This window comes from Pseudomonas sp. Eth.TT006 (assembly GCF_054456575.1).
The window spans coordinates 57,672-173,014 of sequence record NZ_JBTJEN010000004.1 but is presented as its reverse complement, the minus strand read 5'-3'; the positions used below and the strand labels follow the sequence as shown (position 1 = coordinate 173,014).

Annotated in this window: 93 protein-coding genes (2 of these 93 cut by a window edge); 44 read left to right on the top strand and 49 right to left on the bottom strand. The window is 61.2% G+C overall.

Features of this window, described 5'->3' with window-relative positions:
* A protein-coding gene (copC, locus tag ACXR0M_RS08490; protein ID WP_458831482.1) for a copper homeostasis periplasmic binding protein CopC crosses the window boundary here: on the bottom strand, window positions 1-33 show its 5' end (the start). It extends 330 nt beyond the left edge of the window; the window shows 33 of its 363 coding nt (coding positions 1-33); its start codon is at window positions 31-33; its stop codon lies beyond the left edge, outside the window.
* Window positions 34-172: 139 nt separating this feature from the next.
* Here copC and ACXR0M_RS08485 point away from each other — a divergent pair, with 139 nt between their 5' ends.
* Window positions 173-793: a TetR/AcrR family transcriptional regulator gene (locus ACXR0M_RS08485; protein WP_038365564.1), complete on the top strand. Its 621-nt coding sequence runs from the start codon at window positions 173-175 to the stop codon at window positions 791-793.
* Between the two features lie 141 nt (window positions 794-934).
* Here ACXR0M_RS08485 and preA read toward each other — a convergent pair whose 3' ends face one another.
* The 3 genes from preA to hydA form a co-directional block, all read right to left on the bottom strand.
* Window positions 935-2,209, bottom strand: coding sequence for an NAD-dependent dihydropyrimidine dehydrogenase subunit PreA (gene preA / locus ACXR0M_RS08480; protein ID WP_458831481.1), 1,275 nt, complete (start codon window positions 2,207-2,209; stop codon window positions 935-937).
* The gene (locus ACXR0M_RS08475; protein ID WP_458831675.1) at window positions 2,210-3,577 is read right to left on the bottom strand and encodes an NAD(P)-dependent oxidoreductase; all 1,368 of its coding nucleotides are present in this window, start codon (window positions 3,575-3,577) and stop codon (window positions 2,210-2,212) included.
* A 182-nt stretch (window positions 3,578-3,759) separates the two neighbouring features.
* Complete coding sequence (gene hydA / locus ACXR0M_RS08470; protein ID WP_458831480.1) at window positions 3,760-5,199, bottom strand: dihydropyrimidinase; 1,440 nt, start codon at window positions 5,197-5,199, stop codon at window positions 3,760-3,762.
* A gap of 623 nt (window positions 5,200-5,822) precedes the next feature.
* Between hydA and ACXR0M_RS08465 the strand changes: the two genes are divergently transcribed.
* Window positions 5,823-7,307, top strand: a complete 1,485-nt coding sequence (locus tag ACXR0M_RS08465; protein ID WP_458831479.1) for an NCS1 family nucleobase:cation symporter-1 — start codon at window positions 5,823-5,825, stop codon at window positions 7,305-7,307.
* 142 nt (window positions 7,308-7,449) lie between these two features.
* Window positions 7,450-8,733, top strand: a complete 1,284-nt coding sequence (locus tag ACXR0M_RS08460; protein ID WP_458831478.1) for a Zn-dependent hydrolase — start codon at window positions 7,450-7,452, stop codon at window positions 8,731-8,733.
* Window positions 8,734-8,821: 88 nt separating this feature from the next.
* Here ACXR0M_RS08460 and ACXR0M_RS08455 read toward each other — a convergent pair whose 3' ends face one another.
* On the bottom strand, window positions 8,822-9,007 hold the full coding sequence (locus ACXR0M_RS08455) for a hypothetical protein (RefSeq protein WP_458831477.1): 186 nt from the start codon (window positions 9,005-9,007) through the stop codon (window positions 8,822-8,824).
* A gap of 159 nt (window positions 9,008-9,166) precedes the next feature.
* On the opposite strand from ACXR0M_RS08455, the gene ACXR0M_RS08450 reads away from it, so the two are divergent.
* The 3 genes from ACXR0M_RS08450 (at window position 9,167) to ACXR0M_RS08440 (ending at window position 12,569) form a co-directional block, all read left to right on the top strand.
* On the top strand, window positions 9,167-10,663 hold the full coding sequence (locus tag ACXR0M_RS08450) for a helix-turn-helix transcriptional regulator (RefSeq protein ID WP_458831476.1): 1,497 nt from the start codon (window positions 9,167-9,169) through the stop codon (window positions 10,661-10,663).
* A gap of 135 nt (window positions 10,664-10,798) precedes the next feature.
* Window positions 10,799-11,056 (top strand): DUF1652 domain-containing protein, encoded by a 258-nt coding sequence (locus tag ACXR0M_RS08445; RefSeq protein ID WP_458831475.1) that lies wholly within the window; start codon window positions 10,799-10,801, stop codon window positions 11,054-11,056.
* 889 nt (window positions 11,057-11,945) lie between these two features.
* Window positions 11,946-12,569, top strand: coding sequence for a trimeric intracellular cation channel family protein (locus ACXR0M_RS08440; RefSeq protein ID WP_458831474.1), 624 nt, complete (start codon window positions 11,946-11,948; stop codon window positions 12,567-12,569).
* Window positions 12,570-12,695: 126 nt separating this feature from the next.
* Here ACXR0M_RS08440 and ACXR0M_RS08435 read toward each other — a convergent pair whose 3' ends face one another.
* Window positions 12,696-13,463: an SDR family oxidoreductase gene (locus ACXR0M_RS08435; protein ID WP_007965755.1), complete on the bottom strand. Its 768-nt coding sequence runs from the start codon at window positions 13,461-13,463 to the stop codon at window positions 12,696-12,698.
* 22 nt (window positions 13,464-13,485) lie between these two features.
* Complete coding sequence (locus ACXR0M_RS08430) at window positions 13,486-14,553, bottom strand: phosphotransferase family protein (protein ID WP_458831473.1); 1,068 nt, start codon at window positions 14,551-14,553, stop codon at window positions 13,486-13,488.
* Between the two features lie 190 nt (window positions 14,554-14,743).
* On the opposite strand from ACXR0M_RS08430, the gene ACXR0M_RS08425 reads away from it, so the two are divergent.
* Complete coding sequence (locus ACXR0M_RS08425; RefSeq protein WP_025111444.1) at window positions 14,744-15,139, top strand: DUF4280 domain-containing protein; 396 nt, start codon at window positions 14,744-14,746, stop codon at window positions 15,137-15,139.
* Window positions 15,140-15,318: 179 nt separating this feature from the next.
* Here the strand turns inward: ACXR0M_RS08425 and ACXR0M_RS08420 are convergent, their stop codons facing one another.
* From ACXR0M_RS08420 to tssB, 11 genes are all read right to left on the bottom strand, one after another.
* Window positions 15,319-15,861 (bottom strand): toxin-antitoxin system YwqK family antitoxin, encoded by a 543-nt coding sequence (locus tag ACXR0M_RS08420; protein WP_458831472.1) that lies wholly within the window; start codon window positions 15,859-15,861, stop codon window positions 15,319-15,321.
* Window positions 15,862-15,873: 12 nt separating this feature from the next.
* On the bottom strand, window positions 15,874-17,883 hold the full coding sequence (locus tag ACXR0M_RS08415) for a type VI secretion system Vgr family protein (protein ID WP_458831471.1): 2,010 nt from the start codon (window positions 17,881-17,883) through the stop codon (window positions 15,874-15,876).
* 107 nt (window positions 17,884-17,990) lie between these two features.
* Window positions 17,991-18,590 carry a hypothetical protein gene (locus ACXR0M_RS08410; protein WP_458831470.1) on the bottom strand — a complete coding sequence of 200 codons (600 nt, stop codon included), beginning with the start codon at window positions 18,588-18,590 and terminating at the stop codon, window positions 17,991-17,993.
* Window positions 18,591-18,685: 95 nt separating this feature from the next.
* Window positions 18,686-19,291, bottom strand: a complete 606-nt coding sequence (locus ACXR0M_RS08405) for a hypothetical protein (RefSeq protein WP_458831469.1) — start codon at window positions 19,289-19,291, stop codon at window positions 18,686-18,688.
* A 45-nt stretch (window positions 19,292-19,336) separates the two neighbouring features.
* The gene (gene tssH, locus ACXR0M_RS08400; protein ID WP_458831468.1) at window positions 19,337-21,877 is read right to left on the bottom strand and encodes a type VI secretion system ATPase TssH; all 2,541 of its coding nucleotides are present in this window, start codon (window positions 21,875-21,877) and stop codon (window positions 19,337-19,339) included.
* A gap of 1 nt (window position 21,878) precedes the next feature.
* Entirely contained in the window at window positions 21,879-22,904 is a 1,026-nt protein-coding gene (gene tssG, locus ACXR0M_RS08395) for a type VI secretion system baseplate subunit TssG (protein ID WP_458831467.1), read from the bottom strand.
* Complete coding sequence (tssF, locus tag ACXR0M_RS08390) at window positions 22,868-24,661, bottom strand: type VI secretion system baseplate subunit TssF (RefSeq protein ID WP_458831466.1); 1,794 nt, start codon at window positions 24,659-24,661, stop codon at window positions 22,868-22,870. Before tssF ends, tssG begins: the two co-directional genes overlap by 37 nt.
* On the bottom strand, window positions 24,645-25,088 hold the full coding sequence (gene tssE / locus ACXR0M_RS08385) for a type VI secretion system baseplate subunit TssE (RefSeq protein WP_458831465.1): 444 nt from the start codon (window positions 25,086-25,088) through the stop codon (window positions 24,645-24,647). The genes tssF and tssE overlap by 17 nt, the downstream gene beginning before the upstream one ends.
* Window positions 25,089-25,103: 15 nt before the next feature.
* Window positions 25,104-25,601 carry an Hcp family type VI secretion system effector gene (locus ACXR0M_RS08380; protein WP_007958866.1) on the bottom strand — a complete coding sequence of 166 codons (498 nt, stop codon included), beginning with the start codon at window positions 25,599-25,601 and terminating at the stop codon, window positions 25,104-25,106.
* A gap of 187 nt (window positions 25,602-25,788) precedes the next feature.
* Window positions 25,789-27,273, bottom strand: a complete 1,485-nt coding sequence (gene tssC / locus ACXR0M_RS08375; protein WP_458831464.1) for a type VI secretion system contractile sheath large subunit — start codon at window positions 27,271-27,273, stop codon at window positions 25,789-25,791.
* Window positions 27,274-27,302: 29 nt separating this feature from the next.
* Window positions 27,303-27,845: a type VI secretion system contractile sheath small subunit gene (gene tssB, locus ACXR0M_RS08370; RefSeq protein ID WP_458831463.1), complete on the bottom strand. Its 543-nt coding sequence runs from the start codon at window positions 27,843-27,845 to the stop codon at window positions 27,303-27,305.
* 228 nt (window positions 27,846-28,073) lie between these two features.
* Here tssB and ACXR0M_RS08365 point away from each other — a divergent pair, with 228 nt between their 5' ends.
* Genes ACXR0M_RS08365 through tssA form a run of 5 tightly spaced genes read left to right on the top strand, consistent with a single transcriptional unit; the run spans window position 28,074 to window position 35,593 of the window.
* Complete coding sequence (locus ACXR0M_RS08365) at window positions 28,074-28,520, top strand: type VI secretion protein (protein ID WP_458831462.1); 447 nt, start codon at window positions 28,074-28,076, stop codon at window positions 28,518-28,520.
* A 46-nt stretch (window positions 28,521-28,566) separates the two neighbouring features.
* Window positions 28,567-29,898 carry a type VI secretion system baseplate subunit TssK gene (gene tssK / locus ACXR0M_RS08360; protein WP_458831461.1) on the top strand — a complete coding sequence of 444 codons (1,332 nt, stop codon included), beginning with the start codon at window positions 28,567-28,569 and terminating at the stop codon, window positions 29,896-29,898.
* Between the two features lie 18 nt (window positions 29,899-29,916).
* Window positions 29,917-30,693, top strand: coding sequence for a DotU/TssL family secretion system protein (locus ACXR0M_RS08355; protein ID WP_458831460.1), 777 nt, complete (start codon window positions 29,917-29,919; stop codon window positions 30,691-30,693).
* Complete coding sequence (locus ACXR0M_RS08350) at window positions 30,690-34,514, top strand: type VI secretion system protein (protein WP_458831459.1); 3,825 nt, start codon at window positions 30,690-30,692, stop codon at window positions 34,512-34,514. The genes ACXR0M_RS08355 and ACXR0M_RS08350 overlap by 4 nt, the downstream gene beginning before the upstream one ends.
* Window positions 34,511-35,593, top strand: coding sequence for a type VI secretion system protein TssA (gene tssA / locus ACXR0M_RS08345; RefSeq protein ID WP_458831458.1), 1,083 nt, complete (start codon window positions 34,511-34,513; stop codon window positions 35,591-35,593). The genes ACXR0M_RS08350 and tssA overlap by 4 nt, the downstream gene beginning before the upstream one ends.
* On the opposite strand, the gene ACXR0M_RS08340 is transcribed toward tssA, so the two are convergent.
* From ACXR0M_RS08340 to ACXR0M_RS08330, 3 genes are all read right to left on the bottom strand, one after another.
* On the bottom strand, window positions 35,590-36,558 hold the full coding sequence (locus ACXR0M_RS08340) for a 2-hydroxyacid dehydrogenase (RefSeq protein ID WP_458831457.1): 969 nt from the start codon (window positions 36,556-36,558) through the stop codon (window positions 35,590-35,592). The genes tssA and ACXR0M_RS08340 overlap by 4 nt on opposite strands.
* Window positions 36,559-36,697: 139 nt before the next feature.
* A complete protein-coding gene (locus tag ACXR0M_RS08335) occupies window positions 36,698-37,222 on the bottom strand; it encodes a cysteine hydrolase family protein (protein ID WP_458831456.1) in 525 nt (174 codons plus the stop codon).
* Between the two features lie 181 nt (window positions 37,223-37,403).
* The gene (locus tag ACXR0M_RS08330; protein WP_458831455.1) at window positions 37,404-37,811 is read right to left on the bottom strand and encodes a tautomerase family protein; all 408 of its coding nucleotides are present in this window, start codon (window positions 37,809-37,811) and stop codon (window positions 37,404-37,406) included.
* A gap of 231 nt (window positions 37,812-38,042) precedes the next feature.
* Between ACXR0M_RS08330 and ACXR0M_RS08325 the strand changes: the two genes are divergently transcribed.
* The 4 genes from ACXR0M_RS08325 to ACXR0M_RS08310 all read left to right on the top strand — a co-directional run bounded on the left by ACXR0M_RS08325 (window position 38,043) and on the right by ACXR0M_RS08310 (window position 41,716).
* Window positions 38,043-38,237 (top strand): hypothetical protein, encoded by a 195-nt coding sequence (locus ACXR0M_RS08325; protein WP_458831454.1) that lies wholly within the window; start codon window positions 38,043-38,045, stop codon window positions 38,235-38,237.
* Between the two features lie 46 nt (window positions 38,238-38,283).
* On the top strand, window positions 38,284-38,454 hold the full coding sequence (locus tag ACXR0M_RS08320) for a hypothetical protein (RefSeq protein ID WP_458831453.1): 171 nt from the start codon (window positions 38,284-38,286) through the stop codon (window positions 38,452-38,454).
* 254 nt (window positions 38,455-38,708) lie between these two features.
* Window positions 38,709-39,989, top strand: coding sequence for a serine/threonine transporter (locus tag ACXR0M_RS08315; RefSeq protein WP_458831674.1), 1,281 nt, complete (start codon window positions 38,709-38,711; stop codon window positions 39,987-39,989).
* 80 nt (window positions 39,990-40,069) lie between these two features.
* Complete coding sequence (locus tag ACXR0M_RS08310; RefSeq protein ID WP_458831452.1) at window positions 40,070-41,716, top strand: SulP family inorganic anion transporter; 1,647 nt, start codon at window positions 40,070-40,072, stop codon at window positions 41,714-41,716.
* Here ACXR0M_RS08310 and ACXR0M_RS08305 read toward each other — a convergent pair.
* Entirely contained in the window at window positions 41,700-41,921 is a 222-nt protein-coding gene (locus ACXR0M_RS08305) for a hypothetical protein (RefSeq protein ID WP_458831451.1), read from the bottom strand. The two genes, ACXR0M_RS08310 and ACXR0M_RS08305, sit on opposite strands and share 17 nt — an antisense overlap.
* 12 nt (window positions 41,922-41,933) lie before the next feature.
* Window positions 41,934-44,543 (bottom strand): bifunctional aconitate hydratase 2/2-methylisocitrate dehydratase, encoded by a 2,610-nt coding sequence (gene acnB, locus ACXR0M_RS08300; RefSeq protein ID WP_458831450.1) that lies wholly within the window; start codon window positions 44,541-44,543, stop codon window positions 41,934-41,936.
* A gap of 466 nt (window positions 44,544-45,009) precedes the next feature.
* Between acnB and ACXR0M_RS08295 the strand changes: the two genes are divergently transcribed.
* On the top strand, window positions 45,010-45,480 hold the full coding sequence (locus ACXR0M_RS08295) for a DUF1289 domain-containing protein (protein WP_007965774.1): 471 nt from the start codon (window positions 45,010-45,012) through the stop codon (window positions 45,478-45,480).
* A 101-nt stretch (window positions 45,481-45,581) separates the two neighbouring features.
* On the opposite strand, the gene ACXR0M_RS08290 is transcribed toward ACXR0M_RS08295, so the two are convergent.
* On the bottom strand, window positions 45,582-46,445 hold the full coding sequence (locus ACXR0M_RS08290; protein ID WP_458831449.1) for a universal stress protein: 864 nt from the start codon (window positions 46,443-46,445) through the stop codon (window positions 45,582-45,584).
* Window positions 46,446-46,604: 159 nt separating this feature from the next.
* Here ACXR0M_RS08290 and miaE point away from each other — a divergent pair, with 159 nt between their 5' ends.
* From miaE to ACXR0M_RS08270, 4 genes are all read left to right on the top strand, one after another.
* Window positions 46,605-47,213, top strand: coding sequence for a tRNA isopentenyl-2-thiomethyl-A-37 hydroxylase MiaE (miaE, locus tag ACXR0M_RS08285; RefSeq protein ID WP_458831448.1), 609 nt, complete (start codon window positions 46,605-46,607; stop codon window positions 47,211-47,213).
* A gap of 118 nt (window positions 47,214-47,331) precedes the next feature.
* Window positions 47,332-48,863, top strand: a protein-coding gene (locus ACXR0M_RS08280) for an IS3 family transposase (RefSeq protein ID WP_458831447.1) whose coding sequence is annotated in 2 segments (ribosomal slippage) — window positions 47,332-47,797 and window positions 47,797-48,863 — 1,533 coding nt in all. Because the reading frame shifts where the segments join, the coding sequence is not laid out codon by codon here.
* Window positions 48,864-49,083: 220 nt separating this feature from the next.
* Window positions 49,084-49,791, top strand: a complete 708-nt coding sequence (locus ACXR0M_RS08275) for a response regulator (RefSeq protein ID WP_458831446.1) — start codon at window positions 49,084-49,086, stop codon at window positions 49,789-49,791.
* Window positions 49,792-51,078, top strand: a complete 1,287-nt coding sequence (locus tag ACXR0M_RS08270) for an ATP-binding protein (protein WP_458831445.1) — start codon at window positions 49,792-49,794, stop codon at window positions 51,076-51,078.
* Between the two features lie 124 nt (window positions 51,079-51,202).
* On the opposite strand, the gene ACXR0M_RS08265 is transcribed toward ACXR0M_RS08270, so the two are convergent.
* From ACXR0M_RS08265 to ACXR0M_RS08255, 3 genes are all read right to left on the bottom strand, one after another.
* On the bottom strand, window positions 51,203-51,691 hold the full coding sequence (locus tag ACXR0M_RS08265) for a GFA family protein (RefSeq protein WP_458831444.1): 489 nt from the start codon (window positions 51,689-51,691) through the stop codon (window positions 51,203-51,205).
* A 173-nt stretch (window positions 51,692-51,864) separates the two neighbouring features.
* On the bottom strand, window positions 51,865-52,494 hold the full coding sequence (locus tag ACXR0M_RS08260) for a DNA-3-methyladenine glycosylase family protein (protein WP_458831443.1): 630 nt from the start codon (window positions 52,492-52,494) through the stop codon (window positions 51,865-51,867).
* On the bottom strand, window positions 52,491-53,621 hold the full coding sequence (locus tag ACXR0M_RS08255; RefSeq protein WP_458831442.1) for a bifunctional transcriptional activator/DNA repair enzyme AdaA: 1,131 nt from the start codon (window positions 53,619-53,621) through the stop codon (window positions 52,491-52,493). The genes ACXR0M_RS08260 and ACXR0M_RS08255 overlap by 4 nt, the downstream gene beginning before the upstream one ends.
* A 231-nt stretch (window positions 53,622-53,852) precedes the next feature.
* On the opposite strand from ACXR0M_RS08255, the gene ACXR0M_RS08250 reads away from it, so the two are divergent.
* The gene (locus ACXR0M_RS08250) at window positions 53,853-54,266 is read left to right on the top strand and encodes a VOC family protein (protein ID WP_458831441.1); all 414 of its coding nucleotides are present in this window, start codon (window positions 53,853-53,855) and stop codon (window positions 54,264-54,266) included.
* Here the strand turns inward: ACXR0M_RS08250 and ACXR0M_RS08245 are convergent.
* The gene (locus ACXR0M_RS08245; RefSeq protein WP_458831440.1) at window positions 54,263-54,883 is read right to left on the bottom strand and encodes a LysE family translocator; all 621 of its coding nucleotides are present in this window, start codon (window positions 54,881-54,883) and stop codon (window positions 54,263-54,265) included. The genes ACXR0M_RS08250 and ACXR0M_RS08245 overlap by 4 nt on opposite strands.
* Window positions 54,884-55,163: 280 nt before the next feature.
* Between ACXR0M_RS08245 and ACXR0M_RS08240 the strand changes: the two genes are divergently transcribed.
* Together ACXR0M_RS08240 and ACXR0M_RS08235 are read left to right on the top strand one after the other, a co-directional pair.
* Window positions 55,164-55,778, top strand: coding sequence for a biliverdin-producing heme oxygenase (locus ACXR0M_RS08240; protein ID WP_458831439.1), 615 nt, complete (start codon window positions 55,164-55,166; stop codon window positions 55,776-55,778).
* A complete protein-coding gene (locus tag ACXR0M_RS08235) occupies window positions 55,775-58,021 on the top strand; it encodes an ATP-binding protein (protein WP_458831438.1) in 2,247 nt (748 codons plus the stop codon). Before ACXR0M_RS08240 ends, ACXR0M_RS08235 begins: the two co-directional genes overlap by 4 nt.
* A gap of 56 nt (window positions 58,022-58,077) precedes the next feature.
* On the opposite strand, the gene ACXR0M_RS08230 is transcribed toward ACXR0M_RS08235, so the two are convergent.
* Window positions 58,078-61,767: a hypothetical protein gene (locus tag ACXR0M_RS08230; RefSeq protein ID WP_458831437.1), complete on the bottom strand. Its 3,690-nt coding sequence runs from the start codon at window positions 61,765-61,767 to the stop codon at window positions 58,078-58,080.
* Between the two features lie 214 nt (window positions 61,768-61,981).
* On the opposite strand from ACXR0M_RS08230, the gene ACXR0M_RS08225 reads away from it, so the two are divergent.
* Entirely contained in the window at window positions 61,982-62,569 is a 588-nt protein-coding gene (locus ACXR0M_RS08225; RefSeq protein ID WP_458831436.1) for a LysE family translocator, read from the top strand.
* Window positions 62,570-62,658: 89 nt separating this feature from the next.
* Here the strand turns inward: ACXR0M_RS08225 and ACXR0M_RS08220 are convergent, their stop codons facing one another.
* From ACXR0M_RS08220 to ACXR0M_RS08210, 3 genes are all read right to left on the bottom strand, one after another.
* Window positions 62,659-63,492, bottom strand: coding sequence for a helix-turn-helix transcriptional regulator (locus ACXR0M_RS08220; protein ID WP_458831435.1), 834 nt, complete (start codon window positions 63,490-63,492; stop codon window positions 62,659-62,661).
* A 35-nt stretch (window positions 63,493-63,527) separates the two neighbouring features.
* The gene (locus tag ACXR0M_RS08215; RefSeq protein WP_458831434.1) at window positions 63,528-64,031 is read right to left on the bottom strand and encodes a VOC family protein; all 504 of its coding nucleotides are present in this window, start codon (window positions 64,029-64,031) and stop codon (window positions 63,528-63,530) included.
* A gap of 254 nt (window positions 64,032-64,285) precedes the next feature.
* Window positions 64,286-65,116, bottom strand: coding sequence for an alpha/beta fold hydrolase (locus ACXR0M_RS08210; RefSeq protein ID WP_458831433.1), 831 nt, complete (start codon window positions 65,114-65,116; stop codon window positions 64,286-64,288).
* A 241-nt stretch (window positions 65,117-65,357) separates the two neighbouring features.
* Between ACXR0M_RS08210 and ACXR0M_RS08205 the strand changes: the two genes are divergently transcribed.
* From ACXR0M_RS08205 to ACXR0M_RS08190, 4 genes are all read left to right on the top strand, one after another.
* Entirely contained in the window at window positions 65,358-65,813 is a 456-nt protein-coding gene (locus ACXR0M_RS08205; protein ID WP_458831432.1) for a (2Fe-2S)-binding protein, read from the top strand.
* A gap of 12 nt (window positions 65,814-65,825) precedes the next feature.
* Window positions 65,826-67,988 (top strand): xanthine dehydrogenase family protein molybdopterin-binding subunit, encoded by a 2,163-nt coding sequence (locus tag ACXR0M_RS08200; RefSeq protein ID WP_458831431.1) that lies wholly within the window; start codon window positions 65,826-65,828, stop codon window positions 67,986-67,988.
* A gap of 1 nt (window position 67,989) precedes the next feature.
* Entirely contained in the window at window positions 67,990-68,568 is a 579-nt protein-coding gene (locus ACXR0M_RS08195; protein ID WP_458831430.1) for a hypothetical protein, read from the top strand.
* A gap of 61 nt (window positions 68,569-68,629) precedes the next feature.
* Window positions 68,630-69,595, top strand: coding sequence for a sensor domain-containing diguanylate cyclase (locus ACXR0M_RS08190; RefSeq protein WP_458831429.1), 966 nt, complete (start codon window positions 68,630-68,632; stop codon window positions 69,593-69,595).
* 171 nt (window positions 69,596-69,766) lie between these two features.
* Here the strand turns inward: ACXR0M_RS08190 and fabI are convergent, their stop codons facing one another.
* The 8 genes from fabI to gloB form a co-directional block, all read right to left on the bottom strand.
* Entirely contained in the window at window positions 69,767-70,561 is a 795-nt protein-coding gene (gene fabI / locus ACXR0M_RS08185) for an enoyl-ACP reductase FabI (RefSeq protein WP_003202751.1), read from the bottom strand.
* Window positions 70,562-70,580: 19 nt separating this feature from the next.
* Window positions 70,581-72,191 (bottom strand): ABC transporter ATP-binding protein, encoded by a 1,611-nt coding sequence (locus tag ACXR0M_RS08180; RefSeq protein WP_458831428.1) that lies wholly within the window; start codon window positions 72,189-72,191, stop codon window positions 70,581-70,583.
* 1 nt (window position 72,192) lies between these two features.
* Window positions 72,193-73,212 (bottom strand): ABC transporter permease, encoded by a 1,020-nt coding sequence (locus tag ACXR0M_RS08175; RefSeq protein ID WP_458831427.1) that lies wholly within the window; start codon window positions 73,210-73,212, stop codon window positions 72,193-72,195.
* Between the two features lies 1 nt (window position 73,213).
* Window positions 73,214-74,287, bottom strand: a complete 1,074-nt coding sequence (locus tag ACXR0M_RS08170) for a microcin C ABC transporter permease YejB (protein ID WP_095139628.1) — start codon at window positions 74,285-74,287, stop codon at window positions 73,214-73,216.
* Between the two features lie 4 nt (window positions 74,288-74,291).
* A complete protein-coding gene (locus tag ACXR0M_RS08165) occupies window positions 74,292-76,133 on the bottom strand; it encodes an extracellular solute-binding protein (RefSeq protein ID WP_458831426.1) in 1,842 nt (613 codons plus the stop codon).
* On the bottom strand, window positions 76,130-77,962 hold the full coding sequence (locus ACXR0M_RS08160; RefSeq protein WP_458831425.1) for an extracellular solute-binding protein: 1,833 nt from the start codon (window positions 77,960-77,962) through the stop codon (window positions 76,130-76,132). The genes ACXR0M_RS08165 and ACXR0M_RS08160 overlap by 4 nt, the downstream gene beginning before the upstream one ends.
* A gap of 335 nt (window positions 77,963-78,297) precedes the next feature.
* Window positions 78,298-79,764, bottom strand: coding sequence for a LysM peptidoglycan-binding domain-containing protein (locus tag ACXR0M_RS08155; RefSeq protein WP_458831424.1), 1,467 nt, complete (start codon window positions 79,762-79,764; stop codon window positions 78,298-78,300).
* 99 nt (window positions 79,765-79,863) lie between these two features.
* Complete coding sequence (gloB, locus tag ACXR0M_RS08150) at window positions 79,864-80,631, bottom strand: hydroxyacylglutathione hydrolase (protein ID WP_458831423.1); 768 nt, start codon at window positions 80,629-80,631, stop codon at window positions 79,864-79,866.
* A 66-nt stretch (window positions 80,632-80,697) separates the two neighbouring features.
* Between gloB and ACXR0M_RS08145 the strand changes: the two genes are divergently transcribed.
* The 5 genes from ACXR0M_RS08145 to ACXR0M_RS08125 all read left to right on the top strand — a co-directional run bounded on the left by ACXR0M_RS08145 (window position 80,698) and on the right by ACXR0M_RS08125 (window position 86,075).
* Window positions 80,698-81,456: a methyltransferase domain-containing protein gene (locus ACXR0M_RS08145; protein WP_458831422.1), complete on the top strand. Its 759-nt coding sequence runs from the start codon at window positions 80,698-80,700 to the stop codon at window positions 81,454-81,456.
* Window positions 81,457-81,549: 93 nt separating this feature from the next.
* Complete coding sequence (gene rnhA / locus ACXR0M_RS08140) at window positions 81,550-82,011, top strand: ribonuclease HI (protein ID WP_003224162.1); 462 nt, start codon at window positions 81,550-81,552, stop codon at window positions 82,009-82,011.
* 224 nt (window positions 82,012-82,235) lie between these two features.
* Window positions 82,236-82,994, top strand: a complete 759-nt coding sequence (gene dnaQ / locus ACXR0M_RS08135; protein ID WP_458831421.1) for a DNA polymerase III subunit epsilon — start codon at window positions 82,236-82,238, stop codon at window positions 82,992-82,994.
* A 196-nt stretch (window positions 82,995-83,190) separates the two neighbouring features.
* Entirely contained in the window at window positions 83,191-85,446 is a 2,256-nt protein-coding gene (locus tag ACXR0M_RS08130; protein WP_458831420.1) for an Orn/Lys/Arg family decarboxylase, read from the top strand.
* A gap of 14 nt (window positions 85,447-85,460) precedes the next feature.
* Window positions 85,461-86,075 carry a GNAT family N-acetyltransferase gene (locus ACXR0M_RS08125; RefSeq protein ID WP_458831419.1) on the top strand — a complete coding sequence of 205 codons (615 nt, stop codon included), beginning with the start codon at window positions 85,461-85,463 and terminating at the stop codon, window positions 86,073-86,075.
* On the opposite strand, the gene ACXR0M_RS08120 is transcribed toward ACXR0M_RS08125, so the two are convergent.
* Together ACXR0M_RS08120 and ACXR0M_RS08115 are read right to left on the bottom strand one after the other, a co-directional pair.
* The gene (locus tag ACXR0M_RS08120) at window positions 86,041-86,934 is read right to left on the bottom strand and encodes a LysR family transcriptional regulator (RefSeq protein WP_458831418.1); all 894 of its coding nucleotides are present in this window, start codon (window positions 86,932-86,934) and stop codon (window positions 86,041-86,043) included. The two genes, ACXR0M_RS08125 and ACXR0M_RS08120, sit on opposite strands and share 35 nt — an antisense overlap.
* An 85-nt stretch (window positions 86,935-87,019) precedes the next feature.
* Window positions 87,020-87,250 (bottom strand): hypothetical protein, encoded by a 231-nt coding sequence (locus ACXR0M_RS08115; RefSeq protein ID WP_458831417.1) that lies wholly within the window; start codon window positions 87,248-87,250, stop codon window positions 87,020-87,022.
* A 182-nt stretch (window positions 87,251-87,432) separates the two neighbouring features.
* On the opposite strand from ACXR0M_RS08115, the gene ACXR0M_RS08110 reads away from it, so the two are divergent.
* On the top strand, window positions 87,433-87,990 hold the full coding sequence (locus ACXR0M_RS08110) for an NADPH-dependent FMN reductase (protein ID WP_458831416.1): 558 nt from the start codon (window positions 87,433-87,435) through the stop codon (window positions 87,988-87,990).
* A gap of 160 nt (window positions 87,991-88,150) precedes the next feature.
* Complete coding sequence (locus ACXR0M_RS08105; RefSeq protein WP_458831415.1) at window positions 88,151-89,434, top strand: arsenic transporter; 1,284 nt, start codon at window positions 88,151-88,153, stop codon at window positions 89,432-89,434.
* 195 nt (window positions 89,435-89,629) lie between these two features.
* On the opposite strand, the gene ACXR0M_RS08100 is transcribed toward ACXR0M_RS08105, so the two are convergent.
* Window positions 89,630-90,580 (bottom strand): DUF1853 family protein, encoded by a 951-nt coding sequence (locus ACXR0M_RS08100; RefSeq protein ID WP_458831414.1) that lies wholly within the window; start codon window positions 90,578-90,580, stop codon window positions 89,630-89,632.
* Between the two features lie 115 nt (window positions 90,581-90,695).
* On the opposite strand from ACXR0M_RS08100, the gene ACXR0M_RS08095 reads away from it, so the two are divergent.
* From ACXR0M_RS08095 to pepN, 6 genes are read left to right on the top strand one after another with little or no spacing between them, the layout of a single operon-like run.
* Window positions 90,696-91,586, top strand: coding sequence for an NAD(+) kinase (locus ACXR0M_RS08095; protein WP_003224174.1), 891 nt, complete (start codon window positions 90,696-90,698; stop codon window positions 91,584-91,586).
* Window positions 91,583-92,557, top strand: a complete 975-nt coding sequence (locus ACXR0M_RS08090) for a metallophosphoesterase (protein ID WP_458831673.1) — start codon at window positions 91,583-91,585, stop codon at window positions 92,555-92,557. Before ACXR0M_RS08095 ends, ACXR0M_RS08090 begins: the two co-directional genes overlap by 4 nt.
* A complete protein-coding gene (locus tag ACXR0M_RS08085) occupies window positions 92,554-93,423 on the top strand; it encodes a rhomboid family intramembrane serine protease (RefSeq protein WP_458831413.1) in 870 nt (289 codons plus the stop codon). The genes ACXR0M_RS08090 and ACXR0M_RS08085 overlap by 4 nt, the downstream gene beginning before the upstream one ends.
* Window positions 93,424-93,456: 33 nt before the next feature.
* Window positions 93,457-93,717, top strand: a complete 261-nt coding sequence (locus ACXR0M_RS08080) for a YeaC family protein (protein WP_060540507.1) — start codon at window positions 93,457-93,459, stop codon at window positions 93,715-93,717.
* Window positions 93,714-94,544, top strand: coding sequence for a DUF2797 domain-containing protein (locus tag ACXR0M_RS08075; RefSeq protein WP_458831412.1), 831 nt, complete (start codon window positions 93,714-93,716; stop codon window positions 94,542-94,544). Before ACXR0M_RS08080 ends, ACXR0M_RS08075 begins: the two co-directional genes overlap by 4 nt.
* Before the next feature lie 10 nt (window positions 94,545-94,554).
* Window positions 94,555-97,212, top strand: a complete 2,658-nt coding sequence (gene pepN / locus ACXR0M_RS08070) for an aminopeptidase N (RefSeq protein WP_458831411.1) — start codon at window positions 94,555-94,557, stop codon at window positions 97,210-97,212.
* Window positions 97,213-97,493: 281 nt separating this feature from the next.
* Here the strand turns inward: pepN and katG are convergent, their stop codons facing one another.
* The 6 genes from katG to ACXR0M_RS08040 all read right to left on the bottom strand — a co-directional run bounded on the left by katG (window position 97,494) and on the right by ACXR0M_RS08040 (window position 106,000).
* Window positions 97,494-99,761, bottom strand: coding sequence for a catalase/peroxidase HPI (gene katG / locus ACXR0M_RS08065; RefSeq protein ID WP_458831410.1), 2,268 nt, complete (start codon window positions 99,759-99,761; stop codon window positions 97,494-97,496).
* 141 nt (window positions 99,762-99,902) lie between these two features.
* Window positions 99,903-102,113, bottom strand: a complete 2,211-nt coding sequence (locus ACXR0M_RS08060) for an LTA synthase family protein (RefSeq protein ID WP_458831409.1) — start codon at window positions 102,111-102,113, stop codon at window positions 99,903-99,905.
* A gap of 343 nt (window positions 102,114-102,456) precedes the next feature.
* Window positions 102,457-102,936, bottom strand: a complete 480-nt coding sequence (locus tag ACXR0M_RS08055) for a copper chaperone PCu(A)C (RefSeq protein WP_458831408.1) — start codon at window positions 102,934-102,936, stop codon at window positions 102,457-102,459.
* Window positions 102,936-103,541: an SCO family protein gene (locus ACXR0M_RS08050; protein WP_458831407.1), complete on the bottom strand. Its 606-nt coding sequence runs from the start codon at window positions 103,539-103,541 to the stop codon at window positions 102,936-102,938. Before ACXR0M_RS08050 ends, ACXR0M_RS08055 begins: the two co-directional genes overlap by 1 nt.
* A 156-nt stretch (window positions 103,542-103,697) precedes the next feature.
* A complete protein-coding gene (locus ACXR0M_RS08045) occupies window positions 103,698-105,104 on the bottom strand; it encodes an efflux transporter outer membrane subunit (RefSeq protein ID WP_458831406.1) in 1,407 nt (468 codons plus the stop codon).
* A 101-nt stretch (window positions 105,105-105,205) separates the two neighbouring features.
* Window positions 105,206-106,000, bottom strand: coding sequence for a helix-turn-helix transcriptional regulator (locus tag ACXR0M_RS08040; protein WP_458831405.1), 795 nt, complete (start codon window positions 105,998-106,000; stop codon window positions 105,206-105,208).
* A 488-nt stretch (window positions 106,001-106,488) separates the two neighbouring features.
* Between ACXR0M_RS08040 and ACXR0M_RS08035 the strand changes: the two genes are divergently transcribed.
* Both ACXR0M_RS08035 and ACXR0M_RS08030 read left to right on the top strand, forming a co-directional pair.
* Entirely contained in the window at window positions 106,489-112,902 is a 6,414-nt protein-coding gene (locus ACXR0M_RS08035) for an amino acid adenylation domain-containing protein (RefSeq protein ID WP_458831404.1), read from the top strand.
* 249 nt (window positions 112,903-113,151) lie between these two features.
* A protein-coding gene (locus ACXR0M_RS08030) for an amino acid adenylation domain-containing protein (protein ID WP_458831403.1) crosses the window boundary here: on the top strand, window positions 113,152-115,343 show its start. Its footprint extends 10,822 nt past the window's final position; 2,192 of the gene's 13,014 nt are visible here — the first part of the coding sequence; it begins with the start codon at window positions 113,152-113,154; its stop codon lies off the right edge, out of view.

The window sequence follows — 115,343 nt, the reverse complement described above, 5'->3', positions numbered from 1 at the left end:
GGCAGTGGTGGTGAGGACGTTCTTCAACAGCATCGCGGATACCTCGGAGGCAGGAACAAAGAGGCGCCCAGTTTACTCATCCGCACGCGTCTGTACGAAGTTTCGTGGCAGCGGTCGCCCCGAGGCCAGAGCGGGTGCTAGTCTTGGGCAACGCTGTTGTCAGGGAGCCCACATGGGCAATCACAAGATCGAGATTCGTCGCAGCAACGTCGAGAAAATCCTCTTGGCGGCGGAAAAAGTCTTCGCCGAAAAAGGTTTCGGCGGCACCGCCATGGCCGATATCGCCGCCGAAGTGCAATTGCCGCGTTCCAACCTGCATTACTACTTTTCGACCAAGAGCGAGCTGTACAGCGCGGTGCTGTTCGACCTGCTGGAAGTGTGGAAACAGGATGCGCTGTGCTTCGAGATGTTCGACGACCCGCGGGTGGTGCTCAGCAGTTACATCCGCGCCAAGATGAACCACTCGCGCAGCCGGCCGTACGGTTCGAAAGTCTGGGCCAACGAGATCATCCACGGCGCACCGACCCTCGGCGAGGCGCTGGATGTCAGCCTGTACGACTGGGCAAAAATGAAGGAAGCGAAGATCCGCCAGTGGGTCGAAGACAAGCGGATCCTGCCGGTGGAACCGTCAAGCCTGCTCTACATGATCTGGGCTTCGACCCAGCATTACGCCGACTTCGATCACCAGGTGAATATTCTCAACGAGCACCAGCCGCTGTCGGACATGCAGTTCGAGCGGGCGGTGCAGACCGTGACCAGTGTGATATTGCGCGGGATCGGGTTGGAGCCTTGAGTCTTGTGGTGACGTGGAGGGCCCTTTCGCGGGCAAGCCCGCTCCCACAGGTTTTCGGGTTGTCCTCAAGTGTCATGTACACCAGAGGACCCTGTGGGAGCGGGCTTGCCCGCGAAGACGTCAGCTCAGTCGGCACATGCCTCAAGGTGAGACATGGTAGGGATTCCTCGGATCATGATTCCAGTCCAGAAACGGCTTGCCCGTCTCCATCGGCACCATCTCGATGCAATCCGCCACCGGGCAGGTGATCTGGCACAGGTTGCAGCCCACACACTCCTCATCGATCACTTGATATTTATGCGTTCCGTCCGCCTGCTTCAGGCTGCTGATCGCCTGGTGTGAAGTGTCTTCGCAGGCAATGTGGCAACGCCCGCAACCGATGCACGCGTCCTGATCGATTTTGGCGATCACCTGATAGTTGATGTCGAGGTACTTCCAGTCGGTGGTGTTGCCCACCGCGCGTCCGGAGAATTCGGCGATGTTGGCGTAGCCCTGACTGTCCATCCAGCGCGACAGGCCATCCTTCATGTCCTCGACGATCCGGAAACCGTGCAGCATCGCCGCCGTGCACACCTGCACCGCGCCGCTGCCCAGGGCGATGAACTCCGCGGCGTCGCGCCAGCTGCCGATGCCGCCAATGCCGCAGATCGGCAGGCCCTGAGTCTGCGGATCACGGGCAATCTCGGCGACCATGTTCAGCGCGATCGGTTTGACCGCCGAACCGCAATACCCGCCGTGGGTGCTTTTGCTGCCGACGGTGGGCAGGGCGACCATGTGTTCCAGATCGACGCTGGTGATCGAATTGATGGTGTTGATCAGCGACACCGCATCCGCACCACCGCGATGCGCGGCGCGGGCTGCGACCCGGATATCAGTGATGTTCGGCGTGAGTTTGACGATCACTGGCAGCGAGCAATAGGTCTTGCACCAGCGCGTCACTTGCTCGACATACTCCGGCACCTGGCCGACCGCCGCACCCATGCCGCGCTCGGGCATGCCGTGCGGGCAACCGAAATTCAGCTCGATGCCGTCGGCGCCGGTGGCTTCCACCAGCGGCAGGATGTGTTTCCACGATTCCTCCATGCACGGCACCATCAGCGAGACGATCAGCGCGCGGTCCGGCCAGTCTTTCTTGACCTGGGTGATCTCGCGCAGGTTGATCTCCAGCGAGCGGTCGGTGATCAGTTCGATGTTGTTGATGCCCAGCACTTCGCGGTTGTTGCCGTAGTGCGCCGAATAGCGCGACGAGACGTTGACCGCGGCCGGGTCCTCGCCGAGGGTTTTCCAGACCACGCCGCCCCAACCGGCCTCGAAGGCGCGGACCACGTTGTAGGCTTTGTCGGTCGGCGGCGCGGAGGCCAGCCAGAACGGATTGGGGGCTTTGATACCGGCGAAGACAATCGAGAGATCGGTCATTTACGCAGCCTCCACGTTGAGCATCAGTTGCGCGTTGATCGCCTCGGCGGCGAGTTTGCCATGCTGCACCGCTTGCACGGTGAGGTCCTGATCGAGGCTGGTGCAGTCGCCGCCGGCATACACCCCGGGGATGCTGGTGCGCAGATTTTCATCGACCTGAATCCGTTCGCCCTGACGCTTGAGTTCGCGGGCCAGCGGGTCGGAGAGGGCGCTGGTGTCGAAGGCCTGGCCGATGGCTTTGAAGATCGCATCGGCGGCCAGTTCGAAGGTTTCGCCCGTGGTTTGCAGGCGACCGTCGATCAGTTGCGTGCGGGCGAAGCGCATGCCGCGCACCCGGCCTTGCGCGTCGAGCAGCACTTCTTGCGGTTGTGCCCAGGTCAGCAGACGCACCTGATTGGCCTTGGCGATGTCCTGTTCGTGAGCAGTGGCGCCCATGTCCGCCGCGCCACGCCGGTATACCAGATTGACATCGCGGGCACCGAGGCGGGCCATTTGCACGGCCATGTCGATTGCGGTGTTGCCGGCGCCGAGGACGATGCAACGTTCGGCCAGTGGCAGTTGCGAAAGGTCATCGGCCTGGCGCAGTTCGCGGATGTAGTCGGTGGCGGCGAGCAGGCCGGGCGCGTCCTCGTGGGGCAGACCCAGTTGCTTGCTGGCGTTGAGGCCGAGGCCGAGGAAGACCGCGTCGAACTGCTGGTGCAATTCGCTGAGGGTCAGATTTTCGCCGAGTTTCTGCCCGTGGCGGATTTCGATGCCGCCGATCTGCAGGAGAAAATCCAGTTCCCTCTGCGCGTAGTCGTCGACCAGTTTGTACTTGGCGATCCCGTATTCATTGAGGCCGCCAGCCTTGTCCCGCGCTTCGAAAATCACCACGTCGTGCCCGTGCATCGCACTGCGATGCGCGCAGGACAAACCCGCCGGCCCGGCGCCAACCACGGCGATGCGTTTGCCGCTGCTGGCCGCACGCTGGAACGGGTGTTCGTTGAAGTGCGCGTTGTCCACGGCGTAGCGTTGCAGCAAACCGATCAGCACCGGCGCGCATTCCTGCGCGTTGTTGCGCACGCAGGCTTGCTGACAGAGGATTTCGGTCGGACAGACCCGCGCACAACTGCCGCCGAGGATATTGGCCGAGAGAATTTTCTGCGCCGCACCGGGCACGTTGTCCTGATGGATGTTGCGGATGAACGACGGAATATCGATCTCGCTCGGGCATGCGTTGACGCACGGCGCGTCGTAGCAATACAGGCAGCGCGAGGCCTCCAGCTGCGCCTGGCGGGCGTTGAGCGGCGGCGCCAGATCGGTGAAATGGCCGGCGAGGGCGGCCGCGCTTTCGTGCGGGTGCGGGAGATGGTTCAGGGTCTCGATCACGGTGGTGTGCCTCACGGTTCTGCCTCTGGCGGGCATTGGTCAATTCCCTGTAGGAGCTGCCGCAGGCTGCGATCTCTTTTAAGAGCAAGATCAAAAGATCGCAGCCTTCGGCAGCTCCTACAGGGGCATGCATTGCAAAAATGTGGGAGCGGGCTTGCTCGCGAAGGCCGAAGGCCTGGATTTCAGCGTTTCACAGCAGTCGGCTTATGCATCTCAGCCCGCTTGCTCAGCAAATCAAACACCGCCGGATACGCCGGCCGTTCGATGTAGCGCCCGGCGCCACGCTCGGCGCGCAGGTCGCCGTCGGCCCAGACCACTTTGCCCTGGCTGATGGTGTGGCTCGGCACGCCGCGCACGGTCTTGCCTTCGAAGATGTTGAAGTCCACCTGCTGATGGTGGGTCTTGGCGGAAATCGTGCGCGTGCCTTGCGGATCCCATAGCACCAGGTCGGCGTCGGCACCGACGCGAATCGAGCCTTTGCGCGGGTAGAGGTTGAAAATTTTCGCGGTGTGAGTGGAGGTGAGGCCGACAAAATCCTGCATCGACAACCGCCCGCTATTCACCCCCTCGTCCCACAACACGGCCATGCGATCTTCGATGCCGGCGGTGCCGTTGGGGATCTTGCTGAAGTCGTCACGTCCGGCGGCTTTTTGCTCGGCGCAGAAGCAGCAGTGATCGGTGGCGGTGGTGTGCAGATTGCCGCTTTGCAAGCCCTGCCAAAGCGCCTCTTGATGGCCGCGCGGACGGAACGGTGGGCTCATCACGTAACCGGCGGCGGTCTGCCAGTCCGGATGCTGATAGACGCTGTCGTCGAGCAGCAGATGCCCGGCCAGCACTTCGCCGTACACCGGTTGACCCTTGCTGCGCGCATAGGTGATTTCGTCGAGGGCTTCCTGGGTCGAAACGTGCACCAGGTACAACGGCGTGCCAATGGTTTCGGCAATCCGGATCGCCCGGCTCGCCGCTTCGCCTTCTACCTGCGACGGTCGCGACAGCGGATGCGCTTCCGGCCCGGTGATGCCCTGCGCCATCAACTTGCGTTGCAGGTGATAGACCAGCTCGCCGTTTTCCGCGTGCACGGTCGGCACGGCGCCGAGTTCCAGGCAGCGCTCGAAGCTCGCCACCAGCGTGTCGTCGGCGGCCATGATCGCGTTCTTGTAGGCCATGAAATGCTTGAAACTGTTGATCCCGTGATGACTGACCAGCTCGGCCATTTCCTCACGCACCTGCTCGCTCCACCAGGTGATTGCCACATGGAAGCCATAGTCCGACGCCGACTTCTCGGCCCAGCCACGCCACTGATGAAACGCCTCCATCAGTGACTGCTGTGGGTTGGGAATCACGAAGTCGATGATCGACGTGGTGCCGCCCGCCAGACCGGCAGCGGTGCCGCTGTAGAAGTCCTCACTGGCGACCGTGCCCATGAACGGGAGTTGCATGTGGGTGTGCGGGTCGATGCCGCCGGGCATCAGGTATTGTCCGCTGCCGTCGAGCACTTCGGCGCCGGCGGGAATATCCAGGTGTTCACCGATGGCTTTGATCACGCCGTCGGCGCAATAGACGTCGGCGCGATAACTTTCATCATGGGTAACAACGGTGGCGCCACGGATCAACAGAGACATTCCGAGTTCCTCGCAGGCATGACCGACTGGTGTCGGTTCTAGATGTTTTATTCAGGGGCAGCGTTGAATGGTGTATTCCTGTCAGCGCTGTCAGGAATAGAAGCTAGTCGCAGTTCTGTAATTGATCAAGATTATTTTTTCTAAGCTTATGACTGATTTAACTAGCTGAAAAATAACGATAAAAAATCAAAATCACCAAAATGGTGAGGCTGTTCACCATTTTGACGCACTTGACAGGATGGAAATATGAGCAAGATTTCCTATGTGAAATCAGCCGCTTGAAGTTGAGCTGCGATTGATCGCGCAGGATAAAAATAATTGCAGTGCACCAGATTGAGTCCTGACAGTTCGAACAACTTGGCAAACGTTTAGCCTGAGCGTGCAGACAAGTTTTCGCGGACTCATTCGGTGAATAATTAAAATCGAGCAATATCAGAAAGTTGCAATGTAGTTGAACCATGGCCCTGACGTTAAACGGAGTACCCGGCACGTTTATTGATGCCGCCGCTGACACCATGGCCGGTGCACTAAAGTTGTCAGTTCCTCCGGCCATCGTCCGGCTCGCACCCTGGTGTGCAGCCGCCTGATGAGCAAAAAATAATCAGAAGAACAGTGGAGCGGCCATGCAACAGAACAGATCGCAAGTGACCGAGCGCGACGGCTTGTTCGAACTCGAAGCCGGCAGCGACGTCCTCGACAGTCCCCGTTACAACCACGACATGGCACCGACCAGGGTGCGCGAACGAACCTGGAACAAATGGCACATCACCGCGCTGTGGGTCGGCATGTCGGTGTGCGTGCCGACCTACACCCTCGGCGGCGTGCTCACCGCATATTTCGGCCTGAGCGTCGGCGAGGCGCTGATGGCGATTCTGCTGGCCAACGTCATCGTGCTGATCCCGCTGACGCTCAACGCCTTTCCCGGCACCAAGTACGGCATTCCATTTCCGGTGTTGCTGCGTTCGTCATTCGGCGTGCTCGGCTCCAACGTGCCGTGTCTGATTCGTGCGCTGGTGGCCTGTGGCTGGTTCGGTATCCAGACCCTGTTTGGCGGGCTGGCGATTCACCTGTTTCTCGGCTCGGTGTTCGACGGCTGGAAATCCCTTGGTGGTACCGGCGAGGTGATCGGCTTCATGATTTTCTGGGCGCTGAACCTGTGGGTGGTGATCCGTGGCGCCGAGTCGATCAAGTGGCTGGAAACCCTGTCCGCACCGCTGCTGGTGGCGGTGGGCATCGGTCTGCTGGTGTGGGCGATGCCCAATGTGTCGATGACCGAGCTGCTGGCTATTCCACCCAAGCGTCCGGAAGGCGCCAGTGTGGTGAGTTACTTCGCTGCCGGGCTGACGGCGATGGTCGGTTTCTGGGCCACGCTGTCGCTGAACATTCCTGACTTCAGTCGCTACGCCAAGAGCCAGAAAGACCAGATCCTCGGACAGATTTTCGGCCTGCCGCTGACCATGTTTCTGTTCGCCTCGCTGGGGGTGGTGATGACCGCCGCCTCGGTGAAACTGGTCGGTGTCACCGTGTCCGATCCGGTCAGCCTGATCGGCCACATTCAGAGCCCGGTGTGGGTGGCGGTGGCCATGGCGCTGATCATCATCGCCACGCTGTCGACCAACACAGCGGCGAACATTGTCTCGCCAACCAACGACTTCCAGAACATCGCGCCCAAGGTGATCAACCGTACCAAAGCGGTGTTGCTCACTGGTTTCGTCGGGCTGGCGCTGATGGCTCATGAGTTGCTGAAAAAGCTCGGGCTGATCGTGTCCGATGTCAGCCTGGAGACCGTGTATTCCAACTGGTTGCTCGGTTATTCCAGCCTGCTCGGGCCGATCGCCGGGATCATGGTGGTGGACTATTTCCTGATCAAGAAACAGCAACTGGACCTCGCCGGGCTGTACCGCGACGACGTGTACCCGGCGTGGAACTGGGCCGGCTTTGTCGCGTTCGGCGTGCCGGTGGTGCTGACCCTGTTGTCGCTGGGCAGCGATGCGTTCAGCTGGTTCTACAGCTACGGCTGGTTCACCGGCTCGGCGCTGGGCGGGGTGATTTATTACGGGCTGTGCGTGATGCGGGCGCAGCCTTCTGCCGTGAAAACAGCGGTGTAAATGCGGGCCTCTTCGCGAGCAAGCCCGCTCCCACAGGTGAACGCATTCCAAATGTGGGAGCGGGCTTGCTCGCGAAGACGGCTTCCAATACCCACAAGAACTGCCTGAAGAAACTCATAAGAAATTGCCTGAGGAGATCCCCATGAACGCAGCCGCAAACGTTCTGCAATCCACCCATCAGCACATCAACCGCGATCGCCTCTGGGCCTCGCTCATGGAGCTGGCCAAACTCGGCGCTACGGTCAAGGGCGGGGTCTGTCGCCTGGCCCTGACCGACCTCGATCGCCAGGCCCGCGACCTGTTCGTGCAATGGTGCAAGGACGCCGGCTGCAGCGTCACGGTGGATCAGGTCGGCAACATCTTCGCCCGCCGTCCGGGGCGCAATCCCGACCTGCCGCCGGTGATGACCGGCAGCCACATCGACACCCAGCCCACCGGCGGCAAGTTCGACGGCTGCTTCGGTGTGCTCGCCGGCGTCGAAGTGCTGCGCACGTTGAATGACCTCGGCGTGGAAACCGAAGCGCCGCTGGAAGTGGTGGTCTGGACCAACGAAGAAGGCTCACGCTTCGCCCCGTGCATGATGGGCTCCGGGGTGTTCGCCGAGAAATTCACCCTCGAAGAAACCCTGGCCAAGGTCGATGCCGAGGGCGTCACCGTTGGCGAAGCGCTCAACGCCATCGGCTATGCCGGGCCGCGTCAGGTCAGCGGGCACAAGGTCGGCGCGTATTTCGAAGCGCACATTGAGCAAGGCCCGATCCTCGAAGACGAACAGAAAACCATCGGCGTGGTGCTCGGCGCTCTGGGGCAGAAGTGGTTCGACCTGAAACTGCGCGGTGTCGAAGCCCACGCCGGCCCGACGCCGATGCACCTGCGCAAGGACGCGCTGGTCGGCGCCTCGGTCATTGTCGGTGCGGTCAATCGCGCCGCCCTCGGCCATCAACCCCACGCCTGCGGCACGGTCGGTTGCCTGCAAGCCTATCCCGGCTCGCGCAACGTAATCCCCGGCGAAGTGCGCATGACCCTCGACTTCCGCCATCTGCAACCGGCGCGTCTGGATTCGATGATCGCCGAAGTGAAACAGGTGATCGACGCCACCTGCGAAGAAAACGGCCTGACCTACGAACTGACCCCGACCGCCGACTTCCCGCCGCTGTACTTCGAACAAGGCTGCGTCGAAGCCGTGCGCGGCGCGGTGCAAGGCTTGGGGCTGTCGCACATGGACATCGTCAGCGGTGCTGGCCACGACGCGATCTTCCTCGCCGAACTTGGCCCGGCCGGGATGATCTTCGTACCGTGCGAGGGCGGCATCAGCCACAACGAAATCGAGAACGCCGCGCCGGACGATCTGGCCGCCGGGTGTGCGGTGTTGTTGCGGGCGATGCTGGCGGCTTCGGCGACGGTGGCTGCGGGGCAACGGGCGGCTTGAAGATCAAAAGATCGCAGCCTGCGGCAGCTCCTACAGTTGGATTGCATTCGACCTGTAGGAGCTGCCGCAGGCTGCGATCTTTTGCGTTTTATGCTTTCAGGCCCTGGCGTCGTTCATTGCCATCAGGTCCACCCACATCCAGCAGCCTCCGTTCCAGCAGCACCTTTTCAAGTGCCTGCCGTTCTTTCGGCGCCATTTGGTGTTCGCGCTTCTTCAGCTCCAGCAGAATCGGGCTGGACCATGCGCGGTAGCGTTTTTCAATATGACGGGTCATCAGTCTCTCCTTGATCAAGAGCCCGGTGTGACTGGCAGGGGCTCAATCCGATGAGGGGATAAGGTTAGCCGACAAACCCTGAAGTCGCGAATGGACCCGGCAACGATCACGCGCGCCTGCGGTCGTACTCTTCACACGTGCATTCCCTGTGGAGATCCAATGAGCCAGGAAGTCCTCACTCGCGAAACCAATCGTCGGCAGTTGCAGCAGATCATCGCCGGGCTGTCCGACGGGGTGATTCTGCTTGAACTCGATCAGAGCATTCTCTGGGCCAATGAAGCGGCGTTGGCCATGCACGGCGTCAGTCGGATCGGTGAGTTGGGCAGCAACGCCGAGGAGTACGCCAAACGCTTCACCCTGCGTTATCGCAACAATCACCTGTTGCCACCGGAGAACTACCCGATCAGCCGTGTCGCGCGTTGCGAGGTGTTCGGCGACGTGCTGATCGAAGTCTTCGCTGCGGACGATCCCGAGCGGGTCTGGGTGCACAGCGTGCGCAGCATGGTGCTGACCGACCGCGATGGGCAGCCGGAGTCGCTGGTGCTGATCATGAGCGACGTCACCGACTGGGCCAACGCCGAGCAGCGCTTCGAAAAAACCTTCAATGCCAACCCGGCGCCGGCGGTCATCTGCCGCCTCAGCGACTTGCGCTATATCAAGGTCAATCCGGGGTTTCTGGAGATGACCGGGTATACCCGCGATCAAGTGATTGGCACTTCGGCCTACGAAATCGACATCTTCGAACAGGCCGAGCGCAGGGACCTGGCGATCCAGCGCCTGCGCGACGTGGCGACCATTCCGCAGATGCAGGCCGAACTGCGCCTGCCTGATGGCGGCAGCAAACAAGTGATCGTCGCCGGGCAGCCGCTGGTACTCAACGATGAAGATTGCATGCTGTTTTCCTTTGTCGACATGGAGATGCGACACCGGGCCGAAGTGGCGCTGCGCGAGAGTGAAGAGCGCTTCGCCAAGGCTTTCCGCCTGACCCCGGTGCCGATTCTGATTTGCAGCGCCGACGAGCAGCAGGTGATCGATGTCAACCAGGCGTTCCTCGACACTTTGGCGTATGAAAGTGACGACGTCATCGGCAAAACCGTGACGCAGCTGAATTTCATCGACGGCGATGGCGCCCGGGCGCGGCTGCTGACCGCGCTGGAAAAAAACGGTCGGCTGGACCGGATTGATGTGCGGGTGCGCAAGAAGGGCGCGGACCTGCTGGAGTGCGCGGTGTCCGCCGACACCGTGAACATTCATGACACCCCGTGTTATCTGCTGGTGCTGATGGACATCACCGAGCGCAAGCGCACTGAGCTTGAGCTGGTGACGGCGATCGAGGAGGTGATGAAAGACACCTCATGGTTCAGCCGTACGCTGATCGAAAAACTGGCCAATGTGAAGAAGGTCAACTCGCCGCAACTGCCGAGCATGTCGTTCACCGACCTTACGGCGCGGGAGCGCGATGTGTTGGGGCTGATCTGTGAAGGGCTGGCCGACAAGGAGATCGCCGCGCGGCTGAAACTGGCGCCGAACACCGTGCGCAATCATGTGGCGACGGTGTATTCCAAGCTCGATGTGCACAGTCGCAGCGAGGCGATTGTCTGGGCCCGCGAGCGGGGGCTGTTCTCCGGTGAGCGTGGCGCCAAAGGGCAGCGATAGGTGCAAATGCACTAGTCGAGCCGGTGCAAATGGAGGTGTTGGCGGGCGGGGGCTGTTCTTAGTCTGTTGGGGTGCGACACGAGCCATCCGGTTCGGGGTCGTGCTCCCTTCGAAACAGCTAAAGGAACAGCCTCAATGATGAATCTTGCGCAGTTGCGCACGCGCCTTGAGCAGAGTTTTGCGCCGTTGGCGTGTGAGTGCTCGGTGGATGGCGATCATTCGCTGACGGTGAAGCTGTATCACCGGGAAACGGGGCAGGTGGATCTGGTGATCAGTGGGTTGAAGCTCGATGCGTTGCGCACGCCCGAGGCGGTGGCGGCGTTGGTTGATGAGTTGCGGTATGAGTTGGAGATTACTGCTTTGCGGTCGGCGCGGGATCCGGATCTGGTTTAGGTTTTTCGGGTTTTTCGGGTTTTGGTTTTTGGGGTGGATCCGTTGCTGCGGGTGCTGCTGATTACGGTTTCGCCCTTACGGCGACTCACTTTTTTTACAAACGCCTAAAAAAAGTAAGCAAAAAAACGCTTGCCCCAACGTTCGGCCCTCGCCGTGGCTCGGGTTCCTTCGCTCCGGGATCCATCCGGGGGCATCGCCTACGGTTTGCTTCGCTGCACCTCCTCTCGATGCATTTGGCTGCGCCAAACGGTCGCTGCGCTCCCACCCCCGGATCAATCCCTCCACTCAGCCTGCCGACGGGGCCGGTGGATCAAGATCAAGAGCTGCAGCCGAGCTAACGCTCATCCTGTTGAGTGGTGAAAAGCGGATGCTCTCTGCTTTGGCTTTTCTGTAGGAGTGAGCCTGCTCGCGATGGCGGCCTGACAGCCGACCAGTCTTTCTGACCTTGCACAATCCCCTGTAGGAGCTGCCGAAGGCTGCGATCTTTTGATCTGCTTCGGCTCTGGCTTTCGATCCTCACCATCCCCCTTGATCCCACTGGCACTTACAGACCACTCAACTATAAAGAATAAGTAATCAGGCCTTCAGTCACGCGTCGCTGTTGCGCGCGTCGGCGGAAGTGGCTTCTTCCTTTATCGCGGGTCGTCCTATGAATCATCCTGGGAAACGCGTGTACCTTCGTTTGTCGCTGGTGTTCTCTGTCGCGCTGCTCAGCGCCTGCGCCAGTCCTCCGCCACCACCTCCTGCTGCACCTCCACCTGCGCCGGTGCGAACCTGCCAGACCCTGGAAGACACTCAGGTGGCGGGCGATATGTATATGGACGGGCAGGTCACTCGGCATATCACCACCACTCGCTGTGTCACCCAGTAGCGTGGGACGGCGTTTGCGTTGAGGGCGCGGGTCGAGCGGGTTGTGCTGGTGGCGGATCTGGCCGGTACGGCGGTGTTTGCCATTGAGGGCGCGATTGCCGCGATGCAGGCGCAGCTGGATCTGCTCGGGGTGATGGTGATTGCGTTCATCGTTGCTCTTGGCGGCGGGGTGACGCGTGATCTGTTGATCGGCGCGACGCCGCCGAATGCCGTGGCGGATTGGCGCTACCCGGCGTTGGCGTTTGCCATGGGCGGGTTGGCGTTCGTTTTTCATCAGCAGGTGTTGGGCTGGTCCGGTTCGACGCTGATCGTGCTCGATGCGGCGGGGCTGGCGTTGTTTGCCGTGGCTGGTGCGCAGAAGGCGTTGAATTTCGGGATCTCGCCGTTTGTGGCGATGCTTATGGGCACCATCACCGGGGTCGGTGGCGGGGTGCTTCGCGACATTGTGCTGGCGCGGGTGCCGGTGGTGTTGCAGGCGGATCTGTATGCGAGTTCGGCGTTTATAGGTGCGGCGGTGTTGATCGTCGGGCGACGTTGCGGCGTGTCACCGGTGGCGGCGGCGTTGCTGGCGGGGGCGGCTTGCTTACTGTTGCGGTTGTTGTCGGTGCACTTCGGCTGGCAGTTGCCCAAGGTCATCGTCTGATAAAGAACCCTGTAGGAGCTGCCGCAGGCTGCGATCTTTTGATCTTGATCGGAAAAGTCAAAGTCAAAAGATCGCAGCCTTCGGCAGCTCCTACAGAGACATGATCAGTTCAGAATTCCCGCAAGATCAGGACAGAAACCCACCATCCACATTCAGCGAAACCCCGGTGGTGTAGCTCGACGCATCGCTCGCCAGGTACAGCACCGCGCCGGCCATTTCACTTGGATCGGCCACGCGCTTGAGCGGGATCTGGGTCAGCGCCTGTTTGAGGATCGCGTCATTCTTTACCAGAGCCGAAGCGAACTTGGTGTCGGTCAGGCCCGGCAGCAGGGCGTTGCAGCGGATGCCGAATTGCGCGCATTCCTTGGCGAAGACTTTGGTCATGTTGATCACGGCGGCCTTGGTTACCGAGTAGATGCCCTGGAACACACCCGGTGAAATGCCGTTGATCGACGCGACGTTGATGATGCTGCCACCACCGTTTTCGCGCATCAGCTTGCCGGCTTCCACCGACATGAAGAAGTAGCCACGGATGTTCACGTCGACAGTCTTCTGGAAGGCGCCGAGGTCGGTGTCCAGCACATTGCAGAACTGCGGGTTGGTCGCGGCGTTGTTGACCAGAATATCCAGGCGGCCGAACTGTTCCTTGATTCCGGCGAACACCTGGCTGATCTGTTCCATTTCACCGATGTGACAGGCCACGGCGGTGGCTTTGCCGCCGGCGGCAATGATCGCGTCGGCCACATGCTGGCAGCCTTCGAGTTTGCGGCTCGAGACGATCACGTGGGCGCCTTGCTGGGCCAGCAGTTTGGCGATGGCTTCACCGATGCCGCGGCTGGCGCCGGAGACGAATGCGATTTTGCCGTCGAGGTCGAACAACTGAGTCTTGGACATGGGGGTTCCTTGGGGTGGGCCGTCAGAGGCTCGATTTCGCGATGACCTGCAGGCTCATCTGCTCCAGCAGTTTGTTCATGTGAATGAACTGTGCGAAGCGTTTGTCCTGGGTCTGGCCGTGATAGAAGCGGTAGTAGATCTGCTGCACGATGCCGGCCAGACGGAACAGGCCGTAGGTGTAATAGAAGTCGAAGTTGTCGATCTGGATGCCCGAGCGCTCGGCGTAGTAGTCGACGAACTCGCGGCGGGTCAGCATGCCCGGGGCGTGGCTCGGCTGGCGGCGCATCAGTTGCACCGGTGCCGGGTCGCCGGCTTCGATCCAGTAGGCGAGGGTGTTGCCCAGGTCCATCAGCGGATCGCCGAGGGTGGTCAGCTCCCAGTCGAGTACGCCGATGATCTGCATCGGGTTGTCCGGGTCGAGGATCACGTTGTCGAAGCGGTAGTCGTTGTGCACGATGCTCGAGGTCGGATGATCGGCCGGCATCTTGTCGTTGAGCCAGGCCTTGACCTGATTCCAGTGCGGCGCATCCGGGGTCAGGGCTTTTTCGTAGCGCTCGCTCCAGCCCTTGATCTGACGGGCGACGTAGCCTTGCGGCTTGCCCAGATCGCCGAGGCCGCAGGCGTTGTAGTCGACCCGGTGCAGTTCGACCAGACGGTCGATGAAACTCTTGCACAACGCTTCGGTTTTCGCCGCATCAAGGCCCAGTTCCGGTGGCAGCTCTGAGCGCAGGATGATGCCCTTGACCCGTTCCATCACGTAAAACTCGGCGCCGATCACCGATTCATCGGTGCAGTGCACGTAGGCTTTTGGGCAATAGGGGAAACCGTCGCGCAGCTGATTGAGGATGCGAAATTCGCGGCCCATGTCATGGGCGGATTTGGCCTTGTGGCCGAACGGTGGCCGGCGCAGCACGAACTCCTGCTGCGGGTATTCCAGAAGATAAGTCAGGTTCGACGCACCACCGGGAAACTGGCTGATCGCAGGCAAGCCGCTCAGGCCCGGAATGTGCGCTTTGAGGTACGGATCGATCACGTTGGCGTCGAGTTCTTCGCCAGAGCGGATCCGGGTGGACTGGTCAGTAAGCGCCATGCTTATCCCTTCTGCTTATTTTGGAGGCCAGACATCATTGGCTAATCTAATGGTGCGCTCGGGCGGTCACAAGCGCGGGTCGGTCTTATAGGTTAGCGTGTTGCACGATAATCACCTTCGGGAATGTGCGCGGCAGGCGCTGGGCGACTAAGGTTTAGCGGGTATGCCGTGTTCAGCAAGGAGCTTTGAAATGGGCTGCCCGCAAGTCTGTGCCAGCGCCACCCTGCAATGCAGTTTCGGCGCCGCCCCGGCGGTGCTCAACGTACTGCCGGTCAATCGCACGCTGACCGGCGGCATGCCGGCGGCGAACATCATGGACCATATCCCGCTGGTCAATATTCTGCCGTTCGGGGTGTGCATGAGCATGGCCAATCCGATGGTGGCGGCGGCGACCGCAGCGGCCCTGGGCGTGCTGACGCCGATGCCGTGCATTCCGGCGACGGCTACTCCGTGGATTCCTGGCGGTGCGCCGACATTGTTATTGGGCGGGATGCCGGCGATCGATGCCAACAGCACCTTGATGTGCAACTGGGCGGGGGTGATCAAGATTGTGATGCCGGGGCAGATGCAGATGTTGATTCCCTGACCTGACCCTTGACCATCCTGTAGGAGCTGCCGAAGGCTGCGATCTTTTGACTTTGATTTTCAAAAACAAGATCAAAAGATCGCAGCCTTCGGCAGCTCCTACAGGGGAATGCATTTCAACAGGGGAATGTGGGAGCGGGCTTGCTCGCGAAGGGGCCAGTCCTGGTAAAAAGAAAACCCTCAAGCCTGCTGCGGATCCATCCACCGCTGATACCACCAACGCACCCGCGAAATCGGCTTGCCATCCGCCCTCAGCGGCCGGCCATCCTCGGCGAACCCGGTTTCCGGCTCCATCAATTGCCCGTTCAGATACCGCGCTTCTGCCGCTGGTTTGCCATTCGCATGAAAACGCTGATAACGCCCCTCACGCACGCCATCGCGGTAAAACTCCGCTTCAGCCACCTGTCCATCAGCAAAGTAATTGAACGCCTCGCCATGCAGCAGCCCGCGCCGATACGTGGCCTTGCGCTGCAACCAACCCTCGGCTGAAAAGAAACTTGCGACGCCTTGCAGTTTGTCGTGCACAAACGGCATCTGCGCTGAAACCTTGCCGTTGGGGTGATACAGCAGCGACGGGCCCTGCAATTGACCCTGGCAGTAATTGAGCTCGGCCTGCTTGCGGCCGTCGTCCTCGATCTGCAGCGCGCCATCGAGTTGGCCATCCTGCAGACGGCCCTTGAGGTGTTTGTCATCCTGCTGCAAATCCAGCTGTGTGGTCGCCATGGCTTCTCCTTGTCAGTTGACCTGCACCAGCCCGCCCTTGATGGTCAGCATGCCGCCGCCATCCACGGTCTGCGAGGCCGCGCCCTTGTTGGTCAGGCTGATCCCGGCGTCGTTGGTCAGAGTCGTGCCGGCCTTGTTGTCCAGTGAGGTGCCTGCCTGATTGGTCATGGCGGTGCCGGCCTTCTGCGTGAGCGAAGTGCTGGCGGAGGTCGCCAGGTCAGCGCCGCTCTTGATGGTGAAACTGCCGCCGCTTTGCAGGGTCAGGGTGCCGCTGACCTTGATGGTCAGGTTGCCGTCTACCGTCAAACTGTAGTCGCCGGTGACCTTGTCGGTGTAGTTGCCGCCGGTGCTGTGGTTCTGGTCGGCGCCGACTTTGACGGTGCGGCTGTCCTTCACATCGAGACTGTCGCTGCCGGTCTGGATCGTTACGCTGCGTTTGCCTTTCTCCAGCGTCACAGTTTCGTCGCCGTCCTTGACCGTGCGGGTGCGGGCGTTCTGCACCGTTAGCGTTTCATCGTGGCCGACGGTGGCGGTGGTGTCGTTGAGCACGTTGATCTTCAGGTCTTTCTGGGCCTGCAGGAAAACCTCCTCGGCGTCCTTCTTGTCCTCGAAACGCAGCTCGTTGAAACCGCCGCCACCCTTGGACGACTGTGTCTTGATCCCCGACTGGGTCTGATTGGCTGGCAGCGCATAGGGCAGGGCGTTGTCGCCGTTGTACACGCAACCGGTCACCAGCGGCCGGTCCGGATCGCCGTCGATAAAAGTCACGATGACCTCCTGACCGATGCGCGGCACGAACTGCATGCCGAAGCCCTTGCCGCTCCACGGCAGCACCACGCGCACCCAGCAAGAACTGGTTTCATTGTTCTTGCCGTCGCGGTCCCAAGGGAACTGCAACTTGATCCGCCCGTATTCGTCGGTCCAGATTTCTTCGCCAGATTTGCCGACGACCATGGCGGTTTGCGGATGCATGCGCGGTTTGGGTGTGAGGCGTTGCGGGCGAAACGGCGTGGCCTTGGGGATCGCTTCGAAACGGTTGCGATAGCTTTCATGGCTGGCATCGTGGGTGACCCGCGTCACCACCCAATCGATGTTCAGGCTCGCGTCATCGTGGCCATCGAGGGTGAACCAGTGCCCCGGAATCAGCCAGCGGCAGTCACTTTCGCCGACGAAGCGTTTCTCTTCACTGCGCAACCCGTCGACGCGTTGCTTGGTCAGCGTATCGCCGCGTGCCTTGGCGTTGTAACCGCCGGGATGCTCATAGATCGAACGCGGCCCGGCGACGGCCTCGGCCTGGCCGTAGAGTGAAGTGGTCGGCGTTGTGAACTCGTAATCCATCGCCTTGTACACCCCGGCCACGGCCTGCAGACACACCTGGCCCGAACGGATGCCATGCAACTCACGCTCACCCATTTGCTGACCCAGATACTTGACCTTCGGGCCGTTGGGGATCTGCACGAAGGCGTCATTGCTGTCTCCGAGCACCAGCGTGTGCTTGCCGTCCTCATGGGTGAAAAACCAGAAAATGCCTTCCTCCTCCAGCAGCCGCGAGACAAAGGCGAAATCGGTTTCGCCGTATTGCACGCAATATTCACGCGGGGTGTAGCTGCCGGTCAGCGAGAGTTTGAAATCGCTGAAACCGTGGTCCCTGAAGATTGTGGTGACGATGTCGGAGGTGGCGAGGTTCTGAAACACGCGGTTATTGCTGGCTAGCGTCAGCCACCAAAGCCAGGGTCTTAATAAAAGCTGATACCGCTCGGCCGTGGCGTCGGCGGGGAGTTGGCGAATTTCGGCGACCAATGCGTCGAACGGGCGTAGTTGCGCGTCGTTGTGAAAAGTCGTAGTGACGTGGCTGGCGACGGCACTGGTCAGGGTGAGTGAGGTGCCGTCGTTGAGGCCGTTGAGGGTTTGCACGCCTAATAGGTTCAGGGATTCGTCGCCGGACAATGACTCAGGGTAAAGCGCCGACAGTGAAATGGCGCTCAGGGAGAGCGAGGTGTTGCTGTCGGTGGAGCGTGCCATGCAGTTATCCTTAGTTAAGATTGAAGAGTCAGGGCCCAGAACCCTGATGGTGACGTTTCGTGCTGGTGAACTGTGCTTGACCTATTAACTCTATGGGCGATCTTTTTCTATAGACCTGTGATGTCATAGTTTTTCGTGATCAGTACGGTTTTCAGATTTTCAGGGAAGGCGTCGATAGAAGTTACAGCTACTTTATAATAACTTCCGTCGCCCTTGCCTGTTCGACTCCATTCCACCTTGTGAGTGACATGGTTATTGAAAATAATGATGCTGATACCCCTGAATTTGTCTTTGGTACTATGACTTCCCATTTCGTCAAACTTCTTGCCCTCTTCGAAAAGAAAGTTTTTGGTGTGGTCGACGCCAGGTTGGTCACCAATCTTTGTTTCAGTTTCCGTTCTTGAACAGGCACCACCATCATCATAGTAAGGGCTTTTTTTCGAAGCGGCCTTTCTGGGCATCACATCAACATCCCAGTCAAGTGCATCCGGTTTTGAGTAGCCAGAAATATCGGTAACGTAATTATTTACCTGAGGCCCCTCCAGCCACTTCAGTGTTCTGGATTTGAACTGGATCATCTTGCCGTTGGGGGATTTGATCGTGAATAAAATTCCGCGAGTTAACGTTTGGCTAAGGCTTTTACCTATTGCCGAGATGTCTTCGTCAACGTCCACTCTAAGTTTGGAATCGTCAAATACCATTGCCATATTTCTCTGCTCCATGAGTGAATGCACGGCCACTGCGTGTCGAACGTTGGAAAGTCGGTATCGAGTGCTATCACGCCTTTGTTTAGTCGTGCCGATCAAATAGGTGATTCGTTATAGCCACCTGCACTAGTCTGTGGATTACTTCGCTGTTGCCATTCAATGAATGACTCGCCATACACTTCAAGAGATTCGAAAATCTGTCCCTGCCCAAATGCTCCTGCCGGATTAGGTACGCCTGAAAGGATCGCTTTGATGGTGGGTTGCAATGACCCTCCAATCAGATTGACCCGTGCGGCGTAAATTCTGATGCGGCGCGGCAGAAAAGCCATGGAACGATAAAATCGCCCATACTCACGCTCCACCCAGCGCAACGCTCTGCATGTCAGGAAGTAAATTCTATCGGGGTTGAGCATCGCTAACGCGTCAACCAGATCCTGAGAGTTCACACATCTTGCGGGCGGGCTAGTCAAGGGGTGCCCGGCCGCCTGAGGGTTTTTTATCCCTGCATTACCATGGCCCATCCAGAACACAGTGTTAGGTCCTGGGTGATGCATGGTCTGCTGGCGAATGTTGTGCAAGCTGGCTGGTGATATGCGGTTGTTCACGAACAAAACATTGATAACGATTGCTCCGGTACCCGCAAAGAGTCTGGGCGCACGACTGCCCTGATCGTCCGAATTGTGTAGCACAATGATTGCCATGATCCCGATCCTCCTTGAGGTGCCTGAGGACACCTGAAAATGAAGTTACTCCAACACCCACTCCGCCAACTTCCCCGTCACCTGCGTCATCAACACATTCTCGACATCCCTTGCACCCGCCGCGCTGCACTTGGCGAGCACCGCTTTGACAATTCCCGAATCAAACTCGAACTGTTTGCCGGTCGCAGCCTTGTAGCGGCCACGCAATTTCTCCAGCTTCGCCAACACAATCCCTTCCAGCGTCGCCTCATCCAGCGGCCGATACGCGACCACGGTCATCCGCGCCAGAAACGCCGGGCGGAAGGCTTGCAGCAGGACTTTGTGCAGCGCCTCGTTGAACACTTCCGAGCCGAGTTGCGCAGTCGGTGTATCGAGCAATAGTTCGGCGCCAACGTTGCTGGTGGCGAGCATCACGGTGTTTTTGAAGTCCACTACCAACCCGGTGCCGTCCTCCATCAAGCCTTTGTCGAACACGTTGTAGAACGCCTCGAGCACATCCGGATGCGCCTTCTCGATTTCGTCGAGTAGCACCACCGAGTAGGGCTTGCGGCGGACGGCTTCCGTCAGCACGCCACCACTGCCGTAACCGACATAGCCGGGCGGGGCGCCCTTGAGTTGGCTGACGGTGTGGGCTTCCTGATATTCCGAGAGATTGATGCTGATCAGGTTGCGCTCGCCGCCGTACAAGGCATCCGCCAGCGCATACGCGGTTTCGGTTTTGCCGACGCCGGTGGGGCCGACCAGCAGGAACACACCGACCGGCTTCTGTGGGTCGGTGAGCCCGGCGCGATACGCCTGCAAGCGCTGGGCGATGGTCGCCAGCGCGGTGGTCTGACCCATTACGCGCAAGCCCATGCGCTGACCAAGCGTACGTACCGCATGAGCCTCGTCGGCGAGCATTTTGCCGACGGGAATGCCGGTCCAGCCCGCAATCACGGCGGCTACGGTTTTGGTATCTACCTGTTCGGGCACCAGCGGATCATCCTGGCGAATTGCATCGAGCCCGGCCTCCAGGCGCAGCAGTTCAGCGGCCAGATGATCGATGCGGCTGTCGGTGGCTTCATCCGGTTTTTCGCTGTCGGCGCGTTCGCTCAAGGTCAGTAATTCACGCCGGGTATCAAGCAGTTCGCGCACGGCAACGCGTTCTTCACTCCAGCGGGTTTCCAGTTCGCGAATGGCCTGGACGTTGCTCTTCGATTCACTTTCCAACAGTGTGATGCGCTCACGGTGATCGAGGCCGGTGGCTTGTTCGCGGCGCAGGCGTTCGACTTCATCCTTGAGGCTGTTTTGCCGGTGACGCAGGCTTTCCAACGGTGGCGGCACGTCGTGCTGGCCAAGGGCGACCCGGGCGCAGGCGGTGTCGAGGACGCTGATGGCTTTGTCCGGTAGCTGGCGACCGGAGATGTAGCGATGCGAGAGTTTCACCGCTTCGTGGATCGCCGCGTCCAGCACTTGCACGCCGTGGTGCTGTTCGAGTTTGGCAGCCACACCCCGGAGCATTTCCACGGCGGTCATTTCGTCCGGCTCTTCAACCTGCACCAGTTGAAAGCGACGGGCAAGGGCCGGGTCTTTCTCGAAATATTTTTTGTACTCCATCCAGGTCGTGGCAGCGAGGGTGCGCAATTCGCCCCGAGCCAGTGCCGGCTTCAAAAGATTGGCCGCATCGCTGCCGCCTTCGGCACCGCCAGCGCCGATCAAAGTGTGGGCTTCGTCGATAAACAGAATGATCGGTTTGTCGGCACTGCGTACCGCGTCGATCACCCCTTTCAAACGCTGTTCGAATTCACCTTTGACCCCGGCGCCTGCCTGCAATAAACCCAGATCAAGCACGCGCAGACTGACTTCCTGCAACGACGGCGGCACGTCACCAGCGGCAATACGCAAGGCCAGGCCTTCGACCACGGCAGTTTTGCCGACACCTGGGGCGCCAACCAGAATCGGGTTGTTCTGCCGGCGGCGAAGCAGAATGTCGATGCACTGACGGATTTCGCCGTCGCGCCCCACGATCGGATCGATGCGACCGGCATGGGCGTCGGCGGTCAGATCCTGCGTGTATTGATCGAGTACCGAATCCTGGCGCGGCGCGGGATTTCCAGAGCTCGCTGAACGCGGGCCGATATGTTCGCGGGAATTTTCCGTCCACTCCAGCAGGTTCGCCCGCAGCGTTTCCTTGGGAATCCGCAGCAGCGACGAAGCACTGTTGAGCAACAGACTGCGACGCTCGTCGCGGTCGATCAACGCCAGTAATAACAGCCCGGAACGAATGCTTTCGAGGCCCAACACGCTGGCCTGCACCACCGCATCTTCCAGCAACCCTAAAGTCTGCGAGGACAACGCCGGTGTGCGAGTGCTGCCGGCCTTGAACAGATCCAGCGCCTTGTTGATTTCCGCCGTCAGCGCATCCCGCTCCAGGCCGAAACGCGGCAGCAAAAAGGCAAAATCCCCACCCTCAATGTCCAGCAGTTCCAGCAGCAGATGCTCGAGCTCGACAAAGTGATGCCCGCGTTGCAGACAGCGCTGGGCCGCGCGTTCGAGGGCGCGGCGGTTGTCCGGGTTGAGGCGTCCGATCAGGCTGGCCAGTTCCATGTCAGGTGATCTCCAGCTGACGAAGGCGGGTTTCAATGCGCTGCACGGCGAGGCTGGCCTGACGTTGCAAGCCTGCGTTCCAGCTCAGCAGGGCCGGCGTCTGGCGCGCCAATTTCATCGGCACCGCACCACGCACCAGCAGCACCAGCGTCACGTCCAGATCGGGGCCGAAATACAAGCCGGCGAGGCTGGCCAGTGCCGGATGCGCTTCGCCGTCCGGCAGAAAGTCTGCGGCCTGCGTCGAGGGCAGGGGGCCGAGGGTCAGGCGAATGCCGGCGTGTTCATCCCAGACCCGCGTGCCGGCCACCGCCGTGCGTCCAAGTTGCAGGTTGCGTCCGCCGGGCTTCATCAGGCTGCGACGGGTCGGCGGAATCTCTCGCCAGGCACCTGCATAGGCATTCAGCTCCACCGATACGGCGAACTGTTCACGGACAATAGCGGCGAATCCGGCCAGCGAGCGCCGACCATCGGCATACAGCGCGGTGCAGGCCAGAACGGCGCAGTCCGGGATGGCCTGACGTTCCTGCAACGACTTGGGCAGCAATCCGGTGAGTGCGCGCAATTGCGCCTGCACCGGCGATGCGCTGGGGGTAACGAAACCCAAGGCGATCCGGTGCTTTTTCATCACTTTGTAGAGCAGGCTGAGCAGCCGATGCTGGAACAGATCGAGGAATTCGGCCGGCGCATGGTCCTTGGCCCGCTCCCGCTGTTGCAGCCATTCCTGGTAGGCGTAGGGCAAGGGACCGTCGGGGCCGCCGAGGCCGAACATCGGCGTGTCGAGCGTGAGCGGCAGGCCCGGTTCTTCGCGCAGATTTTCGATCTGGCTGGTGGGGAACAGCGGGGTCAACGGTCCGCGCAATTTCAACGCTTCGGCCTGCGGCGACGTGCCGCTGCCCAACGAATCGGCTTGCGGTTGTTCGCGCTCAAGCAGCAGCAGCGCCTGCAGCCACTCGAACGCCTGCGGATCGCGGCGCAGTCGCTGGCCCAGCGTCAGAGCGACAGGGGCATGCCGGCTTGGGGTTGCCATGCCTTGACCTCCTTGTCGCCCTGCATCAATACCGTGCGCACGAAGCGATTGGCCGTGGCGTACACCGAAAAGAATTGCCCCAGCACTGCAGAAAACAACACCGCGCTGCTACCGACAAAGTGCTGCGGATCGAGCTGCAGTTGCACCTCCAGGCCATTGCGCCAGCCGCGCCAGGCGTCGGCGCCTACATGCCCGATCACACGCTCGCTGCGCAGACTCAGCAATCCTTCGATCTGCCGCAACGCGCTGGTTTCCTCGCGCAGGTTGTGCAGGTGCAGAATCTCCTTGAGTGCGTCCAGTGCCTGCGGACCTTCAACCAGCGACAAGTGATTGAGGGTCAGTTGCGACACCAGCCGCCAGCGCGAATCGCCGTCCAGACGCGGCAGACTCTGGGGGCTCGGCGGGTTGCGCAGGCGTGCCCAGGCAATGGGTCCGGGGCGTTCGAAACCCAGCGCTGTGCCGGCGGGCAGGCTCTGCGCCAGGTGGCGGTTGGTGCACAGCAGTTCGGCAGTAAGGCTGAAGTCCGGCAGTTCGGTCAGCGGGTCGAAGCGGGTGTCGACCACACTCACCAGCAGGTCGCTGCCGAGCCGGTTCGGCGTTTTGCCGCTAACCCGTCGTGCATGCCAGTAACGCTGTTGATCGCCGCCGCTGTGCTGGCTGCCGTAATACGCCGGCAGCCGTTGCACGCCGTTGCCGGAACTGGCGCGCATGCTGCGAATACTGTGGATTTCAACGCTGTTCTCGCGGTGACTGTCGGCCACCAGACGGTACTCGCTGCGGGTGCCGTCCGGACGCAGCGGCTCGGACGTACGCGGGAACAGGTTGATCGCCGGGGCGCAACCCAGTGCGATGTCACTGGCCTGCAAATGCAGGCGACTGCTCGGGGCTCGGTCGAAAACGATGTACAGGTACAGCGTCTGACTGTCGCTGCTGACACCGCGCATCGGCAAATCGAAGAAATGAAACTTGTCCGGGAACGCGAAGTACTCGGCCAGCAGACGCATGCCCGGATGCACGCCATCCTCGTCCGGCAGCAGGACTTCCTCATCGCTGAAGCCGACAATCTTCGGCAATCCCTTCAACTGCAGCGGAATGCTCCCGGGCGAACCGGCCAGCACCTGCACCGCATGGGCGCCGAGCAAGTCATACAGGCAGGCGTTGATCACCGGTGAGGCCGCCAGATGAACGCGCAGATGTTCAATGCCCAACGCGGACCAAGGGGTTTCGCCCAGGCAACGCAGACTCAGGCGCAAGGCTGAACGCGATTGCGCTACGCCGGTCAGTGCCTGGGCTTCATCGCTGCCGAGCAATAGCGCTTCGCTGACTTCTATCGGCCACAAGCGTACGGCGGCCGAGGTGCGAAAATGGATGCTCTCGCCTTTGCCGGTGGTGACGAACAGCGGTGTGTCGCGGGGCAGGGGATAACCGCCGTCGAGGTTGCCTTTGCTCGGGTCGGGCTGGAACTGGACGATGGCGCAGGAGGGCAGTGGTCTTACGGCCAACGGATACAGCTGTTCGAGCAGGGCGTCGCTGAACTCGGCGTAGTCGTCGTCGAGTCGGCGCTGCAAGCGCGCGGCAAGCAAGGCAAAGCCTTCGAGCAAACGTTCGACGTGCGGGTCGGGACACTCGCCGGGTGACAGTTCCAGACGTCGCGCGACTTTTGGATAACGCTCGGCGAACTGGCTGCCGGCGTGGCGCAGCCAGGTCAGTTCGCGCTGGTAGTAATCGAGCAGTTGCGCATCAATCGAGTCGCTCATGGCGCACCTCCAAGCCTTCACCGCCGGGCTCGATGACAAACGCCACCGGCCAGTGTTGCAGGCCGCTGCGCAACTCGCCGACCAGGCGAATGCTCAAGCGTTGCGGTTGCTCGGGCAGGGGATTGACCTGGACTTCGCCCAGGTTCAGACGCGGTTCGAAATGGCTGACGGCTTCGCGGATATCTCGCGCCAGTCGACGTCGATCATCGCTGCGCTGTTGTTGCAGAGCGCTCCAGTCGGCGATGCCGTAGTCGATCACGCTCGGTGCCTGCGTCAGTGCGCGCGAGCCACGGCGGGTATTGAACAGGCGCCCGAGCTCGGCATGCACCGAGTCGAGCAAATCCTGCTGACTGAATGCCCGCTCGCCGTCAGCCTCGCCAGACGCGAGGCGTTCGAACAGCGGCGCGCGCCTACCGATGTCTGCCATGGCCGGGACGCCGGGTTAACTGACGAGCTTGTTGGCGGCCATGTCCCACGTCGACGCGGCCGTGCCTTCCTTGGTGCCATCGTCTTTCTGCGCGGTGAGTTCCCATTTGATCTTGGTGAAGTTCAGCGACAGGGTTTCCACCGGCTTACCCCCGGTACCGCCGCTGACACTGACATTGGAAATGACCACGTTGGTCAGGGTGTAGATGATGAACGGCAGAAGTTGCCCACTGCCTTCAGCGGCGTTGCGCCCGATGGTGATCTTGGCTTCCGGAATCGGTTTGCCGGCGCAGCAGTATTCGTTGAGGGACGGCGTCGAGGTGTCGACGAATTTGGTCAGGGTGAACTCGCCGACATGCGGCTTGCCCGAGGTTCGTTCCGAGTTGCTGACGTCGTTGGTCACTTGCATGGCCACGTTGTGGCTGTAGGACATGACTTCGATCTTGTCCGCATAACCTTCGAGCAGGCTGTCGCCTTTGATGTCGCCGCCGAGGTCGAGAATGATTGCATCCATCGCTTGAAACTCCTGAAGAAAATCACATTAGGCAAATGGGCTGAACACTGAGCACTGAACCTGTGGCGAGGGGATTTATCCCCGATGGGGTGCGAAGCAGCCCCAACAAAACAGGGCCGCTACGCAGCCCATCGGGGCGGTGCGACGTTTCGCTGAATCCCCTCGCCACACGGTTTTTTCTTGAGCGTCAAGCCGCAACCGGCGGCGGCAATGTCGCCACCAGGCGGATCGACGCTGTCAGTTCCTCAAGCTGGAAGTGCGGCCGCAGGAACACCGTCGCGCGGTAGGCCCCCGGTTTGCCAGCAACCTCGGTGACGTCCACCCGCGCCTCCCGCAACGGGTACTGCGCCTTGATCTCCTGCGGTGCGTTGTCGTTGATCAGCACATAGTCGGCGATCCAGTTGTTGAGGTAGGTCTGCACGTTGTCGCGAGTCATGAAGCTGCCGACCTTGTCGCGCATGATCACCTTCAGGTAGTGGGCAAATCGCGAGGCCGCCAGCACATACGGCAACATCGCCGAGATGCGTGCGTTGGCATTGGCCTCGTTGGTGTTGTAGACCTTGGACTTGTTGGTGGTCTGGCCACCGAAGAAGACGGCGACGTCGCTGTTCTTCTTGTGGCACAGCGCGATGAAACCAAGGTCGTTGAGCTCCTTCTCGCGACGGTCGGTGATTGCCACTTCGGTCGGGCATTTCAGTGACAAATCACCGGAGCTGGTGCGGAAGGTATGCGCCGGCAGACCCTCCACCGCGCCGCCGCCTTCAGCGCCACGGATCGCCGCGCACCAGCCGTATTTGGCAAAGGCTTCGGTGATGCGTTGCGACAGCGCCCACGCGGCGTTGCCCCACAGGTATTTGCTGTGGTCGGTGCCGTTGACGTCCTCGACGTAGTTGATGCCTTCCACCGGTGCGGTGTCAGGACCGTAAGGCAGGCGCAGAAGGAAGTGCGGCAGCACCAGCGAGACGTAACGCGAGTCTTCACTCTCGCGGAACGAGCGCCACTTGATCAGTTCCTGGCTCTCGAAAACTTTCGACAGATCACGCGGCACCGCCAGTTCGGTGAAGCTGTTCATGTCGAACAGCCGCGGGCTGGCGGCGGCAATGAACGGGGCGTGCGCAGCGGCGGCGACGTTCGACAGTTTTTCCAGCAGGCCGATGTCCTGCGGGTGCCGGCCAAAGGTGTAGTCGCCTACCAGCAGGCTGAACGGATGGCCACCAAAGGTGCCGTATTCCTCTTCGTAGATCTTTTTGAATAGCGCGCTCTGGTCGAATTCGACGGCTTTTTCCAGGTCGTTCTGCAGTTCTTTCTGCGTGACGTTGAGCAGGCGCAGTTTCAGCCGGGTACTGGTTTCGGTGTTCTGTACCAGCATGTGCAGGCCGCGCCACGACGCTTCGAGTTTTTGCAGGTCGGGGTGGTGCAGGACCTCGTTGAGCTGGGCGCTGATCAGTTCGTCAATCTTGCTGATGCGGTCGTTGATCATCGCCACGGTGTCCTTGTCGATGGCCATGCCTTCGTCAAGTACCTGGGTGGCGAATTCCGCGAGCATGTCGCGGGCATAATCCTGCTGACTGTCATCGTGGGCCATGCGGCCCTCGGCGATGATCCGGTCGAGCAGGGACAGGGTTTCGGCTGCAGCGTTGTCGCTGGCTTGATTCTGGGCGGCGGCGGGCATGACGGATGCTCCCTCGATTAAGTGGACGATCAGGCTTGCGGTTCGGCCGGGGCCTCGGCGTCAGCGGCCGGGGTAGCGGTGTCCGGGCGGGCCGATTTGATTTCCTGCAGGCCTTCGGTGTTGGCGATGACGTCGCGCAACAGCTTGTCCAGGTCATCGTTGCCGTCGAGTTTGGTCAGCAGATCGCGCAGGCGCTGACGGGCTTCGAACAAACGCCGCAGCGGAGTGATCTGCTCCACCACCTTGACCGGGTCGAAGTCGTCGATGTGTTTGAATTTCAGCTCGATGTTGAGCTTGCTGTCGTCGCCGCTGAGGGTGTTGTTGACTTGCAGCGTGGCGCGCGGGCCGATGGAGGCGAGGACCTCGTTGAAATTGTCGCGGTCGATTTCGGTGAAACGGCGTTCGGTCAGTTTTGCCAGTGGTTCAAGGGGCTTGCCCGAGAGGTCGGCCAGAATACCGACCACCAGCGGCAATTCCTTTTTCTCGATAGCGTTGCCGATTTCGACGTCATAGGTGATTTGCACTCGGGGCGGGCGAACCCGGTCGAGCTTGTGCTGGGTACTTTCTGCCATGGCGGCGGACTCCGATGCGATGGGCGGGCGCAATGCATCGGGGCGGCCCGTTCATCGCTTTCCCTTGCTGGACCACAGGTTAGAAAGGGTGGCAGATGACCTGTCGTTCCTTTGACAAACCTTCCTCATTCGGCTGTAGGAACCGAACTACCCAAGACGCTAGAACAGGTCTATAAAAATGCAAGCGAAAAACATTTTTGGACTGTCTCGCGAAAAGGAAAATTCATTTTGTCTGGACGACTTTTTCTAACAATCGGGTTTGTCTTGCTCGCCGGCTGTTCGTTGTTCGGGCCGACAGTGAACCTCGACAGCCTGACCCTCGATGTCGCGCCCAAGGCCAATGACGACACGCCGATTGCCGTGGATTTCATCGCTGTCAACGATCCAGACCTGCTCAAACAACTGTCGGGCATCAGTGCCGGGCAGTGGTTTGCCGAACGTGAGCAGTATCAGCGCGACTATCGTCAGCTGATGAGCGTGTGGGGCGTGGAGCTGGTTCCGGGGCAATTCATCGACCGCCAGCCCTTTCCGTTGGGGGGCAGGAAGGCCGCTGGACTTTTGGTCTTCGCCAGCTATAACACACCCGGTGCGCACCGCTTGCGGCTGGACGATCAGAGTGAGGCGTGGCTCAAGTTCGACAGTCGCGAGATGAGCCTGGTCAGCAAGGAAAACTGAAACACACCGCCCGCCGCCGGCTTGCGGCAGGGTCGAAGGGAGTCGTATGAGTCTGCTACCTGACGCGGTTTGCTGGCACGAAGGCATGCAATTGCTGCCCCAGCATTTTCAGTTGCAGGGCTTGCGTGCCGAGGCCCTTGGCGCGCACCTGGCGCAAGCGTGCAATCCGTGGTTCTGGGGCGTCAATCGCATGGAGTTCGATCCCTCGGCCCTGAGCGCCGGTGTGGTTCGGGTGCTGGCGTTGCAAGGCACCATGCCCGACGGTTTACCGGTGGAACTGCACGCGGGCATCGGCCCGGTCGTGGAACTGGATGTCGGGCAAGCGATCAACGAAACCGACGATGCCACCGTCACCGTGTACCTGGCGATCAGCCCGCTGTGGCGCGCCGGGCAATTGCTGCCACTCAAGGGTCGTTTGCAGTCGGTGGTTGGCGAGGCGCTACCCGACCTCACCAGCGGCGAATTCCCTGAATCGATCACCGTGTGGCGCCCCAATCCGCGCCTGTGCACGCAACTGAACAAGGCCGATTCGATTTGCCTGCCGTTGCTGAGAATCCGCAAGGAGGGCGGTGGTTTCCTGGCATTGGCTTACACGCCGCCGACGCCGCTGCTGTTGCCCGAGTCGCCGCTGGGTCGGCGGATTGCCGGATTGTGCGCGCGGGCGCGGGAGAAATGCATGTTCCTTGGTGGTCGTTTGCGCCAGGCGCAGCAGGCCGGCAATCAGGACGATGCGCTGGAAATCCGTCGGCAACTGACGGCGTTGTGGGCACGCTTGCCGGAAGTCGAAGGCGCACTCAACAGTCGTGTCGCCCATCCGCAAAACCTCTATGTGCAATTGTTGGGGCTGGCCGGCGCGTGGTCGGCGCTCGATCCGGTGGCCGGAGTGCCAGCCTTCGCAGCGCTGGATTTCCTGGAGCTGCAACGTGGTTACGACGCGGTGCTCAACTGGCTGGAAACCACCCTTGAACTGATCCGCGCCGGCTATCGCAGCCTGCCATTCGAACGTGGCGAACAGAGCTTCTCCATCCAGTTGCCGGACGAGCAACCAAGCCAGCGCCTGGTCATCGGTCTGCGCATGCCCAACGGTGCCAGTGAGCAGGCTGCCGGGGAGTGGCTGCGCAGCGCGATCATCGCCTCGGTGCCGCATATCGCCTTGCTCAGTCGCCAGCGCATGAGCGGTCTGAGTCATCAGGCGATGAGCCGCAGCGAGCAGGTTGCCTACAGCGTCGGCGAGGACACGCGGCTGTTTGTGGTGACGGCCGAAGGCGCGTGGTTCGACGCACAGTTGCCGCTGATGATCGCCGCGCCCGCCGCGAAGTTGACCAGCAGCCCGTGGCAAGTGGTGCTGTTTGTTGCACAGACCAGTGAAAGTGCCTGATCACACAAGGAACGCAGCATGTCGGAAGGGACTGCCGGGGCCGCAACGAGAAATCCGGGTTTGCAGGACGCGCCGCTCAGCAGCGCCTTTCGGCAAACGTGGCAGCAATGGTCTTTGGACTGGAGCCTGTTGCCCAAGGACAGCGAGGACGAGGCCGCACTGGTCGATACGGTCGTCGAACTGTCGACCCAGGCCTCGCAACGCTTGTGGCGCACGGCGTATTCGCGGGTCGGCGATTCGGCCACTGAGCAGGTCAAGGCGCTAGTCTATGCCTTCGTTGCGCTGGTGGACGAAACCCTGTTGTTCAGCCCGTGGCCGGGACAAGCGGCGTGGCAAGGCAAACCGTTGGAGTCGCGACTGTATTCCACGCGTCAGGCCGGCGAACAATTGCCGGCGGCGATTCAAACCCTGCTCGCTGAACAACAACCAGCCACTCGCGATCTGGCCAATGTCTACCTGCAATGTCTGATCCTGGGGTTTTATGGGCGACTGCGCGGCGAACACAGTCAGGTGCAACTGGAAAAGTGGCGGCTGGCGCTATTCAACTTCGCCTGGCAAGGCGAAGCGGATTACGCCGATGTCAGTCAGCGTCTGGTGCAACCGTCACAGGTCGCGCCGTTGCAGCTACCGGTACGCACGGCGTTACCGGACGGCTTTCGCCTGGCGCTGGGGGTCGTGGCGATGATTCTGCTGCTGACCGGCATCGGCCAGTTTCTGTGGCGCGACATTCGCTCGGAACTGGAGCCAATGCTGCAGGTGCCTGATTCGGTAGCAGCCCCGGAGCAAGAGTCATGAGCACTTTGACGATCGTCGCGTGGGTGGTCGCGCTGTTGTTGCTGCTGGTGATCATCGCGGTCGCGGTGTGGTGGCTGCGGACCCGGAGCGGCGCGGCGATCCGCAGTTTTTACGCTTCGGTGCGGCACATGGAGCAAGAACAGGGCAGCCACAATCGCTACCAGATGCCGTGGTTGTTGATGCTCGGCGATGAAACCCAGGGCACGCAGCTGGTCAACGAATGGCACTTGCAACCCACCGACAAGCCGGCCTGGTTCGGTCGCTGGTGGTCGGACCCCGAAGGCGCGGTGCTGGTGGTGCCGCAGGCGTTGTTTCTGCCTGAAGACGGTATGCACTTGCAACGCGGCGGCTGGTGGCGCCTGCTCGGACTGATGGTGCGTCTTCGCAGCAAGCGTGCGCTGGACGCGGTGATCTGGACGGTACCGGTCAGTCGCCTGGGCAATCTGGAACAGGCCACCCAACTTGGGCTGGCGGCGCGCCGCCGCTTCATCGACCTGTTGCAGCGTTTCGGCCTGACTCTGCCGGTGTATGTGATCGTCACCGGGCTGGAAGAGTTGCCGGGGTTTCAGGAGCTGCTCAGCGCGTTGCCTGACGAGGCGCGCGAGCGCACGTTAGGCTGGTCATCGCCCTACGCCCGCGACGCGGTGTGGCAAGGGCAGTGGAGCGACCAGGCACTGGATCGATTGCACCGCGCGGTCGCTGAAGCGGTGATCGAGATCGGTACGCTAAGCGGACAGCTGAGTGCCGATCTGTATGCCTTGCCGGAGCGTCTGGAGACATTGCGCCGTGGCTTGCAGAACGTGCTTGAACCGGTGTTTCAGGGTAACGCTCAGGGTGAGGCACCTTGTTTTCGCGGGGTGTATCTGACGGCCAGTCAGCCGTCGGAAGATGCGCTGGACGGTTTTTCCGCAGACGACAGCGGTGTGCAGCGCAGTGCCTTCGTGCGCCAGTTGTGGCGCCAGCGGCTGGTCGGCGAACGGGGCCTGGCGCAGGGCGTGCCGCGTCTGTTGCGTTTGCGCCAGCGCTGGCAGCGGATTACCGCCGGTGTCGCACTGGTGGTCGGCGTGGCGTGGGCGGTGGCGATGGTTTGGGTCTGGCGCGACTCGGTGCGCGACGCTCACGAACTGGCGCGGCTGATGCAGGGCGCGCAGAAGAGTTACGTCGCGGTCACTGACGAAGCACACCGCATCGAACCGACCCGGCGCAATGTGCAGAGCTTCTGGCGGGTGCTGGAAAAAGCCCCGCATTGGCATTACGTCTCGCTGGTGTACCCGACATCGTGGTTTTCTTCTTTCGATACCCGGGTCGAACAGGAACTGTACCGGGCCACTCAACGCCATATGCTGGTGCCGCTGCACGATCTGCTGGTCGCGGGGCTGGCGAAAATCAAGACCATTCGCAGCACCGACCGGCGCAACAGCATCGAAAGCGAAGACCCGGCGCAGTGGCAGAACTATCAGAAAGCGACCGACCTGGTCGATCGCGCGCTGCGTCTGGAACAACAGAACCAGTTGTTCGGTGAAGTGCAGAACAACCGGCGGGCGCCGTTGGACGACTTGGTGCAACTGAGCAACAGCGCGCTGTCGCTCAACCTCAACGCCGCCGCGTTGCCTCACGCCGCTTACTACAATCGGCTGCTGGCGGCGGGAGACGGTGATGATCTGCAAGCGCTGGACCTGGGCACGGACCGGCCGCAGATCGTCAACAATTTCACTGGACTGATGGAGCGCTGGCTCGATCAGTATTTCCTCGCCGACAATTTTGTCAGCAAGGCCGGTTACCTCAAGCTGCATCTGGAGCGACTGGAGGCCGGCAGCGGCAACAGCCTCAGCGAGCTGGAGGATTTACGTGCGCTGATCGATGACCTGCAAGCGGCTGTCGCCCTGACCAACTCGACCTGGAGCCGTGGCAAGGGCCAGGAACTGGTGCCGGGCTATCGGGATTTCCTCGACAAGGTGCGCAAAAGCGCGCTGCTCGGACCCACCGTCGAGCAGCAACTGGACCAGCAGGCGAGCAAACTGCAGCAGAGCTTTCGCGATCAGTGGATCGCCCAGGTCGGTACACGCGCTAACTTGCTGGTGCAGCAGGGCAGCGGGCAACTGGCGTTGCAGGAACAGGTGGTCAAACTCGACAACGCGCTGCAGGCGCTGTTCAAGCGCGATTTCGTGTCGATCGCGATGCGTGCCTCGCAAGACAACGTCAACCTGCAGGGCCAGACGGTTGACGGCGACGACCTGAATACTTCGCTGAGCTACTTCGCCAGCTATAAAAACTATGTTGCCGAAGAATTGCCGCGCATCCCGCCGGTGTATCGCGATGCGCTGTTGCAAGCTGCCGAAACGGCGGCCGCGCAGGCCATGTGGCTGAGCCTCAAGGATCACAATGACCAGACTCAACCCTATGCCGTGTTCAATGTGAAAGCCGAACAGGCGATGGCCCTGCAGAAGGCTTTCGTCGAAGTGCATCGCAGCGATCTGGCGTCGCGCCTGCAAGGGGCGTTGAACCGGCGGGCATTGGCGCAGATCGTCAGTGGTCTGGAGGAAATCACCGCGCAACCGTTGTTCGGCGGGCGTACCGAAATCAGCCAGTGGGACGGTTCGAAAAACCTCGGTCTGCAACTGTACGGTGCCAGCGATGTGCAGGACCTGAAGTTGAGCCTCAAACAGCAGTTCAACACCATGCTCGGCATCACCGAACGTCGCGCGTCGGCGCTGCAATGGCTGATCACCCAGCAAGGCAATCTTTCGGCACTGGATTACGAGCGTGTGACGCAGTTCAGCGCGCTCAACGATGAATTGCTCAAATACAAGGACGCCAACCCGGCGAGTTCTCCGGCGCAGATCGAACAACTGGTCAGCCGGGATTTCATCGAGATGGACAGCGGTTCCTGCCTGCAGGTCCTGCAAACGGCGAATCTGGCGGGCGGGCGTGGCACCCTGGCGATGCGCGCGGTCGAGTTGCAGCAGTCGGCGCTGCAGCGCTGCCAACTCCTGCAACAGCAGCAAGCGGCGGCGGCGTGGAATGAGCTGGCGACCTATTTCAATCAATACCTGGCCGATCGCTTTCCGTTTGCCAACGGTGTGCAGGCGCAGGATGCCGATCCGGCGCGGGTGCAGCACTTTCTCGAGATCATCGACAAGCGTCTGCCGGTGGCGCAGGCCGGACTGGTCCTGAGCCAGGCCCCGGAACGGCTGGCGGCCGAAGACTTTCTCAATCGTCTGAAACAGGCCAGCGAGTGGCTGACACCGCTGTTTGTGCGTGACAAGAGCGGCATTCTCGGGGTTGAACTGGATGTGCGCTGGCGCACTGACCGCGAGGAAGAGAAGGGCGCCGATCAGGTGATTGCCTGGGGGTTGCTGGCGGGTAATCAGCAGATCAACTATCCCGCAGCGCAACAGCCGAACCTGCGCTGGATGGTCGGCCAGCCGGTGCGGCTGACCCTGCGCTGGGCACGCAACGGCAAGGAGCGTCCGGTCAACGATCCGTTGCAACCGAACCTGGTGGTGCGCGACATGGAGGCTGGTTGGGAGTACGGCGGGCCGTGGTCGCTGCTGCGACTGATGCGCGCGCATTTTTCCGTGCAGCGTCAGCCGAACCTCGATTACACCGACTTTCCGCTGGCGTTGCGCCTGCCGGTGACGGCCGCGACGGATAGCGTGACCAGTGAATTCACGCGAATGTTCGTGCGTGTGTCGCTGATGAGCCAGGGTTCGAAATTGCCGCTGGCGATCTCGCCGCTGCCGACACGGGCACCGCGCTCACCCTATCAACTGACCGGCACCACCGCCGCCCTGGATCCCCGAAACGAGGAGGGCCTGTGAGCCTGCCATCGACGACGTTGCCGGACCTGATCGATCAGTTGCTGGCGCCCATCAGTGCCGAGCACCCCTGCGGCGCGGACTTGCGTTACGAACGTGAGTTCGACCAACTGCGCGACCTGCGCCGTGAAGATGACACGAGTTTGCCGACCGGGGTCTGGCAGTCGGCAATCAAACGGGCAAACTGGCCTGAGGTGGAAAAAATCACCACTACTCTGCTGCTGGAGCGCAGCAAAGACCTGATGCTCGCCGCGTGGCTGGGCGAGGCGTGGCTGCATCTGCAAGGACTGGACGGCTTGCCCGGCAGCCTGGCGCTGATCGCCGGCCTGTGCGAGCGCTATCCCGAGCAACTGCATCCGCAGGCTGAGGATGGCGATCAGTCGTGGCGGGTGATACCGCTCGAATGGCTGGTGCGCCGCTACAGTGAAATCCTGCTGACCCGAGTGCCGTTGTTCGGCACCCGCAACAGTGATTTCGAGGTCTACACGCTGGACGTCTGGCGTCGCTTGCAGGTGCAGCAGGTCAAGGCCAACGACAGTAAAAATGCCAAGGCCTCGTCTGACATCGCGCGCAACGAACAGAAGAAGCTCGACGAGCAGATACGTGTGACGCCGATGGCGTTCTGGCTGCGCATGCAGGGTAACTTGCTGCTGAGCCTGCAACATCTGCAGCGAGTGGATGCCTGGAGCGATGCGTATCTGGGCGATCAGGCGCCGGGGTTGCGTCCCTTGCAGGAAACCATTCAAGCCTCGCTGACGCTGGTTCAGGAGTTCATTGCCATGCACCCACAACAACCGGCAACACCAGTTGTTGAGCTTGAGGCGCCTGTCGCCGTGGCGCGGCCGGTGGAAGACGTCCCGGCCACGCAGGTGTTGCGTGAACCGGCGAGTCGCGAAGAGGCTTATCGGCAGTTGCTGTTGATCGCCGAGTTCCTCGCCCGCACCGAGCCGCACAGTCCGGTACCTTATCTGATCCGGCGCGGGGTCGAATGGGGCAACAAGCCGTTGAGCGAACTGCTCGGCGAGTTGATCTCGGCAGACGCCGAATCGCGGCGCCTGTGGACTTTGCTCGGGGTGCTTTAGTGCACGCGCTGATTGCCCAGACGCGGTGGCAGGGCAATCGGTGTCAGTACCGGCTGCCCGGAAAAGAACGCGACGAGGTTTTTCCCCACCAGCTCCACCGTGCCTTGGGTGGCTTCCGGTGAAAGGCCGGCAACGTGCGGCGTGAGAATCACGTTGCTTAAGGTTTTCAGCGCATCCGGCACCTGCGGTTCGTGATCGAACACATCCAGCGCCGCGCCGGCAATGCGCCGTTGTTCAAGGGCGGCGATCAGGTCCGCCGTGGCGACCACGCTGGCGCGGGCGATGTTGACGATGAAGCCGTTCGGGCCGAGGGCATCGAGCACCGCGCGGGTCACCAGATGTTGGGTGCCGATGCCGCCGGGTGTAGCCACGATCAGAAAGTCCGAGGCCCGCGCCAATTCGGTCGGTGTCGAGCAGAACACGTAGGGCACATCGCTGCGCAACTGACGGTTGTGGTAGCTGATCTGCATGTCGAAACCGAGGTGGGCACGCCTGGCAATCGCCATGCCCACCGCGCCGAGGCCGAGAATGCCCAGGCGTTTATTGGCCAGCGACGGGCGCATGATCTTCGGCCATTCATCCCGGCGCACCGCCGCGTCGCAGCGCGGAATGTCGCGCACCAGGGCCAGGAGCATGGCCATGGCATGGTCGGCCACCGACGAAGCGTTGACTCCGGCGCCGTTGGTCACGGTGATGCCGCGGTCGCTGGCGGCCTGCAGGTCGACCTGTTCGTAACCGGCGCCGATCACCGTGATGATTTTCAGGATCGGCAGGGCCGCGATCTCGTCGGCGGTCAGACCCAGCGGACCCCGGGTCAGCACCGCATCGATCCGGGCACCGTGACTGGCGATGGCTTGCGCGCGCTCGGCCGGGGTTGGCGCGAGGATCAGATGAAAACCCTGATGCTCGAGGATCGGCAGATAGTCATTGATGGTTTCAACCAGTACCAGAACGGTGGCGGGCATTGCGCGGCTCCTGTTGATCAATGGCGGTTCGGTCGCGAAAGTCGTGTCAGAGTGCTGATTGCGGAGCGGTTTGGCAATGCTGGCGGCGGTCCCGCCTCAGCCAGTGTAGGAGCTGAAACGGGAAGCGCCCGGACGTTCGTCAGAAGCCCGCGTCGGCGCTGTTGATCAGCCGCGCAAATGCTCCGCCGAGAGTGGCGTTGTGGTGCTCGATGATGACTTGGGCGGGTAATGTCGGGGTGTCCATGCATGTGTGGGCGTCGGCCACCAGCAAAGGCTTGAAGCCCAGATCGACAGCGGCGCGGCAGGTGGCGTCGATGCAGAACTGAGTCTTCATGCCGACCAGGTACAGCTCGTCGATCTGCGCAGCGTTGAGCAACTGCGCCAGGTCAGTGCCGTGGAAGGCATTGGGCCTGGATTTGTTAAACAGATGGTCGGTATCAGCATTCAGTTCGAGTTCCGGCAGCAATTGCCAGAAGGGGCTGTCGGCGGCAATCGGCGAACCTGCCGGGCCGGTATGGCGTACAGCGTAGATCGGCACGTGCTGCTGACGCGCCCGGTGGATCAGATGCCGGATGTTGGCGAGCACGCGTTCGCCGTCGTGGGGTTTCTCCGGGCCATGGAACAGACCGACCTGCATATCGACAATCAATAGTGCTGCGGACATGGTGCTTCTCCTTGAGGGCTGCAAGTGCCGCACGGACGGGAGAAACAACAAGGCCCCGTCCATTGCTGGCGGGGCCTTGGGTTCACTGCGCTGGATTCACCTCAGGCAGCCACGCCACGACCCGCCGGTAGCGGTCGTGGTGGTGCGGGTAAGGTGCTGCGAGCGAAGGTTCATGCGCCGATCATGCGGGTGGCGGAGAAGGGCTGTCAACCGCGTATTGAGCAATGCCGTTGCCGAACGACCAGTTGTCCTTTTTGACTTCCACCAGATTGATGAACACGTCCTCCAGGCGAATGCCCAGTTGGCTGTTCAGGTTGTGCGCGATGGTCTGGAACAGGGCTTTTTTCTGCTCCAGCGTGCGGCCTTCGCTGAGGGTGATCTGGATGATCACCAACTGATCGCTGCGCTGTATGCCCAAATACTGCGGGTCGAAGATGAAATGCTCGCCGTTGTGCTCGTTGAGGATCTGGAAGTTGTCGTGCTCCGGCACATTGATGGTGTTGCGCAGGGCGGCGTAGATCTGCTCGCCGATGCGTTTGGCGAAGGTGGGGTCGGTGTGTTTTCGGATGTCGACGCGAACGAGGGGCATGGGCAGAACCTCCGTGGGGCAGGGGACCCCTCTCACGCTAGAACATGTCGGGGAAATTGAAAGTGGAGAGGTGTTGAATCTGCTGCTGGTTTTGTATGAGGCACCCTACGAAATTCGGGGATTTTGCCTACGAATATGGCGGAGACGTCTGCTATCGGGCTAGAGACGTTTGCGAAATCATATGGGAACGAAACAACGTGTGCAGTGACTGCTAACGGCCAAGGAAGGCGAATGCTCAAGAACGATCTTGAAAATCTGGAACTCGACAGGCTGGAGAATGAGGCAAGAAAGCTTGTGGCTGAGAGAAAAAAGCTAATGGCGGAGGAGAAAAAGCTTAATCGAGAGACAAATTTATATCCGTTCGCCGTGTTGGCTGGTGTGGTGACAGCAATCACTGCAGTAGCACGTGTTTTCTTCAAGTTTTGACTATTCGCTCGCAACCGCCGGATTCATGGCCAAAAAGGAAACCCACATGAGTACTTATGATCGCAAAGCAAGAATGGAAGAAATGGAACGAGAGCACGAGGAGTGGGAAGAAAGGATGCGTATTAAAAACAAGGGCGATATGTACCCCATTTGGGGGTTGCTGGCGTTCGGCCTGTATTGCGTGTCACTCGGATTTCTCTTGGCTCGATCCATCTGATCAGATCTTGCCATTCCAATCAGCGCTGAAAACTTGCCTAAAAACGACACCTAACGTACCGCTAGCCGACATCTATTTCCCCAAAAACGACAACCCGCTGATCTGCTCCGTATAACCGTTGCTCAGCTAAGTCTTTGCTTCTGCTCATTTATCGCGGAGAATCGCGCCCCTGTTTCGGCCGGAGCATGTCTGTCGGTTTTTTCCGACGCGTCCTGACCGAGTGGCAAGTGACCGGAATGCGGAGATCCGACCGGATGAATGATCAGGCCAATAGCGTCGACGCACGCTATGAAGCGGCAGCACCAGCTGAACTGTCGAGCTGGAATCGCCATGACACCACGTGGATGTTGGGACTGTTCGGGACGGCCATTGGCGCCGGTACCCTGTTTTTGCCGATCAACGCCGGGCTGGGTGGCTTCTGGCCGCTGGTGATCCTCGCGCTGCTGGCGTTCCCGATGACATTCTTCGCTCACCGCGGCTTGACCCGCTTCGTGCTCTCCGGTCGTGAAGGCGCCGACATCACCGAGGTGGTCGAGCAGCATTTCGGCATCAAGGCCGGCGCGCTGATCACTTTGCTGTACTTCTTCGCGATCTTCCCGATTCTGCTGATCTACAGCGTCGGCCTGACCAATACGGTCGCCAGCTTCCTCGAACACCAACTGCACATCACGCCGCCACCGCGCGCGCTGCTGTCGTTCGTGCTGATCCTCGGCCTGCTGGCGGTGGTGCGTTGTGGCGAAACGGCGATCGTCAAGGCCATGAGCCTGATGGTGTATCCGTTCATCGTTGCGCTGCTGTTCCTCGCGGTGTATCTGATCCCGCACTGGACAGGCGGCATTCTGACCACCGCCTCGCAAGTGCCCGCACCCTCGGCATTGCTGCATACGCTATGGCTGGCGATCCCGGTGATGGTGTTCTCGTTCAACCACTCGCCGATCATCTCGGCGTTCGCGGTGGATCAGAAGCGTCGCTACGTTGCCAATGCAGAGCAACGCAGCTCGCAGATCCTCTGCCGCGCGCACCTGTTGATGGTGGTGATGGTGCTGTTCTTCGTCTTCAGTTGCGTGCTGACCCTGTCGCCGGAGCAACTGGCCGAAGCCAAGGCACAGAATCTGTCGATCCTGTCGTACCTGGCCAACCATTTCAGCAACCCGGCCATTGCGTTTGCCGCGCCGCTGATTGCCTTCGTGGCGATCTCCAAGTCGTTCCTCGGTCACTACATCGGCGCCAGCGAAGGTCTCAAGGGGCTGATCATCAAGAGCGGCAAGCGTCCGGGCGCCAAGGCGCTGGATCGCATCGTCGCCGCGTTCATGCTGGTGGTGTGCTGGATCGTTGCCACTTTGAACCCGAGCATCCTCGGGATGATCGAGGCAATCGGCGGTCCGGTGATCGCGGCGATCCTGTTCCTGATGCCGATGTACGCGATTCGCAAGGTACCGGCGATGGCGCGTTATCGCGGTCAGGCGTCAAACGTATTTGTCACCGCAGTCGGTCTGGTAGCGATTTCGGCGGTGATTTATTCGCTGACGGCGTAAGCCCAAGCGCCAGAGACTCAGCTACAGTGGCCGCTGTGCGTCATGCGCACAGCGGCTTTTTTTCGTCTGGAGACAGTGGATTGTCGAGCGCCCCTCAACCTGTAGAACAACCTGATCGCTGGCGGGATATCCTCGCGGGCCTGTCGATTGCCGGCCTGTTGTTGCCGGAGGCAGTGGCTTATTCGACCATCGCCGCGCTGGCGCCCCAGGCCGGGGTGATCGCACTGTTCGCCGGGTTGCTCTGCTACGGGCTGTTGGGTACCAGCCGCTTTGCCATTGTTTCCGCGACGTCATCTTCGGCCGCGGTGCTGGCGGCGGCTACCGCGACCATGGCCAACGGTGACCCGCAATTGCGCGCGACACTGGCGGCTGGCCTGGTGCTCGTCACCGGCGGCTTGTTCCTGCTGGCGGGGATTTTTCGTTTCGGCAGCGTCACCTCATTCATCGCCAAACCGGTGCTGCGCGGATTCGCCTTCGGCCTGGCCGCCACCATCATTCTCAAGCAGGTCGCCAGCGTGGTCGGTGTGCATCTGACCGACGCCAATCTGGTGCGCTTCGCCCCGCAACTGTTCGAGCAACTGCCGCAGTGGAACTGGTCGGCAGCCGCGGTCGCTGCGGTGGCGTTGCTGTTGTTGGGGCTGTTCTCACGTTTTCCGCGGGTGCCCGGCGGCTTGCTGGTCGTGGTCATTGGTATCGCGGCGGGGCAATGGCTGAACCTGCCGGCCCACGGTGTGAAGCTGATCGGCTTGATCGACCTCAGCCTTGAAGTGCCGAACCTGCCGGTGCTGCCGTTCGCCGACTGGTTGCGATTGGGGGAGGTGGGGTTTGCGCTGGTGATGATTCTGTATGCCGAATCGTATGGCTCGATCAGTTCATACGCGCTGAAACATGGCGACCGGGTGACCTCCAACCGTGATCTGCTGGCACTCGGTGCATCGAATCTGCTGTCCGGGCTGTTTCACGGCATGCCGGCGGGGGCCGGGTATTCGGCGACGTCGGCCAACGAGGCAGCCGGGGCAACTTCGCGCTGGGCTGGCGGGGTGGCGGCGCTGGTGGTGCTGCTGATCGTGTTGACGGTGTTGCCGTGGATTGCCCTGACCCCGGAGCCGATTCTGGCGGCCATCGTCATGCATGCGCTGGGCCGTGGCTTGAGTCTGCAGCCGCTGGGACGCTATTTCATCTGGCGGCGGGACCGGTTGCTGGTGTTGTGCGCGGTGGCGGCGGTGCTGGTGCTGGGGATTCTCGACGGCTTGCTGGTATCGGTGGCGATTAGCGTGTTGTTGATGCTCAAGCAGATGTCGGCGGCGGATATTCAGCTACTCGGGCGGATCGACGGCGGGCATGATTTTGTCGATCTGCAGCGCCATCCAAAGGCGACCGCTGAACCGGGGATATTGATCGTGCGACCCAGCGAGGCGTTGTTCTTCGCCAATGTCGAGCGGATTCTCGGTGCGGCGCTGCGTTTGATACGGCACGCGGACGCGCCGCTGCACACGGTGATTCTCAGCCTTGAGGAAACCCCGGACCTGGACGGCACCAGCATCGAGGCGATGCAGGAGTTCTTTTTGCGCGTGCATCAGGCGGACAAGCGGCTGATTCTGGCGCGGCTCAAGCATGGGGCGCTGGCTGCGTTGGAGGCGTTGCCGGAGGTGACGGCCAACGGCGTGGTCCTCAGCGGGCGGAGCGTCGATGGCGCGGTGCAGCAGGCCCTCAACCTTCGCGCATAATTGCTCTATGTAGGAGCTGTCGAAGGCTCGGGCCGCGATCGGACGATCTTTTGATTTTGTTTTTAAAGAGCAAGATCAAAAGATCGCAGCCTTCGGCAGCTCCTACAGGGTTATGCGATCCGGCATGGGCGTGTTCAGGCAAATAGGAGGGAAATTCAAGCCATAAAAAAACGCCGCCCATCTCACGATGGGCGGCGTTTTTCATTGCGTTGCGACGTTAGGCTTGAACGACCGGAATCTTGGCGTTCGCTGCGGCTTCACGGAACTCGGCGATCTGATCGAAGGACAGGTAGCGGTAGACATCGGCCGCCATGCTGTCGATCTTGCCAGCGTATTCCATGTACTCCTCGACGGTCGGCAGGCGACCCAGGATCGAGGCCACGGACGCCAGCTCGGCCGAAGCCAGGTAGACGTTCGCGCCGTCGCCCAGACGGTTCGGGAAGTTACGGGTCGACGTCGAGACCACGGTGCTGTTCGGCTCAACGCGTGCCTGGTTGCCCATGCACAGCGAGCAGCCTGGCATTTCCATGCGTGCGCCGGCCTTGCCGTAGATGCCGTAGTAGCCTTCTTCGGTCAGTTGGTGAGCGTCCATCTTGGTCGGCGGCGACAGCCACAGACGGGTTGGCAGCTGACCCTTGACCTGATCCAGCAGCTTACCGGCAGCGCGGAAGTGACCGATGTTGGTCATGCACGAACCGATGAACACTTCGTCGATCTTCTCGCCAGCGACGCTGGACAGCAGACGGGCGTCGTCCGGGTCGTTCGGCGCGCACAGGACTGGCTCGCTGATGTCGGCCAGATCGATTTCGATGACTTCGGCGTATTCGGCGTCGGCATCGGCTTCCATCAGCTGCGGGTTGGCGATCCAGGCTTCCATCGCTTGCGCACGACGTTCCAGGGTGCGCGCATCGCCGTAGCCTTCGCCGATCATCCACCGCAGCAGGGTGATGTTGGACTGCAGGTACTCAGTGATGGATTCTTTCGACAGCTTGATGGTGCAACCGGCAGCCGAACGTTCGGCCGAGGCGTCGGACAGTTCGAACGCCTGCTCCAGGGTCAGACCTTCCAGACCTTCGATTTCCAGGATGCGGCCGGAGAAGGCGTTTTTCTTGCCTTTCTTCTCGACGGTCAGCAGACCGTTCTGGATCGCGAAGTAAGGAATCGCATGAACCAGGTCACGCAGGGTGATGCCAGGTTTCATTTTGCCTTTGAAGCGCACCAGGATCGATTCCGGCATGTCCAGCGGCATGACGCCGGTGGCCGCGGCGAACGCGACCAGACCGGAACCGGCCGGGAACGAGATGCCCATCGGGAAACGGGTGTGCGAGTCACCACCGGTACCCACGGTGTCCGGCAGCAGCATGCGGTTCAGCCACGAGTGGATGATGCCGTCGCCCGGACGCAGGGAAACGCCGCCGCGGGTCATGATGAAGTCAGGCAGGGTGTGGTGGGTGGTCACGTCGATCGGCTTCGGATACGCCGCGGTGTGGCAGAACGACTGCATCACCAGATCAGCGGAGAAGCCCAGGCACGCCAGGTCTTTCAGTTCGTCACGGGTCATCGGACCGGTGGTGTCCTGAGAGCCGACGGTGGTCATCTTCGGTTCGCAGTAGGTGCCAGGACGCACGCCCTGACCTTCTGCCAGACCGCAAGCCTTGCCGACCATTTTCTGCGCCAGGGTGAAGCCCTTGGTGCTTTCGGCCGGTGCTTCAGGCTTCTTGAACAGATCGAATGGCGGCAGACCCAGTTCGGCGCGCGCCTTCTCGGTCAGGCCACGGCCGATGATCAGCGGGATACGGCCGCCGGCACGGACTTCGTCCAGCAGCACAGGGGTCTTCATTTCGAAGGTGGTGATGACTTCGTCGGTACCGTGCTTGCAGACTTTGCCAGCGTGCGGGTACAGGTCGATCACGTCGCCCATGTTCATGTTCGACACGTCGAACTCGATTGGCAGTGCGCCAGCATCTTCCATGGTGTTGTAGAAGATCGGAGCGATTTTGCTGCCGAAGCAGAAACCGCCAGCGCGCTTGTTCGGCACGTAAGGGATGTCGTCGCCGAAGAACCACAGCACCGAGTTGGTTGCCGATTTACGCGAGGAACCGGTACCGACCACGTCACCGACGTAGGCGATCGGGAAGCCCTGGCCGCGCATTTCTTCGATCTGCTTCATCGGGCCGGTCTTGCCTTGCTCGTCCGGAACGATGCCTTCACGGGCCATTTTCAGCATGGCCAGGGCGTGCAGCGGGATGTCAGGACGCGACCAGGCGTCTGGCGCCGGGGAGAGGTCGTCGGTGTTGGTTTCGCCGGTGACCTTGAACACGCGCAGGCTGATCTTGTCGGCCAGCACCGGGCGCTTCTTGAACCACTCGCCGTCAGCCCAGGATTGCAGCACGGCTTTCGCGTGAACGTTGCCGTTCTTGGCTTTTTCCGCGACGTCGTGGAAGGCATCGAACATCAGCAGGGTGTGCTTGAGTTCTTCGGCAGCCACTGGCGCCAGTTCGGCGTTGTCCAGCAGTTCCACCAGAGTCACGATGTTGTAGCCGCCCTGCATGGTGCCGAGCAGTTCTACAGCGCGTTTCTTGTCCAGCAGAGGGGAGGTGACTTCGCCTTTGGCCAGGGCCGACAGGAAGCCGGCTTTGACGTAAGCGGCTTCGTCCACTCCTGGTGGTACGCGATTGGTGATCAGGTCAACGAGGAAAGCTTCTTCGCCAGCCGGAGGATTCTTCAGCAGCTCGACCAGGCCTGCAGTTTGTTCGGCGTTAAGCGGCTGGGGAACGATACCCAGGGCTGCACGCTCTTCGATATGTTTGCGGTAGGCTTCAAGCACAGTATTACCCTCATCAGTGGTCCCAAATGGGTGTCCGGGACGCTCATCCCGAAATTGCCGTACTCATGCACCGCACGACGTTGTGGGTCGTCTGGTCAGAATTACCGGCAATTCCTTACAGAAGCTGCTTTCAAAGTTTTACGCCTGCAGAACGGGGAGCTGATGAGGGTTGGCGTTGGGCTTTTCCCCGCTGGAAAAACCCTTCGCCAACACCGCTCTGAAGGAACGACTGTGCTCGTGACGCTTTGAAAACAGCTTCTAACGGACATTGGCGCCTTAAAAGGCTGGCTGATTCTACGGCAAAAAAAATTTAAAGGTAAGTCGCACTCTATTGGACTTTGGTGGCGTTGCGTGGCCGTGGCGCAAACCGCGATCCGGCGCTTGCCCTTTATGTTTGAGGGGTGATCAACGCCCGACAAAGGGCTAACATGCCGGCCTGTCCCGCGTTTCAGTGTTTTGCCAATTTATGCCCAATCAGACCATCAAGACCCCCTGCGTCGGCCTCTGCTCCACTGTTTACGGAGATCTGGTGTGCCGTGGCTGCAAGCGTTTCCACCACGAAGTGATCCATTGGAATGGGTACGGCGAGGAGGAAAAGCGTGCGGTGTGGTTGCGGCTGGAGCAATTGCTGTCACAAGTGATGGCAAGCAAGGTCGAGATCTTCGATCCGGCGCGCCTGCGCCAGCAGCTGGAACAGCGCAAGATCCGCTTCGTGCCGCATCAGTCGGAATATTGCTGGGCCTATCAGCTGATCGCACGCGGGGCGCGGGTGATCATTAATCTGGAAGCCTACGGAATGGTGTTGCTGCCGGAGTTCCGCGACTGGAACCTGCCGGAATTGCGCGATGCCATTGATCGGGAATTCTTCCTGCTGTCGGAAGCGCATTACCAGCGCTACATCGCGCCGGGTTTTCTCAAGGACGCCTTCGGCGCCTGAAGATCAAAAGCTTCGCGAGCAAGCCCGCTCCCACAGGGGAATGCATTGTAAATGTGGGAGCGGGCTTGCTCGCGAAGACCGACTTTCAAACGCCGCAGTTCCTAATGCTTCACCGCCAGTTCCACCAGATGATCCTCAACCTCCTGCGGCTTGAGCACCAACACATCGCTCTCCAGCGCATCCAGCACCACTTCGGCAGTGTTGCCGATCAGTGCGCCTGAGAGCCCGGTTCGCGCCACGGTGCCAATCACGGTTACAGCCGCCTGCAGCTTGTGCGCCATGAACGGGATCAGCACATCCGCCGGGCCTTCCTCGATGTGCAAGTGCTCGTCATCGACATCGAACTCGGCCTGGAACGCCTTGCATTGCTCGCGATACTTCGCCTCGATGGTTTCCTTGAGCTGAAAGGTCGGATCCGCTGCTGACAGCATCGGCGACGGATGCGCCGCGATCACATGCAGGTGTCCCTTGGCCAGGCTGGCAATATCGAAGCCATGATCGATGATGGTGGTATGCAGGTGCCGGTGCTCGCCATCGGCGTTACCCACATCGACTGCCGCCAGAATCACCCGCTCTTTCCACGGCGTGCTGGTTTTCACCAGCAGCACCGGGGTAGGGCAGTGGCGCAGCAGTTTCCAGTCGGCCGGGGTCAGCAGGGCCTTTTTCAGTGCGCTGTCGGGGAAATGCTGCTTGATCACCAGTCCGCAACCTTCGGCCTGCTGCACGTCGATGATGGTTTCGTGCAGGCTCTCGTTCCACGCCTGTTCGGTGGTCACGCTGTAGCCGTCTGCCAGCAGCGCGGACTTGAGCACGCTGAGCATGCCGGCGTGATCGTGTTTCTTGTCGCACACCAGCAGGTGCAGATGGGCCTGGGTCACGCCGGCGATCAGCTTGGCGCGCTTGAGTGCCAGGCTTTCCGAATGTTCGGGTTCGATGACCACCAGAATGCTGCGAATGGCTTGCATGAGCGGAGTCTCCAGCAAAGAAAAGGCACGGCGTTGCACAACTATAGTTGCTGCTCATGCGCCCGCGACTTGATGCATATCAACGCCTGCGGCTGGTGGTCTGCGGGCAGGCCGGTATAATCGGCGCCCTTCGCTCGAACACCTTTAGCCGTGAGCCCCATGATCCTGCCCGAAATCCACGAATTCCTTGGCTGCCGCACGCCCGACGCCTGGGTCCAGGCCGCACTGGCCGATCAGGAAACCCTGCTGATCGACCACAAGAACTGCGAGTTCAAGGCTGCCAGCACCGCGCTGAGCCTGATTGCCAAGTACCATTCCCATGTCGACCTGATCAACATGATGTCGCGTCTGGCCCGGGAAGAACTGGTGCATCACGAGCAAGTCATGCGCATCATGAAACGCCGCAAGATCGAGCTGCGCCAGTTGCACGCCGGGCGTTACGCCTCGGGCCTGCGCAAAGTGGTGCGCAGCCACGAACCGGTGAAACTGGTCGATACCCTGGTGGTCGGCGCCTTCATCGAAGCGCGCAGTTGCGAGCGTTTCGAAGCGCTGGTGCCGCATCTGGACGAAGAACTCGGCAAATTCTATTTCGGCCTGCTGAAAAGCGAGGCGCGGCATTTTCAGGGTTATCTGAAACTGGCTTATCATTACGGTGACGCGAAGGACATCGCTCAGGTGATCGACAAGGTTCGCGCTGCCGAGCAGGAACTGATCGAATCGCCCGATGAAGAGTTCCGCTTCCACAGCGGCGTCCCGGTGAACGCATAACCTGTAGGAGCTGCCGCAGGCTGCGATCTGTTGATTTTTTGAAGCAACCCCCCGTGTCAGCCTATCTGTCGCCTCTCTTGATTGACTCATTCACTTAAGGGGGCGAAGGTACATGGCAATGCCGAAACGTTATGACGATGACTTCAGAGACTGGGCTGTTCAGCAGATGATGCCGCCCCTAAACCGTTCCGTGGCAGAGCTCGCTGTTGCAATCGGCGTCACACCACAGTCGCTGCGAAACTGGAGACAAATGGCTAGAGATAAAGGTTTGATCGTTCCTGGAAACAATAAAACCAGCGATCAATGGTCCAGCGCCGACAAGTTCAACGCTGTGATGGAAACCGCGCCTTTAAACGAGGTGGAGCTTTCCCAGTACTGCCGAATCAAGGGCATTTATCCCGAACAGATTCAGCAATGGCGCTTGGCTTGCCAGAACGCCAACGCGGCACTTGATCCTCAACCGAGCAAGAAGCAAACCGCCGAGCAAAGGCGAATCAAGGAGCTTGAGCGACAACTGCTTCGCTCCGATGCCGATCGTAAGGAGGCGGTGGCTTTACTGGAACTCAGAAAAAAAGCCAATGCGATCTGGGGCAAGGACAAGGAAGACTGATCAGCGCCCCTGATCGTATGCAGGCTTTGGGGCTGATCGCCGAGGCAGTCGAAAATGGGGCGCGCCGATTTCGGGCGTGCAATGAGCTTGGGCTTTGTCTAAGGACAATCCAACGTTGGCGATATTGCCAAGCAGACAGGCGTCAGATCGTCCAACGCTCAGCACCGCCCAATAAACTCAGCGCCGCAGAGCGGCAGGCTGTTCTAGATGCAGCCAACCAACCTGGCTACGCAAGCCTGACACCGCACCAGATCGTCCCCAAACTAGCGGACGAAGGCATTTATCTGGCATCGGAATCGACGTTCTATCGGGTGTTGAAAGAGGCGAATCAAAATATGCGCCGTGGTCGCGCCAAGGCACCGAAGCGTCGAGTGTTGACCACCCATCGTGCAGATGGCCCTAATCAAGTGTGGTGCTGGGATATCACCTGGTTACCCACCACGGTCAAGGGTCGCTTCTACTACTGGTACATGGTCAAAGACATTTACAGCCGCAAGCTGGTGACCAACGAAGTGCATGAGTCTGAATGCTCAGAGCATGCATGCGTGCTTCTTGAAAAGGGATGCTTGCGAGAGCGTACGGCAGGTAAACCGCTGGTGTTGCACTCAGATAACGGGCATGTGATGAAAGGCTCTTTGCTACGTGAAAGCATGATCTCGCTGGGCGTTGAACCCTCGTTCAGCCGCCCGCGAGTAAGCAATGACAACGCATACGCAGAAGCGCTTTTCCGCACGGCCAAATATTGTCCGCTGTGGCCGGATCGACCCTTCGATAATCTGATGGAGGCAAGGCTCTGGGTGCAGAAGTTCGTCGAGTGGTACAACGAAGAACACCGCCATAGCGCCTTGAAATACGTGACGCCGAATGAGCGCCACGAGGGTAAGGCGTCAGCGTTGCTGCAGGCACGGGAGGACCTTTACGAATCTGCCAAAGCGACCAATCCCTGCCGCTGGAGCGGAAAAGTGCGTAACTGGCAGCTTGCAAATGCAGTTTATTTGAACCCAGAACGCATGGACGCTGGGGCTGCAATGGGTTGCTGAAGCAGTAGTGAGGCGACAGGTACATTGACACGCACCGGCAAGATCAAAAGATCGCAGCCTGCGGCAGCTCCTACACAGAAACTGTAAAAAACTCTTAAGAGTATGAAAGATCACCACAAACCGGCCCCAGCGGCCGGTTTTTGCTGCCCGAAACAACGCCGCAGCAGCGATTGCCGCCATAATGCCGGCCACTTCTCATAGGGCTTGGCAGACAGTCGTTATGGATAACCTGGGTTTTGGCAAAGTTCTGCTGGTCGAAGACGATGAGCGTCTGGCCACGCTGATTGCGCACTTTCTTGAGCAGCATGGCTACGAGGTGCGTGCGGTGCATCGCGGTGATCTGGCGGTGGCGGCGTTTCTCGAGTTCCAGCCCAAAGTGGTGGTGCTCGACCTGATGCTGCCGGGGCAGAGCGGGCTGCACGTGTGCCGGGAAATCCGCAGCGTGGCGGACACGCCGATCGTTATCCTCACCGCCAAGGAAGACGACCTCGACCACATTCTCGGCCTCGAATCCGGCGCCGACGACTACGTGGTCAAACCGATCAAACCGCCGGTACTGCTGGCACGCCTGCGCGCGTTGCAGCGGCGGCAGATGCCGGAGGCCGGGGTGGTCAGTGCGCTGGAGTTCGGCCGCTTGAGCATTGATCGCAGCTGCCGCGAAGTGCGCCTGGCCGGCGATATCATCGAAATGACCACCATGGAATTCGAGCTGCTGTGGCTGCTGGCCAGCGCCGCCGGCAAGACTTTGTCCCGCGATGACATCCTCAATCGCATGCGCGGTATCGCCTTCGACGGCCTCAATCGCAGCGTCGACGTGTACATCAGCAAGCTGCGCAACAAGCTCAAGGACAACCCGCGCGAACCGGTGTGCATCAAAACCGTGTGGGGCAAAGGTTATCTGTTCAATCCATTCGCGTGGGAGCTGTAGATGCTGCGGTTATTTTTCGGGCTGTTTCTGGTGATGACCGTGGGTCTGGTCCTCGCGCTGCAAACCGTCGAACACACCTTCAACGCCTTGCTCGACGACCAGATGCGCGCCTATAACCGTGAGGCGGTGCGCGGGCAGGCGTGGTCGCTGGTCGAGCACATGCGCGATCAGCAAGGCGCGGCGCGCGAGCAGAGACTGGAAGCGTTGCGCCCGCATTACGGCTTGTCGCTGAAACTGGTGGAAGCCGATCAACTGGCGCTCAGCGCCGAGGAGCAGGCCGAGCTGGCGCAGAACCTGTTGGTGATTCGCGACGACTACACCCAGTTCATCAGCAACATCGACGGTGGCTCGCAGTTGCTCAGCATCAAGCTGCCGCCGGAGCCGAGCCTGATGCCGTTCTACATCGCGGCGGCGTACGCGATGCTCGCGGTGCTGATCGGCATCGTGCTGTTTTTCTGGGTGCGCCCGCACTGGCGCGATCTGGAAAAACTGCGGCTGGCCGCCGAGCGCTTTGGCGATAACGATCTGGCGGTGCGCATTCAACTGTCCAGACGCTCGAACATCCGCGACCTGGCGGAACACTTCAACCTGATGGCCGCGCGCATCGAGAGCCTGATCGCCAATCAGCGCGAGTTGACCAACGCGGTGTCCCACGAACTGCGGACGCCGATTGCACGCCTGTCGTTCGAGCTTGATCAGCTCAAGCAACAACCGGACGCCAGCCAGAATCGCGAGCTGATCGCCGACATGTACGCCGACCTTGGCGAGCTGGAGGAAATGGTCTCCGAACTGCTGACCTATGCCAGCCTCGAACGCGGCGCAACGGTGATCAAACGGGAAAACATTCAGGCGGCGAACTGGCTCGACAGCGTGGTCGGCAGCGTCGCGCTGGAGGCGGAAGCGGCGGGGGTGCAGTTGCTGATCGGCGATTGCCGGCTCGACACTGTGCGCATCGAACCGCGCTTCATGGCGCGGGCGGTGATCAATCTGCTGCGCAACGCCATTCGTTACGCCGAGCAGCGCGTTGAGGTAACGCTGGAGCGCAGCGGCGATTATTACGAGGTGCGGGTCAACGACGACGGTCCGGGTGTACCGGTGGAAGGCCGGGAGAAAATCTTCGAGCCGTTCTCGCGCCTGGATGCCAGCCGCGACCGCCGCACCGGTGGTTTCGGCCTGGGGTTGGCGCTGGTGCGGCGGGTGTCGCAGTCCCATGGCGGGCAGGTCGAAGTCGGGGACTCGGTGTGGGGCGGGGCGTCGTTTCGGCTGACCTGGGCGCATCTGGACTGATTTGTGTAGGCAGTTCCGGCCCTATCGCTGGCAAGCCAGCTCCCACAGGTTCCTGGGCGTGCACAAAACCTGTGGGAGCTGGCTTGCCAGCGATAGGGCCATCAATCACACCCCAAAACTCAGCTCAGCTGAGCAACCCCAACCGCTCATGCCACTGCGCAATCGATTCCTCGGGATACACCTCAAACTGCTTGTCCAAGGCTTTGGCAGCCACCTCGACCCACGGTGCCTTTGAACCGAGCATCAAGTGCGTGTGTTCCGGCGGCACCGGTAGCGGCGTGTCTATAGCGGAGGCGAACGGGTGGATCAGCTCTGGCCATTGCGGGCTGAACAACCACAAAGCGCTGCCGCACTGCGAGCAGAAGTGCCGTTCGGCGCTGCTGCGGTGCGCGCGTTTTTCGCCTTCGTCCTTCATCTTCGCGTGGTAGATCGAGATGTGTTTGCGTCCCTGCACCTTGAGGCTGGCCGCGTCGCCACCCAGGTTGATCGCATAACCGCCACCGCCCTGAGTCTTGCGGCAGATCGAGCAGTAGCAGCGTTGATAAGGGTAGGGATGGGCGCTGGTCAGGCTGAAGGTGACGGCGCCGCAGTGGCAGGAGCCTTCGAGGTGCATGAGGGGCCTCCGGTGGGCTGGATGGTGTTGATCAAGTCTGGAAGAAATACATGAATGTGCCGACAGCCAGCCCCACATTGAAACGCAATCCTGTAGGAGCTGCCGCAGGCTGCGATCTTTTGACTTTGATCTTTTGAAAAGCCAGATCAAAAGATCGCAGCCTGCGGCAGCTCCTACAAGGGGCTTGGTGGTTTCGGCACGCGCCATAGATACCACGCCGCTACCGTCCGATACGGGCTCCACGCCTGGCCGATCTCGATGATCTGCTTGCGCGTCGGCTGCACCGCCAGGCCCTTCAACCGTCGATAGCCTTCGCGTACGCCAAAATCATCCGCCGGCAGGATATCCATGCGTTCCAGGCTGTAAATCAGCAGCATTTCCACGGTCCAGCGGCCCACCCCGCGCAGGCTGACCAGACGCTCGATCAAAGCCTCGTCGTCCATTGCCAGCGCCGTGGGGTAATCCGGGACCACGCCGTCCAGTGTCGCCTGAGCGATGCCTTGAATGGTCGCGATCTTGCCCGCGGAGAACCCGCAGCCGCGCAGTTGCTCGAAGCTCGCCGCCAGAATCTGTTCGGGTTTGGGAAACGTCTGCCCGGGAAACAACGCGACCAGACGCCCGACAATCGCGTCCCCGGCCTTGGCGTGCAGTTGCTGATAGGCAATCGCCCGGACCAGTGATTCGTAGGGATCACGTGTTGGGTGCGGCTGATGCAGGCACGGGCCGACGGCGCTGATGTGCCGCTGCCAGTCGTCGTCGAGTGCGGCCAGATAGGTGCTGGCCGCTTGATAACGCTCAATCATGTTCGTTCAGCAAGCATCGCGGTCCTTGGATGGGGGGGGACGTCGTCAAACGCCAGTTGCCGAGTGATCTGCAGCGCGGCGTTTTCCAGGCGCAGCAGAAACGCCTTGCGCGGTTGTCCGCCACCATAGCCGGTCAGCGAGCCGTCCGCACCGATCACCCGATGACATGGCACCACGATCGACAGCCGATTGTGCCCGTTGGCCAGGCCCACTGCGCGACTGGCGCCGGGTTTGCCCAGGCGTGCGGCGAGTGCGCCGTAGGTGGTGGTCTGGCCGTAGGGAATCTTCTGCAATTCGGCCCAGACCTGGCAATCAAACGCGCTGCCGGGCAGGTGCAGGGCGACGCCGAATGTGCTGAGCGTGCCGGCGAAATACGCCACCAGTTCGCTTTCGATCTGTTGCAGATGCGCGTTGTGCCCCGGCGCGACCACGTAGCCGTAGCGACTTTGCAGTTCCTCGATTTCACGGGTCAGCGCCGGGCGATCGAGGAACTCCAGCAGCACCAGCCCGCGCCGCTCGGCCATGGCGATCATTGGCCCCAACGGCGTGGTCAGGCGGGTAAACAGCAGCGGTTCGGTACTGGCCGCGCGGCCCGGGGTGATATGGAACGATTTCTGGAACGCGTCGCGAAAGCCGCTGAGCGATTCGTAGCCTGAATCAAACGCCGCATGGTCGATCGACGTACCTTGGCGGATCCCTCCCAGCGCCATGCCTAGGCGCCGGGTGCGCAGCCAGGCGTGGAAGGTCATGCCGAAATGCTGTTTGAACCAGCGCCGCAGCTTCAGCGGCTCGATACCCTCGGCCAGCAGTTGCGCATCGCTCCAGCGCAGCTCCGGGTCGGCATCAACCGCTGCCAATAAGCGCTGCACCCAGTCGGGGGCAATCGCCGCGGCGTCCAGCGGCTTGCAGCGCAGGCAGGCGCGATAACCGGCCGACAGGCACTCATCGGCATGGGCGAAAAATTCCACGTTTTCCGGTTTCGGCTTGCGTGCCGTGCAACTGGGTCGGCAGAAGATCCCGGTGGTTTTCACGGCCGTGAAGAACACCCCCTCGTAGGCGGTGTCGCGTTCGAGCATGGCGCGAACCATCTCGGCGTGGGGGGGCAGCGGTGCGGTTGGTATGTTCATGGGCTGAGGGTAAATCCGGATTCTCGATGGCTCCACCGAAAAATCGACAGTGAATTTTCAATATCGCTCAACTACCGTGTAGGAGCTGCGGCACGCTGCGATCTTTTGATGTTGATCTCGATCTTTAAAAGCAAAAGCAAGATCAAAAGATCGCAGCCTGCGGCAGCTCCTACAGAATCTTCATAGTTCCCACGCCAGCAGTTCATACAAAGTGGGTGAGGTGTCGGGTATATGCTGCCATTTTCAATTCAACGCATTGACCACATCGTCCTGCGCGTCGCTGATCTGCAGCGCAGCATCGACTTCTATGGCCGGGTATTCGGTGCTGAACTGGTCAAACACAACGAGAAACTTGGTCTGGTGCACCTGCGTGCCGGGACCTCGATGATCGATCTGGTCGACCTGCAAGGCGAACTGGGCAGGAAGGGCGGCGCGGCGGCCGGTGCCGAGCGGCGCAATGTCGATCACTTCTGCCTGCGCATCGAGCCGTTCGATGAAGCGGCGCTGCTCAGCCATCTGCAAGCCTGTGGCCTGAGCGTCGCAACCGCTGCCAGACGTTTCGGCGCCGAGGGCTACGGCCTTTCGCTGTACTGCTTCGACCCGGATGGCAACCAGGTCGAACTCAAGGGCCCGTCCGAGGCTTAAGCGCGTTTGGCCAGTAACAGCACCGAAGCCGCCGCCGACAGCAACCCGGCACAGCAGCGGTTGAAGATGCGTTTGCCGCGCGGTTCGGCGAACCAGCGGCGCATGTGCAGGCCCATCCACGCATAGGCGCCAATGGCGATCCACTCCAGCAGCAGGAACAGCGCGCCAAGCACGGCAAATTGCGCCGCGACCGGTTTGCTCGGGTCGACGAATTGCGGCAAGAACGCGGTAAACAGCAAAATCGCTTTCGGATTGCCCGCCGCCACCAGAAACTCCTGGCGCGCCAGGCGGAAGAATCCCACCGACGCGCCCGCCAGCTGCTTTTCGGCGTCGGTATTGGCTCGCCACAGTTGCCACGCCAGGTACAACAAATAGCCCGCGCCGATGATCTTGATCGCGTGGAACAGCCATTCCGAGGTGTGCAGCACCGCTGACAATCCGGCACCGGCCAAGGCGATCATCCCGGCGAACGCCAGAATCCGGCCGGCGCCCGCCGCGCAGGCACGGCGATAGCCGTAGCGGGTGGCATTGCTCACCGACAGCAGGTTATTCGGACCGGGGGCCATGTTCAGGGCGAAACAGGCCGGGATAAACAGCGAAAGCGTGGCGAGGTCCATGGCGGGGGGCGCTCCAGCATCGGGGATGGGCTTTTTTTATCACAGGCCGACGCCGCCGCGACGGTACAGTCATGTGGCGCTGTCGCAGTACAGTCTCGCCCGCCGCCCCTTAAAAGCATCGAACTTTGTCGATCAGGCGAAACTCTGAAGTGTCTGAATGTGGTGTTTTCGTCAGAAAAAACTGCACGAAAAGTCAGAAAAAGACGATAGCCGTGTAATATTCATCGGACGTTGCAAACACCCTGCCGGCCCGCAAACGGCCCCACCAAGAGCGATCTACATGCAAGCAAAGGCCCGTGAAGTCTATGTGCCACCGGTGCTGCAAGATCTGCGAGCCGGCACTGCCGAACTGCATATCGCACTGGAAAAACGCCTTCCTTTTTTCTCCGATCAGCTCGATACCTACGCCTTCCAACGGTTGATGCAGGCCTATTTCGGGTTTTACCGTCCGTTGGAGCGTGCGCTGCTCGACAGCGGGCATGTTCCCGCCGATTTCGATCTGGCCGCGCGCCTGAAGGCACACACGTTGCAGCGCGACTTGGTCAATCTGGGCGAGACGGCTCAGTCGCTGGAACTATTATCCGTCTGTCATCAATTGCCGGTCATCGACTCCAGCGCCGCGTGCCTCGGCGTGTTGTATGTGCTCGAAGGGGCGACCTTGGGCGGACAGATCCTGCGCCGGGAAATCGCCACCCGCCTGAGCCTGGACGCCGACAACGGCGCGGCCTTTCTCGATGTCTACGCGGCCGCCACCGGGCGCCGCTGGCGTGATTTCATCGAATACCTCGGCGCGCGCCCGATGGACGTGGCCGAACGGGCCGCGGTGGTCGCAGCGGCGAAAACCACATTCAGCTGTTTCGAGCGTTGGCTCGAACGCCAAGAGGTACTGGCATGAACCCGCAAGATCAAGAAGCGTTTGAAGAGCTGCTGGCCAACTGTGCCAACGAACCGATCCGCACCCCGGGCGCGATCCAGCCCCATGGCCTGCTGCTGACGCTGAGCGAGCCTGCGCTGCACATCATCCAGGTCAGTGCCAACGTCGAAACCCTGCTGGCGCGGGAGCCGCAGGCACTGATCGGTCAGCCGCTGCACAGTCTGCTCGGCGACGCTTATGCCGCGGCAGTGCGCGAGGCCCTGCACCAACCGTCATTCTCCGACGCCGGGCCGCTGCAGTTGCGCCTCAATGGCACGGCGTTCGATGGCCTGCTGCACCGGCATCAGGGTGTGTTGATTCTGGAACTGGAAATCCACGTCGAAAATTTCCAGCCGCGCAATGTCGCCGGCACGCCGAGGCATTTGGGGCGCATGCTCCATCGTCTGCAAGGTGCCCAGAGCCTGCAGGCGCTGTACGACATCAGCGTCAAGGAAATCCAGGCCATGACCGGTTACGACCGGGTGCTGATTTACCGGTTCGAGGAGGAGGGGCACGGCCAGGTCATCGCCGAAGCGTCCGATCCGTCGATGGAAACCTTCAACGGCCTGTTCTTTCCGGCCTCCGACATTCCCGAGCAGGCCCGCGAGCTGTACCGCACCAACTGGCTGCGGATCATCCCCAATGCCGATTACCAGCCGGTGCCGCTGCTGCCACAACTGCGTCCCGACACCCAGGCGCCGCTGGATCTGAGTTTCGCCACGTTGCGCAGCGTGTCGCCGATCCATTGTCAGTACATGAAGAATATGGGCGTGCTGTCGTCGATGAGCATCTCGCTGATGCAGGGCGACAAGCTCTGGGGCCTGATCAGTTGCGGCAACCGTCAGCCGCTGCACGTACCGCATGAACTGCGCATTGCCTGCCAGACCATCGGTCAGGTGCTGTCGCTGCAGATCAGCGCCATGGAGTCGCTGGAAATCAGCCGCCAGCGCGAAGCGAAGCTCGATGCGCTGGCAGTGCTCAATCAAGCGATGATCGATTCGCCGCAAAACGTATTCGACGGCCTGGCCAATCAGCCGCAAATCCTGATGGCGCTGACCAATGCCGGCGGCATTGCGATCATCGAAGACAAACAACTGCATCGCTACGGCAATTGCCCGGAGCCGGAGCAAATCCGCGCCCTGCACAAATGGTTGCAGGAAAGCGGTGAGCCGGTGTTCGCCAGCCATCAGCTGTCCAGTGTCTACCCGCCTGCTGCGCAGTTTCAGCAGGTCGCCAGTGGCGTGCTCGCCATGAGCCTGCCCAAACCGGTGGACAACGGCGTGCTGTGGTTCCGCCCCGAGGTCAGAGAGAACATCAGCTGGAGCGGTGACCCGCGCAAGCCGCTGGATCTGCAAAACTCCGACAGCGGTCTGCGCCTGAGTCCGCGCACCTCATTCGAGATCTGGAAAGTCGAAATGGCCGGGATCTCCACCAAGTGGAGCCACGGCGATTTGTTTGCCGCCAACGATCTGCGCCGCTCGGCGCTGGAAAACGATCTGGCCCGCCAGGTGCACCGCGAGCAGGAGGCGGTGCGCGCCCGTGACGAGCTGGTGGCGGTGGTGTCCCACGATCTGCGCAATCCGATGACCGTGATCTCGATGCTGTGCGGCATGATGCAGAGGACCTTCAGTTCCGACGGCCCGCATACGTCACGGCGCATCTCAACCGCCATCGATACCATGCAGCAGGCTACGGCGCGGATGAACACGCTGCTCGAAGACTTGCTCGACACTTCGAAAATCGATGCCGGGCGCTACGTTATCCAGCCACGTTTGCTGGATGTCGCGCAGATCTTCGAAGAAACCCAGTCGCTGCTCGGGCCGCTGGCGCTGGACAAGGACATCAGCATCTCGTTCGAAGCCGATAGCGAACTGAAAGTGCATGCCGACCCGGAGCGCTTGTTTCAGGTGCTGTCGAACCTCATCAGCAACGCCATCAAGTTCACCCCGCGCACCGGCTCGGTGGGGGTGAAGGCCAGTGTGGATGGACAGAACATTGTGTTCAGCGTGCGTGATACCGGCGAGGGCATTGCGCCGGAGCACTTGCCGCGAGTGTTTGACCGCTACTGGACGATGAAGGAAGGCAACCCGACCGGGACCGGGCTCGGTTTGTATATCAGCCAGGGAATTGTCGAGGCTCACGGTGGGCATATCGAGGCCAGCAGTGAGCCGGGGCAGGGGACGGAGTTTCGGTTTACGGTGCCGGTGGTCATGAACGACCTATAAGGCTTTTATGCACAGCGCTGCGGCCTGACCCTTTGCTGTCAGGCCGCAACATCGACTTACTTGAAAAGACCGTGAAGCTCGTCGAAGGCCTCATTCGACAGCGGCTGGAACCGGTTACGGCGCATTTCACTGAGGGCGTACAACGCCCGTCCGGTCCGGCCATTACCGTCACCGAAACCGTGGTAGCCGATTACTGTCGCGAGCAGTTGCTTGCTGAAGTGGTCATGGACTGCATCCAGTTTTTTCAGATGCTCTTGCATCAGCGCAAAACCGCCGATGCTGCTGGGGTATTTCACTTCTGGATGGACCCCGACACGCGACACATCCTTGGTCGCGTCGGCCAGTTTCACATGCAGTTCCTTGATCAAGTCAATGTCGTTCAGTGCACGGCTATCCGAGGCATATTCTCGCAGCGTGGCGATGACGTTATTGGGCCCCTCGTTTTTTATGGAGTTCGAGGAGTAAGCAATCCACGCACCTGCACGTTCGGCTTGATCCGTATAGCCATTGGGGTTATAGCGCACCTCCGGATATACGCCATCAAAAGGGGCGCTGCCAAGATCCCGTTTCAGTATGTTCAGCTGATAATCCTGAACGTACCGAAGATTACGGAGCTCCAGTTCACCCAGTATGTCCACTGTTTCCAGAAAATACGTATCGCCCGACGCTCGCATAGTTGCATAGCTGCTGGAGCTTTTTTCCAGATAAGTCTCCAGCAGCTCCTTCAGCGCTTTGTCACCTATCAATTGCTCCAGTTGTTTGTAGCTGGGAAACGTTCTGGCATTTTCAACTACCGCGTTTTGGAACAATCGATTCAGCTCTGTCGGCGAAGCATCTTTGGGCAACGGCACTTTGTTGTCAGTCAATCTCGTCAGGATCTGTGAGGCGGATTCAATAGTGTCATCCTTGAACAAGGCCCGGGCGTAGGCAACTGTATCCAGACTCTGACGAATTTCAGCACCGTTACCGGACTTGGCCAGGGCTTTGAGCAAATCATAGGAACCGCTGCCCCCCGACAGTGCCCGCAGTTGGCTGGCGCCGATGCGAGCAAACGCTTGTCCATGGGCCGTCAGTTTCAATATGCCTTTGCCCGCCAGACGGGCACCGCCCTGGAGGAGTTGTGGTACGCCGTCCAGCGGATTGAACGCCGAAATCAGCAGCCGTGAGCTGACTTTGCTCAAGTTCAACAGTTTCGAACCACTGGTCAACGCCTTGGCTACGGCGCCGGATGCGCCCCCGACCATCAACAGCGTCGTGGTCAGGTCGACAATGCAACTGGAAACGGTTTCGCTGTAGCGGTCGGCCTCTCCCGAGGCCAGGCCCTCGATGCACTGTTTGAACGGCACGATGATGTTCAACGCCGTATCGATAATATGGCGAAACTCGTCGGAGTTGCGTTGCCGTTCAGTCGTGTCGAAACCCTTGGCATAAAACTGTTTGTAGGTGGTAGGCGGGTTGTGTTCGGCGATGGTGTCACCGATCTCCTTGAAGCGCTGCGAATTGAAGCTGCGCAAAGGCGCCGGATAGTAGTAATCGATTGAATCCATGCGGTCATCCAGTTCGACGAAGCGATCAATCACAACGCCAGTGTCCAGTTCCCCTTCGCGAATCTTCTGTTCATTATCGAAGTACGATGGCCTGTGAATATTTGCGTGTGGCAACCACGTCTCCTCTTTGAAGTCCTCGTCCGTGTTTTTATAGATGCTGAACCAGTTGCTGTTACCGAGGGTGGCGCCTTGCAGGTAGGCATCGGCCAGCTGCGGGTTTTCACGGACCATGGCCTGGAGAGGAAACACCTCAAAGCAGTAAAGTTCCTGCTCGAATCTGGCAAGGATAATGACACCGAAGGCAGCGGTGTCGGCGGCGTCGCGAGGTCGATAGTTGCTGCCAAGCCCCGCGTGAGGCAAAAATCGTCGCACATGATAGATCGCGACCTTGCCGAACTCGAGGGCGAGACGTTGCCTTCTGTACATACGCGACAGGGCGATCCGCACCACAGTGCTTAAACCTGCCTTGTATTCGCTGAACTGCTTTTCTACTGCCGTCTGGTAAATATCGTTGATGGGTTCCAGTGTCAGCAGGCCAGGGTACTTTTCATAAATGCTGGTGCCGTTCTTCTTGTCATAGTTTCTTTGGCGTAAGAGCGGTGGCGTCATATACACATCGATGATGGAATCCGACACGTAGAGCTGCTTGTGATCAAGTCGTCTGAACAGGAGTGTTTTCGCTGGAATATTGAGGTCGTCCAGCTCGAGCTCCGCCAGGCGCCGACGACTGACCGGTTTCGCATTAACGGCCGCCAGGGCTTCGCTGGCCGTGTCGATATAGGCGTTATAGTCAGACAGTGCCTGTTGAACAATGTCTGCCTGCGGTCGTTTATCATCGACGGGCATCAATTGATTGATGTGAGCCCAATCCACGATGCATTTTACGGCTGCCCAATCCTGCAGGGTTTGTTGCTGTGAGCTGACGGGAGAAATTCCCGCCAGTCTCAGCAGATGTTCGTAGGACATATGACGGGAAAGACCAGGAACGGTGCTTTCGCTGACCAGGATCGCCTTGCGCAGCATCACCCATTCGGTGCTGCCGATGTGCACATTGCCAGGCGTGACGACCAGGAACTCCGGAGCGATTCCTGCCAATATCAACTCGGTCAAGAGCGGAGCGGCGGCCTCGTTTACACCGCGATGGTTAAACATTTCGCGATTTAATTCGTAGCGGATTGTATTGGCATCGAGTTGAACAAATGCCGAGTTATACAGCTTCTCTTCAACAAATCTCCGATTGCTTTCGACGCTCCCCAGTTCCACATCGAGCATGACCGCAGCCACGAGCATCTGGCTTCGCTGCTCTACACTCAGCGCGGTTTCGTCAGTGGGAATCTGCCAGCCCAGAGCGGTGTAACAAGTGTCAGCGAAGCTCTTCGCTTCGGCCGTCTCGATCAAGAGTGACCAACTGCTGCCTGGGTACTCTTTCAGGTAAGTTTCATTTCTGGTTACAAGCAGGGCGTCTGTCAGGTAGTTGATCAATCGCGCAGCGGGTGCGTTGTCCTTGTCGAGAAGTTTTTCTGTTTCTTTCTTAATGATCTGATATTGATTTTCCTCAATGCACAGCGCGTTTGAATCGGTGTGGTTTGAAATACCCCAGTAGTTGCCATGGCGTGTCGGAGCAGGAAAGTGGAATTCAAGAAAAGCAACAAGGTTCTCGACGCTGCTGATGCTGCCGGGGATATCCAGCTGATGAAAGTTGAGCCAGTCGAGTAGCGAAGTCTTTTCGGACGAGGAGATGGTGCGACGTGTGGTGGCAGCGGTTTTAACCAGCAGATCAATATCGGACTTCAGCTCCTCAATCGCCGACAGCTCAACCGTTATATCGGCTTGCTCAATGAACGTGCCAATCGACTGTTCGACTGTCCAGGCCTGGAAAACTTGTCCGTTTTCATTGATTTGCGTCCAACTGTCCTGCGGGAACTCTTGCGCGGAGAGCAGGGTAGTGAACTGTGGTGAGCGGGTCACTCGACGCAAGAGTGATGCTGCCGAGTCATGCGCGGCATGGAATGAACTGCCTTTTACGCTCAGAACCAGAAGCTGTCTGATATTGATAATGGTTTTGCTGTAGTAATACTCAACGGTGTCGGGGGATTTGCGCTTTATCAATGCATCTTTCAGAGTCTTGGCGATGGAGGCGCGCTCCTCTTGTTCGGCACTCAGTTGTTCTGGCGCGAAAAGTGATGGTGACAGTTCCATGTTCGTATTGTCCGTGTATGAAAGTCTGGTGTTGCGGTGGAAAATATATAGAGGGTCATTTTATTTGTGTTTTTAAAATTGATGTCCGATTGTGTGCCTTGCAGGTATCAGCTTATTTCGGACGAGTGGCATCAGGGTGTTTTTATTCAATAAATGAACGAGCTGGCGAGTTAGCGTGTCGGGGGTCGATTACATTATTAAACACAGGTGTTCAATGAGTCTGATTGTTTCAATGGCGGCATTTGCATTAGTGGCTTCCATCACCCCGGGGCCAGTGAATATCGTGGCGCTGAGCTCCGGCGCGCAGTTCGGCTTTCGTGCCAGCCAGCGGCACGTGGCCGGCGCTACTCTCGGTTTTGTGTTGTTGTTGGTACTGATGGGATTGGGGCTGCATGAACTGCTGCAGGTGTGGCCGTTTCTGACTCGCCTGGTGCAGTGGGGCGGGGTGGCGTTTCTATTGTTCATGGCCTGCAAACTGGCGGCAGATGACGGGCAGTTGAATACCACTGAGTCCGGTCGGGCGCCGTCCATGCTGTACGGCGCGGTGATGCAATGGCTCAACCCCAAGGCCTGGCTCGCGTGCGTGGCGGGGATGGGCGCGTTCGTCGCCGATGGCGAGGCGCGGCTGGTGTGGCAGTTTGCGGCGGTGTATCTGGTGATCTGCTATGTGTCGGTGGGATGCTGGGCGTATGCGGGGACGTTCCTGCGCGGTTACTTGAATAATCCTGCGGGAATGAGGTGGTTCAATCGGGTGATGGCGGCTTTGCTGGCGGCTAGTGCGGTTTATCTGTTGCTGCCGTGAGACCTTAGGAGGATATCTGGCGGCGGGGCTGACGTATTCGCGAGCAAGCCCGCTCCCACAGGGTTTGCAGGGGGGCAAAAGAATTGGATTCAGCCGCGATATTGTCCCGGTGTGGCGGCAAGATGTTGTTTGAACACGCGTTGAAAATGCGCCTGATCCGAGAAGCCGGCTTTCAGTGCCACATCGGCGATCAACTCACCGTTGCGCAACCGTTCGCGGGCAAACTGGATGCGCTGGTTGACCAGAAACGCATGCGGCGTCATGCCGTAATGCTGCTTGAAGGCGCGGATCAGATAGGACGGCGATAACTGCGCGGCGGCGCAGATGTCGTCGAGGCTGAGCAGCTCGGTGCAATGTTCGCGGATATGCCCGGCGGCGCGTTCCAGCTTGAAGTTGGGTTCGCGTGCTGGCGCCGGGGCCGGGTTCAGGCGCCGTTGCAGATCGCTGAAAAACTCCACCGCCATGCTTTCCTTGCGCAACACATCCTGCTGGCTGTCGATCAGTACCGCATAGAGCTTTTGCAAGGCATCGAACAGATCCGCGTCGCTCAGGTGCGTCTCGTGAAAGCGCTGAAATCCTGCTTCGCCACTGAATCCTGTCTGCCGCTGCAAATCTGTCAGCCAGGGCGTTTCCACATACAGCATCAGGTACGACCATGGCTGGTCATCGATCGGATTGCAGGCATGTACATCGCCGGGGTTCATCAGCACCACGGTGCCGGTGGTGACTTCAAATTCTGCCTGTTCGTGAAGGTAAGTACTGCGCCCGGCAGTGATCGCGCCGATGGAAAAGTGCGCATGGGAATGTCGCGAATAGCAGACCTCTCGACCGTCGGCGATCGCCCGGGCCTCGATGAAAGGCAGGGCGTCATCACGCCAGAAGCGCGGCGCTTGTTCAGGATTTTTCGTGGCAGCGTGTTTCATCGTGTGGGTTCCCGGCAGGCCAGAACCGCAGTGTATTAGCTCTGGCCGGCAAAGGCCCGTTCCAGTTCGGCGATCTCGAGCTTTTTCATGGTGAACATGGCTTGCATCGCCCGTTGCGCCTTGCGGGTATCGGCGTCCAGCATCATGCGCATGAATGCCTCCGGCACGATCTGCCACGATACCCCGAACTTGTCCTTGAGCCAGCCGCATTGCTGAGCTTCGACCGGGCCATCGGCGGACAGCTTGTCCCAGAAGTGGTCGACCTCTGCCTGATTCTGGCAGTTGACCTGAAACGAAATCGCCTCGCTGAACTTGAACATCGGCCCGCCATTGAGACCTGTGAAACTGTGGCCGTCCAGTTCGAAACTGACGGTCATCACCGCGCCTTCCGGCTTGCCGTGGAATTCCTGGCCGACCTTGCTGTAACGGGTCAGGCCGGTGATTTTCGAGTGAGGGAAGATCGAGCAGTAGAAGTTTGCCGCTGCCTCGGCCTGATCATCGAACCACAGGCACGGCGTGATTTTCTGGAAACGTTGCATGGCAGTCATCCTCGGCAGGTTGGACACGCGGGATTTTCAGCGTAGTCATTCTCTGGTCGAATGGCGGGGTCCCCAATCGACAAGTGCTACGCAATTCAGTCAACACCCGAAACCTGTGGGAGCTGGCTCGCAGATAGTTGTGGGAGCGAGCTTGCTCGCGAAAGCGTCGGCTCAGTCAGCGCGATAACAACTGACAGATTGCGATCGCAAGCACGCTTGCTCCTTCCAGGGTCGATGTGTGAAGGCCTCTGCGCTCAACCGCGAATAAACGCCAGCAGATCCGCATTGATCGTCGTCGCCTCGGTGGTCGGCATCCCGTGCGGGAACCCCGGATACGACTTCAGCGTGCCGTTGGGCAGCAGTTTCGCCGACAACGGTCCCGAGTTCGCGTACGGCACTATCTGGTCGTCCTCGCCGTGCATCACCAGCACCGGCATCGTGACTTTCTTCAGGTCTTCGGTGAAATCGGTCTGCGAGAAGGCGACGATCCCGTCGTAATGCGCCTTGGCGCCGCCAATCATGCCCTGGCGCCACCAATTGCTGATGATCCCCTCGGAGGGCTTGGCGTCTGGTCGGTTGTAGCCGTAGAACGGACCGCTGGGAATGTCGCGATAGAACTGCGCGCGATTCGCCGCCAGTTGCGCCTGAAAATCATCAAACACCGATTTCGGCAATCCGCCGGGATTGCTTTCGGTCTTGACCATCAGCGGCGGCACCGCGCTGATCAGCACGCCTTTGGCCACATTGTCCTGACCGTGGCGGGCGATGTAGTGGATGACCTCTCCGCCACCGGTGGAATGCCCGACATGCACGACGTTCTTCAGCCCCAAGTGTTTGACCACCGCGAGCACATCGTCGGCGTAGTGATCCATGTCGTGGCCGTGTCCGACCTGACTTGAGCGGCCGTGACCCCGGCGGTCATGGGCAACCACCCGAAAGCCTTGCCCGAGAAAGAACAGCATCTGCGCATCCCAGTCATCCGAGCTGAGCGGCCAGCCGTGGTGGAAATGGATCACCGGGGCGTCTTTCGGGCCCCAGTCCTTGTAGAAGATTTCGACGCCGTCGTTGCTGGTGACAAATCCCATATTCGCGACTCCTGACCAATGAGAGGGGTGACCGCGCTCGTAGCAGATGGCTCGGGTGAGCGCCGTTATCAGCCAGAAGATTAAAGTCGACATTTTTGCGTTGAGGCATGACCGGTGGTCGCAACGTCTGGCTGGATGCGCAAAACAGGCTTTGCTGAAAGGGATAAGCGCGAGGCGCGCACAGGCTGGCAGGCCGTAGCGGCGCCCCTTCAGAACACCGTGAGTCTGAGGAAATCCCCCGATGCTGACCTTGAATATCAATGGCAAGGATCAGGAACTCGATGTGCCGGCCGACATGCCGCTGCTTTGGGTCCTGCGTGATGTGGCGCACCTGACCGGTACCAAATTCGGCTGTGGCATGGCGCAGTGCGGCGCCTGCACGGTGCATGTCGACGGCGCGCCACTGCGCGCCTGCATCACCCCCGCCACGGCCGTGGCCAACGGCCAGAAAATCCTCACCATCGAAGGCCTGTCCAGCGACGGCTCGCACCCGGTGCAGCAAGCCTGGGCCGAACTCGATGTGGTGCAGTGCGGTTACTGCCAGTCCGGGCAGATCATGTCCGCCGCCGCGCTGCTGGCGAAGATCCCCAAACCCACCGACAGCGATATCGATCAGGCGCTCTCCGGCAATATCTGCCGCTGTGGCACTTATCCGCGAATCCGCGCGGCTGTGAAACGTGCGGCCGAGATTGGCTGATTGGGGGCAGACATGAACATTCCTGTATCGCGTCGTGGTTTTCTCAAGGGCAGCGCCGTGCTCGGTGGCGGTCTGGTGGTGGGCTTTGTAGTGCCCGGTGCGCATCGCTTTGCCCGGGCGGCGGAGAATGAGGGGAAAGTTTTTGCACCGAATGCGTTCTTGCGCATCGCCGCTGACAACAGCGTGACGGTGTTGCTCGGGCATTCGGAAATGGGTCAGGGCATCTGGACCGGTCTGACCATGCTGATTGCCGAAGAGCTGGACGCCGACTGGTCGCAGATCCGCGTCGAACACTCGCCGGCCTCGGCGGCCGATTACGGCATGCCAGCGTTTGGCGGGATGCAGATTACCGGCGGCTCGACCTCGACCTGGATGGAATTCGACCGTTACCGTCTCGCTGGGGCCACGGCACGGCAGATGCTGGTGGAGGCGGCGGCCAAACGCTTCAACGTTGCCGCGTCGACGATTCGCACCGAATCCGGTGTGGTGATGGCCGGCGATCAACGCGCGACCTACGGCGAACTGGCCGACGCCGCCGGGCAGTTGCCAGTGCCGGATCCGCAGTCGATCACCTTCAAGGAGGCCAAGGACTGGAAAGTCATCGGCAAACCGACCAAGCGTCTCGATACCCCGGAAAAAATCACCGGCCGCGCCATTTTCGGCATGGACGTGCAGTTCGACGGCTTGATGACTGCGATGGTCGTGCGCGCGCCGGCGTTCGGCGCGACTGTCAGATCCTTCGAAGGCGCCGAGGCGCTGGCGGTGCCCGGCGTGCACAAGGTGGTGCAAGTGCCGAGCGGCGTGGCGGTGATCGCCGAGCATTATTGGGCGGCGAAACTCGGCCGCGATGCGTTGAAGGTCGAGTGGGACATGGGCCCGCACGCCGACCTGAGCAGCCAGGGCCTGCTCGACAGCTTCCGCAAACTGGCGGCGACTCCGGGCACGTCGGCCGCTCAGGCCGGGGATGCCAAGGGCAGCTTCGACAAGGCCGCGAAGAAAATCGAGGTCGAGTACAGCGTGCCGTATCTGGCCCACGCGCCGATGGAACCGCTCAATTGCACGGTGAAAATCAGCGCCGAGAAGTGCGAGATCTGGACCGGCACGCAGTTTCAGACCCTCGACCAGATGATCGCCGGCAAGATCACCGGGCTCAAACCCGAGCAGGTGGAAATTCACACCGAATTCCTCGGCGGCGGTTTCGGGCGCAGGGCCAACCCGACCTCGGACTTCGTCGCCGAAGCGGTGCAGGTGGCGAAAGCCGCCGGGGCGCCGGTGAAAACCGTGTGGTCCCGTGAGGACGACATCCGTGGCGGTTATTACCGCTCGATGTTCCTGCATCAGGCGCGCATCGGTCTGGATGCGCAGGGGATGCCATTGAGCTGGCAGCATGTGCTGGTCGGGCAATCGATCATGACCGGCACGCTGCTGGAAGCGACCATGGTCAAGAACGGCATCGATCCGACTTCGGTGGAGGGCGTGGCCGACAGCCCGTATCTCAAGAGTCTGGCCCATCAGCAGGTGGAACTGCATTCACCGCAGACCGGGATCAATGTGCTGTGGCTGCGTTCGGTGGGACATAGCCACACCGCGTTTGTCATGGAATCGCTGATTGATGAAATGGCCACGGCGGCGGGCAAGGATCCGGTGGAATACCGTCGCACCCTGCTCAAGGAGCATCCACGGCATCTCGGCGTACTGAATCTGGCGGTGGAAAAGGCCAACTGGCGCGCGCCGCTGCCGGACGGGCATGCCTTGGGCGTGGCGGTGCACGAGTCGTTCGGCAGTTACGTGGCGCAGGTCGCCGAGGTCTCGCAGGACAATCTGGCGATCCGCGTGCACCGCGTGGTGTGCGCGGTGGACTGCGGGATTGCGGTCAATCCGCAGAGCATCGCGGCGCAGATGGAGTCGTGCATCACCTTCGGCCTGGGCATGGCGCTGCACAGCAAACTGACGCTGAAAAACGGCATGGTCACCCAGTCCAACTATCACGATTATCAGGTGCTGCGGCTCAATGAAATGCCGCAGGTCGAAGTGCACATCGTGCCCAGCAGCGACAAGCCGGGCGGGATCGGCGAGGCCGGTGTGCCGCCTACCGCGCCGGCGGTGGCGAATGCGCTGTACGCCCTGACCGGGCAACGCTTGCGGGAACTGCCGCTGCAATTGTCGGGGGTGTGAGATGAAACGTCATTTGCTGTTGGGCACGATGGTTCTGCTGGGGCTGGGCGGCTACGCCTCGGAGCTGTTCGCCGATGATCAGGAAGCGCTGAAGGCGTTCGCCACGGTGCAGAAGGTGTTCCAGAGCCCGCGTTGCCAGAACTGCCATATTCCCGGTGATGCGCCGCTGCAGTTCGACGCCGGCACTCCGCACGCGATGAACGTGGTGCGTGGCATGGACGGCAAGGGCGCCGCCGGTCTGCCCTGCGCCACCTGCCACGCCGAGAGCAATCCGCCGGCCAGTTACGGCCCGCACGCGCCACCGGGGGCACCGCACTGGAGCCTGCCGCCGGCCGCGCACAAGATGGCCTGGATCGGCCTGCCACCCGACAAGTTGTGCGCGATGATCAAGGATCGCTCCAGCAACGGCGACCGGGATTTCGCCGCGCTGATCAAGCACGTCAGCGACGACAAACTGGTACTGTGGGGCTGGAATCCCGGGGCAGGGCGCGCGCCGGTGCCGGTGCCGCACGATATCTTTGTGAACCAGTTCAAGCTCTGGGCCGATGCCGGCGGGCCATGCCCGGTGGCTGGAGGTTGACGGGTGTGAGTCCGGCAGGAATCAGACTACGATTGAGCCCTTGACCTCGATGGAGTGCGCGATGCTGGCCCCGAGTAAACCTGCCAATGAAACGGTGCGAATCCAGGCGTTGCATGGCCTGAAACTGGATTCCGCACCCGAAGAACGTTTCGACCGCCTGACCCGTCTGGCCAAACGCCTGTTCAACGTGCCGATTGCCCTGGTCACGCTGGTGGACAAGGACCGGCAATGGTTCAAATCCTGCGTCGGGCTCGACGTCAATGAAACCCCGCGCGATGTGTCGTTCTGCGGGCACGCGATTCTCCAGGACGAACTGCTGCTGATACCCGATGCCAGGCAGGATGAACGCTTTCATGACAATCCGCTGGTCACCGGCGCGCCGAACATCCGCTTCTACGCGGGCTATCCGCTGACCGTGCCCAACGGCAACAAAATGGGCACGCTGTGCCTGATCGACACCCGGCCACGCCAGCTCGACGATGAAGAACGCGGCCTGTTACGCGATCTGGCGGGCATGGCCGAGCAGGAGTTGATGGCGGTGCAGATGGCCAACATGGACGAGCTGACGCTGCTGTCCAACCGCCGCGGCTTCAAGCAACTGGCGCAGCATGCGCTGGACGCCTGCGCCCGGCTGGAGCGCCCGGCGACGCTACTGTTTTTTGACCTCAATGATTTCAAGCAGATCAACGATCTGTATGGGCATGCCGAGGGCGACCACGCGCTGAAGACCTTTGCCGATGTGCTGCGGATTGCCTTTCGCGAGAGCGACGTGATCGGGCGTTTGGGCGGGGATGAGTTCGTGGCGCTGCTGACCGGCTCCTGTGAAGTCGAAACCACGGCGATCATGGCTCGGCTCAAGGAGATTCTTGATGAGCGTAATGCCACGTTGCACCGCGGTTACGCCATCCGTTTCAGTGTCGGGCAGATTGCCTACGACCCGCAGCGTCACGACAGCATCGATGGGTTGCTGAAAGCTGCCGATGGGGCGATGTATGCGCACAAGCAGGCGTTGAAAAAGGCGAGGTGAACACCTGTAGGAGTGAGCCTGCTCGCGATAGCGTCGGGTCAGCAACAATGATGTCTCTGGACCACCGCTATCGCGAGCAGGCTCACTCCTACAAAGGATTTGGGGGCTCAACAAATCGTGGGCATAAAAAACCCGCCTGAAGAGGCGGGTTTTTTATTGGCAGCGCGAAGATTACTCTTCGATGTTGCCCATGGCGGTGGTGTTGAAGCCGCCGTCCACGTACATGATTTCACCGCTGATGCCCGACGCCAGGTCGGAGCACAGGAAGGCGCCGGCGTTGCCGACTTCTTCGATGGTGACGTTGCGGCGCAGTGGGGTTTGCGCTTCGTTGGCGGCCAGCATCTTGCGGAAGTTTTTGATACCGGAAGCTGCCAGAGTACGGATCGGGCCGGCCGATACGCAGTTGACGCGGGTGCCGTCCGGACCCAGGGAACCGGCCAGGTAACGTACGCCGGCTTCCAGCGAAGCCTTGGCCATGCCCATCACGTTGTAGTTCGGCATGGTGCGCTCGGCGCCCAGGTACGACAGGGTCAGCAGGCTGCCGTTGCGGCCTTTCATCATTTCGCGACCGGCTTTGGCCAGGGCCACGAAGCTGTAGGCGCTGATGTCGTGAGCGATGCGGAAACCTTCGCGGGTGGTGGCTTCGGTGAAGTCGCCGTCCAGTTGGTCGCCCGGGGCGAAGCCGACGGAGTGCACGATGCAGTCCAGGCCGTCCCACTTCTTGCTCAGTTCTTCGAAGACCTTGGCGATTTCTTCATCGCTGGCCACGTCGCACGGGAAGCACAGCTCAGGGCTCGAACCCCAGCCCTGTGCGAACTCTTCAACGCGACCCTTGAGTTTGTCGTTCTGATAAGTGAAGGCAAGCTCAGCGCCCTCGCGATGCATGGCGGCAGCGATGCCGGATGCGATGGACAGCTTGCTGGCGACACCGACGATCAGTACGCGCTTACCGGCGAGAAAACCCATGTGTTGCTCCTCTTTCAGGTTATTGCGCAGTGGCTGGTGCCAGAAAAGCGGCTTCCAGCAACTGCTGTGTATACGGATGTTTGGGCGCGGCAAAGATCTCTTGCGCCGCTCCCTGTTCGACCACTTGGCCATGCTTGACCACCATCAGCTGGTGGCTCAGCGCTTTGACGACAGCCAGGTCATGGCTGATGAACAAATACGTCAGGTTGTACTTGGCTTGCAGTGAACGCAACAGCTCCACCACTTGCCGCTGCACCGTCCGGTCGAGCGCCGAGGTCGGCTCGTCCAGCAGGATCAGCGCCGGTTTCAGCACCAAAGCCCGGGCAATGGCGATACGTTGCCGTTGCCCACCGGAAAATTCGTGGGGGTAGCGGTGCCGGGTTTCCGGATCCAGACCTACCTCCTTCAATGCCGCAATAATCGCCGCTTCCTGCTCGGCCGCGGTGCCCATCTTGTGAATCCGCAGGCCTTCGCCCACGATGTCGTTGACGCACATTCGCGGGCTCAGGCTGCCGAACGGGTCCTGAAACACCACCTGCATCTCCCGCCGCAACGGGCGAACCTCGTTCTGCGTCAGGCAGTCTAGCTGCTTGCCTTCAAAGCGGATCGCGCCTTTGCTGCCGATCAGCCGCAAAATCGCCAGACCCAGGGTGGATTTACCGGAACCGCTTTCACCCACAATCCCCAACGTCTGACCCTGGGGCAGGCTGAAATTGATGCCGTCCACTGCCTTGACGTAATCCACCGTGCGCTTGAGCAGGCCTTTCTTGATCGGGAACCAGACTTTCAGGTCCGCGACTTCGAGCAGCGGCGCGCCGATTTTATTGCTCGCCGGGCCGCCGCTGGGCTCCGCGCCGAGCAATTCCCGAGTGTACGGATGCTGCGGCGAACGGAACAGCTCTGCGCACGATGCCTGTTCGACGATGCAACCGCGCTGCATGACACATACGCGATGCGCAATTCTTCGCACCAGGTTCAAATCGTGACTGATCAGCAGCAGCGACATGCCCAATCGAGCCTGAAGTTCCTTGAGCAAATCGAGGATTTTCAGCTGAACGGTCACGTCGAGCGCGGTGGTCGGTTCGTCGGCAATCAGCAGTTCCGGCTCGTTGGCCAGGGCCATGGCGATCATCACCCGTTGACGCTGGCCGCCGGACAATTCGTGGGGCAGGGCCTTGAGGCGCTTGTGCGGCTCGGGGATGCCGACCATCTCCAGCAGTTCCAGCGTGCGTCTGGTCGCGACTTTGCCGCTCAGGCCCTTGTGGATGCCCAACACCTCGTTGATCTGCTTCTCGATCGAATGCAGCGGATTGAGTGAGGTCATCGGCTCCTGAAAAATCATCGCGATGCGGTTGCCGCGAATATGGCGGATGGTTTTCTCGCTCAACCCCAGCAGGTTCTGCCCGGAATAATTGATGCTGCCGGCCGGATGGCGGGCCAGCGGGTAGGGCAGCAAACGCAGGATCGAATGCGCAGTCACCGATTTGCCCGAGCCGGATTCGCCGACCAGCGCCAGGGTTTCGCCACGTTTGATATCGAAGCTCACGCCTTCGACCACGCGATGCACGCGTTCACCAAAACCGAATTCGACGGCGAGGTCGCGCACTTCGATCAGATTGTCCTGATTCATTTCACTTCCTCGGGTCGAAGGCATCGCGAGCGGACTCGCCGATAAACACCAGCAGACTCAACATCAGCGCCAGCACGGCAAACGCGCTGATGCCCAGCCACGGCGCCTGCAGGTTGGATTTGCCCTGGGCCACCAGCTCACCCAGCGACGGACTGCCGGCCGGCAAGCCGAAACCGAGGAAGTCCAGTGCGGTGAGGGTGCCGATGGCGCCGGTGAGGATGAACGGCATGAAAGTCATGGTCGAGACCATGGCGTTGGGCAGAATGTGGCGGAACATGATCGCGCCGTTCTGCATGCCCAGCGCCCGCGCCGCGCGTACATATTCAAGGTTGCGCCCGCGCAGGAATTCGGCACGCACCACGTCGACCAGGCTCATCCACGAGAACAGCAGCATGATCCCCAGCAGCCACCAGAAATTTGGCTGGACGAAACTGGCAAGGATGATCAGCAGGTACAACACCGGTAGCCCCGACCAGATCTCCAGAAAACGCTGGCCGGCCAGATCGACCCAGCCGCCATAGAAACCCTGCAGGGCGCCGGCAATCACCCCGATGATCGAGCTGAGCACGGTCAGGGTCAGGGCGAACAGCACCGAGATGCGGAAGCCGTAGATCACCCGTGCCAGCACGTCGCGGCCCTGATCATCGGTGCCCAGCAGGTTGTCCGCCGAGGGCGGGGCCGGGGCCGGGACCTTCAGGTCGTAGTTGATGCTCTGGTAGCTGTAGGGAATCGGCGCCCACAACACCCAGGCGTCCTTGGCCTTGAGCAGTTCGCGGATGTACGGGCTTTTGTAGTTGGCCTCCAGCGGGAATTCGCCGCCGAAAGCAGTTTCCGGGTAGCGCTTGATCGCCGGGAAGTACCAACTGTTGTCGTAATGCACCACCAGCGGTTTGTCGTTGGCGATCAGCTCGGCGCCGAGGCTCAGGCCGAACAGAATCAGGAACAGCCACAGCGACCACCAGCCGCGCTTGTTGGCCTTGAACAGTTCGAAGCGGCGGCGGTTGAGAGGGGACAGGTTCATCTCAATGCTCCCGGCTGGCGAAGTCGATGCGCGGATCGACCAGGGTGTAGGTGAGGTCGCCGATCAGTTTCACCACCAGCCCGAGCAGGGTGAAGATAAACAGGGTGCCGAACACCACCGGGTAATCGCGGTTGATCGCCGCTTCGAAACTCATCAGACCGAGGCCGTCGAGGGAGAAGATCACCTCGACCAGCAACGAGCCGGTGAAGAAAATCCCGATAAACGCCGATGGGAAACCGGCAATCACCAGCAGCATGGCGTTGCGGAACACGTGGCCGTAGAGCACGCGGTTGCGCGTCAGGCCCTTGGCCTTGGCGGTGACAACGTATTGCTTGTTGATCTCGTCGAGAAAGCTGTTTTTGGTCAGCAGGGTCATGGTCGCGAAGTTGCCGATTACCAGCGCCGTCACTGGCAGCGCCAGGTGCCAGAAGTAATCGAGGATCTTGCCGCCCAGGCTCAGCTCATCGAAGTTGTTCGAGGTCAGGCCGCGCAACGGGAACCAGTCCAGATAGCTGCCGCCGGCGAACACCACGATCAGCAGGATCGCAAACAGGAACGCCGGAATCGCGTAGCCGATGATGATCGCAGAACTGGTCCACACGTCGAAATGGCTGCCGTGCCGCGTGGCCTTGGCGATCCCCAGCGGGATCGACACCAGGTACATGATCAGCGTGCTCCACAAGCCGAGGGAGATCGACACCGGCATTTTTTCCTTGATCAGGTCGATGACCTTGGCGTCGCGGAAGAAGCTGTCGCCGAAGTCCAGCTGCGCGTAGTTCTTGACCATGATCCACAGGCGTTCCGGGGCCGACTTGTCGAACCCGTACATGTGCTCGATTTCCTTGATCAGCGCCGGGTCCAGGCCCTGCGCGCCGCGATAGGCGGAGCCGGCCACCGAGACTTCGGCACCGCCGCCGGCGATGCGGCTGGTGGCGCCCTCGAAGCCTTCGAGCTTGGCGATCATCTGTTCCACCGGGCCGCCGGGCGCGGCCTGGATGATCACGAAGTTGATCAGCAGGATGCCGAACAGGGTGGGGATGATCAGCAGCAGTCGCCGAAAAATATACGCCAGCATCTGATTACTCCGTGCCCACAGGGTCGGCTTGCAGTTTGGTTTCGACTTCTACGGCGGGTTTCGCGTCGGGCTTGACCCACCAGGTGTTAATCCCGATGTCGTACTTGGGCGAGACTTTCGGGTGGCCGATGTGGTTCCAGTAGGCCACGCGCCAGGTCTTGATGTGCCAGTTGGGGACCACGTAATAGCCCCATTGCAGCACCCGGTCCAGCGCCCGGGCGTGGGCCACCAGGCTGCTGCGCGAATCGGCGTTGATCAGGCTTTCCACCAGCTGATCGATGATCGGATCCTTCAGGCCCATGGTGTTGCGGCTGCTCGGTTTGTCGGCGGCGGCGCTCATCCAGAATTCGCGCTGCTCATTACCCGGCGAGTTGGATTGCGGGAAGCTGCCGACCATCATGTCGAAGTCCCGCGAGCGCACGCGGTTGATGTACTGCGAAACGTCAACGCGGCGGATTACCAGATCGATACCGAGGTCGGCGAGGTTGCGCTTGAATGGCAGCAGCACGCGCTCGAACTCGGTCTGTGCCAGCAGGAACTCGATGACCACCGGTTTGCCGTTGGCATCGACCATTTTGTCGTCGACGATCTTCCAGCCGGCCTCTTGCAGCAGTTGATAGGCCTCGCGCTGCTGGGCGCGGATCATGCCGCTGGCGTCGGTCTTCGGGTTCTCGAAGGCTTCGCTGAACACCTGCGCCGGCAGCTTGCTGCGGAACGGTTCGAGGATCGCCCGTTGTTCGGCATCCGGCAGGCCGGTGGCGGCCATTTCCGAGTTCTCGAAATAGCTGCGGGTGCGGAAGTAGGCGCCGTTGAACAGCTGTTTATTGGTCCATTCGAAATCGAACAGCAGACCGAGCGCCTGACGCACCCGCACATCCTGGAACACCGGGCGCCGCAGGTTGAAGACGAAACCCTGCATGCCGGTCGGGTTGCTGTTGGCGATCTGTTCCTTGATCAGTCGACCTTCGGTGACCGCCGGGATGTTGTAGGCGTTGGCCCAGTTTTTCGCGGTCATTTCCAGCCAGTAATCGAACTGTCCGGCTTTCAGCGCTTCGACGGCGACGGTGTTGTCGCGGTAGTAATCGGTGGTCATCACGTCGAAATTGTAGAAGCCGCGATTGACCGGCAGGTCCTTGCCCCAATAGTCCTTGACCCGCTCGTAGCGCACCGAGCGTCCGGCCTTCACTTCGGCGACCCGGTAGGGGCCGCTGCCCAGCGGAATTTCCAGATTGCCCTTGGTGAAATCGCGAGTGGCCCACCAGTGTTTCGGCAGCACCGGCAACTGCCCGAGGATCAGCGGCAGCTCGCGATTGTTGGTGTGCTTGAACTTGAACAGGACCTTGAGCGGGTCTTCGGCGATCACTTCCTCGACATCGCTGTAGTAACCGCGAAACAGTGGCGAGCCGTCCTTGGTCAGGGTCTGGAAACTGAACACCACGTCTTCGGCGCGCACCGGGTGGCCGTCATGGAAACGCGCTTCCGGGCGCAGGTAGAAGCGCACCCAGCTGTTGTCCGGGGCCTTTTCGATCTTGCTGGCGATCAAGCCGTATTCGGTGAACGGCTCGTCGAGGCTGTGCTTGGTCAGGGTGTCGTAGATCTGCCCGACGTCATCGGCCGGCACGCCTTTGCTGATGAACGGGTTGAGGCTGTCGAAGCCGCCGAAACCGGCCTGACGAAAGATCCCGCCCTTGGGCGCGTCAGGGTTCACGTAGTCGAACTGCTTGAAGTCGGCCGGGTATTTCGGCGGCTCGTTGTACAGGGTCACGGCGTGTTGCGGGGCGGCGCAGGCCAGCCCGGCGAACAGCAGACCGCTGGCCTGCAGGAGCAGGGCGCGGATGGGCGTCATTTATTGTTCTCCGAAGACTTCAGCCACCACGCGCTCAGGCCCAGGGTGTAGGGCGGCGTGGTGACGAAGGCCAACCGGTTGCGGTAGGCCAGTCGGTGGTAATTGAGGTACCAGTTGGGAATGCTGTAGTGCTGCCACAGCAGCACGCGGTCGAGTGCCTTGCCGGCGGCAACCTGTTCATCGCGGGTTTGCGCGGCGAGCAACTGTTCCAGCAGGTGATCGACCACCGGGTTGGCAATGCCGGCGTAATTCTTGCTGCCCTTGACCCCGACCTGACTGGAGTGGAAGTACTGCCATTGCTCCAGGCCCGGGCTGAGCGTCTGGTTCAGCGTCATCAGGATCATGTCGAAATCGAACTGATCCAGACGTTGTTTGTACTGGGCGCGATCCACCGTACGCAGGCGCGCGTCGATGCCGATGCTGTTGAGGTTCTCGATGTACGGCTGGAGGATCCGCTCAAGGTTGGGATTGACCAGCAACAGCTCGAAGCTCAGTGGCTGGCCTGCGGCGTTCTGCAGACGCTGGCCGTTGAGCTTCCAGCCAGCGTTGGCCAGCAGTGTCAGGGCCTTGCGCATGGTTTCACGGGGGATGCCTCGACCATCGGTCTGCGGCAAGGTGAATGGTTCGGTGAACAGTTGCGCCGGCAATTGTTCCTTGTACGGCTTGAGCATCAGCCACTCATGGCCGATCGGCAGCCCGCTCGCGGAAAACTCGCTGTTGGGGTAGTAACTGCTGGTGCGTTTGTAGGCGTCGCTGAACAGCGTGCGGTTGGTCCACTCGAAGTCGAACATCAGGCCCAGCGCTTCGCGGACCTTGACGTCGCTGAAGGTCGCACGCCGGGTGTTCATGAACAGGCCCTGGCTCTGGGTCGGAATCTGGTGCGGAATCTGCGCCTTGATCACCTCGCCACGGCGGATCGCCGGGAAGTTGTAGCCGTTGGCCCAGTTCTTCGCCTGATGCTCGATATAGATGTCGAATTCGCCAGCCTTGAACGCTTCGAAGGCGACGTCGCTGTCGCGGTAGAACTCGACTTCCATGCGATCGAAGTTGTACTTGCCGCGATTGACCGCCAGGTCCTTGCCCCAGTAATCCTTGACCCGCTCGAAGATCAGCTGCCGCCCCGGCGTCACCGAAGTGATGCGATACGGGCCGCTGCCCAGCGGTGGTTCGAAGGTGGTGGCCTTGAAGTCGCGGCCTTTCCAGTAATGTTGCGGCAGCACTGGCAACTCGCCCAGACGCAGGATCAGCAGCGGATTGCCTGAGCGTTTCATCACGAAACGAATGCGTTGCGGGCTGAGGATGTCGACCCGCGAGACTTCCTGCAGGGCGGTGCGGTACAGCGGATGGCCGTCCTTGAGCAGGGTTCGATAGGAGAACGCCACGTCATAGGCGGTGATCGGCGTGCCATCGTGAAAGCGCGCCTCGGGGCGCAGATTGAACACCACCCAGCTGCGATCTTCGCTGTACTCCACCGATTGCGCGATCAGCCCGTAGCTCGACGCCGGCTCGTCACCCGACGGCGAGTACTGGCCGGTGCCGACCATCAGCGGCTCGTTCAGCTCGTTGATGCCGTACTGCAGGAAATTCGGCGTGGTGACCGGGCTGGTGCCCTTGAAGGTGTAGGGGTTGAGCGTGTCGAAGGTGCCAAACGCCATCACCCGCAACGTACCGCCCTTGGGCGCTTGCGGGTTGACCCAGTCGAAGTGGGTAAATCTGGCCGGGTACTTGAGCGTGCCGAACTGCGCATAACCGTGACTTTCGGTAATCGTCGCGCTTGCGGGTGAGCTCAAGGCCAGGCTGATCAGGAACAGCAGGAGGGGACGCTTCAAGTCAGATCCGATCCAGGCGGCTTGGGCTTTGTGGGCCGTACAGTAACAGCTTGTCTGGGCAGGAAAAAGATAGCGGGTTAATGCGCTGTTAATCGTTTGCGCGAAGAGCCCCTCACCCTAACCTTCTCCCGGGGGGAGAGGGGACTGATCGCGGTGTTTTGATGGGCTGCGCCGACGTGCGATACCGAGCCGAACTCAGATTTTGAAAAGCCCCCGGTCGGCTCCCTTTCCCCTCTCCCCCTTGGGGGAGAGGGCTGGGGTGAGGGGGTTGGATCTATCAAGCGACGCATTCCTCAGGTCAAAAAAAAGCCCCTGAAAACTCAGGGGCTTTTTTGTCAGTGCGGCTGATAAACCGTGAGCATCTGCCCAGGCTTGAGTGCCTTGCCTGCACCCGGATTCCAACGCTTGAGATGCTGCATCTCGACGTTGAAGCGCTTGGCTACCACATACAGAGTGTCGCCACGCTTGACCTTGTACTGGGTCTGCTGCGCGCTGTCGTCCTTGCCTTTGCTCTTGCTGTTGGCGGCGATCACCGTGTTCACACGGCCGGACTTGCGAGCCGGCGCACGCTTGGTGGTGTCTTGCATGACCAGGGTCTGGCCGACCTTGAGGTTCTTGCCGGTCAGCTTGTTCCAGCGCTGCAGATCCTTGACTTCGACCTTGTTCGCCTTGGCGATGGAACCGAGGTTGTCGCCACGCTTCACGCGATAAGCACGCTTGAGCTGTGCCACTTCAGTCGGATCGGCGCCTTCGAATACCGGTTTCAGCGAGCGCGGGCTGATCAGCTCTTCCGGGCGCATGGTCTGCAGGCTGGCCGTCAGCAGTTGCGCCTTGGACGTCGGCACCAGCAGATGCTGCGGGCCGTCGACGGTGGTGCGCTGTTTGAAGGCCGGGTTGAGCTGGAACAGTTCGTCTTCGTCGATATTGGCCACCGCTGCAACCTTGGACAGGTCCATGCGCTGGTTGATTTCGACGACCTGGAAATACGGTTCGTTGGCGATCGGGTTGAGGTTCACCCCGTAGGCTTCCGGCGCCAGTACCACTTGCGACAGCGCCAGCAGTTTCGGCACGTAGGCCTGGGTTTCCGCCGGCAATGACGACAGGTTCCAGTAATCGGTTGGCAGGCCGAGCTTCTCGTTACGCTCGATGGCGCGGCTGACCGTGCCTTCGCCAGCGTTGTAGGCGGCCAGGGCCAGCAGCCAGTCACCGTTGAACATATCGTGCAGCCGGGTCAGGTAATCCATCGCGGCGGTGGTCGAGGCGGTGATGTCGCGACGACCGTCATAAAACCGCGTCTGGCGCAGGTTGTAGTAGCGCCCGGTGGACGGGATGAACTGCCACAGGCCCGAGGCGTCGGACCGCGAGTAGGCCATCGGGTTGTAGGCGCTCTCGATCACTGGCAGCAGGGCCAGCTCCAGCGGCATGTTGCGCTCTTCAAGACGCTCGACGATGTAATGAATGTAGAGACTGCCGCGTTCGCCGGCGCTCTCGAGAAAGGAAGGGTTGCTGGCAAACCACAGACGCTGTTGTTCGATGCGCGGGTTCACGCCCAGGCCGTCCTGCAGCTGAAAACCGCCGCGCATCCGCTCCCAGATGTCCTGAGGCACCTGCGGGCTGGGCTTTTCGCTCAGCCAGATCGGCTTCTGCTTGGCGCGCGCAGCAATATTCGGCGTATGGCTCGCTTCAGACTGCGGAGCATGGCTGGAGCAGCCCGCCAGAGTGGCGGACACAGCCACCGCGATGGCTTGAGCCAGGCGGGTCAACGTGTCTGAATTGACGGACTTACGTATGGATGACGACATTGGCTGGAAGTAAGTTCCGGGCAAAAATGTCGGGCGATTCTAGAAAGCGCACCCCCTGCGGTCAACCATTCAGAATTTCTGTAGCAGCGGGTGAGTCACTTAGAACGTATCTTTCCAGGCTCGCAACGCCGCAAAAACCTCACTCGGCGCCCGGTTTTGAGCGCCCGCCCGTTCGTCCACTTTTTGTTTAACTAATGTTTCAGCGGTGCGCAAAAACGGATTGGTGAGCTTTTCCAGGGCCAGGGTCGAGGGCAGGGTCATCACGCCTTTTTCGCGTTTTTCGCTGACGTCTTTCAGACGGGCGGCGATGTCCGGATTGTCCGGTTCGACGGCGGCGGCAAACTTCAGGTTGCTCAGGGTGTATTCGTGGGTGCAATACACCAGCGTATCCTCGGGCAGGGCGGCGAGGCGGCTCAGCGAGTGGTGCATCTGCTGCGGGGTGCCTTCGAATAGCCGCCCGCAACCGGCGGCGAACAGCGTGTCGCCACAGAACAGCAGGCCGTGATGGTAATAGGCGATGTGCCCCAGGGTGTGACCCGGCACCGCATAGACAGCAAAATCCCAACCGAGGACGCTGACCGTGTCGTTATCCTCGAGCGCCACATCGCGTCCCGGGATGTTTTCGCTGGCCGGGCCGTAGACCTTGGCGCCGGTCGCCGCTTTCAGGCGTTCGACGCCGCCGACGTGGTCGTGGTGATGGTGGGTGATCAGAATATCGCTCAGCACCCAGTCCGGATGGGCGTCAAGCCAGGCCTGCACCGGCGCGGCATCGCCCGGATCGACCACCGCGCAGCGTTGGTTGCGGTGATCCTGTAACAACCAGATGTAGTTGTCGGTGAACGCGGGCAGGGCACTGATCTGTATCATCGGGGGAATTCGCCAAGCGGAAAACATTGGCGCATCTTAGAGCTTCTAGCGGCGTTGGAGAATGACATGACCGATAAAGCGTTCGCTCAGGCCGATCCCGACTGGCTGGCGTTGATCGGCGCGGCCCGTGAATGGCTGGCCGGCCCGCTCGGGCAATTTCTGCTGGATGAAGAACGGCGCATGCTTGAAGACGAGTTGGGGCGCTTCTTTGGTGGTTATCTGGTGCATTACGGGCCGTCCGCCGAGACCCCGCCATCGGCGCCGCAGGTGCAGCGCAACGTACGCCTGGGGGCGCCGTTGCCAGGGGTGGAGATCGTCTGCGAGGAACAGGCCTGGCCGTTGAGCGAGCATGCCGCCGATGTGGTGGTATTGCAGCATGGTCTGGATTTCTGCCTGTCGCCCCACGGTTTGCTGCGTGAAGCGGCGAGCAGCGTGCGCCCCGGCGGGCATCTGCTGATCATCGGCATTAACCCCTGGAGCACTTGGGGCCTGCGCCATGTATTTGCCCAGGACGCCTTGCGCCAGGCACGCTGCATCTCGCCGTCGCGGGTCGCCGACTGGCTCAACCTGCTGGGCTTTGCGCTGGAGAAACGCCGCTTCGGGTGCTATCGTCCGCCGCTCGCGTCGCCCAAGTGGCAGGCTCGACTGGCCGGCTGGGAACGCAGGGCCGGTCACTGGCAACTGTCGGGCGCAGGCTTCTATTTACTGGTCGCGCGCAAGATCGTGGTCGGCCTGCGCCCGCTGCGTCAGGAGCGCCGCGAGCCGATGGGCAAGCTGATTCCGCTGCCGATGGCCAAGGTCAATCGTCGTCGTATCGAACCGTAAACCTTCTTTTTATCGTGGCCGGACCTGCTCCGGCCCGGGCCATCGTCGATCCGTGATTGACGAGGCCAGGCATTTTTTTCTGGATAGAGTGGCATGAGCGAAAGCGTCGATAGCGTAGAACTGTTCACCGACGGCGCCTGCAAGGGCAACCCCGGCCCGGGCGGCTGGGGCGCCTTGCTGGTGTGCAAGGGCGTGGAAAAGGAACTGTGGGGCGGCGAGGCCAACACCACCAACAACCGCATGGAACTGCTCGGCGCGATCCGCGGCCTCGAAGCCTTGAAACGCCCGTGCGAAGTGTTGCTGGTGACCGACTCGCAATACGTGATGAAGGGCATCAACGAGTGGATGGCCAACTGGAAGAAACGCGGCTGGAAAACCGCGGCGAAAGAGCCAGTGAAAAACGCCGACCTGTGGAAAGAGCTGGACGAGCAGGTCAACCGCCACAAAGTCACCTGGAAATGGGTGCGCGGACACATCGGGCATCACGGCAACGAACGAGCTGACCAGTTGGCTAACCGTGGGGTGGATGAAGTACGCGGTTACAAGCAGAGCTGAGTCTTCTCTCGTATTCGTGTCGCGCCCATTCGCGAGCAAGCTCGCTCCCACAGGGGATCGCAATTCCCTTGTAGGAGCTGCCGAAGGCTGCGATCTTTTGATCTTGCTTTTAACGCGAAACCAGATCAAAAGATCGCAGCCTTCGGCAGCTCCTACAGGGTTGGTGGCGAGCGTGTTAACATCGCCGCTTTTGCACGATTGACCCCGTTGAGAACTGAACACTGATGGCCACCAGATCCGTTGTACTCGATACCGAAACCACCGGCATGCCGGTGACCGATGGTCACCGGATCATTGAAATCGGTTGTGTCGAACTGATCGGTCGGCGCCTGACGGGCCGGCACTTTCACGTCTACCTGCAACCGGATCGCGAAAGTGACGAAGGCGCGATCGGCGTTCACGGCATCACCAACGAATTCCTGGTCGGCAAGCCGCGTTTCGCCGAAGTCGCCGACGAGTTCTTCGAGTTCATCAAAGGCGCGCAGCTGATCATCCATAACGCGGCGTTTGACGTTGGCTTCATCAACAACGAATTCGCCCTGATGGGTCAGCACGATCGCGCCGACATCACCCAGCATTGCACCATCCTCGATACCCTGATGATGGCCCGGGAACGTCACCCGGGGCAGCGCAACAGCCTCGACGCCTTGTGCAAACGCTATGGCGTCGACAACTCCGGCCGCGAACTGCACGGCGCCTTGCTCGACTCGGAGATTCTCGCCGACGTCTACCTGACCATGACCGGTGGCCAGACCAGCCTGTCGCTGGCGGGCAACGCCTCCGACGGCAATGGCACGGGCGAGGGCGCGGACAATTCTGCCACCGAAATCCGCCGCCTGCCGGCCGATCGTCAGCCGGCGCGGATCATTCGGGCGACGGAAGAAGAGCTGGCGGCGCACATGGCGCGGCTGGAGATTATCGCCAAGTCGGCGGGTGGGCCGGCGCTGTGGACGCAGATTGCCGAGGCGGATGCTCAGGCTTGAAAGCCCAAGATCAAAAGATCGCAGCCTGCGGCAGCTCCTACATTGGAACGCGTTTCGCTGTAGGAGCTGCCGCAGGCTGCGATCTTTTGCTTTTGGCGGTATGAAGCCAACTGGCCACTCTCGCCACTTTCGCTGCAACCCTCTACCCTGAGTGCATTGGCAGATTCTGATCCGCCGCCTCGGGACACTGAGCCTCATGTACAAAGATTTGAAGTTTCCGGTGCTGATCGTCCACCGCGACATCAAGGCCGACACGGTCGCCGGTGACCGTATCCGGGGCATCGCCCGGGAGCTGGAGCAGGAAGGTTTCAATATCGTTTCGGCCATCGACTACACCGAAGGGCGGTTGGTGGCGTCGACCCATCATGGTCTGGCGTGCATGCTGATCGCGGCCGAAGACGCCAGCGCCGATTCCCACTTGTTGCAGAACATGGCCGAACTGATCGGCCTGGCCCGGGTGCGGGCGCCGGATCTGCCGATCTTTGCCCTGGGCGAACAGGTCACCCTGGAAAACGCCCCGGCCGATGCCATGGCTGAGCTCAATCAACTGCGCGGCATTCTCTATCTGTTCGAAGACACCGTGCCGTTTCTGGCGCGGCAAGTGGCGCGGGCGGCGCGCAAGTACCTTGATGGCCTGCTGCCGCCGTTTTTCAAGGCGTTGGTGCAGCACACCGCCGATTCCAATTATTCCTGGCACACCCCCGGACATGGCGGCGGTGTGGCCTATCACAAGAGCCCGGTGGGGCAGGCGTTTCATCAGTTCTTCGGCGAAAACACCCTGCGTTCGGATTTGTCGGTGTCGGTGCCGGAACTCGGTTCGCTGCTCGATCACACCGGCCCGCTGGCCGAAGCCGAAGCCCGTGCGGCGCGCAACTTTGGCGCCGATCACACGTTTTTCGTGATCAACGGCACCTCGACCGCCAACAAGATCGTCTGGCACTCGATGGTGGGTCGGGATGATCTGGTGCTGGTCGACCGCAACTGCCACAAGTCGGTGTTGCACGCGATCATCATGACCGGGGCGATCCCGTTGTACCTGTGCCCGGAGCGCAACGAGCTGGGGATCATCGGCCCGATTCCGCTAAGTGAATTCAGCCGCGAATCGATCCAGGCCAAAATCGACGCCAGCCCGCTGACCAAGGGCCGTGCGCCGAAAGTCAAACTGGCGGTGGTGACCAATTCGACCTACGACGGCCTGTGCTACAACGCCGAGCTGATCAAACAGAGCCTGGGCAACAGCGTCGAAGTGCTGCATTTCGACGAAGCCTGGTACGCCTACGCGGCGTTTCACGAATTCTTCGCCGGGCGCTACGGCATGGCCACTTCGCGCGGCGAGGACAGCCCGCTGGTGTTCACCACCCATTCCACGCACAAACTGCTCGCCGCGTTCAGTCAGGCTTCGATGATCCACGTGCAGGACGGCGGTGCGCGGCAACTCGATCGTGACCGTTTCAACGAAGCGTTCATGATGCACATCTCGACCTCGCCGCAATACAGCATCATTGCCTCGCTCGACGTGGCCTCGGCGATGATGGAAGGCCCGGCCGGGCGTTCGTTGCTGCAGGAAACCTTCGATGAAGCGCTGAGTTTCCGCCGCGCGCTGGCCAATCTGCGCCAGCACATCGCCGCCGATGACTGGTGGTTCTCGATCTGGCAACCACCTGGCGTCGAAGGCATCGATCGGGTGCAGACCGCCGACTGGCTGCTGCAGCCGGACGCCGACTGGCACGGCTTCGGCGAGGTCAGCGACGACTACGTGCTGCTTGATCCGATCAAGGTGACGCTGGTGATGCCTGGCTTGAATGCCGGTGGTGCGTTGAGCGAGAAGGGCATTCCGGCGGCGGTGGTCAGCAAATTCCTCTGGGAGCGCGGGCTGGTGGTGGAGAAGACCGGGCTGTATTCATTCCTGGTGCTGTTCTCGATGGGCATCACCAAGGGCAAATGGAGCACGCTGCTCACCGAGTTGCTGGAATTCAAACGCAGTTACGACGCCAACGTCAGCCTGGCCAGCTGCCTGCCCTGTGTCGCGCAACAGGATACCGCGCGCTATCGCGGCATGGGTCTGCGCGACTTGTGCGATCAACTGCACGCCTGTTACCGCAGCAACGCCACCGCCCGCCACCTCAAGCGCATGTACACGGTAATGCCGGAGATCGCCATGAAGCCGGCCCACGCCTATGATCATCTGGTGCGTGGCGAGGTCGAGGCGGTGCCGATCGATGCGTTGGAGGGCCGGGTCGCGGCGGTGATGCTGGTGCCGTATCCACCGGGGATTCCGTTGATCATGCCCGGCGAGCGCTTTACCGAGACGACCCGCTCGATCATCGATTACCTTGAATTCGCCCGCACCTTCGATAGCAGCTTTCCCGGTTTCGTCGCTGATGTGCACGGACTGCAACATGAAGATGAAGGCAATGGACGGCAGTACACCGTCGATTGTGTAAAGGAATGAGGACTTTTCCGAGTATGCAACCGGTCATGAATCCGAAATACCCAGGGCTGTCGGTGCGGGTCGCCGACGATGGTTTCGCTGCCTACATCTGGGGCAGCGACTTCAGTTTCGACGTATCGGCTTATGGCGCGGCGGTGATCGGCCGGCCAGTGGCGCAATGGCCGCTGACGCCGATCGTGCCGTACCGCAAATGCTATGGCATCGATCCCGAAGAGTTCAGCAGCTTCCGCGATGCCGCCGACAGCGCAATTTTCATGGCGTATCTGGACGACGAGCCGGTGGGTCATCTGGTGATCAGCACCAACTGGAACGGTTTTGCGCACATCGATGAGCTGGCGGTGCATGCGCCGGCGCGTCGGCACGGGGTGGCGAAAGCGTTGCTCGATGTGGCGCAATTCTGGAGCCGCAAGAAAAAGCTGCCGGGGATCATGCTCGAAACCCAGAACAACAACCTTGGCGCCTGTCGCCTGTATGAGCGTTGTGGCTACGAGATCGGCGGCATCGACCATCTGCGCTATCGCGGGATTGATCCGCACACCGAGGAAGTCGCGCTGTTCTGGTATCGCCTGTTCGATAACCCGCTGGAAAACCCGCTCAGCTCGCGAGCATCGCCTCGGCTTGTTCCGTGACGATCGTCAGCAGGGTCTGAATCGCGGCGGGCGTGGCACTGTGGCGGTAGGTCAGGGCATACAGGCTGATCGGCACCGCCGGTGACAACGGGCAGACATCCAGTCCGCCGGCCCGTGCGCCGACAGCAGTGAACGGGTCGACGATGGCCAGGCCTTCGCCGGCCTCGACCATGCTGCGCATCATCTGATGGGTTTGCACCCGGGTCTGGAAGCTTGGCGCCGGGCGCAGGCCCTGCAGCTTGTTTTCCAGCGCCGGGCTGAGCGGGTCCTGGCCTTCGAGGCCGACCATCGCCTGGCCGGCCAGGTCCTGCAGGGAGATGTATTTCTGCTTCGGTTGCAGCCAGCCGTGGGGCGCGAGCAGTTGCAACTTGCCCTGGGCCAGCGGTTGCGCGTGAATGTCGGGGTGTTCCGGATCGTGCAGGCTCAGGCCCAGATCGCTTTCGCGCAGTAACAGGCTGCGCACGATGTCGCCCGTGGCGGCGCCGAGCAGGCGGCACGGCGCATCCGGCAGGCGCCGACGCAGCAGGGCGATGCTTTGCGGCAACAGCTGTTGCGCCAGCGGCGGGGTGCCGATAATGCGCAAGGGTGGCGCGAGATATTGCTTGAGGCTGCTGGCCAGGCGCTGCAGCGGCTCCAGCGCCTCATAGACGTGAGCGATTTCGACCTGCAGCGCCCGCGCTTCCGGCGTCGATTGCAGGCGCCCGCGAACGCTGGCGAACAGCATGAACCCCAACTGACTCTCGGCTTCGCGCAAACGCGCTTCGACCTCGGCCACCGGCAACTGCAGCCATTCGGCGGCGGTGCCCAGGTGACCGGTCTGCAACAGCGCCTGAATCACTTCGATATGACGTAAACGCATGCGTGAAGTCCATGTTCAGCAGGTGGGGTCAAGGGCTGAATCCTACCCCAAGTCTGCGCATATGACTTCTGCTCATAACACTCGGTTATGAAGCGGCGGTGGGCTCGGGTTCGCGGATCAGGGTGATGCCTGACTGAACCAGAAAAAACTCGTTGTCACTGACTTTGTTGACGCGATCGCCAATGGCCAGTCTGTAAATCGGCTCCGAGCCAGTGGAACCGTCTGCCGACGGGTTGGATTCCTGGAATTCATGCACGGAATAAACGCGGCCTTCCGCATCTCTTGCATGGAACTGACCGACGAGTACTGCTGCCATCTGCTTAGAACCTCTGGAGATAAAACGCTTGATTTGCGGCTTGGTAGACCGTCATCAAGCCCTGTAAGTTTTCCTACAGGAAAAAAATAATCAGCATCGGGGAATTTCCCTGCCCGCTGGTGAAACCGTCATCGAATCATCTATAACTACAGGCTCTTCCCACCGACAGTCGAGAGTCTTCCATGAGCAATGTCTACAACGTCGCTGTAGTCGTCGGCAGCCTGCGCAAAGCATCGATCAATCGCAAAGTCGCCCTGGCGCTGGCCGAACTGGCGCCGGCGAACCTCAAACTGAAGATTGTCGAGATCGGCGATCTGCCGCTGTACAACGAAGACATCGACGGCGATACGCCGCCGGCAGCCTACAGCACTTTCCGCCAGGAAGTCGGCTCATCCGACGCGGTGCTGTTTGTCACCCCGGAATACAACCGCTCGGTGCCGGCACCTCTGAAGAATGCGATTGATGTCGGCTCACGGCCGTATGGCAAAAGCGCCTGGAGCGGCAAGCCGGGGGCGGTGATCAGCGTGTCGCCGGGGGCGATTGGCGGCTTCGGCGCCAACCAGCATCTGCGCCAGTCCTTCGTGTTTCTCGACGTGCCGTGCATGCAGCAGCCAGAGGCGTATCTGGGCGGCGCGGGTTCGGCGTTTGACGAGGCGGGCAAGCTGAGTGAGTCGGTCAAGCCGTTCCTGCAAAATTTCATCAACGCGTACGGGAAATTCGTGGAACAACACAAAAAATAATCTGGTCAGAGCTGCGATAAAACAGAGATCCTGTGGGAGCGGGCTTGCTCGCGAAGGCGGTGTGTCAGATGACAACGTTGTGTCTGACACACCGCCTTCGCGAGCAAGCCCGCTCCCACATGGGGATCTCCACTCATTTGAAATTTGAAGGCTGTTGCGAATGCTCGCTGCGTCACTGATCTTCCTGCTGACCATTACCCTTGTCATCTGGCAACCCAAAGGCCTCGGCGTCGGCTGGAGCGCGACGCTCGGCGCGCTGCTGGCGCTTATCTGCGGCGTTGTGCATTTGAGCGATATTCCGCTGGTGTGGCAGATCATCTGGAACGCCACCGGTACCTTTGTCGCACTGATCATCATCAGCCTGTTGCTCGACGAAGCCGGTTTCTTCGCCTGGGCCGCGCTGCACGTGGCTCGCTGGGGGCGGGGCAGTGGGCGCAAGCTGCTTGCCTTCATGGTGTTGCTCGGCGCACTGGTGTCGGCGCTGTTCGCCAATGACGGCGCGGCGCTGATCCTCACGCCGATCGTTATTTCGATGCTGCTGGCATTGCGCTTTTCCCCGTCGGCAACCCTGGCGTTCGTGATGGGCGCCGGCTTCATTGCCGACACCGCGAGCCTGCCGCTGGTGGTGTCGAACCTGGTCAACATCGTCTCGGCGGACTTCTTTCACATCGGCTTCAACCGTTATGCGGCGGTGATGGTGCCGGTCAACTTTGTCAGCGTGGCCGCCACGCTCGGCGTATTGATGTGGTTCTTCCGTCGCGACATTCCCAAAGACTACGACCCGGAGCAGCTCGACCAGCCGCACACCGCGATCCACGACAAGGCCACGTTCTACGCCGGTTGGGCGGTGTTGGTGATCCTGTTGATCGGCTGCTTCTTCCTCGAACAGATGGGCATTCCGATCAGCGCGATCTCGGCGGTCTGCGCCGCGCTGCTGCTGGGGATCGCCGCCCGCGGCCACAAGATTTCCACGCGCAAGGTGCTCAAGGACGCGCCGTGGCAGATCGTGATTTTCTCGCTGGGCATGTACCTGGTGGTCTATGGCCTGCGCAATGCCGGGCTGACCAGCTATCTGGCCGGTTGGCTGGATGTGTTCGCCGGCTACGGCGTGTGGGGCGCCGCGATGGGCACCGGGGTGTTGACCGCGCTGTTGTCGTCGATCATGAACAACCTGCCGACGGTGCTGATCGGGTTGCTGTCGATCGACGCCAGTCAGGCCACGGGGGTGGTGAAAGAAGCGATGATCTACGCCAACGTGATCGGCAGCGATCTCGGGCCGAAGATCACCCCGATCGGCAGTCTGGCGACCTTGCTCTGGCTGCATGTGCTGGCGCGCAAGGATATCCGCATTGGCTGGGGTTATTACTTCAAGGTGGGGATTGTGCTGACGGTGCCGGTGTTGCTGATTACCTTGGCGGCGTTGGCTGTGCGGTTGTCCGTCTAGACCGCGTTGGCCCTTTCGCGAGCAAGCCCGCTCCCACAGGGGACCGTATTTCAATTTGCCATTTGGAATGCATTTGAACTGTGGGAGCAGGCCTGCTCCCACAGAGGAGCGTATTTCAATTTGCCATTTGGAATGCATTTGAAACGGTGGGAGCGGGCTTGCTCGCGAAGGGGGCAGTTCAGGCGCTGAAGAATCTCAAACCTGCCCCGGCACATTCGGCCAAAGATCCGCCACCAGAAACAATCGCTCTGCCTCTTCCCATTCGCCCTGTGCATTCTCGATCAGGCGCACCATCAGCTGCGCCGGCGCCATCGGGTCCAGCGCCTCCAGCCACAGCCGCAACTGCTCAGCGCTCCAGGCCTGATCGGGCGGGTAATGCGCCGGCGCCAGCCATGCATGGCGCGGCAGCGGTTGCCAGCGTCCGCTCGGGCGCTGGGCGACAAACGCCAGCCAATCCTTCTGATGCAGCCAGCTGCCGCGTAGATGCTGCGGATGCGCGCCTTGCGGCGCCGCGGCCTGACCGGGCCACGGATATAGCAGGTAGCCGCCCAGCCACAACTGCGCACTGAACACTTCGATATCCAGCGCTGCCAGCGTCGCGCGGCTTTCCGGGCGGGCCGAGATCGGCAACTGATGCTCAGTCAGATGCGCCAGTTTACGGTCCAGTCGATCATGACAACCCGGGCCCAGCCATTGCGCCGGGTCATGCCCATCGCCGTGCTGCGGACCGAGGTAGAGCTTGATCGCCAGTTCCAGGTGATGCACGCCGTCGCGGTCGCGCAGCAGCATGTCCAGTTCGCCGAGAGTGTGGCCTTCGCGGCGGATCGGCAGGTTGGCGGCAAGCAGTTCGATGCCCGGCGCATGCTCCACGGCAAACTGCCACAAACGCTCGTAATACAGACCCAGGCGCCGGGTGCGCGCCTGCGACAGCCAGTGCAGCAAGGCATAACTGTCGCGATCCAGTTGCCGCAGCCAGTGCTCCAGGCGCTGCGGATCGCCGACCCAATCGCTGCCGGCCAGCGGGTGGCGCTGCGGCCATGGCGCGGTCGCGAGCATCGGCGGGGCGAGAATCACCCACGCCAGATCCCGCACTTCCGGATGGCGTAATTGGTGCGGCAGCTGCAGCAGGTCGGGAAACAGGATCATCTTGCGAGCATAGCCTGAAACACCGGCGCATCCTTGAGGCTGAAAGGATTTTGTCTATCGCAGGCTTTCGCCCATAATCGTGCTTTTCGCGTTTTCGATTGTCCGCAGAGGTCCCATGGAGCAATTTCGTAATATCGGCATCATCGGTCGCCTGGGCAGTTCCCAGGTGCTGGATACCGTCCGCCGACTGAAACGCTTTCTGCTCGATCGTCACCTGCACGTGATTCTCGAAGACACCATCGCCGAAGTCCTGCCGGGCCACGGCCTGCAGACCTCGTCGCGCAAGATGCTCGGTGAAGTCTGCGACATGGTCATCGTCGTCGGCGGCGACGGCAGCCTGCTCGGCGCTGCGCGTGCCTTGGCCAAACACAACATTCCGGTGCTCGGGATCAACCGTGGCAGCCTTGGCTTCCTCACCGATATCCGCCCGGATGAACTGGAAGTCGAAGTGGCCAAGGTCCTCGACGGCCACTATCTGGTGGAAAACCGCTTCCTGCTGCAGGCCGAAGTCCGCCGGCATGCCGAGGCCATCGGCCAGGGCGATGCGCTGAACGACGTGGTGCTGCACCCGGGCAAATCGACGCGGATGATCGAATTCGAGCTGTACATCGACGGCCAGTTCGTCTGCAGCCAGAAGGCCGACGGCCTGATCGTCGCCACCCCGACCGGCTCCACGGCCTACGCGTTGTCTGCCGGCGGGCCGATCATGCATCCCAAACTCGATGCCATTGTGATTGTGCCGATGTATCCCCATATGTTGTCGAGCCGGCCAATCGTGGTCGATGGCAACAGTGAGCTGAAAATCGTCGTGTCGAAAAACATGCAGATCTATCCGCAAGTCTCCTGCGACGGGCAGAACCACTTCACCTGCGCGCCGGGCGACACCATCACCGTGAGCAAGAAAGCGCAGAAACTGCGGCTGATTCACCCGCTCGACCACAACTACTACGAAGTCTGCCGGACCAAGCTCGGCTGGGGCAGCAAGCTGGGTGGTGGAGGCGACTGATGCTCGATCCCGCGCGCAGTTATGACTTGATCGGTGACGTGCACGGATGCGCCCTGACCCTTGAACACCTGCTGGACCGTCTCGGTTACCACAAGCAGGGCGGGGTCTGGCGCCATCCATCGCGCATGGCCGTGTTTGTCGGCGACATCATCGACCGTGGCCCGCGAATCCGTGAGGCGCTGCACATCGTCCACGACATGGTCGAGGCCGGGCAGGCGTTGTGCATCATGGGCAACCACGAATTCAACGCACTGGGCTGGAGCACGCCGGCGTTGCCGGGCAGCGGCAAGCAGTTCGTGCGCGAGCACACCCCGCGCCATGCGCGCCTGCTGCAGGAAACCCTGAGCCAGTTCGAACAGCATCCGGGCGACTGGCATGACTTTCTCAACTGGTTCTACGAGTTGCCGCTGGTGGTGGATGCCGGGCGCTTCCGCGTGGTTCACGCCTGTTGGGACGCGAGCCTGATCGAACCGTTGCGCGGGCTGTTTCCCGATGCGCGCATCGATGAACATTTCCTCCAGGCCTCGGCGGTGCCCGGCAGCTTTGCCTGCACCGTGTTCGATCGCCTGTTGCGCGGCACCGACATGCGTCTGCCGGACGGCCTGACCATGACCAGCGGCGACGGTCTGGTGCGTTCGTTCTTCCGCACCAAATTCTGGGAAGACGACCCGAAAACCTACGGCGACATCGTCTTCCAGCCCGACGCACTGCCGGAGCCAGTGGCGCAGAAGCCGTTGAGCTCGGCTGAAAAAAACAACCTGCTGCGTTACGGCGCCGATGAGCCATTGCTGTTCGTCGGTCACTACTGGCGCAGCGGCAAACCGGCGCCGATCCGCCCGAACCTCGCGTGTCTCGATTACAGCGCGGTGCTCTACGGCAAACTGGTGGCCTATCGTCTGGATCAGGAAACCCGCCTCGATCCGCATAAATTTGTCTGGGTCGATGTCGAGCGGCCGGAGGTGCTGCAATGAGTGCGGTAGCGGTATTGCGTCTGCCGTTGGCGGTGGACCTGAGCGGTTTCGTCAAATTGCTGCAACGCATGCAGGTGCCGCATCGGGTCAGCGAAGAGGCGGGCGAGCAGGTGCTGTGGGCGCCGGCGGAAATCAGCGACGACGTGCTTTCGTTGTACGAGCGTTTCCCGGCCGGGGATCCCGAGCAGCAACTGGATATCCCGGTAGCAGCGACTTTCAAGCGCCCGAGCTTCGCCGAACAACTCAAACACGCCAAGGCCACCGGGCTGATCCTGTTGCTGAGCCTGCTGGTGGGCGGCCTGACCTATCTGGGCGACAACCTCGAGACCATCCGCTGGCTGACCTTCCTCGACTTCCGCGTGGTCGGCGAGTACATCCAGTTCACACCACTGGCCGACAGCCTCGCGGCGGGGCAGTGGTGGCGGCTGTTTACGCCGATGCTGCTGCACTTCGGCATCCTGCACCTGGCCATGAACGGCATGTGGTACTGGGAGTTGGGGCGGCGCATCGAGTCGCGTCAGGGCAGCATCAATCTGCTCGGCCTGACGCTGTTGTTCAGCCTGGTGTCGAACTATGCGCAGTTCGCCTGGAGCGGCCCGAGCCTGTTCGGTGGCCTGTCCGGCGTGCTGTACGGTTTGCTCGGCCACTGCTGGATCTTCCAGTTGCTGGCGCCGAACCCGGCGTATCGCCTGCCGCGTGGCGTGCTGGTGATGATGCTGGTGTGGCTGGTGATTTGCATGTCCGGGCTGGTGTCGATGATCGGTTTCGGCCAGATCGCCAATGCCGCCCACGTCAGCGGGTTACTCATCGGATGCTTCACCGGTCTGTTGGGTGGTTTGTATAACCGCCGTAAACTGGCTGCCTGAATTTTTTAGTGAATAAAGAGCACGGAGACCCTGATGTCCTCTTTTAACGAGATGATCAAGAACATCACCCCGGACATCTACGAGAGCCTGAAACTGGCCGTGGAAATCGGTAAATGGTCCGACGGTGGCAAACTCACCGCGGAACAGCGCGAGCTGTCGCTGCAGGCGATGATCGCCTGGGAAATCCAGAACCTGCCTGAGGACCAGCGCACCGGTTACATGGGCCCGCAGGAATGTGCGTCGAAGTCGATCGAAGTGCCGAACATCCTGTTCAAGTCGGATGCTATCCATTGATCGAGATTGGCCGCGGTGCAATCAGCAAAATGTCGGCGCGCCTCGACGGGCCGAATGTGCAATACGCGTTTCGTCTGGGTGAGCTTGAGGTGCCGGTCAATCCGATGATCGGCACCACGCTGCGTCTGGAGTACCTGGGGGCGATCCACTGCACCCATTGCGGGCGCAAGACCAAAACCAGTTTCAGCCAGGGTTACTGTTACCCGTGCATGACCAGACTGGCGCAGTGCGACCTGTGCATCATGAGTCCGGAGCGCTGCCACTTCGAGGCCGGCACCTGCCGCGAGCCGGAGTGGGGCGAGAAATTCTGCATGACCGATCATGTGGTGTATCTGGCCAACTCGTCGGGGATCAAGGTCGGCATCACCCGCGCGACCCAACTGCCGACCCGCTGGCTGGATCAGGGCGCCAGTCAAGCGTTGCCGATCATGCGTGTGTCGACGCGCCAGCAATCGGGCTTCGTCGAAGACCTGTTCCGCAGTCAGGTGGCGGACAAGACCAACTGGCGCGCACTGCTCAAGGGCGATGCGGCGGCGGTGGACCTCGCTCAGGTGCGTGATCAGCTGTTTGCCAGCTGCGCCGAGGGCTTGCAAGGCCTGCAACAGCGATTCGGCCTACAGGCCATTCAGACGATTGCCGACGTCGAACCGCTGGAAATCCGCTATCCGGTCGAGCAATACCCGGCCAAAATCGTCAGCTTCAACCTGGACAAGAACCCGATTGCCGAAGGCACGCTGCTGGGGATCAAGGGTCAGTACCTGATTTTCGACACCGGCGTGATCAACATTCGCAAGTACACGGCGTATCAACTCGCCGTGCATCAATAAGGATTCGCGCATGCGCACCGAACAACCGAAGATGATTTACCTGAAGGACTATCAGGCGCCCGAGTACCTGATCGATGAGACGCACCTGACCTTCGAGCTGTTCGAGGACCACAGTCTGGTCCACGCGCAACTGGTGATGCGCCGCAACCCGGAGCGTGGGCCGGGCCTGCCGCCGCTGGTGCTGGACGGCCAGCAACTGGAGCTGCTGTCGGTGACCCTGGCCGACCGGGAACTGAGCGCTGGCGACTATCAACTGACGGAAAACACCCTGACCCTGCAGCCGGCCAGCGCCAGCTTCACGGTCGACACCAGCGTGCGCATCCATCCGGAAACCAACACCGCGCTGGAAGGCCTGTACAAGTCCGGCACGATGTTCTGCACCCAGTGCGAGGCCGAAGGCTTCCGCAAGATCACCTATTACCTCGACCGCCCGGACGTGATGAGCAAGTTCACCACCACGGTGGTCGCCGAGCAGCACAGCTATCCGGTGCTGCTGTCCAACGGCAACCCGATTGCCTCCGGCCCTGGCGAAGACGGCCGGCACTGGGCGACCTGGGAAGACCCGTTCATGAAGCCGGCGTACCTGTTCGCGCTGGTGGCCGGTGACCTGTGGTGTGTTGAAGACACCTTCACCACCATGACTGATCGCACTGTCGCGCTGCGCATCTACGTCGAGCCGGAAAACATCGACAAGTGCCAGCACGCGATGAACAGCCTGAAGAAGTCGATGCGCTGGGACGAAGAGGTCTACGGTCGCGAGTACGATCTGGACATCTTCATGATCGTCGCGGTGAATGACTTCAACATGGGCGCGATGGAGAACAAGGGCCTCAACATCTTCAACTCCAGCGCCGTGCTGGCCCGCGCCGAAACTGCCACCGACGCCGCACACCAGCGCGTTGAAGCGATTGTCGCTCACGAGTACTTCCACAACTGGTCGGGCAACCGCGTGACTTGCCGCGACTGGTTCCAGCTGTCGCTCAAGGAAGGCTTCACCGTGTTCCGCGACGCCGGTTTCTCCTCGGACATGAACTCGGCCACGGTCAAGCGCATTCAGGACGTGGCGTATCTGCGTACCCACCAGTTCGCCGAAGATGCGGGTCCCATGGCTCACGCGGTGCGTCCGGACAGCTTTATCGAGATCTCCAACTTCTACACCTTGACCGTGTACGAAAAGGGCTCGGAAGTGGTCGGCATGATCCACACCCTGCTGGGCGCCGAAGGCTTCCGCAAGGGCAGTGACCTGTACTTCGAACGCCACGATGGCCAGGCCGTGACCTGCGACGATTTCGTCAAGGCCATGGAAGACGCCAACGGCGTCGACCTGACCCAGTTCAAGCGCTGGTACAGCCAGGCTGGCACACCGCGCCTGGCGGTGAGCGAGTCCTACGATGCCGCGGCGAAAACCTACAGCCTGACCTTCCGCCAGAGCTGCCCGGAAACTCCGGACAAAGTTGAAAAGCTGCCGTTCGTGATTCCAGTCGAACTGGGCCTGCTCGACGCGCAGGGTCACGAGATTGCCCTGCGTCTGGCCGGTGAAGCGTCGGCGCAAGGCACCAGCCGGGTGATCTCGGTGACCGAAGCCGAGCAGACGTTCACCTTCGTTGATATCGCTGAGCAACCGCTGCCATCGCTGCTGCGTGGCTTCTCGGCGCCGGTGAAACTGAGCTTCCCGTACAACCGCGACCAGTTGATGTTCCTGATGCAGCACGACAGCGATGGCTTCAACCGCTGGGACGCTGGTCAGCAACTGTCGGTGCAGGTCCTGCAGGAACTGATCGCCCAGCAGCAGAAGGGCGAGGGCCTGGTGCTGGATCCGCGGCTGATCTCGGCGCTGAAAACGGTGCTGTCCGACGAGTCGCTGGATCAGGCGATGGTCGCCGAAATGCTTTCGCTGCCAAGCGAAGCCTATCTCACCGAAATCAGTGAAGTGGCGGACGTCGAGGCGATCCACAGCGCTCGCGAATTTGCGCGCAAGCAACTGGCGGACAACCTGTTCGAAGCGCTGTGGCTGCGTTATCAGGCCAACCGCGACCTGTCGAAGCAGACGCCGTATGTGGCCGAGGCCGAGCATTTCGCCCGCCGTGCGCTGCAGAACATTGCGCTGTCGTACCTGATGCTCAGCGGCAAGCCGGAAGTGCTGGCCGCCGCCCTCGAGCAGTTCGAAACCAGCGACAACATGACCGAGCGCCTGACCGCGCTGGCGGTGCTGGTCAACTCGCCGTTCGAAGAGCAGAAAGCTTTGGCACTGGCGAGCTTCGCCGAGCACTTCAAGGACAACCCACTGGTGATGGATCAGTGGTTCAGTGTGCAGGCCGGCAGCACCCTGCCTGGCGGTCTGGCGCGGGTCAAAGCCTTGATGCAGCACCCGGCGTTCAACATCAAGAACCCGAACAAGGTGCGGGCACTGGTCGGCGCGTTCGCCGGGCAGAACCTGATCAACTTCCACGCCGCTGACGGTTCGGGCTACCGCTTCCTCGCGGACCTGGTGATTGAGCTGAACGGCTTCAACCCGCAGATCGCCTCGCGGCAACTGGCGCCGCTGACCCGCTGGCGTAAATACGACAGCGCGCGTCAGGCGCTGATGAAGGCTGAGCTGGAGCGGATTCGGGCGTCGGGTCAGTTGTCCAGCGATGTGTACGAAGTCGTCAGCAAAAGCCTGGCGTAACGCATAACGAATTGTGGGAGCGGGCTTGCTCGCGAATAGGTACTGTCAGTCGACATCTCTGTGTCTGACACACCGCATTCGCGAGCAAGCTCGCTCCCACAGTTTTTTGCGTGGCTTACCAATCCCTGATTTTTTAAATCAAGATCAAAAGATCGCAGCGTGCCGCAGCTCCTACAGTTTATTGCGTCGCCCATAAATCCGTGTAGGAGCTGCCGAAGGCTGCGATCTTTTGCCTTTGATTTTCAAGATCAGAATCAAAAGCTCGCAGCGTGCCGCAGCTCCTACAGATCGAAGCGGTCCAGCTCCATCACCTTGGCCCACGCTGCCACGAAATCCTTCACGAACTGTTCGTGCGCATCCGCACTCGCATAGACCTCGGCCAGCGCCCTCAGGATCGCGTTGGAACCAAACACCAGATCAACCCGCGTCGCCGTCCATTTCAGGTTGCCGGTGTTGCGCTCGCGTCCTTCGAACTCGTCTGCTGCCGGTGAAGTCGGTTTCCACTCCACGCCCATGTCCAGCAGGTTGGTGAAGAAGTCGTTAGTCAACGCTTCAGGGCGAGCGGTGAATACGCCGTGTCGGCTTTGCCCGACGTTCGCCCCCAAGACCCGCAGACCACCAACCAGCACGGTCATTTCCGGGGCGGAGAGGGTCAGCAGTTGCGCCTTGTCGATCAGCAACGCTTCGGCGGATACGCTGTATTTGCCCTTGCTGTAATTGCGGAAACCATCGGCAATCGGTTCGAGGAAACCAAACGACTCGACGTCGGTTTGTTCCTGAGTCGCATCGCTGCGCCCCGGGTTGAACGGCACGCTCACCGAGTGCCCGGCATTTTTTGCCGCTTGCTCGACCCCGGCATTGCCCGCCAGCACGATCAAATCCGCCAGCGAGACTTTCTTCCCGGACGCACCGGCATTGAACTCGTTCTGAATGCCTTCCAGCGTCTGCAGCACCTTGTCCAGTTGCTCCGGCTGATTGACCTGCCAGAACTTCTGCGGCGCCAGACGCAGACGCCCGCCGTTGGCACCGCCGCGCTTGTCGGAGCCACGGAATGTCGAAGCAGCAGCCCATGCGGTGGAAACCAGTTGCGCCACCGACAGGCCGGACGCCAGCACTTTGCTTTTCAGCGCCGCCGCGTCGTTGCTGTCAATCAGCGGGTGAGTCACTTCAGGAATCGGATCCTGCCACAGCAGTTCCTCGTTCGGCAGTTCCGGGCCGAGGTAACGCGACAGTGGACCCATGTCACGGTGGATCAGCTTGTACCAGGCGCGGGCGAAGGCATCGGCCAGTTGCTCCGGGTTGGCCAGGAAGCGCCGGGCAATCGGCTCGTAGATCGGATCGAAACGCAGCGCCAGGTCAGAGGTGAGCATGGTTGGCGAAAGCTTCTTGCTCGGATCGTGCGCATGCGGAACGGTACCAGCGCCGGCGCCGTTTTTCGGTTTCCACTGGTGCGCACCGGCCGGGCTCTTGAACAGTTCCCACTCGAAGCCGAACAGGTTTTCCAGGTAGTTGTTGCTCCACTGCGTCGGAGTGGTGGTCCAGGTCACTTCGAGGCCGCTGGTGATGGTGTCGGCGCCTTTGCCGGTGCCGAATGCGTTGCGCCAGCCGAGGCCCTGTTGTTCCAGCCCGGCGGCTTCCGGTTCAGGCCCGACATTGTCCGCAGGGCCGGCACCGTGGGTCTTGCCGAAGGCGTGACCGCCAGCGATCAGCGCCACGGTTTCTTCGTCGTTCATCGCCATGCGGCCGAAGGTTTCGCGGATGTCGCGACCCGAGGCAACCGGGTCGGGATTGCCTTCAGGGCCTTCCGGGTTCACATAAATCAGGCCCATTTGCACCGCGGCCAACGGCTTTTCCAGATTGCGTTCGGCCTGATCGGTGCGGCTTTGCTCTTTGCCATGCAAGTCCGGTTCGGCCACCAGCGTGCCGTCGCCGGGTTCCTGCATGGCGGATTTGTCTTTGCCGTAACGGTTGTCGCCGCCCAGCCACTCGCGCTCCGAACCCCAGTACACGTCTTCATCCGGCTCCCACACATCCGCACGGCCGCCGGAGAAACCGAAGGTCTTGAAGCCCATCGATTCCAGCGCGACGTTACCGGTGAGGACGATCAGGTCGGCCCAGGAAATCTTGCGTCCGTATTTCTGTTTGATCGGCCACAGCAGGCGCCGCGCCTTGTCGAGGCTGACGTTGTCCGGCCAGCTGTTGAGCGGGGCGAAACGCTGTTGCCCGGAACCGGCGCCGCCGCGGCCATCAGCGGTGCGATAGGTGCCGGCACTGTGCCAGGCCATGCGCACGAACAACGGGCCGTAGTGGCCGAAGTCGGCCGGCCACCAGTCCTGAGAGTCGGTCATCAGCGCGCGCAGGTCTTGTTTCAGCGCCTGGAAATCCAGGCTCTTGAAGGCTGTGGCGTAGTCGAAATCCTCGCCCAGCGGATCGGACTTGGGCGAGTGCTGGCTGAGAATCTTCAGGTTCAGTTGATTGGGCCACCAGTCACGGTTTGTCGTACCACCACCGGCGGCGTGGTTGAACGGGCATTTCGATTCGTTTGCCATGTTCGGATCCTTATCAGGTCTGCTGCGGCCGGCTGCTGCCGACTTCGGACTGGTAAGGCTAGACCCGACTCGGGCACTCAGCTAATAGGCGGGCTATTGGGGGTTGATAGCCGCAGTCTTTCAGCGGGCAATTGAAGGTGATCAGCTCGACTGCGCCGTATCATCCTCCGGCATCGCATCCAGTGGATCTTCCTGCCCCGGCAACTCGGTGATGACACTGAAATCCGTGACCTCCACCGCACCCAATCCATAACCCAGCAAGTGAAACGAGAAAGCCTTGCGCGGTTGCGGGTTGTCGAAGCTGAAGTCCATCTCCAGCGGCTGATCGGCGGTGGCGACCATCTCGCTCGGCAGGCCCAGTTGCACGTCCTGTTCGAACTCCTTGGCCTTGAGCTGAATGTACGCCGCCTGCTGCGGATCCACCGAGCGCACGGTCAGGCGCACGCGAGTGTGTGAGCCTTTGGGCATTTCCAGGTATTGCGCGCCGATCAGGTTGTCGGCCCAGTCATCGTTGATTTGCGCTTGCAGCGGGATGACGTTGTTGCTGCCGAACTGATAACGCTGATTGAGCGGCGAGCGCAGCAGCGACAGGTCCAGCGCCATGGCGCGTGCGGCAATCTGGCGGGCCTGCTGGCTGCTTTCGTTGCCCTTGAACGCGGCGCTGTCGGCAATGAATCCGGCGCTCTGGTAATAGCGGCAGCGGCGCGGCATGTCGCACTCGGAGAAGATCCCCTGACCGTTGTGATAACGCAGCTTGCCGTTGGTGAAGGACATGATTTCGCGCCCGCTGTCGTAATCACGGAACAGTGAACGGCCGCTCAACGCCGACGGCACCGGCAAGTCGAAATAGTCGAGGATCGACGCGCTCAGATCGACGTGCCCGTACACGCCGGGATTCAATCGAGGCAGTTGCGCGTGTTCCGGCGCCAGCATCAGGTTGAAGCCCCAGGACGATGCCAGACGCACGCCATCGATGCCGTGGGATTCGTCCGACGTAATCACCACCAGCGTATCTTTCAGCACGCCCTGACTTTCCAGACCGCTGAGAAATTGCTCCAGCGCATCGTCGAGATAGCCGACGGCGGCCTGTTTCGGCGTGTCGTAGCGCGCCAGATAATCTTCGGGCGCGGAGTAGGGCTGGTGCGTGCCGACGGTCAGCAAGGTGAGCATCCACGGTTGTTTTTGCTGCTTCAGTTGGCCGACGTATTCCAGCGCACCTTCGAAGAAGGCCTTGTCATCCTTGCCCCACGGGAACTCCAGGTAGTTGGCGTTGCTGAACCACTCCAGACCATGGGTCGCATCGAAGCCGATGTGCGGCATGATCTTGTCTTTGGCCATGAAGCGCAGCCCGGCGCCTTGCAGGTAGTGGGTGCTGAAGCCGTTCTGTCGCAGCTGCGCCGGCAGGCACGCCTGATTGCGCTCCTGCTGGGTGAGCATTTCCACGCCTTTGGGCGTGCCGTTGTTGAGCTTGTCGTAATCACCACAGAGCATGGCGTACAGACCGCGAATGGTCTGGTGGGTGTGCAGCACGTAATCCGGGGTGTTCATGCCGCGCTCGGCCCAGCGGCTGAGGTTGGGCATCAGCTCTTCCTGGTAACGACTGCCGATCGCCTCGCGGTTGGCGCGGATGTAGGCACCGGGAATGCCTTCCAGCGCGATGATCAATACGTTGCGCGCCTGACCCGGTGCGGCCAGCAGCTTGCGGCCATTGAGGTCCAGGTCGGTCAGCCCGGCCATCTGCGGCGCAGCGGGTTCGACATCACCGTCCAGCCATTCCTCGGCCTGCAACTGCAGGTCGGCCACCTGCGTGGCGAGCAAGTGATGCGGCAGGTTGTAGAGGCGCCACGGGTCTTGATCATTCGGCCACAGGTTCTGCACGCCCCAGTGCGCGGCGAACAGCAGCGCTGGGGCGGCCCACAGGGTACGGGGCAGGGCAGACGCAGGTTGGCTGCGATTGGCGAAACGGGTCGCCAGCCAGAGACCGAGTGCCAGCAGCAAGGCAATCCCCAGCGCCGGATGGGCGAGGCCGCCACCGCTGGAGTTTTCCACGAACTGCGGGTCGATCAGGTAATGCAGGTCGGCAGGGTTCGGCAGGCGGCCGACAGCGCTGACCAGCTCGGCGGTCGCCACCGCCAGCAGCCCCCAGAACAGCAGCAACGGCAACGCCAGCCACCACGCCCGGCGATGCAGCACCAGCACCAGCAGACTGCCGATCGCCAGATCGGACAGATAGCCCAGCGGTGATGACCAGCCCAACGCCGCGCGCAGGCACACCGGTACGATCAGTACCAGCAGAATCAGGGAAAAGAGGCGCGCATGCGGCTGCCGCAACCAACGAAAAAGAACGCTCACAAAAAGACCTTCCAGCCATCAAACCGTCATAAAAGTGTGCGCGATGATACCAAGGGTGGAATGCCTGATCGCCTTTTTAAACAACCGCCTGATCCGTTCCTGCAGATCTGCGGACAGCCTGCAGGCCTCGGCCGGCTTTGCTCGCAGCTCGATTGCGTCGAGCCAGGCGGGTGGTTGCGGCGCTCGCTTTATTGTTTCAGGCTGTTTAAGCCCCGGCAGGCGCAAGGTCGGCGAGCGCTGGCAGTAAGTGATGCCGCCGGCTTCCGAGTTTCCTGAATGCCATAAAAAAACGGGGCGGTCTGATCATTCAGGCCGCCCCGTTTTTTATTACCGCACCGTCAGATCAATGCATCTTGCTGTGATCGTGACCTTGCATCGTGGTCAGTGCGCGAACCGGTGCTTTGACTTCAACCGTCTCTTGCTCGCCCTTGGCGTTTTCCACGGTCAGGGTCAGCGGCACGCTTTCGCCTTCTTTCAGCTGGCCGGTCAGGCCCATCAGCATCACGTGGTAGCCGTTCGGGTCGAACTTGACCGCTTTGCCAGCCGGCAGGTCGACGGATTTCACCGGCCCCATGCTCATCACATCGTTCTTCATGGTCATTTCGTGGATCTGCACATCCTTGGCCACTGGCGAAGCGACACTGAGCAGTTTGCTGTCGCTGTCGGCGGTGACGGTCATGAACGCGCCGCTGGCCGACTGGGTTGGCACGGTCGCCCGTACCCAGGCGTTATCGACCTGGGTCTGCGCGCAGACCTGAGAAGCCAGGCCCAGCAGCGACAGCGCGAGAACGGCGCGTTTGATGTTGTTCAGAACGGGGTGCATCAGCAGACCTCCATAACGGTGAGCAAATCTTCCGTGCACTCTTGTGCCGAAAGCGATACAGACAGACCCAGGCGCAACTGGCCGCGCGAGTCGTAGACGTAACTGGTGGACGTGTGCGAGAGGGTGTAGGTGTCGCCCGCCGGGACTTTCTCGAAGAACACGTCGAATTCCTTGGCGGTGGCCCTGGTTTCTTCCAGCGTGCCGTAGAGGGCGACGAAGCTCGGGTCGAAGGCTTTGACGTAGGCGTCGAGGATCTGCGGCGTGTCGCGCTCCGGGTCCAGGGTGATGAAAATCACCTGCAGACGGTCGCCGTCCTTGCCCATCAGTTTCTTGATCTGCGCCGCGCGGGCGAGGGTGGTCGGGCACACCGCCGGGCATTGGGTGAAGCCGAAGAAGATCATCGGCATCATGCCGCGGAAGCTCGACAGCGTCATGGTTTCGCCGTCGGTGTTCTTCAGCTTGAAGGTGCGTCCGAGGATCTTGTCACTCAGGTCCTTGCCGTACTTGTACGACAGTTGGCCACGGGTGTCGCAGCCGGCGAGCAGGCCCAGGCCCAGTACGCCCATTCCCGCAAGCACCTTGCGGCGAGTCAACAAAGCCGTCATCTAATACCGCCTTTTGCAGCCCGTCAGTCGGCAGGACCGGCGGGGGGTTAACCGTAAAAGCGGCGCATGATACCAAACTGCAGGCAAACCCCGGCCGCGGATCGCCGCACAGCGTCGGATCGGGCGACAAAAGGTGTAAGAAAAAGTGACGACCGCCTACTGAACGCTGACCTCATCCGCACGCCAGCCACCGCCCAGCGCGGTGTACAGGTTCACCTCGGCGACCAGTTGCGCGAGCCGGTCAGTGATCAGACCCTGCTGCGAACTGAACAGTGAACGTTGCGCATCGAGGAACACCAGGCTGCTGTCGACGCCGTTCTGATAACGGTGCTGCGCCAGGTTGTAGTAATCCTGCGTGGCCTGGACCAGATCGCGTTGCGCCTGCAGTTGTTGCTGATACGTGCTGCGCGCCGCGAGGCCGTCGGCGACTTCCTGAAACGCGGTCTGGATCGATTTCTCGTAGGTGGCGACCGCCACGTCCTTCTGCAATTTCGAATAATCCAGGCTTGCGCGCAGGCTGCCGGCGTTGAAGATCGGCAGGTTGATCTGCGGCTGAAAGGTCCAGGCCCCGGAGCCGGCGCTGAACAGACCGGACAGATCGCGGCTGGAGGTGCCGGCGTTGGCGGTCAGGCTGACACTGGGAAAAAACGCCGCCCGCGCTGCGCCGATATTGGCGTTGGCGGCCTTCAGTTGGTATTCGGCCTGGAGGATGTCCGGGCGCCGTTGCAGCAGGTCCGATGGCAATCCGGCCGGCAACTGCTGCAGCAGATCGCTGGCCAGCGGCTGTGCCGGCAGTGTCTCAGGCACCTGCGCGCCAACCAGCAGCGTCAGGCTGTTGAGGTCCTGCGCCACCTGGCGTTTATAGCGCGCCAGATTGGCCCGGGAACTGTCGACGCTGGTCCGCGCCTGTGCCTGTTCCAGCGCCGAGGACTTGCCGGCGTCGCGGTTGCGCGTGGTCAGGCGCAGGCTCTGTTCATCGGCGGCCAGGGTTTGCCGGGTCAGTTCCAGCAGTTCCTGATCGGCGCGCCAGGTCAGATAGGCGGTGGCGACGTTAGCCACCAGACTCAACTCGGCGCTGCGCCGCGCCTGCTCGGTCGCCAGCCAGGTTTGCAACGCCTGTTCGCTGAGGCTACGCACCCGGCCGAAGAAGTCCAGCTCATAGGCGCTGACGCCCAGATTCACCGCGTAGGTCGAATTGATCACCGCTTTGCTGCGGGTCACGCTCGGCGGCAGGCGCTGGCGCGATTCGCTGGCATTGGCCGACACCGCCGGCAGCAGATCGGCACGCTGGATCCGGTACTGCGCCTGAAACGCTTCGACGTTCAGCGCCGCCACCCGCAGGTCGCGATTGTTCAGCAGTGCGCTTTCGATCAGCTGTTGCAGCGCCGGGTCGTTGAACAGCGTGCGCCAGTCCTCACGGCGCGTTGCAGCCTGGCTCGGCGCCGGGTAAACCGCGCCTTGCGGATACTGCGCAGCACTGGGTGATGCAGGGCGCTGGTACTCGGGGATCAACGAACAACCGGCCAACCCAACGGCCAGGGACAACAGGGACATGCGCAACATCGAACGCTCTCATGCAGAAAAATCGTGCCCGTCTCGGCACGGTCGGGCCAGGGCACTGCGTCCCTCGGCCCATGGAAAATACTGATCAGGCGTTGCCGCGATCAGGCGCCGGCCATCCACCGCGCCAGACCATGCCGTCCGCTGACCCCGAGTTTGGCGGTCGCCCGCTTGAGGTAGGTCTCGACCGAACTGCTCTTGACCCGCAGCTTGTCGGCCAGTTGCGGCACGGTGCCGCCGGTCAGCAGACCGAGGCAGACTTCCTTTTCCCGCGCCGACAAGACAATGCCGCCCAGCGCCAGACGCTCATCGAACACTTGCGGCAACGGCGCCTGTTCCAGATCGGCCAGGGTCGGGCGCGGCTGTCTGGCGATGATCTGCCGACTGAGCTGGGCATGACGCTCGATCAGGGGCAGCAGGGTGTCGGACAGGCTTTTCAGAAACGACAGCTCGGACAGGGAAAACACCCGTTGCGTGTGTGGCCGGTAGAACGAGATCACACAACGGCGGTTGGAGGTGCGCGATACCAGATTGCACTGGTGCACGCTGTGTTGCGGATGGCGCGGCTGCAGCGAGGCTTTGAGTTGAATCAGCAGCGAGTCATTCATTTCGATCATCTTCTGCAGCAACGGATGATCGTCCGGGCGAGGCAGCGACTCCGGCGGCGGGAAGGTCTGCGGCAAGCCTGCGCTGCCCAGCGCCTTGATTTCGACCACGCTGGCCTGGCGCTCGTCCAGCGTCCATTCGCTGAGATCGACGCGGTTGACCGGCACCAGGGTGTCGACCAGCTGGAACAGGTTGCTGGCGAAAAGATCGTCGCCGGTGCTGGCAATCAGCTCGCCCAGTTGCCAGTAGAAATGCGGGTTTTCCATGTTGCGAATGCTGCCGGTCAGATTCATATCCTTGTCATCCCTGGTTCCGAGTCATCACCGAGTCGTCCGCTGTCAATGCAAAAACCGCCCACGCCGTCGTTTCTCCTTGAGGCTTGTCTGAGGCGGGATTTAAGCCTATGGGTTTGCCCTGCGTCTGTAGGGGAAACCGGGGACACAAAGTGCCATCATTTGTGAAAGTTGGCGCCGGGCTTCTGACGCTATTCGGCACAGGTGTGGCGCCGTGCGTGACTGTCGGGTCACGCAAAAGCCCCGTAGATCGCGGGAGTCAGGTTTTTCCGTGATCAGCCCGCAGGACGATGGCGGCGCCGTTGCGTGGCATTTTTCCTACAAGCATTTCAGCGTTTCCTCTGCGAACTTTTCGAAACTTCCTGCGCGATCAGTGCCAGCAAGGGTTTAGCGGCCTGCATGGGCGCAGGGGTTGTCCGGGTTTCACGTGTCATGTCGGCTGCGGGGCCGATGCTTGAATAGGCGCAAAATCACATGAGAAGGACCTTATGCCGCCTATTCCTGCCCCTGCGGTGGACTTGCCGTCCGCATCGCCCCAGACCTACCCGCTGACCGCAGCGCAACTGGACATCTGGCTGGATCAACTGAGTCGCGGCGATTCGTCGGTGTACAACATCGGCGGGCACATGGAGCTGAATGGCCCACTGGATCCGGTTCGGCTGCAGTCGGCGCTTGAAGCGCTGGTGGCCCGGCATGATGCGCTGCGCACGATTCTGCTGCCGGGCGCGGGTGCCGATGGCCTGCCGTTGCAGTACTTTGCCGAGTCATTAGCGGTGGCGATGCCCATGGAGGACGTTTCGGCACGGGTTGACCCGGAGCTGGCTGCACGGGATCTGGTGCAGCAGGGCATCGACCAGCCCTTTGTGCTGGATGGCGGCTGCCTGTTGCGGTTCTGCCTGATTCGCCTGGATCGCGAGCGGCATTGGCTGTCGGTTCAGGCTCACCACCTGATCATCGATGGCTGGAGTTTTGGCGAATTGTTCAAGTCGCTGGACCAGATCTATAGCGCCTTGGCCAACGGTCAACCCGCGCCGGCCGAGGCGCCGTCGTATATCGACTTCATCAACGACGACGCGCGTTATCAGGCGTCGCCGCGGCATGCGCTGGACCGTGCCTATTGGCTGGACAAATATCGGCAGTTGCCGGAGCCGCTGTTATTGCCGCGGCAGCAGCAGGGGCTGACCGGCAACGCAGCGCAGACCCGGGTGTTCACGCAGCCCCTGCCGGCGTTGCTGCACGAACGCATGAAACAGGTGGCCCGGCAGTGCGACGCCTCGGCGTTCCATGTGCTGTTGGCGGCACTGCACGTGTATTTCAGCCGCACCGCGCAGCGTGACGAATGGGTGGCGGGGGTGCCGATCCTCAATCGCTCGGGTGCGCGCTTCAAGTCCACCCTCGGCCTGTTCGCCCAGGTCAGCGCGGTGCGCATGAACTTCGGTCGCGAGTGCACCTTCGCCGAGCTGGTCAGGGCGATCCGTGATGAGCTGCGCAAGGATTTTCGCCATCAGCGCTTCCCGGTGAGTGAGCTGAATCGCGCCCTTGGCCTGCTGCGCGAGGAGCGTTCGCAGCTGTTCGAAGTCTCGGTGTCCTACGAGCAGGGCACCCACGATTATCGCTACGGCGAAGCCCTCGGGCGGATCGTCAAGGCGGCGAGCCTGGAAGAAGCCACACCGCTGGCGGTGCACCTGCTGAGCAATTTGACTCACGACGATGCGCGTCTGTACCTGGTCTACAGCGAGGCCTATTTCAGCGCTGCCGAGGCGCAGGCGCTGACCGAGCGCTGGCTGCTGATTCTGGAGCAGGGGCTGGAGGCCATGGACCTGCCGGTGGCCGATTTCAGCCTGAGCACGCCAGAGGAAGTCGCTTTGCTGCAGCAGTGGAATGCGACACGGGTGGAGTACCCGGCGCCGACCACGATCCAGCAGCGCATCGAGGCGCAGGTGGCGCAACGACCGCAGGCGCTGGCGGCGATTCAGCAAGGGCAAAGTCTGACTTACGCCGAGCTTGATCAGCGCGCCAACGCACTGGCGCATCATCTGCTTGACCTCGGTGTACGCCCGGATCAACGGGTGGCGATCATTGCCCGGCGCGGCCTCGACACCCTGGTCGGGCTGCTGGCGATTCTCAAGGCCGGCGCCGCCTACGTGCCGCTGGATCCGGCGCACCCGACCGAGCGCCTGAGCTATCTGCTGGAGGACAGCGCGCCGCTGGCGGTACTGACTGAAAGTGGCCTGCGCGAGCATCTGCCGCCGTTAGCGGTGCCGGTGCTTGAGCTTGATCAGCCGAGCTGGTCCGCCAGCCACATCAGTGCGCCGCAAGTGCCCGGACTGACCCCGGCCAACCTCGCTTACGTGATTTACACCTCCGGCTCCACCGGTCTGCCCAAAGGGGTGATGGTCGAGCACCGGACCCTGTGCAATCTGGTTGATTGGCACGCCGATGCCTTCGATCTGCGTGCCGGCAGTCAGACGTCGAGCCTCGCCGGGTTCGGCTTTGATGCGATGGCCTGGGAAGTCTGGCCGGCGCTGTGCACGGGCGCGACCCTGCACCTGGCGCCCGTCAGCGAGGGCAACGAAGACATCGACGCGCTGCTCGACTGGTGGCGTGCGCAGCCGCTGGAGGTGAGTTTTTTGCCGACGCCGATTGCCGAGTATGCGTTCAGCCGTCAACTCGAGCACCCGACCTTGCGCACGCTGCTGATCGGTGGCGATCGCCTGCGCCAGTTCCCGCGTCAGCAGTCGTTCGTGGTGATCAACAACTACGGCCCGACCGAAGCCACGGTGGTGGCGACCTCCGGCCGGATCGACGCCGGACAGGCGTTGCACATCGGCAAACCCGTAAGCAACGTCACGGTGTATCTGCTCGATGAACAGCAGCAACCGTTGCCGCCGGGCGCGACCGGCGAGCTGTACGTCGGCGGCGCCGGGGTGGCCCGTGGTTACCTGAATCGCGCCGACTTGAGCGCCGAACGCTTTCTGCGCGATCCATTCAGCAGTGAGCCGGACGCGCGGATGTACCGCACCGGTGACCTCGCGCGCTGGCGCAGCGACGGCACCCTGGAGTATCTGGGACGCAACGATGATCAGGTGAAAATTCGCGGCGTGCGCATCGAGCTCGGGGAAATCGAGAGCGCACTCGCCAGCCATCCCGCGGTGCGCGAAGCCGTGGTGCTGGTGCGCGATGGCCAGCTGTTGGCGTGGTTCACCGAGCAGGCGCCGCTGGACATCAACCAATTGCACGCGCATCTGAAAAACCGCCTGAGCAGCGCCATGCTGCCGAGCGCTTATGTACGTCTTGCCGCGCTGCCGCTGACCGCCAATGGCAAGGTCGACCGCAAGGCGCTGCCGGTGCCGGGGCCGGATGATTTGATCCGCCGCGAGTACGAGGCGCCGCAAGGCGAGGTGGAAATCGCCCTGGCGCAGATCTGGGCCGAAGTGCTGCAAGTCGAGCGCGTTGGACGCCACGACCATTTCTTCGAACTGGGCGGGCATTCGTTGCTGGCGGTGATCCTGATCGAGCGCATGCGCCAGCTCGATTTGAGCAGCGACGTGCGCGTGCTGTTCAGCCAGCCGACCTTGGCCGCACTGGCGGCCTCGGTCGGCAGCGGGCGCGAAGTCGAGGTGCCGGCCAGTCGCATCGCGCCGGATTGCACCCACATCACCCCGGACATGTTGCCGCTGGTGCAACTGCAGCAGGCGGATATCGAGCGGATCGTCGCCACCGTTCCGGGCGGCGCCGCCAATGTGCAGGATATTTATCCGCTGGCGCCGTTGCAGGAAGGCATTCTCTACCACCACATCACCGCCGAGCAGGGCGATCCATATTTGCTGCAGTCGCAACTGGCGTTCGACAGTCTTGAACGGGTCGAGGCCTTTGCTGCCGCGCTGCGCGAGGTCATGGCGCGCCACGACATTCTGCGCACCGCGGTGGTCTGGGAAGGTCTGAGCACGCCGGTGCAGGTGGTCTGGCGCGATGCGCTACTGCCGTTGCACGAGGTTGAACTTGATCCGGCGCACGGCCCGATCATCGAGCAGTTGCATGCGCGCTTCAACGCCCGGCGTTATCGCCTGGATGTCAGTCAGGCACCGCTGTTGCGTCTGGTGTATGCCCGCGATCCGCTGTTGAACCGGGTGGTGGGGATTCTGCTGTTTCATCACCTGGCGATGGACCACATCGCCCTCGACGTGCTGCGCGGCGAGCTGCAGGCCAGCCTGTCCAGGCAGACGCTGGAGCTGGCGCCGCCGGTGCCGTATCGCAACTATGTGGCGCAGGCGCGGCTGGGTGTCAGCGAGCAGGAACACGAAGCATTTTTCCGCACGCAACTGGCGGACATCGATGAGCCGACCTTTCCGTTCGGCCTGCAGGAAGTGCAGGGCGACGGGCGCGGTATCGACGAGGCGCAGCAGGCGCTATCGGCGGACATCTATCAGCGTTTGCGTCATCAGGCGCGCCAGGCCGGGGTCAGTGTGGCGAGCCTGATCCATCTGGCGTGGGCGCGGGTGCTGGCGGCAACGTCCGGCCAGCAACGCGTGGTGTTCGGCACGGTGCTGATGGGACGCATGCAGGGCGGCGCCGGCGCCGACCGCGCGCTGGGGGTGTTCATCAATACCTTGCCGCTGCGCATCGACGTCGATGCCGGGGTGCTCGACGCGGTGCGCGCCACCCATGCGCGGCTGACCGCATTGCTCGGGCATGAACATGCGTCGCTGGCACTGGCCCAACGCTGCAGCGGGGTGACGTCGCCGTCGCCGCTGTTCAGCGCGCTGCTCAATTACCGGCACAGCGATGAAACCGAGTTGCTGGAGCCGTCGCGGCAATCCTGGCAAGGCATCGAAACCCTGGCCAACGAGGAACGCACCAACTACCCGCTGACCATGAGCGTGGATGATTACGGCAACGGCTTGCGCCTCACTGGCAGGGCAGTGGCGCAGATCGGCGCGCAACGGATTTGCGGCTACATGCAAGCGGCGCTAAGCGGACTGGTCCAGGCTCTGGAGCAGACGCCGCAACAGCCGCTGAACCGCTTGCCGATCCTGCAAGGCGAGGAGCTGCAACGGCTGTTGATCGATTTCAACGCCACCGCGGTCGATTGCCCACTGGAGCAGCCGCTGCACAGCCTGTTCGAAGCCCAGGCGCAGCGCAAACCGGATGCCATCGCACTGCAGACCGGGGTGCACAGCCTGACTTATCGTGAACTCAACGAGCGCGCCAACCGACTGGCCCATCATCTGCGCGAACTCGGTGTGCGGCCGGACTCGCGAGTGGCGATCTGTGTCGAGCGCGGGCTGGATTTGCTGCTCGGTTTGCTGGCCATTCTCAAGGCCGGCGGCGCGTATGTGCCGCTGGATCCCGACTATCCGCTGGATCGCTTGAACTACATGTTGCAGGACAGCGCACCGGTCGCGCTGTTGGTGCATGGCGCGACGCGGCAATTGCTCGGTGAACCGGGTGTGGCGTTGATCGATCTGGATCGTGACGGGTGGGCGCATCAACCGGCGACTGATCCGCAGGTGCCGGGCCTCAGCGCTTCGAACCTCGCTTACATGATCTACACCTCGGGTTCTACTGGCCTGCCGAAAGGCGTGATGATCGAGCATCGCAGCGCCTGCAACATGGTGCATTGGGGATCGGTTATTTCTCCGCCCACCGAACACGGTGCGCTGCTGCAAAAAGCCCCGTTCAGCTTCGATAGCTCGGTGTGGGAGATCTTCTGGCCGCTGTGTTCCGGAATGCGTCTGGTACTGGCGCGGCCGGATGGCAACCGCGATTCGGCGTATGTGGTGCAGACCATTCGTGAGCATCAGGTGACGGTGGTCAAGTTCGTCCCCGCGTTGCTGCAGCAGTTCATCGAACAGGACGATGTCGAACAGTGCACCAGCCTCACCGACGTGCTTAACGGTGGTGGCGAACTCAGCGCAGCATTGGCGCGGCAAGTACGAGCGCGGTTGCCATGGGTGCGTTTGCACAACGTCTACGGCCCGACCGAAACCACGGTGGACAGCACCGGCTGGACGCTGGAGCCGGGAATGCCGGTGCCGGACAATGTGGTGCCGATTGGCAAGGCACTGAGCAATACGCGTCTGTACGTGCTCGACGCCTACGATCAACCGGTGCCACAAGGCGTCAGCGGTCAGTTGCACATCGGCGGTGTCGGTGTAGCGCGTGGTTACCACGGTTTGCCGGACATGCAAGCCGAGCGTTTTATCGACAGCCCGTTTGTGCCGGGAGATCGGCTGTACCGCACCGGCGATCTGGTGCGTTACAACCACCAAGGCGAGCTGGAATTCCTCGGCCGCAACGACTTCCAGATCAAGCTGCGCGGCTTGCGTCTGGAACCGGGAGAAATCGAAGCGCGGCTGATCGAGCATCCGGCCATTCGCGAAGCGGTGGTGATGGTCCGCGATGAACGTCTGGTGGCCTGGTACACCCTGCGCTCTGGCGTGGAAGCGCCAGGTCTGGAGGCACTGCGCGCGCATGTGTTGGAGCGTTTGCCGGAATACATGGTGCCCGGCGCCTTCGTGCAACTCGATGCTTTACCGCTAACGCCAAACGACAAGATCGACCGTAAAGCCTTGCCCGAGCCGGGTGCGGACGCAGTGATCAATCGGCCGTACGTCGCGCCACAAGGCGAAACCGAAACCAGGCTGGCGCAGATCTGGAGCGAAGTACTGGGCATCGAGCAGGTTGGTCGTCACGACAACTTCTTCGAACTCGGCGGGCACTCGCTGCTGGCGGTGAGTCTGGTGGCACGCATGCGTCAGCACGGTCTGCACACCGACGCCCGGGCGCTGTTCAGCCAGCCGACATTGGCGGCACTGGCCCTCAGCACCACGCCCGAGGCGCAGCAAGTGCTCATTCCACAAACCACCATTCCGAGCCTCAACCGCAAGCGCCGGCTCTGATCCGCGGTCGACTTGCCCCCTGTAGGAGCTGCCGCAGGCTGCGATCTTTTGCCTTTGTTTTTCAAGATCAAAAGATCGCAGCCTGCGGCAGCTCCTACAGGGGGGCAGGGCACCAAGGCCGGCCGGATTGTCCCCGCTTCCCATGTCAGCCCCGCAGGGTCCGATGGCTTAGTTTTTCCAGGCTGCACGCAGTTCGCACGGACTCGCCGCTGCGCGCTCTTTTTTCTCGTATTTACAGCAGGTTATCCCATGCAATTCAGCGAACTGATGGCGGTTATTTCCACCCATGCGATCCGCCTTCAACAGGAAGATGAAGACCTGGTCATTCTGGGCAGCGACGACGCGCTGGATGATGCGTTGTGGGACAGCCTCAGCGAACACAAGGCGCAATTGCTGGAGCTGGTTGCCCGCCACGGTGGTGACTGGTTGAGCCCGGCGTTTCGCATCACCCCGGACATGCTGCCGCTGGTGCAGCTGGATCAGCCAACCATCGACCGACTGGTCGCTAATGTCCCGGGCGGTGCCGCCAACCTGCAGGACATTTACCCGCTGGCGCCATTGCAGGAAGGCATGCTTTACCTGCACCTGTCGGCGCCTGCCGGTGACCCTTACGTGTCGCAGGCGCGCTTCGCTTTTGCCAGTCGCGAGCGTCTGGATGCGTTCGCGGCGGCGCTGCAATGGATGATCGAGCGTCACGACATCCTGCGCACTTCGTTCGTCTGGGAACGTCTGGATGAACCGCTGCAAGTGGTGCAACGGCAGGCGGCGCTGCATTGCGAAGAAGTGCCGGTCGAGCCGGGTTCCGATGTGCTGACGCAACTGCTGCAACGCTTCGATCCGCAGACTTTCCGGCTCGACGTGCAGCAGGCGCCGCTGTTGCGTCTGGTGCATGCGGCTGACCCGGCGAATGGCCGCGTGGTCGCCTTGTTGCTGTTCCATCACCTGATCATGGACCACGTCGCTCTCGACGTGGTGCGCCGCGAAACCCGCGCGCACCTGCTTGGCCAGACCGCACAGGTCGGGCCGGCAGTGCCGTACCGCGATCACCTGGCCAAGGCGCGTCTGAGCGCGAACGAACAGGTGCATGAGGCGTTTTTCCGCGACATGCTCGCCGACATCGACGAGCCGACCTTGCCCTGTGGTTTGCAGGATGTGCAGGGCGATGGCCAGAACATCGAAGAAGCCGCGCTGATGCTCGACGCCGAGTTGAGCCGGCAACTGCGCACGCAGGCGCGGCAGTTGGGTGTCAGCGTCGCCAGCCTGATGCACCTGGCGCTGGCGCGGGTGCTCGGTCAGTTGTCCGGGCGCACGGCGGTGGTGTTCGGCACCGTGTTGTTGGGGCGGATGGAGGCGGGTGAGGGCGGCGAGCAGGCGCTGGGGATGTTCATCAACACCTTGCCGCTACGAGTGGACGTGGGCGAGGACGGCGTGCGCGCCGGGGTGCTGGCGACCCATCGACGCCTGACCGCATTGCTCGGGCATGAGCAGACCTCGCTGGCACTGGCCCAGCGTTGCAGCGCGGTGGCGGTGCCGACGCCGCTGTTCAGCGCGATTCTCAACTATCGCCACAGCAGTCATGAAGAGATCGCCGACGTCAGTGAACTGGTGCCCGGCGTGCAGGTGCTCGGCGCCCGCGAGCGCACCAACTATCCGCTGACCGTCAACATCGACGACCTCGGCGAAGACTTGCGCGTCACCGCGCTGGCCGATGCCGCACTCGGCGCCGAACGCATCGCCGGCTACCTGCACTGCGCGTTGCACAGTCTGCTGCAGGCCTTGCAGTCGAACCCGGAGGCGCCGCTGCAACGGCTGAACATTTTGCCGGCTGCCGAGCGCGAGCATCTGCTGCACGGGGTCAATTCGCCGCTGCCGCAGTTCCCGGAAACGCCGCTGATTCATCAGCAGTTTGAAGCCCACGCGCAGGCACGCCCCGACGCCACCGCGCTGATCTTCGACGAGCAGACGCTGAGCTACGGCGAACTCAACCGCCGCGCCAATCAGCTGGCCCATCACTTGCTGGCGCTGGGGATTCGTCCCGATCAGCGCGTGGCGATCTGCGTCGAGCGCGGCCCGCAGATGATCATCGGCCTGTTGGGCGTGCTCAAGGCCGGCGCCGGTTACGTGCCGATTGACCCGGCGTACCCGCTGGAACGCATCGCCTACACCTTGCAGGACAGCGCCCCGGTGGCGGTGCTGACCCAGGCCGATACCCTCGACCGGGTCGGCGCGCTCAGCGTGCCGAACATCGACCTCGACAGCCTGCAATTGCAGGCGGAGCCGAGCAGCAACCCGAACATCCTCGAGCTGACCCCGAGCCATCTGGCCTACGTGATCTACACCTCGGGCTCGACCGGCCTGCCCAAAGGCGTGATGGTCGAACACCGCAACGTGGTGCGACTGTTCTCGGCGACCGACGACTGGTTCAACTTCAATCCGCAGGA

What these genes read in the sequence shown, in the direction of transcription:
- ACXR0M_RS08485 (WP_038365564.1), top strand. Translation starts at nt 173, where the DNA reads ATGGGCAATCACAAGATCGAGATTCGTCGCAGCAACGTCGAGAAAATC.
- preA (WP_458831481.1), bottom strand. Translation starts at nt 2,209, where the DNA reads ATGACCGATCTCTCGATTGTCTTCGCCGGTATCAAAGCCCCCAATCCG.
- hydA (WP_458831480.1), bottom strand. Translation starts at nt 5,199, where the DNA reads ATGTCTCTGTTGATCCGTGGCGCCACCGTTGTTACCCATGATGAAAGT.
- ACXR0M_RS08465 (WP_458831479.1), top strand. Translation starts at nt 5,823, where the DNA reads ATGCAACAGAACAGATCGCAAGTGACCGAGCGCGACGGCTTGTTCGAA.
- ACXR0M_RS08460 (WP_458831478.1), top strand. Translation starts at nt 7,450, where the DNA reads ATGAACGCAGCCGCAAACGTTCTGCAATCCACCCATCAGCACATCAAC.
- ACXR0M_RS08455 (WP_458831477.1), bottom strand. Translation starts at nt 9,007, where the DNA reads ATGACCCGTCATATTGAAAAACGCTACCGCGCATGGTCCAGCCCGATT.
- ACXR0M_RS08450 (WP_458831476.1), top strand. Translation starts at nt 9,167, where the DNA reads ATGAGCCAGGAAGTCCTCACTCGCGAAACCAATCGTCGGCAGTTGCAG.
- ACXR0M_RS08445 (WP_458831475.1), top strand. Translation starts at nt 10,799, where the DNA reads ATGATGAATCTTGCGCAGTTGCGCACGCGCCTTGAGCAGAGTTTTGCG.
- ACXR0M_RS08435 (WP_007965755.1), bottom strand. Translation starts at nt 13,463, where the DNA reads ATGTCCAAGACTCAGTTGTTCGACCTCGACGGCAAAATCGCATTCGTC.
- ACXR0M_RS08430 (WP_458831473.1), bottom strand. Translation starts at nt 14,553, where the DNA reads ATGGCGCTTACTGACCAGTCCACCCGGATCCGCTCTGGCGAAGAACTC.
- ACXR0M_RS08425 (WP_025111444.1), top strand. Translation starts at nt 14,744, where the DNA reads ATGGGCTGCCCGCAAGTCTGTGCCAGCGCCACCCTGCAATGCAGTTTC.
- ACXR0M_RS08420 (WP_458831472.1), bottom strand. Translation starts at nt 15,861, where the DNA reads ATGGCGACCACACAGCTGGATTTGCAGCAGGATGACAAACACCTCAAG.
- ACXR0M_RS08415 (WP_458831471.1), bottom strand. Translation starts at nt 17,883, where the DNA reads ATGGCACGCTCCACCGACAGCAACACCTCGCTCTCCCTGAGCGCCATT.
- ACXR0M_RS08410 (WP_458831470.1), bottom strand. Translation starts at nt 18,590, where the DNA reads ATGGCAATGGTATTTGACGATTCCAAACTTAGAGTGGACGTTGACGAA.
- ACXR0M_RS08405 (WP_458831469.1), bottom strand. Translation starts at nt 19,291, where the DNA reads ATGGCAATCATTGTGCTACACAATTCGGACGATCAGGGCAGTCGTGCG.
- tssH (WP_458831468.1), bottom strand. Translation starts at nt 21,877, where the DNA reads ATGGAACTGGCCAGCCTGATCGGACGCCTCAACCCGGACAACCGCCGC.
- tssG (WP_458831467.1), bottom strand. Translation starts at nt 22,904, where the DNA reads ATGGCAACCCCAAGCCGGCATGCCCCTGTCGCTCTGACGCTGGGCCAG.
- tssF (WP_458831466.1), bottom strand. Translation starts at nt 24,661, where the DNA reads ATGAGCGACTCGATTGATGCGCAACTGCTCGATTACTACCAGCGCGAA.
- tssE (WP_458831465.1), bottom strand. Translation starts at nt 25,088, where the DNA reads ATGGCAGACATCGGTAGGCGCGCGCCGCTGTTCGAACGCCTCGCGTCT.
- ACXR0M_RS08380 (WP_007958866.1), bottom strand. Translation starts at nt 25,601, where the DNA reads ATGGATGCAATCATTCTCGACCTCGGCGGCGACATCAAAGGCGACAGC.
- tssC (WP_458831464.1), bottom strand. Translation starts at nt 27,273, where the DNA reads ATGCCCGCCGCCGCCCAGAATCAAGCCAGCGACAACGCTGCAGCCGAA.
- tssB (WP_458831463.1), bottom strand. Translation starts at nt 27,845, where the DNA reads ATGGCAGAAAGTACCCAGCACAAGCTCGACCGGGTTCGCCCGCCCCGA.
- tssK (WP_458831461.1), top strand. Translation starts at nt 28,567, where the DNA reads ATGAGTCTGCTACCTGACGCGGTTTGCTGGCACGAAGGCATGCAATTG.
- ACXR0M_RS08355 (WP_458831460.1), top strand. Translation starts at nt 29,917, where the DNA reads ATGTCGGAAGGGACTGCCGGGGCCGCAACGAGAAATCCGGGTTTGCAG.
- ACXR0M_RS08350 (WP_458831459.1), top strand. Translation starts at nt 30,690, where the DNA reads ATGAGCACTTTGACGATCGTCGCGTGGGTGGTCGCGCTGTTGTTGCTG.
- ACXR0M_RS08340 (WP_458831457.1), bottom strand. Translation starts at nt 36,558, where the DNA reads ATGCCCGCCACCGTTCTGGTACTGGTTGAAACCATCAATGACTATCTG.
- ACXR0M_RS08335 (WP_458831456.1), bottom strand. Translation starts at nt 37,222, where the DNA reads ATGTCCGCAGCACTATTGATTGTCGATATGCAGGTCGGTCTGTTCCAT.
- ACXR0M_RS08330 (WP_458831455.1), bottom strand. Translation starts at nt 37,811, where the DNA reads ATGCCCCTCGTTCGCGTCGACATCCGAAAACACACCGACCCCACCTTC.
- ACXR0M_RS08325 (WP_458831454.1), top strand. Translation starts at nt 38,043, where the DNA reads ATGCTCAAGAACGATCTTGAAAATCTGGAACTCGACAGGCTGGAGAAT.
- ACXR0M_RS08320 (WP_458831453.1), top strand. Translation starts at nt 38,284, where the DNA reads ATGAGTACTTATGATCGCAAAGCAAGAATGGAAGAAATGGAACGAGAG.
- ACXR0M_RS08315 (WP_458831674.1), top strand. Translation starts at nt 38,709, where the DNA reads ATGAATGATCAGGCCAATAGCGTCGACGCACGCTATGAAGCGGCAGCA.
- ACXR0M_RS08305 (WP_458831451.1), bottom strand. Translation starts at nt 41,921, where the DNA reads ATGAAAAACGCCGCCCATCGTGAGATGGGCGGCGTTTTTTTATGGCTT.
- ACXR0M_RS08295 (WP_007965774.1), top strand. Translation starts at nt 45,010, where the DNA reads ATGCCCAATCAGACCATCAAGACCCCCTGCGTCGGCCTCTGCTCCACT.
- ACXR0M_RS08290 (WP_458831449.1), bottom strand. Translation starts at nt 46,445, where the DNA reads ATGCAAGCCATTCGCAGCATTCTGGTGGTCATCGAACCCGAACATTCG.
- miaE (WP_458831448.1), top strand. Translation starts at nt 46,605, where the DNA reads ATGATCCTGCCCGAAATCCACGAATTCCTTGGCTGCCGCACGCCCGAC.
- ACXR0M_RS08275 (WP_458831446.1), top strand. Translation starts at nt 49,084, where the DNA reads ATGGATAACCTGGGTTTTGGCAAAGTTCTGCTGGTCGAAGACGATGAG.
- ACXR0M_RS08270 (WP_458831445.1), top strand. Translation starts at nt 49,792, where the DNA reads ATGCTGCGGTTATTTTTCGGGCTGTTTCTGGTGATGACCGTGGGTCTG.
- ACXR0M_RS08265 (WP_458831444.1), bottom strand. Translation starts at nt 51,691, where the DNA reads ATGCACCTCGAAGGCTCCTGCCACTGCGGCGCCGTCACCTTCAGCCTG.
- ACXR0M_RS08260 (WP_458831443.1), bottom strand. Translation starts at nt 52,494, where the DNA reads ATGATTGAGCGTTATCAAGCGGCCAGCACCTATCTGGCCGCACTCGAC.
- ACXR0M_RS08255 (WP_458831442.1), bottom strand. Translation starts at nt 53,621, where the DNA reads ATGAACATACCAACCGCACCGCTGCCCCCCCACGCCGAGATGGTTCGC.
- ACXR0M_RS08250 (WP_458831441.1), top strand. Translation starts at nt 53,853, where the DNA reads ATGCTGCCATTTTCAATTCAACGCATTGACCACATCGTCCTGCGCGTC.
- ACXR0M_RS08245 (WP_458831440.1), bottom strand. Translation starts at nt 54,883, where the DNA reads ATGGACCTCGCCACGCTTTCGCTGTTTATCCCGGCCTGTTTCGCCCTG.
- ACXR0M_RS08240 (WP_458831439.1), top strand. Translation starts at nt 55,164, where the DNA reads ATGCAAGCAAAGGCCCGTGAAGTCTATGTGCCACCGGTGCTGCAAGAT.
- ACXR0M_RS08235 (WP_458831438.1), top strand. Translation starts at nt 55,775, where the DNA reads ATGAACCCGCAAGATCAAGAAGCGTTTGAAGAGCTGCTGGCCAACTGT.
- ACXR0M_RS08230 (WP_458831437.1), bottom strand. Translation starts at nt 61,767, where the DNA reads ATGGAACTGTCACCATCACTTTTCGCGCCAGAACAACTGAGTGCCGAA.
- ACXR0M_RS08225 (WP_458831436.1), top strand. Translation starts at nt 61,982, where the DNA reads ATGAGTCTGATTGTTTCAATGGCGGCATTTGCATTAGTGGCTTCCATC.
- ACXR0M_RS08220 (WP_458831435.1), bottom strand. Translation starts at nt 63,492, where the DNA reads ATGAAACACGCTGCCACGAAAAATCCTGAACAAGCGCCGCGCTTCTGG.
- ACXR0M_RS08215 (WP_458831434.1), bottom strand. Translation starts at nt 64,031, where the DNA reads ATGCAACGTTTCCAGAAAATCACGCCGTGCCTGTGGTTCGATGATCAG.
- ACXR0M_RS08210 (WP_458831433.1), bottom strand. Translation starts at nt 65,116, where the DNA reads ATGGGATTTGTCACCAGCAACGACGGCGTCGAAATCTTCTACAAGGAC.
- ACXR0M_RS08205 (WP_458831432.1), top strand. Translation starts at nt 65,358, where the DNA reads ATGCTGACCTTGAATATCAATGGCAAGGATCAGGAACTCGATGTGCCG.
- ACXR0M_RS08200 (WP_458831431.1), top strand. Translation starts at nt 65,826, where the DNA reads ATGAACATTCCTGTATCGCGTCGTGGTTTTCTCAAGGGCAGCGCCGTG.
- ACXR0M_RS08195 (WP_458831430.1), top strand. Translation starts at nt 67,990, where the DNA reads ATGAAACGTCATTTGCTGTTGGGCACGATGGTTCTGCTGGGGCTGGGC.
- ACXR0M_RS08190 (WP_458831429.1), top strand. Translation starts at nt 68,630, where the DNA reads ATGCTGGCCCCGAGTAAACCTGCCAATGAAACGGTGCGAATCCAGGCG.
- fabI (WP_003202751.1), bottom strand. Translation starts at nt 70,561, where the DNA reads ATGGGTTTTCTCGCCGGTAAGCGCGTACTGATCGTCGGTGTCGCCAGC.
- ACXR0M_RS08180 (WP_458831428.1), bottom strand. Translation starts at nt 72,191, where the DNA reads ATGAATCAGGACAATCTGATCGAAGTGCGCGACCTCGCCGTCGAATTC.
- ACXR0M_RS08175 (WP_458831427.1), bottom strand. Translation starts at nt 73,212, where the DNA reads ATGAACCTGTCCCCTCTCAACCGCCGCCGCTTCGAACTGTTCAAGGCC.
- ACXR0M_RS08170 (WP_095139628.1), bottom strand. Translation starts at nt 74,287, where the DNA reads ATGCTGGCGTATATTTTTCGGCGACTGCTGCTGATCATCCCCACCCTG.
- ACXR0M_RS08165 (WP_458831426.1), bottom strand. Translation starts at nt 76,133, where the DNA reads ATGACGCCCATCCGCGCCCTGCTCCTGCAGGCCAGCGGTCTGCTGTTC.
- ACXR0M_RS08155 (WP_458831424.1), bottom strand. Translation starts at nt 79,764, where the DNA reads ATGTCGTCATCCATACGTAAGTCCGTCAATTCAGACACGTTGACCCGC.
- gloB (WP_458831423.1), bottom strand. Translation starts at nt 80,631, where the DNA reads ATGATACAGATCAGTGCCCTGCCCGCGTTCACCGACAACTACATCTGG.
- ACXR0M_RS08145 (WP_458831422.1), top strand. Translation starts at nt 80,698, where the DNA reads ATGACCGATAAAGCGTTCGCTCAGGCCGATCCCGACTGGCTGGCGTTG.
- rnhA (WP_003224162.1), top strand. Translation starts at nt 81,550, where the DNA reads ATGAGCGAAAGCGTCGATAGCGTAGAACTGTTCACCGACGGCGCCTGC.
- dnaQ (WP_458831421.1), top strand. Translation starts at nt 82,236, where the DNA reads ATGGCCACCAGATCCGTTGTACTCGATACCGAAACCACCGGCATGCCG.
- ACXR0M_RS08130 (WP_458831420.1), top strand. Translation starts at nt 83,191, where the DNA reads ATGTACAAAGATTTGAAGTTTCCGGTGCTGATCGTCCACCGCGACATC.
- ACXR0M_RS08125 (WP_458831419.1), top strand. Translation starts at nt 85,461, where the DNA reads ATGCAACCGGTCATGAATCCGAAATACCCAGGGCTGTCGGTGCGGGTC.
- ACXR0M_RS08120 (WP_458831418.1), bottom strand. Translation starts at nt 86,934, where the DNA reads ATGCGTTTACGTCATATCGAAGTGATTCAGGCGCTGTTGCAGACCGGT.
- ACXR0M_RS08115 (WP_458831417.1), bottom strand. Translation starts at nt 87,250, where the DNA reads ATGGCAGCAGTACTCGTCGGTCAGTTCCATGCAAGAGATGCGGAAGGC.
- ACXR0M_RS08110 (WP_458831416.1), top strand. Translation starts at nt 87,433, where the DNA reads ATGAGCAATGTCTACAACGTCGCTGTAGTCGTCGGCAGCCTGCGCAAA.
- ACXR0M_RS08105 (WP_458831415.1), top strand. Translation starts at nt 88,151, where the DNA reads ATGCTCGCTGCGTCACTGATCTTCCTGCTGACCATTACCCTTGTCATC.
- ACXR0M_RS08100 (WP_458831414.1), bottom strand. Translation starts at nt 90,580, where the DNA reads ATGATCCTGTTTCCCGACCTGCTGCAGCTGCCGCACCAATTACGCCAT.
- ACXR0M_RS08095 (WP_003224174.1), top strand. Translation starts at nt 90,696, where the DNA reads ATGGAGCAATTTCGTAATATCGGCATCATCGGTCGCCTGGGCAGTTCC.
- ACXR0M_RS08085 (WP_458831413.1), top strand. Translation starts at nt 92,554, where the DNA reads ATGAGTGCGGTAGCGGTATTGCGTCTGCCGTTGGCGGTGGACCTGAGC.
- ACXR0M_RS08080 (WP_060540507.1), top strand. Translation starts at nt 93,457, where the DNA reads ATGTCCTCTTTTAACGAGATGATCAAGAACATCACCCCGGACATCTAC.
- pepN (WP_458831411.1), top strand. Translation starts at nt 94,555, where the DNA reads ATGCGCACCGAACAACCGAAGATGATTTACCTGAAGGACTATCAGGCG.
- katG (WP_458831410.1), bottom strand. Translation starts at nt 99,761, where the DNA reads ATGGCAAACGAATCGAAATGCCCGTTCAACCACGCCGCCGGTGGTGGT.
- ACXR0M_RS08055 (WP_458831408.1), bottom strand. Translation starts at nt 102,936, where the DNA reads ATGCACCCCGTTCTGAACAACATCAAACGCGCCGTTCTCGCGCTGTCG.
- ACXR0M_RS08050 (WP_458831407.1), bottom strand. Translation starts at nt 103,541, where the DNA reads ATGACGGCTTTGTTGACTCGCCGCAAGGTGCTTGCGGGAATGGGCGTA.
- ACXR0M_RS08045 (WP_458831406.1), bottom strand. Translation starts at nt 105,104, where the DNA reads ATGTTGCGCATGTCCCTGTTGTCCCTGGCCGTTGGGTTGGCCGGTTGT.
- ACXR0M_RS08040 (WP_458831405.1), bottom strand. Translation starts at nt 106,000, where the DNA reads ATGAATCTGACCGGCAGCATTCGCAACATGGAAAACCCGCATTTCTAC.
- ACXR0M_RS08035 (WP_458831404.1), top strand. Translation starts at nt 106,489, where the DNA reads ATGCCGCCTATTCCTGCCCCTGCGGTGGACTTGCCGTCCGCATCGCCC.